The 115343-nt window shown below is 28.7% G+C and carries 125 protein-coding genes, 3 tRNA genes and 1 other RNA gene; 56 read left to right on the forward strand and 73 right to left on the reverse strand.

Features of this window, described 5'->3' with window-relative positions; genetic code table 11:
- Positions 1–1017: hypothetical protein (locus VP91_RS02970; protein ID WP_169035950.1), on the forward strand; the 1017-nt coding region annotated here is incomplete at its 5' end.
- A 1-nt stretch (position 1018) separates the two neighbouring features.
- Here VP91_RS02970 and VP91_RS02975 read toward each other — a convergent pair.
- Together VP91_RS02975 and VP91_RS02980 are read right to left on the reverse strand one after the other, a co-directional pair.
- Positions 1019–1567: a tetratricopeptide repeat protein gene (locus VP91_RS02975; RefSeq protein ID WP_169035951.1), complete on the reverse strand. Its 549-nt coding sequence runs from the start codon at positions 1565–1567 to the stop codon at positions 1019–1021.
- A 46-nt stretch (positions 1568–1613) separates the two neighbouring features.
- Positions 1614–1961: a thiol-disulfide oxidoreductase DCC family protein gene (locus tag VP91_RS02980; protein ID WP_169035952.1), complete on the reverse strand. Its 348-nt coding sequence runs from the start codon at positions 1959–1961 to the stop codon at positions 1614–1616.
- 95 nt (positions 1962–2056) lie between these two features.
- Here VP91_RS02980 and tldD point away from each other — a divergent pair, with 95 nt between their 5' ends.
- From tldD to VP91_RS02995, 3 genes are read left to right on the forward strand one after another with little or no spacing between them, the layout of a single operon-like run.
- Positions 2057–3469 (forward strand): metalloprotease TldD, encoded by a 1413-nt coding sequence (tldD, locus tag VP91_RS02985; protein WP_169035953.1) that lies wholly within the window; start codon positions 2057–2059, stop codon positions 3467–3469.
- A gap of 5 nt (positions 3470–3474) precedes the next feature.
- Positions 3475–4794, forward strand: a complete 1320-nt coding sequence (locus VP91_RS02990; RefSeq protein ID WP_169035954.1) for a TldD/PmbA family protein — start codon at positions 3475–3477, stop codon at positions 4792–4794.
- A complete protein-coding gene (locus VP91_RS02995; protein ID WP_169035955.1) occupies positions 4791–5762 on the forward strand; it encodes an NAD(P)/FAD-dependent oxidoreductase in 972 nt (323 codons plus the stop codon). The genes VP91_RS02990 and VP91_RS02995 overlap by 4 nt, the downstream gene beginning before the upstream one ends.
- A gap of 4 nt (positions 5763–5766) precedes the next feature.
- On the opposite strand, the gene VP91_RS03000 is transcribed toward VP91_RS02995, so the two are convergent.
- Complete coding sequence (locus tag VP91_RS03000) at positions 5767–6450, reverse strand: DUF6134 family protein (protein WP_169035956.1); 684 nt, start codon at positions 6448–6450, stop codon at positions 5767–5769.
- 250 nt (positions 6451–6700) lie between these two features.
- Between VP91_RS03000 and VP91_RS03005 the strand changes: the two genes are divergently transcribed.
- Positions 6701–7318 carry a hypothetical protein gene (locus VP91_RS03005; protein ID WP_169035957.1) on the forward strand — a complete coding sequence of 206 codons (618 nt, stop codon included), beginning with the start codon at positions 6701–6703 and terminating at the stop codon, positions 7316–7318.
- A gap of 91 nt (positions 7319–7409) precedes the next feature.
- Here VP91_RS03005 and VP91_RS03010 read toward each other — a convergent pair whose 3' ends face one another.
- The 4 genes from VP91_RS03010 to VP91_RS03025 all read right to left on the reverse strand — a co-directional run bounded on the left by VP91_RS03010 (position 7410) and on the right by VP91_RS03025 (position 11136).
- Positions 7410–7985, reverse strand: a complete 576-nt coding sequence (locus tag VP91_RS03010) for a hypothetical protein (protein ID WP_169035958.1) — start codon at positions 7983–7985, stop codon at positions 7410–7412.
- A gap of 128 nt (positions 7986–8113) precedes the next feature.
- Positions 8114–8314, reverse strand: a complete 201-nt coding sequence (locus VP91_RS03015; RefSeq protein WP_169035959.1) for a hypothetical protein — start codon at positions 8312–8314, stop codon at positions 8114–8116.
- A gap of 8 nt (positions 8315–8322) precedes the next feature.
- On the reverse strand, positions 8323–9786 hold the full coding sequence (locus VP91_RS03020) for a hypothetical protein (RefSeq protein WP_169035960.1): 1464 nt from the start codon (positions 9784–9786) through the stop codon (positions 8323–8325).
- 9 nt (positions 9787–9795) lie between these two features.
- Positions 9796–11136 (reverse strand): hypothetical protein, encoded by a 1341-nt coding sequence (locus VP91_RS03025; RefSeq protein ID WP_169035961.1) that lies wholly within the window; start codon positions 11134–11136, stop codon positions 9796–9798.
- Positions 11137–11257: 121 nt separating this feature from the next.
- On the opposite strand from VP91_RS03025, the gene VP91_RS03030 reads away from it, so the two are divergent.
- The 7 genes from VP91_RS03030 to VP91_RS03060 all read left to right on the forward strand — a co-directional run bounded on the left by VP91_RS03030 (position 11258) and on the right by VP91_RS03060 (position 19047).
- Positions 11258–11671 (forward strand): hypothetical protein, encoded by a 414-nt coding sequence (locus VP91_RS03030; RefSeq protein ID WP_169035962.1) that lies wholly within the window; start codon positions 11258–11260, stop codon positions 11669–11671.
- The gene (locus VP91_RS03035) at positions 11672–11926 is read left to right on the forward strand and encodes a WGR domain-containing protein (RefSeq protein WP_169035963.1); all 255 of its coding nucleotides are present in this window, start codon (positions 11672–11674) and stop codon (positions 11924–11926) included.
- Positions 11927–12009: 83 nt separating this feature from the next.
- A complete protein-coding gene (locus VP91_RS03040; RefSeq protein WP_169035964.1) occupies positions 12010–12315 on the forward strand; it encodes a hypothetical protein in 306 nt (101 codons plus the stop codon).
- Positions 12308–13900 (forward strand): hypothetical protein, encoded by a 1593-nt coding sequence (locus tag VP91_RS03045; RefSeq protein ID WP_169035965.1) that lies wholly within the window; start codon positions 12308–12310, stop codon positions 13898–13900. Before VP91_RS03040 ends, VP91_RS03045 begins: the two co-directional genes overlap by 8 nt.
- A gap of 14 nt (positions 13901–13914) precedes the next feature.
- A complete protein-coding gene (locus VP91_RS03050; protein WP_169035966.1) occupies positions 13915–15057 on the forward strand; it encodes a DNA recombination protein RmuC in 1143 nt (380 codons plus the stop codon).
- An 8-nt stretch (positions 15058–15065) separates the two neighbouring features.
- Entirely contained in the window at positions 15066–15656 is a 591-nt protein-coding gene (locus VP91_RS03055; protein WP_169035967.1) for a hypothetical protein, read from the forward strand.
- A complete protein-coding gene (locus tag VP91_RS03060; RefSeq protein ID WP_169035968.1) occupies positions 15643–19047 on the forward strand; it encodes a TM0106 family RecB-like putative nuclease in 3405 nt (1134 codons plus the stop codon). The genes VP91_RS03055 and VP91_RS03060 overlap by 14 nt, the downstream gene beginning before the upstream one ends.
- Here the strand turns inward: VP91_RS03060 and VP91_RS03065 are convergent.
- Entirely contained in the window at positions 19044–19820 is a 777-nt protein-coding gene (locus tag VP91_RS03065; protein WP_169035969.1) for a PD-(D/E)XK nuclease family protein, read from the reverse strand. The genes VP91_RS03060 and VP91_RS03065 overlap by 4 nt on opposite strands.
- 122 nt (positions 19821–19942) lie before the next feature.
- Here VP91_RS03065 and VP91_RS03070 point away from each other — a divergent pair, with 122 nt between their 5' ends.
- On the forward strand, positions 19943–20257 hold the full coding sequence (locus tag VP91_RS03070; protein ID WP_169035970.1) for a thioredoxin family protein: 315 nt from the start codon (positions 19943–19945) through the stop codon (positions 20255–20257).
- Here the strand turns inward: VP91_RS03070 and VP91_RS03075 are convergent.
- The 14 genes from VP91_RS03075 to VP91_RS03140 are packed head-to-tail and all read right to left on the reverse strand — an operon-like array spanning position 20254 to position 32718.
- The gene (locus tag VP91_RS03075) at positions 20254–21510 is read right to left on the reverse strand and encodes a hypothetical protein (RefSeq protein WP_169035971.1); all 1257 of its coding nucleotides are present in this window, start codon (positions 21508–21510) and stop codon (positions 20254–20256) included. The genes VP91_RS03070 and VP91_RS03075 overlap by 4 nt on opposite strands.
- 21 nt (positions 21511–21531) lie before the next feature.
- Positions 21532–22473, reverse strand: coding sequence for an acetyl-CoA carboxylase carboxyltransferase subunit beta (locus VP91_RS03080; RefSeq protein ID WP_169035972.1), 942 nt, complete (start codon positions 22471–22473; stop codon positions 21532–21534).
- 2 nt (positions 22474–22475) lie between these two features.
- Positions 22476–23279, reverse strand: coding sequence for a tryptophan synthase subunit alpha (gene trpA / locus VP91_RS03085; RefSeq protein ID WP_169035973.1), 804 nt, complete (start codon positions 23277–23279; stop codon positions 22476–22478).
- Positions 23272–24462 carry a pyridoxal-phosphate dependent enzyme gene (locus VP91_RS03090; protein WP_169035974.1) on the reverse strand — a complete coding sequence of 397 codons (1191 nt, stop codon included), beginning with the start codon at positions 24460–24462 and terminating at the stop codon, positions 23272–23274. Before VP91_RS03090 ends, trpA begins: the two co-directional genes overlap by 8 nt.
- Positions 24463–24470: 8 nt before the next feature.
- Complete coding sequence (locus VP91_RS03095) at positions 24471–25094, reverse strand: phosphoribosylanthranilate isomerase (RefSeq protein WP_169035975.1); 624 nt, start codon at positions 25092–25094, stop codon at positions 24471–24473.
- Positions 25091–25783: an orotidine-5'-phosphate decarboxylase gene (gene pyrF / locus VP91_RS03100; protein ID WP_169035976.1), complete on the reverse strand. Its 693-nt coding sequence runs from the start codon at positions 25781–25783 to the stop codon at positions 25091–25093. The genes VP91_RS03095 and pyrF overlap by 4 nt, the downstream gene beginning before the upstream one ends.
- Positions 25776–26063, reverse strand: coding sequence for an HU family DNA-binding protein (locus VP91_RS03105; RefSeq protein WP_169035977.1), 288 nt, complete (start codon positions 26061–26063; stop codon positions 25776–25778). The genes pyrF and VP91_RS03105 overlap by 8 nt, the downstream gene beginning before the upstream one ends.
- A 3-nt stretch (positions 26064–26066) precedes the next feature.
- Positions 26067–27836 (reverse strand): S1 RNA-binding domain-containing protein, encoded by a 1770-nt coding sequence (locus tag VP91_RS03110; RefSeq protein ID WP_248289208.1) that lies wholly within the window; start codon positions 27834–27836, stop codon positions 26067–26069.
- Positions 27788–28441, reverse strand: a complete 654-nt coding sequence (locus VP91_RS03115) for a (d)CMP kinase (RefSeq protein ID WP_169035978.1) — start codon at positions 28439–28441, stop codon at positions 27788–27790. The genes VP91_RS03110 and VP91_RS03115 overlap by 49 nt, the downstream gene beginning before the upstream one ends.
- Positions 28441–29766 carry a 3-phosphoshikimate 1-carboxyvinyltransferase gene (gene aroA / locus VP91_RS03120; protein ID WP_169035979.1) on the reverse strand — a complete coding sequence of 442 codons (1326 nt, stop codon included), beginning with the start codon at positions 29764–29766 and terminating at the stop codon, positions 28441–28443. Before aroA ends, VP91_RS03115 begins: the two co-directional genes overlap by 1 nt.
- 5 nt (positions 29767–29771) lie before the next feature.
- Positions 29772–30548 (reverse strand): ATP-binding cassette domain-containing protein, encoded by a 777-nt coding sequence (locus VP91_RS03125; protein ID WP_169035980.1) that lies wholly within the window; start codon positions 30546–30548, stop codon positions 29772–29774.
- Entirely contained in the window at positions 30548–31135 is a 588-nt protein-coding gene (lptC, locus tag VP91_RS03130; protein WP_169035981.1) for an LPS export ABC transporter periplasmic protein LptC, read from the reverse strand. Before lptC ends, VP91_RS03125 begins: the two co-directional genes overlap by 1 nt.
- Positions 31135–32106: a KpsF/GutQ family sugar-phosphate isomerase gene (locus tag VP91_RS03135; RefSeq protein ID WP_169035982.1), complete on the reverse strand. Its 972-nt coding sequence runs from the start codon at positions 32104–32106 to the stop codon at positions 31135–31137. The genes lptC and VP91_RS03135 overlap by 1 nt, the downstream gene beginning before the upstream one ends.
- Positions 32107–32718, reverse strand: a complete 612-nt coding sequence (locus tag VP91_RS03140) for a ribonuclease D (protein WP_169035983.1) — start codon at positions 32716–32718, stop codon at positions 32107–32109.
- 16 nt (positions 32719–32734) lie between these two features.
- Here VP91_RS03140 and VP91_RS03145 point away from each other — a divergent pair, with 16 nt between their 5' ends.
- Positions 32735–33703: a complex I NDUFA9 subunit family protein gene (locus tag VP91_RS03145; RefSeq protein ID WP_169035984.1), complete on the forward strand. Its 969-nt coding sequence runs from the start codon at positions 32735–32737 to the stop codon at positions 33701–33703.
- A gap of 170 nt (positions 33704–33873) precedes the next feature.
- Here VP91_RS03145 and VP91_RS03150 read toward each other — a convergent pair whose 3' ends face one another.
- Entirely contained in the window at positions 33874–34377 is a 504-nt protein-coding gene (locus tag VP91_RS03150) for a GcrA family cell cycle regulator (RefSeq protein ID WP_169035985.1), read from the reverse strand.
- 122 nt (positions 34378–34499) lie between these two features.
- On the opposite strand from VP91_RS03150, the gene VP91_RS03155 reads away from it, so the two are divergent.
- Genes VP91_RS03155 through argF form a run of 3 tightly spaced genes read left to right on the forward strand, consistent with a single transcriptional unit; the run spans position 34500 to position 37414 of the window.
- Positions 34500–35312: an ABC transporter permease gene (locus VP91_RS03155; protein ID WP_169035986.1), complete on the forward strand. Its 813-nt coding sequence runs from the start codon at positions 34500–34502 to the stop codon at positions 35310–35312.
- Positions 35313–35315: 3 nt separating this feature from the next.
- Entirely contained in the window at positions 35316–36482 is a 1167-nt protein-coding gene (locus tag VP91_RS03160; protein WP_169035987.1) for an aspartate aminotransferase family protein, read from the forward strand.
- Between the two features lie 2 nt (positions 36483–36484).
- The gene (gene argF, locus VP91_RS03165; RefSeq protein WP_169035988.1) at positions 36485–37414 is read left to right on the forward strand and encodes an ornithine carbamoyltransferase; all 930 of its coding nucleotides are present in this window, start codon (positions 36485–36487) and stop codon (positions 37412–37414) included.
- Here argF and VP91_RS03170 read toward each other — a convergent pair.
- On the reverse strand, positions 37406–37945 hold the full coding sequence (locus VP91_RS03170; protein ID WP_169035989.1) for a c-type cytochrome: 540 nt from the start codon (positions 37943–37945) through the stop codon (positions 37406–37408). The two genes, argF and VP91_RS03170, sit on opposite strands and share 9 nt — an antisense overlap.
- A 104-nt stretch (positions 37946–38049) precedes the next feature.
- Here VP91_RS03170 and kdsB point away from each other — a divergent pair, with 104 nt between their 5' ends.
- From kdsB to VP91_RS03190, 4 genes are all read left to right on the forward strand, one after another.
- On the forward strand, positions 38050–38790 hold the full coding sequence (gene kdsB / locus VP91_RS03175) for a 3-deoxy-manno-octulosonate cytidylyltransferase (RefSeq protein WP_169035990.1): 741 nt from the start codon (positions 38050–38052) through the stop codon (positions 38788–38790).
- Between the two features lies 1 nt (position 38791).
- Positions 38792–39622: a prephenate dehydratase domain-containing protein gene (locus VP91_RS03180; protein ID WP_169035991.1), complete on the forward strand. Its 831-nt coding sequence runs from the start codon at positions 38792–38794 to the stop codon at positions 39620–39622.
- Between the two features lie 142 nt (positions 39623–39764).
- Positions 39765–41450, forward strand: coding sequence for a DNA polymerase III subunit gamma/tau (gene dnaX / locus VP91_RS03185; protein ID WP_169035992.1), 1686 nt, complete (start codon positions 39765–39767; stop codon positions 41448–41450).
- Entirely contained in the window at positions 41443–41760 is a 318-nt protein-coding gene (locus VP91_RS03190) for a YbaB/EbfC family nucleoid-associated protein (protein ID WP_169035993.1), read from the forward strand. The genes dnaX and VP91_RS03190 overlap by 8 nt, the downstream gene beginning before the upstream one ends.
- Here VP91_RS03190 and VP91_RS03195 read toward each other — a convergent pair.
- Genes VP91_RS03195 through VP91_RS03215 form a run of 5 tightly spaced genes read right to left on the reverse strand, consistent with a single transcriptional unit; the run spans position 41757 to position 44933 of the window.
- Positions 41757–42731, reverse strand: coding sequence for a quinone oxidoreductase family protein (locus tag VP91_RS03195; protein WP_169035994.1), 975 nt, complete (start codon positions 42729–42731; stop codon positions 41757–41759). The genes VP91_RS03190 and VP91_RS03195 overlap by 4 nt on opposite strands.
- Positions 42731–43570, reverse strand: a complete 840-nt coding sequence (locus tag VP91_RS03200; RefSeq protein WP_169035995.1) for a pirin family protein — start codon at positions 43568–43570, stop codon at positions 42731–42733. Before VP91_RS03200 ends, VP91_RS03195 begins: the two co-directional genes overlap by 1 nt.
- Before the next feature lie 2 nt (positions 43571–43572).
- On the reverse strand, positions 43573–43983 hold the full coding sequence (locus VP91_RS03205) for a DoxX family membrane protein (RefSeq protein WP_169035996.1): 411 nt from the start codon (positions 43981–43983) through the stop codon (positions 43573–43575).
- Between the two features lie 12 nt (positions 43984–43995).
- Complete coding sequence (locus tag VP91_RS03210) at positions 43996–44232, reverse strand: CDGSH iron-sulfur domain-containing protein (protein WP_169035997.1); 237 nt, start codon at positions 44230–44232, stop codon at positions 43996–43998.
- Positions 44233–44270: 38 nt separating this feature from the next.
- Positions 44271–44933: a haloacid dehalogenase type II gene (locus VP91_RS03215; protein WP_169035998.1), complete on the reverse strand. Its 663-nt coding sequence runs from the start codon at positions 44931–44933 to the stop codon at positions 44271–44273.
- 17 nt (positions 44934–44950) lie between these two features.
- On the opposite strand from VP91_RS03215, the gene VP91_RS03220 reads away from it, so the two are divergent.
- The 10 genes from VP91_RS03220 (at position 44951) to VP91_RS03265 (ending at position 53084) form a co-directional block, all read left to right on the forward strand.
- Positions 44951–45652 carry an RsmE family RNA methyltransferase gene (locus tag VP91_RS03220; RefSeq protein ID WP_169035999.1) on the forward strand — a complete coding sequence of 234 codons (702 nt, stop codon included), beginning with the start codon at positions 44951–44953 and terminating at the stop codon, positions 45650–45652.
- A 61-nt stretch (positions 45653–45713) separates the two neighbouring features.
- Positions 45714–46529 (forward strand): cytochrome c oxidase subunit II, encoded by an 816-nt coding sequence (gene coxB, locus VP91_RS03225; RefSeq protein WP_169036000.1) that lies wholly within the window; start codon positions 45714–45716, stop codon positions 46527–46529.
- 1 nt (position 46530) lies between these two features.
- Complete coding sequence (ctaD, locus tag VP91_RS03230; protein WP_169036001.1) at positions 46531–48165, forward strand: cytochrome c oxidase subunit I; 1635 nt, start codon at positions 46531–46533, stop codon at positions 48163–48165.
- Positions 48166–48197: 32 nt separating this feature from the next.
- Positions 48198–49109 (forward strand): heme o synthase, encoded by a 912-nt coding sequence (cyoE, locus tag VP91_RS03235; RefSeq protein WP_169036002.1) that lies wholly within the window; start codon positions 48198–48200, stop codon positions 49107–49109.
- Positions 49106–49231 carry a serine protease gene (locus VP91_RS03240; protein ID WP_169036003.1) on the forward strand — a complete coding sequence of 42 codons (126 nt, stop codon included), beginning with the start codon at positions 49106–49108 and terminating at the stop codon, positions 49229–49231. Before cyoE ends, VP91_RS03240 begins: the two co-directional genes overlap by 4 nt.
- Positions 49231–49767, forward strand: coding sequence for a cytochrome c oxidase assembly protein (locus VP91_RS03245; protein ID WP_169036004.1), 537 nt, complete (start codon positions 49231–49233; stop codon positions 49765–49767). The genes VP91_RS03240 and VP91_RS03245 overlap by 1 nt, the downstream gene beginning before the upstream one ends.
- Positions 49768–49769: 2 nt before the next feature.
- Positions 49770–50558 (forward strand): cytochrome c oxidase subunit 3, encoded by a 789-nt coding sequence (locus VP91_RS03250; protein ID WP_169036005.1) that lies wholly within the window; start codon positions 49770–49772, stop codon positions 50556–50558.
- Positions 50559–50568: 10 nt separating this feature from the next.
- Positions 50569–51222 carry an SURF1 family protein gene (locus VP91_RS03255; RefSeq protein WP_169036006.1) on the forward strand — a complete coding sequence of 218 codons (654 nt, stop codon included), beginning with the start codon at positions 50569–50571 and terminating at the stop codon, positions 51220–51222.
- The gene (gene thrC, locus VP91_RS03260) at positions 51223–52599 is read left to right on the forward strand and encodes a threonine synthase (RefSeq protein ID WP_169036007.1); all 1377 of its coding nucleotides are present in this window, start codon (positions 51223–51225) and stop codon (positions 52597–52599) included. It abuts the gene before it with no gap.
- The gene (locus VP91_RS03265; RefSeq protein ID WP_169036008.1) at positions 52599–53084 is read left to right on the forward strand and encodes a peroxiredoxin; all 486 of its coding nucleotides are present in this window, start codon (positions 52599–52601) and stop codon (positions 53082–53084) included. The genes thrC and VP91_RS03265 overlap by 1 nt, the downstream gene beginning before the upstream one ends.
- On the opposite strand, the gene rnhA is transcribed toward VP91_RS03265, so the two are convergent.
- Genes rnhA through VP91_RS03340 form a run of 15 tightly spaced genes read right to left on the reverse strand, consistent with a single transcriptional unit; the run spans position 53076 to position 65770 of the window.
- Positions 53076–53501, reverse strand: coding sequence for a ribonuclease HI (rnhA, locus tag VP91_RS03270; RefSeq protein ID WP_169036009.1), 426 nt, complete (start codon positions 53499–53501; stop codon positions 53076–53078). The two genes, VP91_RS03265 and rnhA, sit on opposite strands and share 9 nt — an antisense overlap.
- Positions 53501–54469 carry a homoserine kinase gene (locus tag VP91_RS03275; RefSeq protein ID WP_169036010.1) on the reverse strand — a complete coding sequence of 323 codons (969 nt, stop codon included), beginning with the start codon at positions 54467–54469 and terminating at the stop codon, positions 53501–53503. The genes rnhA and VP91_RS03275 overlap by 1 nt, the downstream gene beginning before the upstream one ends.
- Positions 54470–55414, reverse strand: a complete 945-nt coding sequence (gene ispH / locus VP91_RS03280; RefSeq protein WP_169036011.1) for a 4-hydroxy-3-methylbut-2-enyl diphosphate reductase — start codon at positions 55412–55414, stop codon at positions 54470–54472.
- On the reverse strand, positions 55404–56339 hold the full coding sequence (locus VP91_RS03285; RefSeq protein ID WP_211181497.1) for a Brp/Blh family beta-carotene 15,15'-dioxygenase: 936 nt from the start codon (positions 56337–56339) through the stop codon (positions 55404–55406). The genes ispH and VP91_RS03285 overlap by 11 nt, the downstream gene beginning before the upstream one ends.
- Complete coding sequence (locus VP91_RS03290) at positions 56332–57411, reverse strand: lycopene cyclase family protein (protein WP_169036012.1); 1080 nt, start codon at positions 57409–57411, stop codon at positions 56332–56334. The genes VP91_RS03285 and VP91_RS03290 overlap by 8 nt, the downstream gene beginning before the upstream one ends.
- The gene (locus tag VP91_RS03295; RefSeq protein WP_169036013.1) at positions 57398–58249 is read right to left on the reverse strand and encodes a phytoene/squalene synthase family protein; all 852 of its coding nucleotides are present in this window, start codon (positions 58247–58249) and stop codon (positions 57398–57400) included. Before VP91_RS03295 ends, VP91_RS03290 begins: the two co-directional genes overlap by 14 nt.
- Complete coding sequence (gene crtI / locus VP91_RS03300; protein ID WP_169036014.1) at positions 58249–59706, reverse strand: phytoene desaturase family protein; 1458 nt, start codon at positions 59704–59706, stop codon at positions 58249–58251. Before crtI ends, VP91_RS03295 begins: the two co-directional genes overlap by 1 nt.
- Positions 59707–59745: 39 nt before the next feature.
- Positions 59746–60276, reverse strand: coding sequence for an ATPase (locus VP91_RS03305; protein WP_248289209.1), 531 nt, complete (start codon positions 60274–60276; stop codon positions 59746–59748).
- On the reverse strand, positions 60233–60823 hold the full coding sequence (locus VP91_RS03310) for a F0F1 ATP synthase subunit B (RefSeq protein WP_248289210.1): 591 nt from the start codon (positions 60821–60823) through the stop codon (positions 60233–60235). Before VP91_RS03310 ends, VP91_RS03305 begins: the two co-directional genes overlap by 44 nt.
- A gap of 5 nt (positions 60824–60828) precedes the next feature.
- Positions 60829–61056, reverse strand: coding sequence for a F0F1 ATP synthase subunit C (locus VP91_RS03315; RefSeq protein WP_006997791.1), 228 nt, complete (start codon positions 61054–61056; stop codon positions 60829–60831).
- A gap of 17 nt (positions 61057–61073) precedes the next feature.
- Entirely contained in the window at positions 61074–61808 is a 735-nt protein-coding gene (locus tag VP91_RS03320) for a F0F1 ATP synthase subunit A (protein ID WP_169036015.1), read from the reverse strand.
- A gap of 12 nt (positions 61809–61820) precedes the next feature.
- A complete protein-coding gene (locus tag VP91_RS03325; protein WP_169036016.1) occupies positions 61821–62096 on the reverse strand; it encodes an AtpZ/AtpI family protein in 276 nt (91 codons plus the stop codon).
- A 7-nt stretch (positions 62097–62103) separates the two neighbouring features.
- Positions 62104–64677 carry a chromosome segregation SMC family protein gene (locus VP91_RS03330; protein WP_169036017.1) on the reverse strand — a complete coding sequence of 858 codons (2574 nt, stop codon included), beginning with the start codon at positions 64675–64677 and terminating at the stop codon, positions 62104–62106.
- An 8-nt stretch (positions 64678–64685) separates the two neighbouring features.
- Positions 64686–65276: a thioredoxin domain-containing protein gene (locus VP91_RS03335; protein ID WP_169036018.1), complete on the reverse strand. Its 591-nt coding sequence runs from the start codon at positions 65274–65276 to the stop codon at positions 64686–64688.
- Positions 65273–65770 carry a DUF721 domain-containing protein gene (locus VP91_RS03340; RefSeq protein ID WP_169036019.1) on the reverse strand — a complete coding sequence of 166 codons (498 nt, stop codon included), beginning with the start codon at positions 65768–65770 and terminating at the stop codon, positions 65273–65275. The genes VP91_RS03335 and VP91_RS03340 overlap by 4 nt, the downstream gene beginning before the upstream one ends.
- Between VP91_RS03340 and VP91_RS03345 the strand changes: the two genes are divergently transcribed.
- Together VP91_RS03345 and VP91_RS03350 are read left to right on the forward strand one after the other, a co-directional pair.
- Positions 65771–66751: an A/G-specific adenine glycosylase gene (locus tag VP91_RS03345; protein ID WP_169036020.1), complete on the forward strand. Its 981-nt coding sequence runs from the start codon at positions 65771–65773 to the stop codon at positions 66749–66751.
- Positions 66751–67902: an FAD-dependent monooxygenase gene (locus VP91_RS03350; protein WP_169036021.1), complete on the forward strand. Its 1152-nt coding sequence runs from the start codon at positions 66751–66753 to the stop codon at positions 67900–67902. Before VP91_RS03345 ends, VP91_RS03350 begins: the two co-directional genes overlap by 1 nt.
- Here the strand turns inward: VP91_RS03350 and VP91_RS03355 are convergent.
- From VP91_RS03355 to VP91_RS03365, 3 genes are all read right to left on the reverse strand, one after another.
- Positions 67899–68969, reverse strand: a complete 1071-nt coding sequence (locus VP91_RS03355) for a site-specific DNA-methyltransferase (protein ID WP_169036022.1) — start codon at positions 68967–68969, stop codon at positions 67899–67901. The genes VP91_RS03350 and VP91_RS03355 overlap by 4 nt on opposite strands.
- Before the next feature lie 121 nt (positions 68970–69090).
- On the reverse strand, positions 69091–69651 hold the full coding sequence (locus VP91_RS03360) for a ribonuclease HII (protein WP_169036023.1): 561 nt from the start codon (positions 69649–69651) through the stop codon (positions 69091–69093).
- The gene (locus tag VP91_RS03365) at positions 69651–70382 is read right to left on the reverse strand and encodes a uracil-DNA glycosylase (protein WP_169036024.1); all 732 of its coding nucleotides are present in this window, start codon (positions 70380–70382) and stop codon (positions 69651–69653) included. The genes VP91_RS03360 and VP91_RS03365 overlap by 1 nt, the downstream gene beginning before the upstream one ends.
- Before the next feature lie 101 nt (positions 70383–70483).
- Between VP91_RS03365 and VP91_RS03370 the strand changes: the two genes are divergently transcribed.
- The 4 genes from VP91_RS03370 (at position 70484) to VP91_RS03385 (ending at position 74312) form a co-directional block, all read left to right on the forward strand.
- Positions 70484–72079: a hypothetical protein gene (locus tag VP91_RS03370; RefSeq protein WP_320412064.1), complete on the forward strand. Its 1596-nt coding sequence runs from the start codon at positions 70484–70486 to the stop codon at positions 72077–72079.
- A 3-nt stretch (positions 72080–72082) separates the two neighbouring features.
- Positions 72083–72928 carry a 4-(cytidine 5'-diphospho)-2-C-methyl-D-erythritol kinase gene (ispE, locus tag VP91_RS03375; RefSeq protein ID WP_169036026.1) on the forward strand — a complete coding sequence of 282 codons (846 nt, stop codon included), beginning with the start codon at positions 72083–72085 and terminating at the stop codon, positions 72926–72928.
- Between the two features lie 32 nt (positions 72929–72960).
- Positions 72961–73034, forward strand: a tRNA-Gln gene (locus VP91_RS03380).
- A 3-nt stretch (positions 73035–73037) separates the two neighbouring features.
- A complete protein-coding gene (locus tag VP91_RS03385; RefSeq protein WP_169036027.1) occupies positions 73038–74312 on the forward strand; it encodes a CCA tRNA nucleotidyltransferase in 1275 nt (424 codons plus the stop codon).
- Here VP91_RS03385 and greA read toward each other — a convergent pair.
- From greA to VP91_RS03400, 3 genes are read right to left on the reverse strand one after another with little or no spacing between them, the layout of a single operon-like run.
- Positions 74309–74785 (reverse strand): transcription elongation factor GreA, encoded by a 477-nt coding sequence (gene greA, locus VP91_RS03390; RefSeq protein WP_169036028.1) that lies wholly within the window; start codon positions 74783–74785, stop codon positions 74309–74311. The genes VP91_RS03385 and greA overlap by 4 nt on opposite strands.
- Position 74786: 1 nt before the next feature.
- Positions 74787–75614 (reverse strand): oxygen-dependent coproporphyrinogen oxidase, encoded by an 828-nt coding sequence (gene hemF / locus VP91_RS03395; protein WP_169036029.1) that lies wholly within the window; start codon positions 75612–75614, stop codon positions 74787–74789.
- Positions 75614–76075 (reverse strand): tRNA (cytidine(34)-2'-O)-methyltransferase, encoded by a 462-nt coding sequence (locus VP91_RS03400; protein ID WP_169036030.1) that lies wholly within the window; start codon positions 76073–76075, stop codon positions 75614–75616. The genes hemF and VP91_RS03400 overlap by 1 nt, the downstream gene beginning before the upstream one ends.
- 86 nt (positions 76076–76161) lie before the next feature.
- Here VP91_RS03400 and petA point away from each other — a divergent pair, with 86 nt between their 5' ends.
- The 3 genes from petA to VP91_RS03415 are packed head-to-tail and all read left to right on the forward strand — an operon-like array spanning position 76162 to position 78724.
- Positions 76162–76671 (forward strand): ubiquinol-cytochrome c reductase iron-sulfur subunit, encoded by a 510-nt coding sequence (gene petA, locus VP91_RS03405; RefSeq protein WP_169036031.1) that lies wholly within the window; start codon positions 76162–76164, stop codon positions 76669–76671.
- Positions 76672–76680: 9 nt separating this feature from the next.
- A complete protein-coding gene (locus tag VP91_RS03410; RefSeq protein ID WP_169036032.1) occupies positions 76681–77940 on the forward strand; it encodes a cytochrome b in 1260 nt (419 codons plus the stop codon).
- 4 nt (positions 77941–77944) lie between these two features.
- Positions 77945–78724, forward strand: a complete 780-nt coding sequence (locus VP91_RS03415) for a cytochrome c1 (protein ID WP_169036033.1) — start codon at positions 77945–77947, stop codon at positions 78722–78724.
- Here VP91_RS03415 and ychF read toward each other — a convergent pair.
- From ychF to lgt, 7 genes are read right to left on the reverse strand one after another with little or no spacing between them, the layout of a single operon-like run.
- Complete coding sequence (gene ychF / locus VP91_RS03420) at positions 78701–79774, reverse strand: redox-regulated ATPase YchF (RefSeq protein ID WP_169036034.1); 1074 nt, start codon at positions 79772–79774, stop codon at positions 78701–78703. The genes VP91_RS03415 and ychF overlap by 24 nt on opposite strands.
- A complete protein-coding gene (pth, locus tag VP91_RS03425; protein WP_169036035.1) occupies positions 79774–80334 on the reverse strand; it encodes an aminoacyl-tRNA hydrolase in 561 nt (186 codons plus the stop codon). Before pth ends, ychF begins: the two co-directional genes overlap by 1 nt.
- Positions 80335–80379: 45 nt before the next feature.
- Positions 80380–81078 carry a 50S ribosomal protein L25/general stress protein Ctc gene (locus VP91_RS03430; RefSeq protein ID WP_169036036.1) on the reverse strand — a complete coding sequence of 233 codons (699 nt, stop codon included), beginning with the start codon at positions 81076–81078 and terminating at the stop codon, positions 80380–80382.
- A gap of 44 nt (positions 81079–81122) precedes the next feature.
- Complete coding sequence (locus VP91_RS03435; RefSeq protein WP_169036037.1) at positions 81123–82055, reverse strand: ribose-phosphate pyrophosphokinase; 933 nt, start codon at positions 82053–82055, stop codon at positions 81123–81125.
- Positions 82056–82064: 9 nt separating this feature from the next.
- A complete protein-coding gene (pgeF, locus tag VP91_RS03440; protein WP_169036038.1) occupies positions 82065–82823 on the reverse strand; it encodes a peptidoglycan editing factor PgeF in 759 nt (252 codons plus the stop codon).
- The gene (locus VP91_RS03445) at positions 82816–83871 is read right to left on the reverse strand and encodes an SAM-dependent methyltransferase (protein ID WP_248289212.1); all 1056 of its coding nucleotides are present in this window, start codon (positions 83869–83871) and stop codon (positions 82816–82818) included. The genes pgeF and VP91_RS03445 overlap by 8 nt, the downstream gene beginning before the upstream one ends.
- Positions 83858–84631 carry a prolipoprotein diacylglyceryl transferase gene (lgt, locus tag VP91_RS03450; RefSeq protein ID WP_169036039.1) on the reverse strand — a complete coding sequence of 258 codons (774 nt, stop codon included), beginning with the start codon at positions 84629–84631 and terminating at the stop codon, positions 83858–83860. The genes VP91_RS03445 and lgt overlap by 14 nt, the downstream gene beginning before the upstream one ends.
- Before the next feature lie 46 nt (positions 84632–84677).
- Here lgt and VP91_RS03455 point away from each other — a divergent pair, with 46 nt between their 5' ends.
- The gene (locus tag VP91_RS03455; protein WP_169036040.1) at positions 84678–84932 is read left to right on the forward strand and encodes a hypothetical protein; all 255 of its coding nucleotides are present in this window, start codon (positions 84678–84680) and stop codon (positions 84930–84932) included.
- Here VP91_RS03455 and VP91_RS03460 read toward each other — a convergent pair.
- From VP91_RS03460 to VP91_RS03470, 3 genes are read right to left on the reverse strand one after another with little or no spacing between them, the layout of a single operon-like run.
- Positions 84910–86229 (reverse strand): ATP-binding protein, encoded by a 1320-nt coding sequence (locus VP91_RS03460; protein ID WP_169036041.1) that lies wholly within the window; start codon positions 86227–86229, stop codon positions 84910–84912. The two genes, VP91_RS03455 and VP91_RS03460, sit on opposite strands and share 23 nt — an antisense overlap.
- Complete coding sequence (locus VP91_RS03465) at positions 86210–86887, reverse strand: response regulator (protein WP_169036042.1); 678 nt, start codon at positions 86885–86887, stop codon at positions 86210–86212. Before VP91_RS03465 ends, VP91_RS03460 begins: the two co-directional genes overlap by 20 nt.
- Entirely contained in the window at positions 86880–87317 is a 438-nt protein-coding gene (locus tag VP91_RS03470; RefSeq protein ID WP_169036043.1) for a MarR family winged helix-turn-helix transcriptional regulator, read from the reverse strand. Before VP91_RS03470 ends, VP91_RS03465 begins: the two co-directional genes overlap by 8 nt.
- A 71-nt stretch (positions 87318–87388) precedes the next feature.
- Here VP91_RS03470 and VP91_RS03475 point away from each other — a divergent pair, with 71 nt between their 5' ends.
- Entirely contained in the window at positions 87389–88264 is an 876-nt protein-coding gene (locus tag VP91_RS03475) for a branched-chain amino acid aminotransferase (RefSeq protein ID WP_169036044.1), read from the forward strand.
- Between the two features lies 1 nt (position 88265).
- Here the strand turns inward: VP91_RS03475 and pgsA are convergent, their stop codons facing one another.
- The 5 genes from pgsA to uvrB are packed head-to-tail and all read right to left on the reverse strand — an operon-like array spanning position 88266 to position 94002.
- A complete protein-coding gene (gene pgsA, locus VP91_RS03480) occupies positions 88266–88850 on the reverse strand; it encodes a CDP-diacylglycerol--glycerol-3-phosphate 3-phosphatidyltransferase (RefSeq protein WP_169036045.1) in 585 nt (194 codons plus the stop codon).
- 2 nt (positions 88851–88852) lie between these two features.
- Positions 88853–90688 (reverse strand): excinuclease ABC subunit UvrC, encoded by a 1836-nt coding sequence (gene uvrC / locus VP91_RS03485; protein WP_169036046.1) that lies wholly within the window; start codon positions 90686–90688, stop codon positions 88853–88855.
- Entirely contained in the window at positions 90675–91100 is a 426-nt protein-coding gene (locus VP91_RS03490) for a dihydroneopterin aldolase (protein ID WP_169036047.1), read from the reverse strand. Before VP91_RS03490 ends, uvrC begins: the two co-directional genes overlap by 14 nt.
- Entirely contained in the window at positions 91097–91849 is a 753-nt protein-coding gene (locus VP91_RS03495) for an SDR family oxidoreductase (RefSeq protein WP_169036048.1), read from the reverse strand. The genes VP91_RS03490 and VP91_RS03495 overlap by 4 nt, the downstream gene beginning before the upstream one ends.
- Positions 91831–94002 carry an excinuclease ABC subunit UvrB gene (uvrB, locus tag VP91_RS03500; protein ID WP_169036049.1) on the reverse strand — a complete coding sequence of 724 codons (2172 nt, stop codon included), beginning with the start codon at positions 94000–94002 and terminating at the stop codon, positions 91831–91833. Before uvrB ends, VP91_RS03495 begins: the two co-directional genes overlap by 19 nt.
- Positions 94003–94037: 35 nt before the next feature.
- Between uvrB and VP91_RS03505 the strand changes: the two genes are divergently transcribed.
- From VP91_RS03505 to VP91_RS03515, 3 genes are read left to right on the forward strand one after another with little or no spacing between them, the layout of a single operon-like run.
- Positions 94038–95237, forward strand: a complete 1200-nt coding sequence (locus VP91_RS03505) for a pyridoxal phosphate-dependent aminotransferase (RefSeq protein ID WP_169036050.1) — start codon at positions 94038–94040, stop codon at positions 95235–95237.
- On the forward strand, positions 95237–95686 hold the full coding sequence (locus VP91_RS03510; RefSeq protein WP_169036051.1) for a YtoQ family protein: 450 nt from the start codon (positions 95237–95239) through the stop codon (positions 95684–95686). Before VP91_RS03505 ends, VP91_RS03510 begins: the two co-directional genes overlap by 1 nt.
- An 11-nt stretch (positions 95687–95697) precedes the next feature.
- Positions 95698–96351, forward strand: a complete 654-nt coding sequence (locus tag VP91_RS03515; protein ID WP_169036052.1) for an NAD(P)H-binding protein — start codon at positions 95698–95700, stop codon at positions 96349–96351.
- 5 nt (positions 96352–96356) lie between these two features.
- Here the strand turns inward: VP91_RS03515 and VP91_RS03520 are convergent, their stop codons facing one another.
- From VP91_RS03520 to trxB, 3 genes are read right to left on the reverse strand one after another with little or no spacing between them, the layout of a single operon-like run.
- Entirely contained in the window at positions 96357–96773 is a 417-nt protein-coding gene (locus VP91_RS03520; RefSeq protein ID WP_248289213.1) for a hypothetical protein, read from the reverse strand.
- Positions 96774–96798: 25 nt separating this feature from the next.
- Positions 96799–97746: an ADP-ribosylglycohydrolase family protein gene (locus tag VP91_RS03525; RefSeq protein WP_169036053.1), complete on the reverse strand. Its 948-nt coding sequence runs from the start codon at positions 97744–97746 to the stop codon at positions 96799–96801.
- A 9-nt stretch (positions 97747–97755) separates the two neighbouring features.
- Positions 97756–98700, reverse strand: coding sequence for a thioredoxin-disulfide reductase (gene trxB / locus VP91_RS03530; protein WP_169036054.1), 945 nt, complete (start codon positions 98698–98700; stop codon positions 97756–97758).
- Positions 98701–98721: 21 nt separating this feature from the next.
- Between trxB and VP91_RS03535 the strand changes: the two genes are divergently transcribed.
- The 3 genes from VP91_RS03535 (at position 98722) to VP91_RS03545 (ending at position 101557) form a co-directional block, all read left to right on the forward strand.
- A complete protein-coding gene (locus tag VP91_RS03535; protein ID WP_169036055.1) occupies positions 98722–99675 on the forward strand; it encodes a mitochondrial fission ELM1 family protein in 954 nt (317 codons plus the stop codon).
- The gene (locus tag VP91_RS03540) at positions 99662–100324 is read left to right on the forward strand and encodes a hypothetical protein (RefSeq protein ID WP_169036056.1); all 663 of its coding nucleotides are present in this window, start codon (positions 99662–99664) and stop codon (positions 100322–100324) included. Before VP91_RS03535 ends, VP91_RS03540 begins: the two co-directional genes overlap by 14 nt.
- Before the next feature lie 177 nt (positions 100325–100501).
- Complete coding sequence (locus tag VP91_RS03545; protein WP_169036057.1) at positions 100502–101557, forward strand: D-alanine--D-alanine ligase; 1056 nt, start codon at positions 100502–100504, stop codon at positions 101555–101557.
- A 163-nt stretch (positions 101558–101720) separates the two neighbouring features.
- On the opposite strand, the gene VP91_RS03550 is transcribed toward VP91_RS03545, so the two are convergent.
- The 3 genes from VP91_RS03550 to carA all read right to left on the reverse strand — a co-directional run bounded on the left by VP91_RS03550 (position 101721) and on the right by carA (position 106489).
- Positions 101721–101966, reverse strand: coding sequence for a hypothetical protein (locus VP91_RS03550; protein WP_169036058.1), 246 nt, complete (start codon positions 101964–101966; stop codon positions 101721–101723).
- 124 nt (positions 101967–102090) lie between these two features.
- Positions 102091–105318: a carbamoyl-phosphate synthase large subunit gene (gene carB / locus VP91_RS03555; protein ID WP_169036059.1), complete on the reverse strand. Its 3228-nt coding sequence runs from the start codon at positions 105316–105318 to the stop codon at positions 102091–102093.
- Complete coding sequence (carA, locus tag VP91_RS03560) at positions 105296–106489, reverse strand: glutamine-hydrolyzing carbamoyl-phosphate synthase small subunit (protein ID WP_169036060.1); 1194 nt, start codon at positions 106487–106489, stop codon at positions 105296–105298. The genes carB and carA overlap by 23 nt, the downstream gene beginning before the upstream one ends.
- Before the next feature lie 126 nt (positions 106490–106615).
- On the opposite strand from carA, the gene VP91_RS03565 reads away from it, so the two are divergent.
- From VP91_RS03565 to VP91_RS03590, 6 genes are all read left to right on the forward strand, one after another.
- A complete protein-coding gene (locus tag VP91_RS03565; protein ID WP_169036061.1) occupies positions 106616–107077 on the forward strand; it encodes a GatB/YqeY domain-containing protein in 462 nt (153 codons plus the stop codon).
- Positions 107077–108852: a DNA primase gene (gene dnaG / locus VP91_RS03570; RefSeq protein ID WP_169036062.1), complete on the forward strand. Its 1776-nt coding sequence runs from the start codon at positions 107077–107079 to the stop codon at positions 108850–108852. The genes VP91_RS03565 and dnaG overlap by 1 nt, the downstream gene beginning before the upstream one ends.
- A 66-nt stretch (positions 108853–108918) precedes the next feature.
- Positions 108919–110760, forward strand: a complete 1842-nt coding sequence (gene rpoD, locus VP91_RS03575; RefSeq protein ID WP_169036063.1) for an RNA polymerase sigma factor RpoD — start codon at positions 108919–108921, stop codon at positions 110758–110760.
- A 168-nt stretch (positions 110761–110928) separates the two neighbouring features.
- On the forward strand, positions 110929–112233 hold the full coding sequence (locus VP91_RS03580) for an O-antigen polymerase (protein ID WP_169036064.1): 1305 nt from the start codon (positions 110929–110931) through the stop codon (positions 112231–112233).
- Between the two features lie 23 nt (positions 112234–112256).
- A tRNA-Val gene (locus VP91_RS03585) sits at positions 112257–112331 on the forward strand.
- A 64-nt stretch (positions 112332–112395) separates the two neighbouring features.
- Positions 112396–112472, forward strand: a tRNA-Ile gene (locus VP91_RS03590).
- Positions 112473–112492: 20 nt separating this feature from the next.
- Here VP91_RS03590 and VP91_RS03595 read toward each other — a convergent pair.
- Together VP91_RS03595 and VP91_RS03600 are read right to left on the reverse strand one after the other, a co-directional pair.
- Positions 112493–113089, reverse strand: a complete 597-nt coding sequence (locus VP91_RS03595; RefSeq protein ID WP_169036065.1) for an MlaC/ttg2D family ABC transporter substrate-binding protein — start codon at positions 113087–113089, stop codon at positions 112493–112495.
- A gap of 11 nt (positions 113090–113100) precedes the next feature.
- Positions 113101–113883 (reverse strand): MlaA family lipoprotein, encoded by a 783-nt coding sequence (locus VP91_RS03600; RefSeq protein ID WP_169036066.1) that lies wholly within the window; start codon positions 113881–113883, stop codon positions 113101–113103.
- Positions 113884–113952: 69 nt separating this feature from the next.
- Between VP91_RS03600 and VP91_RS03605 the strand changes: the two genes are divergently transcribed.
- Both VP91_RS03605 and rnpB read left to right on the forward strand, forming a co-directional pair.
- Positions 113953–114696, forward strand: coding sequence for an N-acetylmuramoyl-L-alanine amidase (locus tag VP91_RS03605; protein WP_169036067.1), 744 nt, complete (start codon positions 113953–113955; stop codon positions 114694–114696).
- A gap of 42 nt (positions 114697–114738) precedes the next feature.
- Positions 114739–115092, forward strand: an RNA gene (gene rnpB, locus VP91_RS03610) — RNase P RNA component class A.
- Positions 115093–115343: the final 251 nt, after the last annotated feature.

Consider the following 115343-nt stretch of genomic DNA (forward strand, 5'->3'; position numbering starts at 1 on the left):
AAAAGATTACCGATTAAAAAAAAAGTAAGTTTTGTATTAAGAATAATTGAGTTTCAATATTATTTAAAAAAAAAATTTAGTTTTAAGCTTAATTTAAGTTTTGAAAAATACATAAAAGCATTTTTTGATATTTTTGCTAATAAGATAACTGAATATAAGACATTAAAAGCTGATCAAAAAAAGAAAAAAAAATTAGAAGAAATTGAAAAAAAAGAAAAAGAAAAAGTATTAATTTATAAAGCAAAAATAAAAGAAGCAGAATTTCAAACTAAACTTAAAGAAAAAAATTTAAAGGAAGAAATAAAGTTAGAAAAGGAAAGAACTAAAGATATAAAGTTATTTTTACGTAAAGAACAAGCATTAGTAAGAATTGAACAAGCAGAAAGACAAAAACAGTTTCTTAAACAACTTCAATTAGAAAAGCAAATTGAAAAATTTAGAATAAGAGAAATTAAAGAACTAGAAAAAATCGAAAAATTATCCTTAAAAGAAAAAAGAGATGACTACGCAGGTCTTCAGGCAAGAATAGAAAAATTAAAAGACAAGTATAGAGTTATTAGAGATCAAAAAATTAGAGAAAGAGTTGAAGCTTTAGGAGTAAAGATTACAGGTAGTGAAGATAGAAAAACATTATTACAAAAAGAGAAAAACTATAAAATAGCAAGACAAAAAATTGAACTCTCACTTGAAAGCTTTTATAGAAGTGCAAGCAGTTTAGTGTTTCAGCTTAATAAGCGTCATATAACCAGACATATGTCAATTTTTAGGTGTATTGATCAAAGGTTTGAAACCGGTGAAATATTTATTAAATGGGACGAAGCTCCAGACGAAGAGTGGTTATTGTTAATTTATATAAAAGATAACTCTCCAGAAAAGGGAATAATTATTGAGGATAAGTCGAACCCTGAAAAAAATTTTTCATATGAATTTAAGACTAATGAAATATTTAAAGCTTCAGATTTGATGGTAGATTCACTAACTCATTTAATTTCAAGAAAAAGAGCTAAAAAAGATTGAGTTAAACACTTTCTTCTTTAATTAATCTTTCAATCTCGGGTATTAGTTGTCGACTTTTAAATGATGGGTGAAACTCAAGTGCTCTTTCTATACTTTTAATAGCTTTTTCATATTTTTGTAGTTTTATATAAATTCTTGCTTGTCCTGATAAAGCACCAAAATGTCTAGGCTCCATACTTAAAACTTTATCAATATCATTTAGAGAACTTTTAAACTTACTCATCAAAAAATAAAGAGTAGCTCTTTTATTCCAAGCTTCAGACCAATTAGGGTCATTTATTATGACATTATTAAAAACTTTTAATGCATAATCATAATCTCCATACTGCATTAGTTCTATTCCAAATTCCAACTTTTCTGTTAGCGTGTTATTAGGATGCTTGCTCCAAACAGACCAAATTTTTTTTTCTATTTTTTCTACATCAGCTGAATCATCGGCTTTAATAAGTTGATTAAAAAGTTTATCTAGAATGATTTTTTGAGATGCTTGTGCTGAAAGAAAAAAACTACTTATTAAAAAAAATAATATAAAAATTTTATAAACTCTCATAGTAGAAACATAAATGAATTAGTAGCCACTCTCAATAAGTAAAAGTTTATTTAGAAAGCTGATTTTTATTTTTTAAATATAAAAAGAAAGCAATAATTTCATAAAAGAATGAAAATAAAGTAAAAATTATTGGTAATTTAAAAAAAGTATACAAAAATTTATATTTTGGTATTTTTTTCCAAACAAGCAAAAAAGCTTTTGCGCCCCCAAATACTTGCCCACCTTCTTCTACATGCAGTCTTCTTAAAAGAGTTTTGTCATCTTTTGATGTGTCCTTTTCTGCAACTATATTATTAGTGATATCTATCCACTCAATTTCTTTTATATTTTGCTTTTTATAGAGATTTACCTCAGCTCTACAAATATTACAGGATTCGTTATAATAAACTTTCATAAATTTTTTTCTGTAAAATTATTAGAAATCAATTAGTTTGTACATGTGCTAATTTCAACAATTGAAAAAAACTAAATAAATACTAGTTTATTAATATGAGTGATTTTTTTTCTAAGACAGATTTAAGTAGAAACGATGCAGAAGGTATTATTTCTGAAACTTTAAATAAATGTGATGATGGGGAGCTTTATTTAGAAAATTCAAAAAGTGAGTCAATTGTATTGGATGATGACAAAATTAAAAGCTCCACTTATAGCTCTGACCTAGGTTATGGTTTAAGAGCTGTAACAGGTGAGGTCGTTGCATACTCCCATTCAAATGAAATTTCTAAAAATTCGTTAAAACAATCAGCTGATAACTTAAGATCAACACTCAAGTCACAAAACGGAGTTTACAATCATGAAATTCCAAAAACCAATGAGAAGTTTTATAAAGGTGTCAATCCTATAGAGGAAAAATTGCTTCAATCTAAATTAGAACTTTTGAAGGAAGTTAATAATTATACTAGAGCAAAAGGAGGTATTGTTCAGCAGGTTACAGCTAGTTTTACCGGGGAGCACAAGTCTGTAGAAATTATTAGATCAGGTGGTGAAGTACTAACAGATGTTAGGCCTTTAATTCGTTTCAATGTTTCGGTGATGCTTGAAAAAAACGGAAAAAAAGAAACAGGAGTTTATGGGATTGGTGGAAGACAATCGTATGATGAGTATCTGAAAAATGACAACTGGAAAACAGTTTGTGATGAAGCATTTAGAATTGCTTCGGTAAATTTAGAAAGTAAACCTGCACCGGCTGGAGAAATGAAAGTTGTGTTGGGACCAGGATGGCCAGCAATACTAATTCATGAAGCTATAGGGCATGGCTTAGAAGGAGATTTTAATAGAAAAAAAACATCTGCTTTTCATAATCTCATGGGACAAAGAGTTGCAAGCGAGGGTGTTACTATTGTAGATGATGGAACTCTACATAATAAAAGAGGCAGTTTAACAATTGATGATGAAGGTACACCTACAGAAAAAACTGTTTTAATTGAAAATGGTATTTTAAAAAATTTTATGCAAGACCGCTTAAATGCAAGATTAATGAATACTAGATCTACTGGAAGTGGCAGAAGAGAAAGCTACAAACACGCTGTTCTTCCAAGAATGAGAAACACAATGATGTTAAATGGAAAATATTCTCAAGAAGAGATGATTAAATCAGTCGATAAAGGAATATTTGCAGTAAGTTTTGGGGGTGGTCAAGTTGATATTACTTCGGGAAAATTTGTATTTAATTGCACAGAAGCTTATGAAATTATTAATGGAAAGATAGGGTCACCTATCAAGGGAGCAACATTAATTGGTGATGGTCCTTCAATTTTAAAAGAAGTTTCATTAGTTGGAAACAATATGATGCTTGATCCAGGCATTGGAACCTGTGGAAAAGCCGGGCAAGGTGTTCCAGTTGGTGTGGCACAGCCATCAATCTTAATTGATAAAATGACTGTTGGTGGAACTCAATTATAAATCATATGATTAAAGATCAAGATTATTTAAAAAAAACAGCATCTTATTGTATAAATTTAGCTAAAAAATTAGGTGCAACCGATGTGACAGCAGTAGTAGGACATTCAATTTCTGAAACAGTTAATTTTAGAAATAGAAAACTAGATGAATCTAACAGATCAGATGGTCTAGGGGTTGGTTTAGAAACTTATATTGGAAAAAAGAAATCTGGTATTACATCATCAAATCTTAATGAAGATAATATTGAAACTTTAATAGAGAGATGTATTGAAACAACAAAAATTACACCAGAGGATGAATTTAATTCCTTACCAGATCAAGATTTGTTAGGAAATAAAATTAATGATTTAAATTTATATGATGATGACCACATAGAAAATGATAAAAAGATTGAATATTTAAAAGAAGCCGAGGAATCTGCACTTGAAAAAAAAGAAATTATTAATACAGAAACAGGTTTTACAGAGTCTAGATCTAACTTTATATTAGCAAGTAGTGATGGTTTTTTAAATGGATATAAATCTTCCTCTTTTTCTGCATCATGTGTTGCTATAGCAAAAGACGCTAATGATAATATGGAAAGAGATTATGAGTTTACAAACACCTGCCACTTACATGATATGCTTAAACCAAATCAAATTGGATTATTGGCAGCTAAAAAAACAATTCAAAAATTGAATCCTCAAAAAATTGAAAGTGAAAAAATAAGTATTATCTTCGATAGAAGAATTTCAAAAGGAATACTAAGTGCTTTTGCAAGTGCAATAACTGCATCATCTGTAGCAAGAGGTACTTCATTTTTAAAAAATAAAATAAATGAAGAAATATTTTCAACCTCAATAAATATCTATGACAAGCCTGATATAGTTAAAGGATTAGGTTCTAGATATTTTGATAGCGAGGGAGTTAAAACTAAGGAATTAAAATTAGTGGATAAGGGTGTTTTAAAGCACTATCTCGTTGATACTTATTATGGAAAAAAATTGAACTTAAAATCAAATGGCAGAAGTGGAGGAACAAGTAATTTATTTTTTGAAAAAGGGTCTATCTCATATGAAGATCTTTTGAAACTAAACTCAAGAGCTCTCTACATTACAGAAACAATTGGTCATGGAAGTAATCTAGTTACAGGAGATTATTCGGTTGGAGCCAATGGGTTTATGTTAGAAAATGGTGTATTTAAATACCCCGTTAGTGAAATTACTATAGCTGGAAATTTTAAGGATATATTTAAAAACATAACACTGGCAGATGATCTTGAGTTTAAATATTCAACAAATGCTCCAACAATGTTAATAGAAGGCATGGTTGTTGCAGGAAAATGAAGGACTTCTGTGTTATCGGCACTGGCATTTCTGGTGCTACAATTGCCAATATTATAAGTAAGAAATATTCATTAGATGTATATGACAAAGCAAGAGGTGTAGGAGGAAGATCATCTAATAAAAAATTTGATAAGAATGGAACTTTTGATCATGGAGTTCAATATATTTCCCCCAAAAGCCTTCCATTTAAAAGATTTGTAAACAATCTAATTACAAAAAAAATACTCAAAAAATGGCAAGGTAAACATATATTTCTAAAAACAGATAAAAAAGAGAATAAAAAGCACATTAAAATAATTGGATATAAAGGAAACAATTCCATTAGCAAATATTTATTAGAAAATATTAATTGTACTTTTAACAGTGAGCTTATAAAAATTTCTAATAAAGATAAGGTTTGGGAGCTAGATTTTTCTGATGGTACTAAAAAGTTTTATAAATCTTTGATATTAACTTGTCCATTTCCTCAATTAAAAAATCTTACAAAAAAATATATTAATCACCAATTCATTAAACAAAAAGTAAAGATGGATGCCAATATTACAGTTATGTTTGTTACAAAAAAAACAGGATCAAATATTAGTAGTTATTTTTTTTCTGATCCAATTTTAGGTTGGGCAGCATATGAAAATAGTAAAAAAAGATTTAAAAGTAATTATGACTTATGGACATTACAAAGTACGTATAAGTGGGCTAATAAAGTAATAGATAAAAACAAGATCAATAAGATAAATAATGCAAAAATTTTAGTCAAAAAATTTTTTGAACTAACAAACTTAAAAAAAAATAAAATTTTTCATATTCAAAATCATGGATGGAGATACTCATCTAATTCTAAACCACTTAATATTAAAAGCTACTGGAATAATAATCTAAGACTTGGGGTCTGTGCCGATTGGTTCGTAGGCTCTAGACTTGAGTCAGGTTGGCTGAGTGCAAAAGATTTATCTGTAAAAATTAATAAATAAAAATTTACTCATAGTTTTTTAGCCTATATTCCCAATCACCCATTTTTGAATAAGAAACCTTCACGATTAGAGCATTTTCACTATCGTACCAAATATCAAAATCTAGTTTTTTCTTTTTTTGATTTCTTTTTTCTTTTGATGTTAATTTAAAATGTTCAACTTCAATTATTTTTCCATTAAGCTCAATTTTTTCTTTAGCTAAAAATGTTACAACCTGCTTCTTTATACTTCCAGATATAGGACTAATTTGTGACTCTGCTTGTAATATTTGATGATTCCACCAATTACCTAGGATATTATTAGTTTCTGCAAAGCCGGTAAATGAAGATCCTTTTATATTAAATTTATCATTTTCAGGTTCATAAATTAAATTTACAAATTTTTCTTTATCATTTTGTTTTGTTTTAGATTCGTATGATATGAGTTTATTATTTTTGTATTTTTCTATACCATAACCTTTAAAATTAAATACATCGACACCGAAAAGATTTACTTTAAATTGAATTTGATTTCTGACTGTTAGAACATCATTCTTTTTATTAAAAAAATATATGTTGTAACCAATAATTTTACCATTCTTTAAAATTTCCATTTCAATTTTTTTAAAGTTTTGATAATGGGATGTGTGAGCTGCTAAACCTGAAATACTTAGTGTTAAAATTAATAAAACAAATAATATTTTTTTCATTTATGATTTAATTAAGTTATCTTCCAAGAAGCAAATCTTTGAAATATACTAGAATAATTTTAATAATATCAAGGTTTCTCAACACGGCGTAACCGAAAATAAGAACCCCTATAACAAACAATATTTTTAATATTAAGAATAATTCCATATCAACACTTTTAGATAATTAGATAAATTAAACAAGTCTTATGAGTTTACTAAGGTTTTGACTGTCGACACTTTATTGGTGATTTGTTAAGCTATTATATTAATGGAAAATGATAATTTTAATAGAAACCCAAAAGGTAATAACCAATGGGTATTAAGATCTGATGATGTAATTCAAAAAATAATAGATAAATACCCCACTTGGACAAAAACAGATTTTATGGGCCGAGGCTATTTAAACCCAGATGAAAAAAATGCCTTACTCACAAGAACAGAAGTTGATAGGGAAAATTTAGTTTTTGGGCAAATGGGAAAAAGAAGAAGACCTTTAAAAGAAATTTATAAACTCTCGACTAAAGAAAATATATTAAGATTTAAAAATAAAGAAATTGATGAAGATACATTTAGAAAAAATGCTTTGAGCAAAAGCTATAGAGATCAAATGAGTAAATCAGAAAAGAAAAAAAAGGACAAACTTAGATATCAAAATTTAACTAAAGAGCAGTTAGAAGAAAAAAGAGAGAGAAATAGAAATTATTTAGAAAATTTATCAGGTAAAAAATTAGAGAAATTAAAAATAAGTGAAACAAACAGACAAAAAAAAAGATGGGCCAACATGTCTGAAGCTCAAAAAGAAATTAAAAGAGAGGGAGATCGAATATATCAAAAAAGAAAAGCTGAAATGAAAAGAAAGGAAAGATTAAAAAATGCAAAAAATTAAAGAGATAATATTTTTGATTATGAGTGCAATAGTTGTGGATGGATTATCTGCTCAAGTTGTGGTGCTTGTAAAAAAGGTGGGTGTTAGAAAATCAATCTTCATGAAATACTAGTTCATCAGTAGTTTTAACAATTTTTTTAAGTTTTGCTTTTGACCATTTTAATTTAGCAAAAAAATAAATATCTTCAGCATATAACATTTTGCTACTCTTTTTTATTTCATCATATAAAATTTTAAGAAGTTTATTATTTTCAGGTTCTTTATTTAACTCAAAATAATTATAACTATTAACATCTCCATATGAGATGCCTTTCGTATAAATATCACTTTTAATTAAATAAATTTGAAAATCATTTTTTTTATTCAATGTACATTTTAATAATCCAAAATCTAAAAAGTTAGAAGCAAATTCATTATCAGCAGCAAAGGCTATTAGGGGTGAGTATGTAAGTTGATTACTTATTTTTTTAAAAAAATTTACTAAGCCCATTTTATTGGTAAATTCATCATCAATAGATATATCAATTTTAGTAATTTCTTCTAAGGTAGAAAATATACTTGGGCTATCTTTAGAATCTAAAATTTTGATGAATTGATTTATTTTAAATTTTTTTTTAATTTCTGTTAATTTTCTTTTATCCCCATAGTCATATTCAACTTTTTTCATCAATTTACCCTAACAAATAATTTTTTAGGTGTACACTTGAGAAAATTGGCCTAGTAGCTCAGGAGTAGGCAGTTAAAACTTGGTATAGCAGTACACCGAAAAAATTGGCTTAGTAAAATTTGAATAAGTTAAATATTAGCTTTCATTTTAACTATATTGTTGATTGATACTGTACTTTTAATAATTGGTTTCTGGTTTGTAGTAATAACTTTAAGTTTTTGTTGTAATTTTTCTTTAGTTCTTATTAAAATTAAATATTTACAGCCTGCATTTTTAATTTTTTGTTCTTGAATCTCGATTTCTAATTTTTCAGCTTTAATTATGCTCATTGTAATTTTTATGATGCTTTTCCATAAAAGAGTTTCATCTCTTCTAGATATTTATCAAAGCTATCAAGTTGTTTCATTTTTTCATGATCTTCATTTTTTTCGGCTATTACTCTTAATGTATCTAATCTAGTTTGTTGTGTAGGTATTTTAGTGAATGGACTTGGCTTATCTGACATATCAAGAATATTTGTAGCTATTCTTTTTTTAATTCTTTTATAGTCTCTCTTGCTTAAAATTTCACAAAATTTATCTTCATTACCATCGTTATCATCGAATAATTTCATTTCTGCTAAAATTTTAACATCGTCTCTTTTAAAAAGATTAAAAATTCTTTTCTTTTCTTGAGAGGTATTATCTTGATTAAATTGAGTCATTAAATTTCGTTCTTCATTGGATGGATTTAACGAGTAAATTTTTTCTTCAGGCTGAAGTTCTTCTTGATTAAATTCTTGTTTTTCAGAATATTGTTCTTCAATAATGTCTCTTATTCTTGATGAAAGTTCATCTTTATGTTTTTTTAATAAATTATATCTTTTCTTTAGTTCACTCATTCCTAATGTTTTATAGCTTTCATCTAGTAGTGCCATCTCACTATCCATTATAAGAGGTGCACGATTACTTTTTAAAGTACGAAGCCATTTAGGAGATTCTTTTAGACTTTGTTTTAGTCCTTCTCTATCTAATTTTATAACCTCATCTGGATGTTTTCTTAAATCGTATAGATAATACCATCCAGGAAAAATAGTGTTACCTAAATGCATTCCACAATAAATCTTTGTTTTAAAAAAAGCTTCATGCCAACAAAATATTCCTTCTTGAATTTTTGGAAGTACATCAGCTTTTTTTCTTAATTCAATAGATGCATTAAAAACATCTGGAGCTTTTTCAAATAATCTTTTAGCAAGGTCCTTCGTGGCGATAGTATCATATAGCGAGTCATGTGCTCCTTCAGTATGGATATTATTTGCAGCTAGCATTGATTGTAATTTGAATGAAGTGTTGCCCTTTGCATTAAGTTCATAATTCAGTGCACCCGGTGCAAAGACACTTGCAGCTCTGATAGCTGGTAAAAGATCAAACTGTTGTTTATTTGTAATGTAGGGCCATTTAAGATTAATAAATAAAGTATTTTGCAGTAAAATGTTATCGTAATTCATTGAATTATAGCCCACGAAAACGGTGCCATGATCCGCTAGTATTTTAAATCTTCTTTCCCATTCATCCACTAGCTGACCATTTGAAAGAGCCTCTTTTTTAATAACTTCTATGGGAATATTGTGGGCTAACATGGCATCTATTTCAAAAACGCGAGATCTTTTAAATCTTGAATTAATTTTCCATTGGGCGGGAACTCCACCTATGGAAACTTCATTAAAATTCTCATCTACAGTTACTGCTGCAATAGAAAGACAAGTTGCTTTTCCTGCCGCTCCGGCGTCCGATTCACAATCAAAATAGGTAAATAGTTGCATAATTTTTTTCTAAGCTAATTTTTTTTCTTCTTTTTCTTTGATAATATTAATTTCATTTTCATCTTTAAATAATTTTTCTTTTTCAGGTGGCTCCATTTTTATTAAACCAAAACTATTTACAAAATTTCTTATAATTTCTGTATTACCATATTTATTAATTAATTCGTCTATTTCATATAATCTAATTTGCTTTCCTTTATTAGCTAATTTTCTCATAGCTAGATGTTGCTCTTCTTGTTTTTTTAAAAAATCTGAAGTTTCAATATATTCACCTAATTTACCTTTTTGTTTCTTATCAATATAACCTTTATTATCCAAATTTTGAGCTTCTTCTTTCGCAATGTTTAGTATTTTTTCATAGTTTTTCTTTGTTAAAATTTCATTTTTTAATTCATTTGTGGCTTGTATTTTTGCCAATTCTTCCACTTCCTTTGTGATAGCTTCAATTTCTTTTAATTCTTTTGTCTCTTTGTTTTCTTCATTACCTTTCTTTTTGCCAAAGAACCACCCACTTTTTGTCTTTTTTTCAATTTCAAAATTAAATTTACCTGATTTCCATACTATCTCTCCACCAATAGTATTGTTATTCTTTAATTGATTTACTTCTTTACGTCTTATTAAAAAAGCTCCTTTATTAAAATGGTCCATCTTTATTTCTTTATAATCAGTTGGAGAATAAAAAGATGGAATCAATTTAGATCTTAAATTTTCACATATATAAAAAAAGTTATTTGTAGACTCCATTTGAATCTCAAAATCAGAATATTCATTAAGCATATCAATTTCTTCAATAGATAAAACTTTTTCTAAAGTATTTTGATGTTCTTGTTCATAAAGCTGTTGTACATTTAATACATTCTTTAAACCTGTTCTTTCATAATCCAACCCTCTTAAAAAGTTTTTGTAACCTTCAAATTTTTCTGGATAAATTTCTTGAATATAATTTTCTACTATTTCTTCATCATTTCTTTCAAAAATTTCTCTATTAATATTAATAAGTGCTAGGGTGTGTCTTTGAAGAGCTGGGATTAACAATTTTTTATTGATATCAAGATTTTTGATTGTTTCATCATTTATTATCTCATCAAATCTTTCATTTGATTTTTTTTGAGAATCTCTAACTAAAAAATGGTAAATACTTGATAAAAATCTATAAGAAAAATCTCTACTAAAACATATTGGAGATCTATAGATAAAATTTGTTAAAAAGGCATCGTTTTCACCCATGTTTATCGAGCAGAGTCTTTGAGAAATTTTGGATTTTTCAAGAATTATAGATAATAATTCACCATTTTTTCGAATTTCTTCACTATTTCTTTTTGTATTAGCTGTTTTTTTTTGTCGAATCATAAAATTTTATACTCTTTATATATAACTAAATGACAATATAACAAGGATAATATTGTAATATTTATTGTCAAATGACAAAGAAAAGAGTTGACTTTAGTTTTTTACCTGATAAAACGTCGTTATGAGCGATACTAAAGACAAAAAATTGATAAAAAAAAAGTCTTCTTTAGATGCAAAAGTAATTCCATTTAAAACAAAAACTTTAAAGCAACTAAAAGTTGAAACAAATCAAGATATTTTCGACAAGATGGATGCTTTTTCAAAAGAATTAATTCAAGCATTTAGAGACAAAACTAATCGAGAAGGGATTGATAGAGATAAATCTTTATATCTATTTCATTACAGACTGATGCAAGAAATGATGTTTAAAATGAGCTATCCAGCCTTCAAGTACTACACGCGAGCGGTTTCAAAGCAATTATTAGATCAACATAAAGAATATATGTCATCATTAGATGAATGGACTACAGATAGTGATGAAATGGATGACTTCGGAAGAAGAAAAGAAGCAGATAAAAGTAAAACACTTAACTAAATGAAGGGAAAAAAAATGAGACACTTTGAATATAAAGATCTAGGAACAAATGCCCACAAATTTTGGGAAATAAACTTAGAAGCAAAAAAACTTGTTGTTACTTACGGACGAATTGGGATTAAAAATCCTGCTTCAAAAGTTTTTATGATTAATAAAAATGGAGGAAAAGATACTTTTGTTTCAAAAGAAGCAGCTGAAAAATATTGTGAAAAAAAAATTAGAGAGAAAACATCGAAAGGATACAAAGAACATTAAATTATGTCTATTTTAGAAACAGTACTTATAATCGAGTTAATATACTTCATTCATCATATGATAAATAACTAATAAGAGAAAATATGAATAAAAACTTTAAGTATATTTTAGAGGAAAGATTACAATATATGTTGGTATGGCAACGTGAATGTTTAGAGTATTTTGAACATCAACAAATAAGCGAAAAAGCTAAATTTAAATATTATCAGGAAAGAAGAATAGAAAGTTTATTTTTTAAGATTTACTTTCTACCTTTAATTATTTTAAAATTTTTAAAGAAACAAAAACAAAAAAGAAGATACCTAAAAGGTTTAACAGAAATTGAGGTAATAAAAGAAGAGTTATATAAAATTAATAATATAAAGAAAATAGGAGGTAACAATGAATAACATTAAAAAATTAAAGGATATCATTTTAGACTTAAAAGAAGTTAGTGAAGTAGAGCACATTAAATCCATAGAGTCATCTGTTACAACCAGCTGGGGGGAAGAAGTTTGGGATCATGAAAAAATAAGTCGTGATATTTTACAAAACGCAAGAGACGGTGTTGTTTCGGCCAAAATGGATATAGATCAAATAAAAATTACAACAGATAATGATCAAATTAAAGTTTATGCTCCAAATGAATATTCATTAGAAAAATTATATTATATAGGATCATCAAAATCTGAACAAGAATCTATGATCGGGTCTCACGGCGAAGGAGTTAAGAAGTGCTTATCAGATATGGCTAGAATGGGTATTTATAACCCAATAATGATTTCTGGTGATAAATGCCTTGTAGTTAGTGTTGGAGCAGAAGTTCCAGGCACAGATGGACTTAGAGCCCTCGTATATAATTATTTTAAAATCAATAAGCTAAAAGGAAATTATTTCATTATAAATACGCTAGATAAAAAACTTAAAAAAGCGTTTGAGTTTGGTCTTCGTAATTTCTTTTATAGTAACAATCCTTTAATTGGAGAAGTATTACACTCATACAATGATATTACTATTTACAAATCTATAACAAAAGATGGATTTGGTTTTTATAAAGGTCTTAAAAGAGTTGATATAAAAGGGATACCAGTCATTATTTCTATAGATAAATCTTACGCGGCCCTAGAAAAGAAAGTTAAGATCGACAGAGACCGTCAAGCATTTGATTCAAAATTGCAAAGTACTTTTTACTCTATATTTGCAAGAAGCGGTTTTTATTATGCTGAAATGAAAAATAATCCTGCCATTAAATATATATTAAAATCTTCAAAGGAGATTTGGCCCAAAGGTCACCTTCTTTTAAGTGCAATAGCCTCAAGTACTTATGGAAGACTTAAAGATGATAAATCATTAAAAGATTTATTTGGTAATGATTATATAAGTGAAAGTAAATTTACTTATTCCAGAGAAATAACTTATCACGATTGGTTTAGTACTCGTACTCAAAATTACATTAGAAATCGAGATAGCAAACAAAAGAAAAGTAATAAGATTATGCTTCCAAGTTATTTTAATAATTTTGGTGTTTTAAGTTCATTAGAAAGTTTTATCAGGTCTAAGGCTAACGCTGAAAAAAGAATTAAAAATAAAAAAACAAAAGAACTTTCACCTAAGGAACAAAAAGCGATAAATTTTTGTTTTGAAGCTGCCAAAGGTGTTAGCCCATCTTTTGCAAAACTTTTTAATAATGAAGAAGATGAAGATGAGTCTTTATATAAATTAAATTTTAAAAAGATTTTTTGTAAAGAGTTATTGGGAGAAATTAAAAATAATTCTGATTATAATTCAAAAACAGTATATCTGCACGCAGATTTATTTTCTCAAAGCTTTGGTAAAATCTTTTCAACTTTTTTACATGAATTGAGTCATGCAACTGGTAATGGAGATGGTTCTAGAGAATTCTCAGATTGTTTAACATATTTGATATCAGCATGTATCGATAATAATGCCGTTGTCAGAAGATATTCTAAACAATGGTCAAAATACAGTAATTAAGGTATAAAGCTATTATGATAGAGACACTAATAATATCAGTAATTGTATTAACTATATCTGTTTTGTTTTTAGTGGGTTATTTTTTTTATTATTCAAAAAAAACTAAGCCTGTGGATTTAGATAATCCTGAATTTCTAAAACTTCAAAATAATAATGAAAAATTAATAGATAGGATTAATATTACTGAAAAATATTTAGAAGATCTAAAAAAAGATAAAGAACAATTAATCTTGGATAGGAAAAATGTTGAAGAATTTAAAGATCAAAGTAATGCAATTTTAACTGAACATAAAAACCAAGCTTCTATATTTAAAAATTTTCATGAAAAGTTAGTAGGTGATGCGAAATATCAGGGAAGATTTAATGAAAAAAAACTAAGAAGATTGCTCGAAAAAAATGGTCTAAGTGAAGATGATGGAGATTTTGAAGAAAGAAAGGGTCATACAATTACAGACCCTCTAACTGGAAACAAAAAAGTAGTTAATCCAGACTTTATATTGAATATTAAAGGCCCAGTCACAGACCATATAATTATAGATTGCAAAGTTTCTTTAAAGTCTTTTCAAGAGTTTTCTAATGCTAAAGACCAAGAAACAAGAGAATTTCACTTAAAGAAGCACATAGAGTCTGTTAAAACTCATATAGATCAACTTTCTACTAAAGATTATTTAAAGATTCATAACTTAAATTCATTTCAATATGTGGTTCTTTTTCTACCATTTGATAGTTGCTATTTAAGTATACTTGAAAAATCTGATGACATTTTAGATATATGTTTTGAAAAAAATATTATGTTGTCGGGACCAATAAGCATTATGAGTTTAATATCGACCATTACCTCAATTAAGAATCAAGAAAAACAAATATCAAAAATAGATTCAATGATCGGAAAAGGTGAAGATATTTATAATAAATTTAGCATCCTGAAAAAAAGCTTAAAAACATTAATATCAAGCCATAATACACACGCAAAATCTTTAACAGAAGTTGTTCATACATCGTATGGTTCTTCACAAGGTTTAGAGTCAAAGATAATAAAACTCAAAGATGATCATGGACTTAATACAGGACAGATAAGTAAAACTGAAGAAAAAGATAAAATGATAACATTTGTTGAAGATCCAGAAGAATTAAAAAAATCAAACTTTAAAAATTAAGGGCACAAATGAGTATCAGAGATAGCAATCCATATGAATTAAAAACTAAAGAAGACAAAGGCTATTTTTATGAAGAAAAACCGAATGATTATTTAACATCTGATGAATTTATTTCTTATTTAAATAAAAAAAAAATTTTAATTGATAGAGCAGATAATTTACCTCGATTTGCTAATAATAATAATATTGGAATGGCAAAATTAAAAAGAGAAGGAAGAGATGGTTCAACACCAACAATTTATAAAATACCATCGGATTCTAAAATTAATGAAATCTTAGAAATAATGAAAAATAATAATAATTCTTTATTAGGGCGAAAAATTTTAAAACAAAAAAAAGAAAAAATATTAGAAATTTTTGATAATGCTCCTAGTGCAGCAGAATATCAAAAAAAAATTGATGCAGCAGTAGGTAAAGAAGAAAAATCTAAGATTCGAAATGAAAAAAATAAAGAATGTTTAACAAAGACAACTATTGCAAAAAAAGTTGAAGAAATTCTTGATGTAAGTTGTAATCGGAAATTAGTAAAATCTGTTTTAGAAACAAAAAGATCTTCCAAATTAGAAAAGTTGAACAAGATCGTTAATGCAGAAGATTAATTTAAAGAAGAAGTTTTTATCTCCTTCACAGTTGATAGGGTTCCTTAATTGTAATTATCATACAATTCATAATTTAAGAGGCACTCCAAAAAAAGAAAAAACAATAAGTATTAAAGCTTTATTTAAAAGAGGTCTGAATCATGAAAAAGATTATTTAAAAAAAATAAAAAAAAATAATAAAAATGTAGTTGAAATAGATCAATCACTATCAAATGCAGACCAAGAAAAGCAAACTCAGAAAGCAATTAAAAATGGTGCAGATTTAATTTACCAGGGATGTCTAATAGAAAACAATTGGATAGGAAAGCCAGACTTTTTAATAAAAAAGTTAAATGAAAAAGGTGAACCTTATTATGAGGTGACTGATACAAAAATATCATCTCAAGTTAAAGTTGACCACCTCATGCAAGTAAACTCTTATGTTGATTTATTAACAAAATATCAAGATGGTGTTGTTGGAGAGAAGACAAATATTGTTTTAAAAAACTTTAAAGAAAAATCATTTTCTTTAAACGAAACGATGAATTATTTTTCTATTAATAAAGAAAAATATGAAAATTTTTTAAATAGTAAATCCATAGATAAAATTAAGCCTAATAAATGTAGTTATTGCCAATTTTGTGACTATCAAGATGCTTGTAAATCGGAATGGGAAAAAAAAGATAGCTTAAACTTGGTTGCTGGTATCCAAAGAATAGAAATTCAGGCTCTAGAAGACAGTAAAATTTTAACCATGCATAAAGTAGCAGGTTTGGATAAAAAAAAGAAAATAGAGGGTATAAAAGATTATAGGCTTACAAAAATAATTAAGCAGGCAGAGCTTCAAGTTTATAATAAAAAAACAGGTGAAAATAAATATGAATTATTTCCAGTTGAACCTCTTCGTGGCTTTAACAGATTACCTCAAAAAGGATCTTGTGATTTATTTTTTGATATAGAGGGTGCCCCCAGCTTTGTTTATGAAGATGGTTTACAATACTTATTTGGCTTGCATTATATTGAAAATGATAAAGCAAAAAGTAAATTTTTTTGGGCTCATGATCGTGATGAAGAAAAACAATTAATAATAGATTTCTTAGACTTTGTTACAAATCATTTATCAAAATACCCAGATTCTTATATTTTTCACTACCACAATTATGAAGAAAGAGCCGTTAAAGATTTAACATCTTTTCATAAAGTAAAGATGAGAGAATTAGATAATTTATTGATAAAAGAAAAATTTGTTGATCTTTATAAATGTGTAAAAGAATCTATGCAGTGTTCTTCCGAGAGTTATTCATTAAAAGATATAGAAAAATTTTATAAATTTGAAAGATCTGGAGATGTTAAAACGGCATCAGAGTCAGTTGACTATTATGTAGAATATATAGAAACAAAAGATAAGAAAATTTTAGATAAGATTGAAAAATATAATGAAGAAGATGTTCAATCAACAATGCATCTAAGAAATTGGCTTTTAGATGAAGCAAGGCCTGACAATGTTGAATGGTTTACTCCAGCAGAGCAAAAAGAAGAAAAAGAAGAACATAAAGATTGGGAGCAAACCGCAAGAGAACTTGATGAAAAAATAGATAAATCTAAAATTGAAAGTGATTTAAAAAAATTATTCTCAAATATTCAAAATTATCATAGAAGAGAAAATCGTCCAGACTGGTGGGCCCTTAGAGAGAGAAGATATAAAAATACAGATGAATTAATCGATGATGCTGATTGCTTAGGTGGTTTAAATTTGATTGGTGAACCAGAGCCAATAAAACAAAGTTTATTATATAAATATAAATTTCCAGAACAAGAATACAAAATTAAAAAAGGTCAATTAGCTACTAATGCTCAGTGGGTTGATTTTGATAAAAAAAATGCAGGAGAGATAATTAGTATTGATGCTAAAAAAAGAATTTTAGAAATTAAAAAAGGAACTGGAATTGATAGAAAGACTGGGTTAGCTAAAGAAAATTTACCTAAATTATTAAATTTAGGACCACCAAAACCAACGCCACCAGATAAGCTAGAGTCTTCAATACAAGAGTTTATAAAAGAAACAATTTCTAGCAATAAGACTAACAAGTATTTAGCAATTTTAGATATTCTTAAAAAAGAAATTCCAAATATAAAAGGGTTAAAAAAAGGCGAAAATTTAGTAAAAACAGATAATTTTGAAAAAGAAATACCATTAGTTATAGAAAACTTAGATAATTCATTTGTTGTTTTGCAAGGGCCTCCGGGTACTGGCAAGACGTTCACAATTGGATGTTCAGTCATTCATCTTTTAAAAAAGGGTAGAAAAATAGCAATAAGTGGAAATTCTCATAAAGTAATTATCAATTTATTAGAAGCTATAGAAAAAGAGGCTATTAAACAGAATTTTAAATTTAAAGGTCTTAAACAAAAAGGATCCCTAGAAGAACATATTTTTGATGGAGAGTTTATAACCACTCAATATATAGATCATAAAGGTAAAAAAAGAGACAATGATGATAGAAATTTTATTAAAGCATTAAAAGAAAATAGTCATAATTTATTTGCAGGAACAAAATATCACTTAAGAAAGGAATTTTTTGATCAAGAAATAGATGTTTTGTTTATTGATGAAGCAAGCCAAGTATCTGTTGCAGATGTTGTGGCTATGGGTAAGTGTGCTAAAAATATTGTATTAGTTGGAGATCAACAACAATTAGCAATGCCCTCAAGAGCAGTACATCCTGGAAAAATTAATAAAAGTATTTTAGAGTTTTTAGTAGAAGATGATACTATATCACCTGATAGAGGAATATTTTTAAACACTACAAGACGATTACATCCAAATATAAATAGTTTTACAAGTAATAGTTTTTATGATGGAAGGTTAAAATATCATCCAGATACAGAAAAAAGAAAAATAATTCTACCTAAATCAGAAAAAACCTTTAAAGACTCAGGAATATATTACCTACCTATGAATCATAAAAATAGATCACAATTATGTGAGGAAGAAGGTCAAGAAATAATTAAACTATATGATAAATTTTTAAAAGGAAAATTTATTGATGAAAAAGGTAAGGAGTCTAATATTGATATAGATTCTATTTTAGTTATAAGCCCTTACAATGTTCAGGTAAATTATTTAAAAGAAATATTACCTAAAGGTGCCAATGTCGGAACTGTTGACTCTTTTCAGGGGCAGCAAAGACCGATTTCAATTTTATCAATGACTACAAGTGATCCCGAAAATCTTTCTCGAAATCTAGAATTTTTCTATTCACGGAATCGATTAAACGTAGGTATCTCCAGAGCACAATGTATCAGTATTATTTTGATGAACCCTGAACTTTTTCATTTACAAGTTAAGAAACCTGAACAAATTAAACTTGTTAATACACTAATAAAACTAAAAGAATATACCGTAAGTTAATTTTTCTTTTTTATAAATTCAAAAAATTTATGCATATATTTACATAATTCACAATCAGCTGTTGAAGCAGGAATTTTATTTGTTTCTAGAAAATTTTTAATTTCCACTACTGTGTTTTCAACCCAGTTAAAGTCTCTCATATCATAAGGAACTAATGCATATTCAAAATCTAATTTATTATCAAAAATCTCTTGTTTGAGGGTTGCATTAACATAAAAAAAGTAACTTCTTTGGTGAATTTCAAGTCCTAGCTTAGATAAAATCCATGCATAAATTTCCGCCTGTCTTTTATAACCAATCAGGTAAGGGGCATTAAACGCTTTTAATTTTTCAAAATTTGGGGTGTGGGTTGATTTATAATCCACAATATGTATCTTTTTTGTTTCATTATCTTCCCATAGATCATCTACAGACCCTGCAACAGTTATATTAGTTTCCTTATGGTGAAATCTTGCCGCTTTAAAAGGTTCCCTCCAAACGTCTAATTCAGGATGACTATAAGGAATAGCATCAATATTATTTTCCTCTAAATATTTTGTTTTTATTTTTTTCTCTCTAGCTACATCATGTTCAACTTTTAATAGTGCATCAATTCTTGAGTTTAAATTGTAAGGAAAAGGTTTAGGTCCTTTAATTCCTAATCTCATATCTAAATAAGCGCATCTCTTACATTTTAGATAAAGGTCAATTTTTGACCGTGACATTATAAAGGGTTTAGTAGACTCAGGGTTGTATTTTGATGACCATGGAAAATTTTTATCAAAAACAAACATCAACTAACTATATCGATTTTTTTAAGAGAGCATAGCATCTAAATAAAAATTTATATTTAGAATATTTATATGATGACAATTTATTACTTGAATAAAATAAATAAAAAATTTATATATGATTCATGATAATTTTTAAAGATGAGGACTGGGATAATAAAATTAAAAACGAAGATATTAGTGTGATTCAATATAGTGCAATTTGGTGCTCGCCTTGCCAATCATTAAAGCCAATAATGGCTGCATTTTCAGAAAAATATAAAGATAAAGCTAATTTTTATTATGCAGACGTCGAGGAGGGAGCTTTAAACCATGGTGCTTCTATCGGAATTCGGGGCGTACCCTCAACTATTGTGTTTCACAAAGGCAAAGAGGTTGACAGACTTGTGGGAAATCCAGGTGAAGCTAAAGTAAAAGAATTCCTAGATAAGAATATTTAATTATTTTTAAGAACATATCCTATCCAATATAAACTTCCCATGAATACAATTATTTTTTTTTCTTTAGAGTGTAGTTTATTCAAAGAGTCTTTTAAATTTTTAGCTATATCTACATTATAATTTTGTCTTAAAGCAATATTTTTAAGCTCTATAGAAGAACATGCATTTTTTTCATTTGGTATTCTAATGGTAATAATTTTTTTAAAAATACCTTTAAAATTTTTTAAAAATTCATTAGGTAGTTTATTTTTTTGCATTCCCCAAACGCAATAAATTGGCATATTAAGAGTTTTTAAATAATTATATAAATTTTGTGCACTTGTGTTTGAATGGGCACCATCACATAAAATTTTTTCATTTTTGTTTACTAATTTTTTTAATTTACCTTTTTCTAAATATTGTAAACGCCCTTCAAATTTAATTTTTGGAATTGTTCTTTCTATTAATTTTGGATCTATTTTTTGATCTAAAGCTATTTTAATTGCTAGACCAACATTATCTATTAATCCTTTGCTGTGAATATAATTAGATCGAATAGATATTTTATGTCTATTATCTTTATAATAAATATTTTTATCTTTATAAATAATTCTCCATATTGAAGGATAAGTAATAGTACTTTTATTTTTCTTTAATATTCCTTTTATTATTCTTAAAGTTTTAGGGTTTTGTTTACCTATGTAGATATTTGTTTGATTGCTTAAATAGCCTACTTTTTGTTTACAAATTTCATTTATAGTTTTTGGTGAAATCCATTCTAAATGTTGCTTATTGATATTTGTACAAGCCTGAAGGATAGGTTTTTTAAAAATGTTCGAGCTGTCTTTTTTGAACAACAAGCCACTTTCGAGAATATTGTATGAACATTTTGCTTTAGCTGCCGCTAAAACATATATTAAAGTCAATAACTCAAATAAGCTTAATTTAACTTTTAACTTACTAATTTTTTTTTCATATTTTTTAATTTCATTTAATGAGATAAATCTATTTTTTAACCATATTCTAGATCGAAGATCATATAGATGAGGACTGATAAAAGTTGAAGTTGATTGACCATTTGCTTCTATGAAATACTTAAGCGAAGTGAGACAGCTAAACTTGCCATCTGATCCCAAAATATTGCAGGGCCTTATTAGTTTAAGATCTGGGTTATTTAACAGACTCAGAGCTTTTTTTATTCTAGATAATCCTAAGGTTATTCTTCGACTATATTTTTTTTGTAATTGGTTATAGTAAACTTCAGTATCAACCATGATTAATTTAAATTAATACGATTATGAAGCTTCTGTAAGTGTTTTATTATTTTCTGTAGTTTCATTTTCTACAGTTTTTATAGCAGAATTCTTTTTTAACAATATTGATAAAATTTTACCTAAAGTTGGGTAAATATCTTTTCTATCTAACACAAGATCAATTTGCCCAGATTTATTTCTTGCATATTCAACCGTTTGAAAATTTTCTGGTAATTCACTGGGTGTTTGTGCTTGTACGATTCTCCGACCAGCAAAAGCATAGGTTGCACCACTTTCCCCCACACAAATATCTGAAAGAGAAACTATACTTGCTGCAGTTCCACCCGTCGTAGGACTCGTTACAACAACACCAAAAAATAATCCAGCAGCTTTAAGTTCATTTATTGCAATCGTCATTCGTGTCATTTGCATCAAGGATAAAATATTAGTCATCATTCTCATGCCCCCCGAGGCGCTGACAAAGATATAAGGAACATTTTTATCTATTGCTTTTTGAACTGCGGTTAATACATTTTCTCCCTCCGCCATGGATATCGATCCTCCAATAAACTTAAAATCTACAGCACTCATAACAACATCAATATTATTTATTCTAGCTTCACAAGATAATATTGCATTGGCTTGCCCTGTAGTTTTTTTTGCATCTTTAAGACGATCAATATATTTCTTTGTATCTTCCCATCGATAAGGATCTGATGGTGGCTCTGCAGACTTTATTTCTAGCCAATTATTTTGGCCGAACCACATATTATAACGAGACGTAGGGCTTATATAATGATGAAAATTACACTCTGGACATACCATATTATTTTTTTTTAAACTTTCTTTATCAGTCGGCATACCATGACAAGATATATATTTAGAATTAGCTTGTTCCAATTTTGATGGAAATTTTTTTGCTATAAATTTATTAATATTGTTGCCAAATTTTGAGTTTGAAATTTTTTTTAAAATCCAGTTCATATTTATTCCAATACGTTAGTAAAACTTTTAATTAGTTTGCCAACATTTTGTGTTAATAGTTTGTCATTAAGGTTATCTTGAATATATTTCACAAATGCCGATCCCACAATAACTCCATTACAGCCACTATTAGACATTTTTTTTGCATCTTCAGGACTTTTAATCCCAAAACCAGTGCAAATTGGAATATTAGTTAAATTTCGGATTCTTTTTACAAAATTTGTAACATCAGTTTCACTTGCTGATTTAACTCCCGTTACTCCAGATACATTCACTTGATATAAAAAACCAGAGGCTATATTAACAATATCCTTAAGTCTTTTGTCATCAGTAGTAGGAGCAGCTAATTTAATGAGTGATAATCCATTTTTATTCAAAGCATCTCTTAACTGATTTTCTTCTTTTAGTTCATGAGGAGCATCCACAACTAAAACAGCATCGGCACCTGAAACTTTAATATCGTCTACAAAGTTTGAAATAGGGTACTTGTATAAATTTGCAATATAGCCCATTAATACAATTCCTACATCCTGATTGTAATCTCTTATATTCTTAACTAGCTTAATAATATCATTAAGATTATGACCTTTATTTAATACATAGTCGTGAGCGGCTTTAATAATAGGTCCTTCTGCACTTGCCTCTGAAGTCACGTAACCCACCTCCAGAATTGAAACACCATTATCAATTGCTTGCTTGATTAATTCTAAACTTATTTCAGGAGTAGGGTAGCAACCCACAAAATAAGAAACTAATTTTGTTTTAGGAAGTTTTTCAGTAAAAATTTTTTTAAGTCTATCACTCAAAATCTTTACCAATATGTTCTTGAATTGTATTAAGGTCTTTTTCACCGGTGCCACATAGGTTCAAACAAATAAGATAATCTTTAGGTTTATTCTTTGCTTGTTTTATTAATTCAGCTGCACCAGCCATTGGTTCAAGTGCACTACAAATACCTTCAGTTGAAGCTATAAGCTTATAAGCCTCTAAAATTTCTTTATCAGTTGCACTAGTATACTTAACAATACCTTGATCTCTTAAAAATGAATGTTGAGGCCCAACGCTAAAGTATTGAATGCCTGCTCCTAAGGATGAACCACCTAAAGATTTAGATCCATCATCCGTTTGAAGCATATAAGTTTTCATTCCCTGCATAATCCCTGGCGTTCCATTTGATAGCGCAGCAGTTTCAGCAGCCTCTACACCAATCTTAATTATTTCAGGTTCGTCTAAAAACTCATGTATCATGCCAATCAAATTACTGCCACCGCCACAACATGCAATTAGCATATCAGGAAGTCTACCTTCTTGTTCCATTGACTGTTCTCTAATTTCTCTTCCGATTACACTTTGAGCAAATTGAACGATTCTAGGATATGGTGCGCTACTCACAACTGATCCACATATATATGCATAGTCGGGATTACTTGAAAAAGTTTTAATGGCTTCTGTAATTGCTTCCTTTAAAGTTCCTGGTACACTTTTTAATTCTGCCCCATAATGCTTAGCTTTAATTATATTTTGGTTTACCCTAGCTATATCTATATCGCCCATCACGCCGGTTAGAGGCATATCAAATTTAGCAGCTACTGCCGCTGTGGCAGAAAAATGTTGGCCTGCCCCAGATTCGCAAATCAAAGCACGCTTTTTCATTCTTTTTGCTAGTAATACTTGAAATAATGAGTTGGTCACCTTGTGGCTTAAGGTGTGATTAAGATGTTCTCTTTTAAACAAAATTTTTGCTCCACCTAATTTTTTTGTAAGATTTTCCGCATAGTATAGTGGTGAAGGTCTACCAATATAGTGTTTACAATGATAATCAAATTCATCTAAAAAACTTTGATCTTTGATTGCTTCTTCAAATCCTTGGTTTAGCTCATGGAGAACTGGCATAAGTGTTTCTCCAACTGCCATTCCACCCATAGCACTCTCACCTGAACCAAAATAACCTAACTCATCTGGACCTGTTTTATAAGAATTTTTTGTCATAATTTTATTTAATAATTTATATTATGAACTGTATTTAAAAATTTATCAATTTTATATAGGTCTTTTTTCCCTTCTTCATTCTCACATGATCCGCTTATATCAATTATAAAAGATTTATCCTTAAAATTTGAAACATCCTCAATTTGTATATCGCCTGCGATCATTTTTTCTAAGTTATTGGGTAATTTATCTAAATAAGAATGATCAAATGATTCACTTTTTTCATAACCTTTACTATCAAATAAAATAATATCTGAAATTGACTCAAATTTTTTATATTTATTTACATCTTCTTTATTTTTTACTGTAATAGCAGTAATAATCTTTTTATTATATTTTTCTTTTATTGATATAACCTCAGATGGAGTGCAATCATAAAGTTGATAATAATCGAATGGTAAATCCTTTATTCTTTCTAATATATCTTCATTAGGTTTAACCAATACAGCAACATATTCTGATTTTCTTTTATCAACTTTTAATAGCTCTTTAAGCTTTTCGTGCTCAACAAATCTTTTTGATTTAGGCCAATTACAAATAAACCCTATCATCTTAGGTGGGGTAGGATGGGAGGTTAAAAACTCTAAAGTTTTAGAATCAGAGACCCCACAAATCTTGCAGGATAGGATCATTGATTTAAATGATTAATTAATCTTTTAATGTTATTTTTGATATTACCCTTTATCAATGATCTTCCCATTACGATACCAGAAGCTTTAGCTTTAAAAGCTTCGTTAGGAGTCATTACTCTAGATTGATCGTTTGCATCATCTCCCGGTAGTCTTATTCCTGGTGTAACAATAAATAATTTTTTATATTTTTTTCTAACTATTTTTGCTTCTTGTGCAGAACACACTATGCCAGCTGCACCAGACTTTTTTATAAGATCAGCTTGTTTTAATACTAATTGCTTAACAGTTTTAGTATGGCCAATTTCTTTAAGTGATTTATTATCAAGACTTGTTAAGATTGTAACTCCTAATACTTTTAAATTTTTATTAATTATTTTTGCTTTTTTTGTAATAGCCTTAAGCATTTCAAAACCACCACTTGCATGGACAGTGATATATTTACATCTTTTTAAATCTTTTAAACTATCCATTGCAGATAAAGCAGTTTGTGGAATATCATTTATTTTTAAATCTAACCAATAATCTTTTTTAAAATTTTGAAGAAAAGCTCTCCCATTTTTTGAATAAAAAAACTGTAAGCCAAATTTTGGAATTATTTGAAGTTTATTAGTTTTAGTATTATTGATTATTTTTTTTATCTCTTTTAAGCTTGATGTATCAAATGCTAAAAAGATATTTTTATCAGTCATTGTTTAATTTATTAAACATTTCTTTTGCCATTTTAAAGTGAATTGTTTTCTTTTCTGGTGTATTTACTTTTTCACCAGTTTTTGGGTTTCGAGATATTCTAGCTTTTTGAATATTTGTTGAAAACATACCAAAGCCTCTTAGTTCAACGCGGTCTCCACGTTTTAAAGCTTGTTTAATTTCATTTAGGACGATTGAAACTACTTGGTCGAGATCTTTTTTTAAGAAATTTGGGTATGATTTTTTGAGTTGATTTAGAAGCTTTGATTTTACAATAGCCAATTTTTAGTCTTCTTTTTTCTTTTTCTTTAAATCGTCAGACAAAGATGAAAAAGGTAAGTTTTTACCACTTGCTTCAGAGCCATATGTATCTAATGCTACTTTTCTGTCTATTTCTTCAAGTAATTTAATACTTAAAACAGCTTTTCTTTTTTCAAAATCTAACTCAGCTATAGCACAATCAACAGATTCATTACCTGTCCAACGAGTACTTCTTTGGTCTGCAGCTGCTACCGCAATTTGTGATTTTTTAATAACAAAATCCATTTCCATTCCTACAGGTCTTACAACTAATCCTTTATTATCAGTTGAAATAACTTTAACCGTGATTGTGTCTTTAACTTTTTTACCTTTAAACCAATCAAAAGGATCAGGTTGAGTTTGACGTAAACCAACTCTAACTTTTTGTTCATCTGATTTTACTTCTAACACTTTAACTTTTAATTTATCTCCAATTTTATATTTGGCTAATTCCTCTTCCGCATTTGTAAGATATGTAAGATCGTTACAATGCAAGAATGCATCAATATCTAATCCATCGACCTTTAAAAAGATAGAATATTCATTTTTACTAGAAACAATACCCTCAACTTCAGAGCCAACTTTTTTTTCAAATGCTTTAAAGGGGTTTTCAGTTGTTAAACGGTGGCTGATTGCAACTCTTCTTTTTTCTTTATCGATCTCTGTAATTACACAATCAATCTCGTCGTTAACTTTAAGCATCTTTTTTGCTGATACATTTTTCTTTGTCCAACTTAATTCACTCGAATGCAATAAAGTTGATAATCCCTTTTCAAGTTCGCAGAAGGCACCAAAGTCCATAAGTTTAACAACTTTAACTTTATAGGTTTTGTTTAGTTCATAATTTGAAATATTTTCAAAAGGATCTGGTGTAAGTTGTTTTACTGAACAGCCAACTTGTAATTTTTCTAAATCTACACTAATTACTTTTAAGTCATGTTTTTCACCAATAGTAAAAACTTCATCTGGGTGGTTCACTCTTGAATAAGATATTTCCTGAAGATGGACAAGTACATCTAGTTCACCATTAACATTAAAAAAACAACCAAATGAGCTGTAACCTTTTACCTCAGCTCCTTTAATTAAATCGCCAACTTTAAATTTTTCAACTATCTTAATTTTATCCTCTTTTTTAAATGTAGAAATAACCTCTCGTCTCGAACAACAAACATTGCCACGCTGGCGATCAAGTTTAATTAGAGCAAATTTTTGTGGCTCATTCATTAAATGAGTTATATCTTTTAATGGTTTGTCGGATATTTGTGATCCAGGTAAAAACATCAGAGACCCAGTATCAATATGCTCTACAATGCATCCTCCTTTAACACGTCCCGTTATCTTACCCATAACAGTTTCACCTTTATCATAGGAAGCCACTAAGGACTCCCATCCGGCGATCTTCATTGCTTTAGAAGCTGATACTAACACTTCACCTTTTTTATCTTCAAGTCTTTCAAGAAGGACTGAAATTTTCTCTCCAACTTTTGCTTTATCAAGCATACCCATACTTTTTAATTCATTGATATCTAGTATTGGTTCAGATTTTAACCCTGGAACTTCAAGGAATACAAAGTTTTCAGTTACTTTATTTACAACACCAGCAATTATCTTTCCTTCTTCGAGGTTTGCAGTTTTAGTAAATTGTGAATTTAGTAGTTTTTCGAATTCTTTTGAGGCAGGGTTTGAAAGATCTTTATAAATTTCCATTAAGCTTTTAGTTTCATATTCATAATTTGTTTTATTTTTAAAAAACATGCTCTTTTAGTGTGCTTCGTAGTATTTATCAATACTGAATCTTTCGTTTTCTTTAGAGGTGAGACTTTCCTATTATAGTCACTTTTATCACGTTTTTTGATACTTTTTAAGACTTCATTGAAAGTTACCTCTTTTTTTAAACTTTTTAACTCTTTATATCTTCTTAATGCTCTAGTTTTTGTATTAGCAGTAATAAAAAACTTGAAATCTGCATCAGGAATTATTTTATAAGTAATATCTCTTCCATCCAAGCATGAGCCATTATATTTTTTAGGAGGATTGTACGCACTTTTAATTTGGAACGCATGAACAAGTTTTCTTATTTTTTTATCTTTTGATATCACAGAGGCCATTGTTCCCACCTCATCAGACAATAAATTACTATTTTCTAAATCATTGATACTTAATTTCCTCATTATTTTTTTTATGAAGTTGTGACTGTATCTTTTAGGTTGGGTAAGTTTAATATTAGCAATTAATCTATAAATTTTGCCTGTATCTAAATAAAATAAATTGAAGTGTTTAGAGATTAGTTTTGCCTGTGTCCCAGCACCCGCTGCAGCAGGAGAGTCAATTGCAACTTTAATTTTATTTTTCAATTTCATTAGGACTTATTACTTATTTTATTAATAATTTTTAAAAAAGATGGAAAAGACGTATTAATTGACTCTTTATCATAAATTTTCCACTGCCCACCACAGGTTAAAGCAGCAATTGTACTCATCATAAAAACTCTATGATCTTTTAGGTATTTTTTAATTATGATTGTTTTTGTAACTTTTAAATCTGGTTGACCATAAATTTTAATAGAGTTTTTTGTTAATACAGTTTTTACACCCATCATATTTAAAATTTTAGATCCCCAAATTAATCTTGGACTTTCTTTTTGATTTAACTCGGCAATATCCTTGAAGTAAGAAACGCCTTTTGCTTTAGCGGCAACTAAAAAAATTACTAAAAATTCATCTATAGCACTGCTATTTAAACTCGATGGACAATTTATAGCTTTAAGATTGTTTGAACTTTTAATTAAAATATCAGAAATTTTTTCTCCTCTATAGTTTCTTTGTTTTTTAAGTAATATTTTAGCTCCCATCCTTTTTAAGATAGTAACAGCTCCTAGTCTTGTAGGATTAATATTTACATTTTTGATTAAAAGCATTGAACTTTTTGTAAGTGTTGCCAATACCATAAAAAAAGCACTAGAGCTTATATCACCTGGAATTTGATAATTAAAAGGTTTGATTTTTTTTGGTTGTTTAATTTCTATAAAATCGTATTTTTTAGTTTTTTTAATTTTAATTGGTATTTTTAGGTATTTAAAAAGTAATTCAGAATGGTCTCTAGATTTTTTAGCTTTAATATATGTAGTTCCCGGTGCATTAAGTGCAGCAAACATTACGCTGCTTTTACATTGTGCCGAACCTCTATTTTCTAAGTAATTGATGCTCTTTATTGATTTTGAGCCTAATATTTTCAATGGTAATTTATTCTTGATTCTATAATCAAATTTCGCCCCAAATTTTTCCAAAGGTTTAGTTACTCTTGAAAAATCTCTTTTGGATAAACTTTTATCACCAATCAATTTAATTTTTTTTGGTGTTTTAATCAACAAACCTAACAATAATCTTCCAAGAGTTCCTGAGTTGCTAGCATCTAATGTTAGATTTTTTTTATATTTAAAACCATTAATTCCATTTCCTAATATTTCACAATAATTTTTATTATATTTTGTTTTAATGCCAAGTTTTTTTATAGAATTTAATGCAGCAATAACATCTTCAGACATTAAAAGATTATAAGCCTTTGATTTTCCAATAGCCTGAGAAGCAAGCAAAACCCATCTAATAGATAAACTTTTATCTCCTTCAATTATAATTTTTTTATTAAAAGATTCTATTTCTTTATCTATTTTTAAATATCTGGTCATGGTAATTATCTCAGAATGAATGAATCACCAAAATATGCAGATCTTGCTTCAGAATTATTAATAAGTTCTGTGGGTGTTCCTGAGGCTACAATTTTGCAATTTGAAAGCACTAAACTAAAATCACAAATTTTTAAGAGATCTCGTGCCGCGTGATCACATAATATAATTGATATATTACTTTCACTTTGCAAATTAACAATAATTTTTTGTAGCATCTTAATGGTCATTATATCTAGCGCTGCAAACGGTTCATCTAGAAGTAAAATTTTTGGACTACCTAAAAGAGCTAGTGCAATAACTAATTTTTTTTTTTGTCCTCCAGATAAATGATTAGCTTTAACATTCATAACAGGCTCTAATTCAAATTTAGATATCATGGAATCTATTTTCTCATCTCTGATTTTCTTATCACTAATCAATATTTGACCAACTGAATTTAAATTTTCAAGAAGTGTTAAATCATGAAAATATCCAGAATTTTGGGGGCAATAACCCAATTTAAACTCCTTAGTTCTTAAATAAATTGGATACTCGTTAACATTCGTTGAGCCAACTATTATCGAGCCATAGTCTGGTTTTATTAATCCTATAATTAAATTAAATATTGTTGATTTACCAACACCATTGGGACCAAGTAAGCCAAGCACTTGACCTTTATTTAGATCAAAATTAATATTGTCTAAAATTTTCCTTTTCCCAAAAGATAATGACACCTTTTTAAGGCTCAATATAGGTTTTTCATTTTTGAATGATTTTATTCTAAATTTTTTAATTATAGCCATTAATTTACACTAACTATTTTTACTTTTTTTAATTTGTCATTCATAAAAATCTTTGAGTCTTTTGTAATTAAATCAAGTTCAATTTTATCTGCCCACATATTTGTATTCATGTTATTAAAGATAACATTGTTATAAATTGTTGCCAGGTTTTTATCAGGTAAAAAATCTAAATTATCGGAAGTAATTTCGTGTTCACCATAAGTGATCAATATATTGTCATAAAATTGAGTATTAAAGTTAATACTGTCATAGATGGCATAATCAGAAGTAATTTTAATTATTGAAGAGTCTGGCATATTTATAAATGCAGTTACATATTTCATATTAATTAGGTTTGGGTTTTCAACATTTAGCTCTCCTTCTTTAGATTCGATATTGTAGCCTGATCCATCCTTTGCATCCACCGTGTACTTGATATTATATATTAAGTTAGAAATTTTTTTTTCTTTATCAATTTCACTTTTTGAGTTGAGGGAACCATATGAGGCCGTGGTGCTTTGATTTGAGTCAAACTTTTTATAGGAAATAAAAACAATCCCTATTATTAAAGTTAAGATCAGTAATTGTAAAAACGTCTTTTTATTCATCAACCAATATTGTTATCAAGTAAGTTATGAATATGAACGATTCCTATTGTTTTACTTTTATTAGGCAAACCATATACGCATAGGCTTGTAATCTTTTTTTCATTCATGATAGCTAGTGCTTTTATTGCTAGTATTTCCTTACTAACTTTTATTGGATTTTTAGTCATCACTTTTTTAATTTGTAACGAATGTAAAAAGTTATTTTTTTGACTCACTCTTCTTATTTGTCCATCAGTAATAATACCCGTTGTATTCCCTTTATTATTTTTTACTATTAAAGTTCCCAACTTTTTTTGAGTAATTATTTTTAATGCATCTTTCATATTAGAGCCCTCGTTTATGAAAGGAATTTTATCTTTTGTTAACATTAAATCTTCAACGGTCTTAAGTTGGGCACCCAAACTTCCAGACGGGTGAAAATTTTTAAAATCTTTTTTGCTAATTTTTTTTTTGTTTAATGATGCAACTGCTAATGCATCACCAATACTTAATTGATTGATAGTGCTTGATGTAGGGACAATGCCAAGACCAGCCTCAGCTACCTCTGGAGTCAACAATTTAATATCTGATGCTTTATATAAAATAGAGTTTTTTTTTGATACTATGCCTATTAATTGAATTTTATTTCTATTCGCATATTTTATAATATTTCTTAACTCTTCTGAAGAACCAGAATAACTAATTAAAATCAAAATATCTTTTTTAGAAATACTTCCTAAGTCCCCATGGGAGCAATCATTAGCTGAAAGTGAAAAAGAGGGAGTACCAACGGAAGATAAAGTGGCAGAAATTTTAGCAGCTATTAGTCCGCTCTTTCCAACTCCACATAAAATTACTTTAGATTGACAATTTACAATTGCATCAACTGCTTCATTAAAAGAATTATTAATTGAACTTTTTAATTTTTTAAGAGCTTTAATTTCTAAGTCAATTACATTTTTTGCAACTTTTTTATAATTTTTTTTTTTCATTTAATGGGACCATATATCGTCTTTAAATAAAGCTAAATCAAGATCAACTCTAGTTTTTAGAAATTTTAAACAATCTTCATATAAATTAAGTCTTTTTTCTCTAACAAGAATTTTTTGTAATTCCTCATGAATTTTATGAAGATAGACAACATCATTTGCACAATACTTGAGTTGAGCTTGAGATAATTCACCACCAAAATCTGAACTTTGAAATTGCTTGCTTATATCAATATTAATAAATTCTTTAATCAGTGTTTTAAGAGAATGACTATCAGAATAGGATCTGCCAAGTTTCGAAGCAATTTTAGTATCAAGGATATTTTTTGTATCAGTTTTTAAGTAATATTTGATATGTGCCATATCTGCTCTTCCATAATGAAATATTTTAGCGATGGATTCGTCACAGAGTATTTTATTTAAATTAGGAGCATTATAGTTTTCTCTATTCAGCTGAATAATGTGTGCATCAGAATTTCCACTTGATATTTGAATAAGACATAAAGGATCACGCTTAACATTAAGACCCATAAATTCTCCATCGACTGCAACAATCTTGCCTAAATCTAAATCTTCTGGTAGATCATTCTTGTGAAGTTTAATATCAATATTCATTTTAGATTATATATATATGAAAGTAAAAAATTGTCTAATTTTTGGCGGTAGTGGTCAAATAGGGCGTAATTTAATTAGGAAGCTTACTAAAAATAATTATAAAGTTACTGTCGTTACAAGAAACTTTCATCAAAGAGGATATGTAATCAAAACTCAAGCTAATGCTGGTTATATAGACATTGTTGAAGCTAACATTTTTGATGAAATTAAAATAAGAAAATTATTTTCAAAAACTGATATTTGTATAAATTTAATTGGTATCTTGTATGAAAGTGGTAGGGGAAATACTTTTAAAAATATTCACGCTATTTTTCCTTCTATTTTATCTAAACTTTGTAAGGAATATAAAATTAAACAGTTTATTCATTTATCCGCATTGGGAATTAATGATGCTATACTCTCGAAGTATGCAAAAAGTAAATTAGAAGGTGAGCTAGATATTCAAAAAAATTTTCCAATGGCTGCCATATTGAGACCATCTGTAGTTTATTCTGTAGATGATAATTTTACTACAAATTTTATGACTTTACTAAATAGACTTCCGTTCTTTCCACTTTATTATAATGGAAACACCAAATTTACTCCGATTCATTGTTCTGATTTAACAGATATCATTTACCATGTTATTTCTAAAAATATAAATTCTAAAATAATTGAGTGTGTAGGTCCTGATATTATTACTTTAAAAGAAATTTTAAAAAAATTATTAAAGTTGATTAACAAAAATAGACTATTGATTCCCCTTCCTTTTTTTATGGCTAATATATCAGCAAAATTATTTCAATTATTTCCAAAACCATTGTTGACAGTAGACCAACTCACTCTTTTAAAGTATGATAATATTCCTTCAAATAAATATAAAACTAATTTTGATTTAGGAGTACCAAGCACAAGAGTGTTTGATCAGGAAGTTGAAAAATATTGTTATATGTGGAGAGAGGGTGGTCAATTTTCCACAAAAAAATATAATCCTACCAATTCTTAATAGAATTTTTTTAATTTAAATTGTATAGTTTTTAATATGATTATAAATATTATTTATATCTCAATATTTTTTATTTTTTTATTTTTATCATACTTAATTATCAAGTCTATTTTGACAGGTATGGACGGAAAAAATAAAAATAAAAAAAATTAGTTTAGCAAGAATTGTTATTATGCAGTGCTAACTTTTTTTTCTATATAGTGTGGAACTTCTTCTTCTTTATCAACAGGCTCTTCTTTTCTTCCCTTAGATTTTTCTTGATAAGCATATAGTAAGTGGAGCTTGCAATAAGAAAAATCTTTTAAAGAGGTCCTTCCACAAAAATAAAATGACTCTTCTTCGGGATGTCCGATAGGCCATTTACAAGAAGTGTCATTTAGCTCTTCTAATTTTTTAGGGTTTTCAGGTTCAAAATCTTTCTCAATAAGTAAAGACTTAAACTTACTTTTTTTCCCTTGCTTTTGTTTAGAAATATTTTCTCCTGAGCCATTATTTAAACCTTGGTTTGAAGAAACATTTCTAGTTTTAATTTTAGATGACAAATTTAATCTATGGGCCTTACCAATAACTGCATTTCTACTAATACCACCAATTATTTCGGCAATTTGACTTGCAGTATTGCCTTTTCCCCAAAGCTCTTTTAGCTTATTAACTTTTTCGTCGTTCCAACTCATAGTCTATATTTAGTATGTTAATTAAGTTTAATAACTATATACAGATCACATAAGAATATAAAAAAAACAATAGATAGTTTCGTTTTGTGCACAATTTTATCAAAATTTATATATGATTACCTATGGTTGAATTGAATAAAAAATATCAAATTAGCAGAAAAAAATTTGGCTTTATAAATTGGATTGGTTTTAAAAGTTTATGGTTTAAGGAATGCAATAGGTTTATTGCGGTTTGGCAGCAAACATTGCTATCTCCACTTGTATCAAGTTTGTTATTTTTATCAGTTTTATCTTTAGCTTTAGGAAATAATAGAGGTGATGTTTTAGGTTATTCTTTTATGAGTTTTTTAGCACCAGGATTAATCGCAATGAGTATTTTAACTCAATCATTTAGTCACTCAGTATCTTCTTTAATGATTTCAAAAATCCAAGGAAATATTGTAGATATGCTTTATGCGCCTTTATCAGCGTTAGAAGTTTCAATGGCAATAATATTAGCAGCTCTTACAAGAAGTTTTTTAATTGCCATAATTTCAATATGTGTTTTCTCTTTATTAGTTGAGATGCCAATAAATAATATTTTATTTATTTTTATTTTTGGTTTCTTAAGTGCATTTATACTAGGGAGCTTAGGTTTTATCACTGGTCTGTGGGCTGAAAAATTTGATCATACAGCAACTGTCACAAATTTTGTTATTACTCCACTAAGTTTCTTGTCTGGCGTATTTTATTCTATAGAAAAACTTCCTCCTTTTTTTCAGACAATTAGCCACATCAATCCATTTTTTTATATGATAGATGGTTTTAGATATGGTTTTTTGGGAAAGTCGGATGGTTCAATAAATGTTGGATTAATCTATTTAATAATTTTAAGTATTGCAATCTGGTACTTGGCTTTTTTTCTTTATAAAAAAGGTTATAAAATTAAATCTTAAAATATGAGTGCTCTAGCAAAAAATTATAACAGAAGAAAAATTTCTTTTAAAAGAGGTAAGGGTAGTTTTTTGTACTCAACTAATGGGGAAAAATACTTAGATTTTATTCAAGGAATTGCCGTAAATTCTTTAGGACATACTAATTCGCATTTAGTAAAGGCAATTAATAAACAATCAAAAAAACTTTGGCATGTATCAAATGCATTTATAATTCCTGAGGGTGAAAAGCTAGCTGCAAGACTATCAAAAAAATCTTTTGCTGACTTTGTAATATTTCAAAATAGTGGAGCAGAGGCAACCGAAGCAGCAATCAAAGTCGCAAGAAGATATTTTTATTCAATAGGACAACCTAAAAAAAATAGAATTCTTTGTGTTAAAAATTCTTTTCATGGAAGAACATTAGCAACAATTTATGCTAGTGGATCAAAAAAAATGACAGAGGGTTTTGGACCCAAAGTTGATGGATTTGATCATTTTAAATTTGGAGATCACATATCATTAAAAAAATCTATAACAGATAAAACAGCGGCTGTTATGGTCGAGACTGTGATGGGAGAGGGTGGAATTAAGGTTATTCCAGATTGGTGCTTAAAGGGATTAAGAAAAATATGTAATGAGAAAAAAATTTTATTAATTTTGGATGAAGTTCAATGCGGAATAGGAAGATCTGGAAACTTTTTTGCCTTTGAAAACTCTAAAATTAAACCTGATATTGTACCGATAGCAAAAGGTATTGGTGGTGGCTTTCCACTTGGGGCAGTTTTAATGAATAAAAAGGTTGCTGCCGGAATGACAATTGGATCACATGGCTCAACATTTGGTGGAAATCCATTAGCAATGTCTGTTGGAAATGCGGTACTAGATCAAATATTTAAAAGAGGTTTTCTTGCCAACGTTAAAAAATTGTCAAAATATTTTCATTCTGAGTTGAATAAATTGAAGGTGGAGTATCCAAAGATAATTAAAGAAGTAAGAGGCGTAGGTTTGCTCATTGGATTACAGTTGCATAATGATCAAACAAAATTTATTCAAGAATTGCTAGATAATAAGTTATTGACAATTAGAGCTGCAGAAAATGTTATAAGAATACTTCCTCCACTAAATGTTAAAAAAAAAGAAATAAAAACAGCTATAAAAATAATAAGAAAAGTTTGTTCAACTCATAAATAAAAATGAAACATTTCATTACGCTTAAAAATATACCTGCCACAGATTTAAAAAAAATTGTAAAAGATGCAAAAAAAAGAAAAGAAAAAAGAAGAAAACTTAATAACCTTGACATCGATAAAGATAATCCCTTAAAAGGAAAATTACTTATTCAGATGTTTGAGAAAGCAAGCTCAAGAACAAGATTGAGTTTTTACTTAGCTATAAAACAATTAGGTGGTGGAACAATTACTATTAAAGCTAATGAATTACATTTGGGTAGGGGTGGTGAAAGTTTAGCAGATACAGCAAAAATTTTGTCAACTTATGGTGATGGCTTCATGTTAAGAACTGATAGTGATAAAAAGATAAAAGAATTTAGTAAATATTTAACAATACCCATTATTAATGGACTAAGTCCGTCATCACATCCAACACAAGTGCTATCAGATATTTTTACAGTTGAAGAAATTAAAAAAAAATCTATTTCAAAATTAAATATTTGTTGGGTTGGAGATTCAAATAATGTTCTTAATAGTTTAATTGCAGCATCAGTTAAGTTTTCGTTTAAATTAAGTATTGGCTGTCCTGAAAATTATAGACCTAAAAAATCTATACTTGATTGGGCAAAAAAGAATAAAGGAAAAATTAATATTTATAGTGATGTCACAAAAGCAGTAAAAAATGCAGATATTATTTTTTCAGATAAGGTTATTTCTTTAAATGATAAAGTTAATAAATCAAAAAAAATAAAAGATTTTAAGAATTTTCGAATTAATTCTAAATTAATTAGTTTTGCTAAAAAAGATGTAACTTTTTTACATTGTTTGCCAAGAGGAACAGAGGTCTCTAATGAAATTTTTTTAGGGAAAAATTCAAAAGTATGGTTACAAGCGCTCAATAGAGTGCACGTTCAAAAAAGTATTTTGTTATATTGTTTTGATAAATTAAGGTAATGGCTTAGGACTATCACTATTTTGATTCATATATTTAATCACAGATGCTCTATCTTTTTCTTTTCTCAAACCAGCATAAGACATTTTAGTTCCCTTTAGATAAGAAGCAGGTTTTTTTAAGAAACCATTTAATTCTTCAAACGTCCATTCCCTATCATATGAAGCTAAAGTTTTAGAGTACTTATAATCATTTACACCACCCACTTTCCTTCCAACAACATTATACAGTGCTGGGCCAATTTTATTTTTTCCACCTTTTTTTATTGAGTGGCATGCTGCACATTTTTTGAAAATTTTTTCACCACCTGCTACATCACCTAATGCCATAATTGCAGCAATATCAACTTTTTCTACTACTTCAGTTGTTTCAGATGTTCCCGAGGCCACTTGGCTTTCTATTTTAACTTGATATCCAGGGTTTTTTGGTTTCTTCACATAAAAAACACCATCTGCAATCTTTCCTAGACCGATTACAAGTAGTGCAACCATTAAAATTGCAGCAATAATTTTATTTAGTTCGAACGAATCCATTTAATTATAATTATTTTGGACATATAACATGATAATTAAAAAATACTTAATTTTTAATTTTATAATTTCGCGTCTGTTAGACGCATAAAAGTGGAAATTTTATAATGACAAAAACACTAATATTAATACCCTCAAGAATAGCAGCTACTAGGTTACCAGGTAAACCACTTTTAAAAATTAACAATTTATCAATTATCTCCCATGTGTTTAAAAGAGCGGAAGAAGCTAATATTGGTGAAGTGGTAGTGGCAACAGATAGTCAAAAGATACTTAAAGATGTTATTAAAAATGGAGGTAGAGCGATTTTAACAAATAAAGATCATAAAACAGGCACAGATAGAATTTATGAGGCTTATGAAAAACTAAACATAAAAGGTATTGATTATATATTAAACTTGCAGGGAGATGAGCCTGATATTAATAAAGATGATATTATTAAATTAAATAATCAGATGATTAGTCATGATGCTAAATTAGGGACATTAGCAGCAAAAATTCAAGATAAGAAAATACTAAATAATAAAGATATAGTTAAGGTCATAACAGAAAGAAACCTAGAAAAAAATGATTTTCCAACAGCATTAAATTTTACTAGGAATGATTTATCAAAAGATAATAAAAATATTTACCATCATATTGGAATTTACTCTTACAAAACAAGTATTTTAGAAAAGTTTGTTAAATTTAATCAAACGAAAAATGAGAAAGAAAATAAATTAGAACAATTAAGAGCTTTAGACAATAAACTTAAAATTAATGTAGCTTTAGCAAAATTTTCTCCTATCGGAGTTGATACGATGGAAGATTATCTAGCTATAAAAAAAATTATGGAATATAAAATATAAAATGACTAAGATTTATATTCAAGGAACCTTTGGGGCTTATTCACACTTAGCAGCGCTCGAAATTGATCCCAAAGCAGAAGTTGTGCCATGTAAGACTTTTGACGAGTGTTTTTTAAAAGTATTGTCAGAAAGTGACTCACGAATGGTAATACCTGAATCAAATCGCATCACAGGAAATATTGGTATAGAATATTTAATTTTTAAATATAGATTGAATATTTATGCAGAACATTTCCAAAAAATTGAACATAATTTATTAGGGCAGCCCGGAGCTAATTTAAATGACATAAAGGATGTTTATTCTCATACACAAGGACTATCACAATGCTCGAATTTTATTAAAAAAAATAAATTAATTGAACATGTACGTGCGGATACAGCTGGTTCTGCTGAAGCAATCTCTAAAAAAAAAAATAAGAGTGAGGCAGCAATTGCCTCTTCACTAAGCGCAAAAATTTATAAACTTAAAGTACTTGCACCTAGCATTGAAAATGAAAAAGGCAATACAACCAGATTTTTAGTTATGGGCAAGGATATTCTTCAACCAGATTATAGAGATAATCGGTACATAACATCTTTTTTATTTAAACTAAAAAGTAAACCTGCAGCTTTGTATCAATCTTTAGGAGGCTTTGCGATTAATGGGGTAAATTTAACAAAGCTTCAAAGTTATCCAGAACAAAATTCATTCGAGTCTTATTTTTTTTTATGTGATTTAGATGGACATATAGAGGATCCAAAAGTTCAAAAATCTTTAGAAGAATTAGGGCTACATTGTCAGGATTTTCACGTGTTAGGTGTTTTTGAGGCTGATAAATTTAGAGATAAGTAATTAGTAAACTTTTCTTGTAGATTAGAAAACATTACTGCTATAATAGTTTTGGAGGCTAGAGGTGAATGCTGCTTGAACCCGACCAGATCTTAACGGAAGCAATCGTAGAGACAGATTTTTCAGGTTCTAGTCTCCTTAAAAAATGAATAAAAATACAAAAGTTTTAGCTTTAAAATATAGACCTCAAACATTTGATGATCTTATAGGGCAAGAATTTGTTGCAGAAACTATATTTAACTCAATTAAAGCAAATAAAGTACCTAATGCTTATCTTTTTACTGGGATTAGGGGGATTGGAAAAACTACTACTGCAAGAATAGTTGCCAAATCTTTAAATTGCTTAAATGGTATAGAGGGTCTTTGCAAAGATGATATTTGTGAAAATTGTAATGCTATTTCAAACTCAAATCATATTGATGTATTGGAAATGGATGCAGCAAGCAAAACAGGAGTGGACGACGTGAGAGATCTTATTGAATTTTCGAGATATGGTCCAACTACAGCTAAATATAAAATATTTATTATTGATGAGGTACATATGCTTAGTAAGCAGGCATTTAATGCATTGCTTAAAACTTTAGAAGAGCCACCTGAATACTTAAAATTTATTTTCGCAACTACAGAAATAAAAAAGATTCCTATCACTGTAGTTTCTCGCTGCCAAAGATTTGATTTATCTAGGATTAAGTCATCAGAATTGTTTGAATTTATAAAAAAAATTAAAGAAAAAGAAAATGGTAAAGCATCTGATGATGCTCTTAAATTAATTGTGAAGATCTCAGAGGGATCTGTTAGAGACGCCTTATCATTACTTGATAGGGCATTACTTACATTGAATAAAAACACAGAACTAGACTTAACTTCTGCACAAAAGATTTTTGGTCATTTTGATAAATCTCAATTAATAAATTTATTTCAGCTTATATTTGAAGGCAAGGAAACAGAAGTTTTAAATACTTATAGAGAAATCTATAATCAAGGTGTTGAACCTAAGATTTTTATAAATGATTTTTTAGAGCTTTTATATTATTTTAAAAATATTGATTCATTAAATATTGATGGTACAAATTTTTCATTGAATGATGAAGAGTTTAACAGAATTAAAGAAATTTCTAAAAAAATTAGCAATGAAACTTTAATATTATTTTGGCAGTTTGCCATCAAAGCAACAGAAGAACTTGATATTGTATCTAATCAACATTTATCTATGGAAATGTTTTTAATTAGATTGATACATCTGAAAAGCATCAAGAATACAGACAATAATGTTCACCAAAGTCCACAAAAGACAAATGATAATATAGCTCGTACATCTCTTTTAAAAAAAAATGAAGGAGAAGATTTATTTGAGATAAAGGATAAAGCAGAAACGATTGGTCAAATGAAAAATATTGCCCAAGAAAAAAATGTGACACTTAAAGATAATAAGGAAATCGAAACACAAAAAAATCTTATAAATTCTTTTGATGACTTACTAAAAATATGTTTATCTAAAAAAGAAATTAAGTTGAAATATGAATTAGAAAAAAATGTAAACCTTGTTAGTTTTGAGAGTCAAAGAATTGAAATTTCATTTAACGAAAAGCTAGATAAAGATTTTATTAAAGATCTATCATTAAAACTTTTTGAGTGGACAAGTAACAGATGGATAATAACACTCAGTAAAACTAAAGGCCAGCCATCCAAAAAAGAAACAGAAGTAAATCTAAAAAAAGAATTAATTGAAGATGTAAAAAACTCTTCAATTTATAGAAATATTTTGAAAAAATTTCAAGATGCTGAAATAGTTGATGTGATAACTAACAAGAAAGAAGAGAAAGATGACTGATTTTACAAAAATTTTAGATAAAGCCAAAGAACTTGAAACTAAAATGAAAGAAAGTCAGGAAAAAATTAAAAATATCCAAGTTGAAGGAACGTCGGGTTCTAACTCTATAAAAGTTACATTAAATGGAGAAAATGAAATGATTAAAATAAGCTTATCAGATGAGGTAATGAAGGAAGATAAAGTTATTATTGAAGACTTGATAATGGCAGCTCACAACAATGCAAAGACAGAGTTAAAATCGAAAACTTCAGAAGAAATTTCAAAGTCTACAAATGGGTTTGGTTTTCCAGGTTTGAAATGGCCTTTTTAATTTGGAATTATTACGGCCGGACCTGTTAATAGCCTAGCTTCTAATTCTTCATGAGCTTTATTGGTATCACTTAAAGGATATTTTTTAAAAATTTCAACTTTAAATTTATCAGATAAAACTGCATCAAAAACTTTTTTTGCAGATTCAATAAGCTCTTCTCTTGTCATTGTATAATGTGCAATTGATGGTCGCGTAAAAAATAAACCTTTTGCGTTAATATGTTTTTTAACATCTATGGTATCAACGTAGCCTGAGGCGTTACCAAAAGCAACCATCATGCCCCTAACTTTTAAGGTTTCAATTGACCCATCAAATGTTTTAATGCCAACACCATCATAGACAACGTCAACTCCATTTTTTCCTACAATTTTTTCTACTTCTTTAACAAAGTTTGTATCTGTATAATTTATCACATGATGACAGCCATTTTTTTTAGCAATAGCTTCTTTTTCTTTAGAGCCAACAGTTCCAATAACTTCTGCTCCTAATGAATTTGCCCACTGACATAAAATTTGACCCACACCACCAGCAGCCGCGTGGTATAAAACTTTATCACCTTTTTTAATTGGATAAGCTCTGTGCAATAAATATTCAGCAGTAATTCCTTTAAGCATAATACAAGATGCAATTTCATTTGAGATACCCTCAGGAACTAAAACTAGTTTTTCTTGGGGGAATAATTGTTTTTCTGAATAACTTCCAATTGGCATTGAAGAGTGAGCCACTCTATCTCCAACTTTAAATAAATCAACTTCTGAACCAATATCTTCTATTATTCCACACGCTTCTAAACCAATCCCACTTGGAAGAGGAATAGGGTACAAACCTGTTCGGTGATAAACATCAATATAATTAAGACCAATTGATAAATTTTTTATAAGAACTTCTTTTGGACCTGGTTTACCTATTTCAACATCTTTGATCTGTAAAGTTTCAGGACCACCAAATTTTTCTATTTCAATTTTTTTCATTATTTTACAAATGTACCATTATGATAATCTTGTACTGCTTGCAAGATTTCAGCTTTAGTATTCATTACAAATGGTCCACCTCTTGCAATAGGCTCACCAATAGGTTTTCCAGATATCAATAAAAATTTAGCTTTAGTTAAGCTAGATACTTTCAACTTTTCACCCCTAGTTAGGATAACTAAAGTAGAGTTTTTAGCTTGGTCATGGTTTTGATCTCCAACCTTAATTTCTCCATCTATTAAGTAAATTAAAGAGTTATGTGTTGAAGGAAGATCAAAATTAAACTCCTTACCTTCTTCAATCTCTACATCAAAGTAAACTGGCTCAACGTTATGACCCTTAACAGGTCCTTCAGCATTTTTAAATTTTCCAGCAATTACTTTAACTATTTTATCATCATCTTTATGAGTACTCATTTTATCTGCATCAATATAAATATATTCAGGTTTGTTCATTTTTAATTTAGCAGGCATATTTACCCATAATTGAAAACCATGAAGTTTACCTTCTGTCATTGCAGGCATTTCAGAATGAATTATTCCACCACCAGTTTTCATCCACTGAACATCTCCCGAAGACATCTTGCCTTTAGCCCCAGTGCTATCTTCATGTTCAAACTCTCCACTTAACATGTAAGTAACTGTTTCAATTCCTCTGTGAGGGTGGGGAGGGAAGCCTCCGATATAATCATCTTTATTTTCAGAACCAAACTCATCCAACATTAAAAAAGGATCGTGGTAATCAATAAGATGAGTGCCAATACTTCTTTTTAATTTAACGCCAGCACCATCTGATGCTGCAACTGGTTCAATTATCTTTTTTACCTTTATTTGACTCATGTTTAAGTTCGATTACCTTTTATCAAGAAATAAATTCCACCGATTAAAAGAAATATTTGTTCACTAGTAAATAATTTTGTTGTGAAAAACCAGTCTTTGTGAGCAAAGATAAGTATAGTAATCATTAAGATAGTTATATTAAGTCCTGATAATCTTGTGAGTATATTTCCAAAAGGATTTTTAATAAAACCACTTATTATTAATACCAATCCTGTCAACAGTTCAGATAAAGCAACTGTTGATGCCAACATAGGCGACAGACCAAAATATTCAATTAATCCCTGAGGAGGTAATGGAAATTTTTTTGAACCATGAATGATAAAAGCCACACCAATTCCAAACCTAAAAATTGAAGAAGCAAGCGCATCTATATTTGAAAAAAAACTATTAATTTTATTATTTAAATTATGCATTTTATCCTTTTGTTATTTATTGTGCGATCCATCACAAAATGGCTGATTGTTGGTTTGTTTACAAGAGCAAAAAAACATTTTTTTTGTCTCATCTGCCTTATAAGCTAACGGAGTAAACTCAGTTCCTTTATGTGATCCATCACAAAAAGGTTGTTTTGAACTTTTTCCACATGAACACCAATAGTAAGATTTATCTTTTTCAACTTCAACTGCGATTGCACTATCGCCTGCTCTTTGTCCTTTAGTCATGTTTACCCTTTCAATTTAATTGACCTCTACCTATAGAATTAGATGATATCAAGCAACTGTTTTAAGTTTTTAACCTCTTCTTTAGGCTTGTAGTCAAGGTTATCAAAAATATTATTATTTCTGTTTACCCAAATAGAACTGTAACCATAATTTCCACCACCAGATACATCCCAAGTATTAGCACTTAAAAATGCAACTTCTTCTTTTTGTATTTTATATTTTTTAATTGGCATGTCGTAAACTTTTGAATCTGGTTTATAAATGCCAACTTCTTCAATTGAAAAAATATCATCAAAGATATTTTCCAAATTATTACTTTTAACTAATTCATTAAGAAGATCAGGTGTTCCATTAGAAAGAATACCTAATTTAAAATTTTTCTTTTTTAATATTTTTAAAACTTCTGGCACTTCTTTAAAAGGTGAGAGCACTTTATAAAGGTCTAATAATTCATTTTTCATTGAAGCATCTATCTCAAATGCCTTCATTGATTTATCTAGACTGTCTTCTGTGACTTGCCAAAAGTCTTTATGTCTATTCATTAGACTTCTAAGCCAAGTGTATTCTAATTGAGTAGTTCGCCAGTAATTTGCAAAACCTTCCCACTTATCGCCAATTTTATCTTTACATTTTTCTGCAGCAGAATTGACATCAAATAAAGTGCCATATGCATCAAAAATTATTGCTTTAATATTTTTCATAAATTAACTTAACATTAATGAGTAATATTAGATTATTTTTTAAAGAAAGTTTATCACTTAATTTAACAGCTAAGCTTGATAAATCACAATCTCACTATGTAAATAAAGTAATGAGGGTTAAAGTAGGTGAAGTTTTTTCTTTATTTAATATCAGTGGAGAATGGGAGGCAAAAATTTTAAATATTTCAAAAAGTATAGTTGAGTTTAGTATAACAAAACAATTAAGACAAAAAGAAAATATAAAAGATTTGTGGTTAGCTTTTTCACCTATTAAATCAAACTACTTTAATTTTATGATTCAAAAAGCAACAGAGCTTGGGGTTACAAAATTTTTGCCTATTATTTTTGACAGAACGATTGTTAGAAAAATTAACAAAGAAAGGTTAAAAAAAGTAATTATAGAAGCAGCTGAACAGTCTAATCGTATTAATGTTCCGTCTATTGAAGAACCCAGATCTTTAAAAGAATTTTTATCTAATCAGAAAATAGATTTAATATTTACAGATTTAAATTCTCAAAATAAAAAAATAGATTTAGATAAATTATCTGCTAATCCAACTTGCGTTATAATTGGTCCTGAGGGTGATTTTTCTGAAGAAGAAAGACAGCAGATTCTTGCTTTTAAAGGTGTTCAACCAATCAAAATAAACGAAAACATACTTAGATCAGAAACTGCTGTAATTTCAGCCTTAACAATTGTTAATTATACCATTAATTGATATTTTGTCGCGAAAACTAAAGTGTAATTTTTTAAAAGACACTTTATATAGTGTGTAACAAATGAAAAAATTTATATTTACAGTTCTTGCAACAATTTCATCAACTAATGTTTGGGCTGATCAGCCTAAAAATTGGCAGTTAGGTTTTCAGGACTCAGCTTCTCAAAGTATGTCAGAAATTGTTAGCTTTCATAACAACATTCTTCTTCCAGTAATTATTGCGATTAGCGTTTTTGTTTTATTTCTTATGATTTATGTTTGTATAAGATTTAGAGCTTCAAGAAATCCAAATCCTTCAAGAACAACTCACAACGTTGCTGTAGAAGTTCTATGGACTTTAATTCCATGTTTAATTTTAATAGTGATGGCAGTTCCATCTTTTAAAATTTTATATAAGCAAGACACAATTCCAAAAGCGGATATTACAGTGAAGGCTATAGGCTATCAGTGGTACTGGGGATACGAATATCCTGATGAAAATATTATTTTTGAGTCTTACATGATTAAAGAAGAAGAATTAAAAGAAAACCAACCAAGACTTTTAACTGTTGACAACGAAGTTGTTGTTCCGGTTAATAAAGTGGTTAAAGTTTTAATTACTGCGAATGATGTCTTACATGCTTGGGCATTACCATCATTTGGAGTTAAAAGAGATGCGGTTCCAGGAAGAATAAATGAAACTTGGTTTAAGGCTGAAAAAGTAGGAACGTATTATGGTCAATGTTCAGAGCTATGTGGAATACAACATGCTTTTATGCCGATCACAGTAAGAGTTGTAACAGATGAAGAATATGCGATATGGTTAGCAGATGCTAAAATGAAATTTGCTAAAGAACCAATTTTAGAAAATGAATATAAAAAACTAGCGAGTAAATAAAATGTATACACAAACAGCATCACACGACGATCATCATACACCAACAGGTTGGAAACGTTGGGCTTATTCAACTAACCACAAAGATATTGGAACAATGTATTTAATTTTTGCAATTGTTGCAGGAGTTATTGGTACAGCCTTTTCAGTTTTAATGAGAATCGAATTAATGCATCCTGGTGATGGAATTTTAGGTGGCAACTATCATTTGTATAATGTCTTGGTTACTGGTCATGGACTAATAATGATTTTCTTTATGGTAATGCCAGCAATGATTGGTGGATTTGGTAACTGGTTCGTCCCAATTATGATTGGTGCACCTGATATGGCCTTTCCAAGAATGAATAATATTTCGTTTTGGTTATTGCCAGCTTCATTTATTTTATTATTACTTTCTATTTTTGCAGATGGCCCTCCAGGCCAGCAAGGAGTTGGCGGCGGTTGGACTTTATATCCACCTTTATCTTCTAAGGCTGGACAACCTGGTCCTGCAATGGATTTTGCAATTTTAAGTTTACACTTAGCTGGAGCTTCTTCAATTCTAGGAGCAGTTAATTTTATTACAACAATTTTAAATATGAGAACACCAGGCATGACTTTGCATAAAATGCCTTTATTTGCTTGGTCTGTTTTAGTTACAGCATTTCTGTTATTATTATCATTACCTGTTTTAGCGGGAGCAATTACAATGCTTTTAACCGATAGAAATTTTGGAACAGCATTTTTTGATGCACAAACTGGAGGAGATCCAGTTTTATACCAACATTTATTTTGGTTCTTTGGTCATCCAGAGGTTTATATTTTAATCCTACCTGGCTTTGGAATGATAAGCCATATCGTTTCAACATTTTCTAAAAAACCTGTATTTGGATATTTAGGGATGGCTTATGCAATGGTTTCAATTGGTGTAGTTGGTTTTGTTGTTTGGGCGCACCACATGTACACAGTTGGTTTAAGCACTGATACTAAAGCATATTTTTTAGCTGCAACAATGATTATTGCTGTACCAACAGGAATTAAGATATTTTCATGGATAGCAACAATGTGGGGTGGATCAATTTCATTTAAAACACCAATGTTGTGGGCATTAGGTTTTATATTTTTATTTACAGTTGGTGGTGTAACAGGTGTTGTACTTGCGAATGCTGGTGTTGATACTGCAATGCATGATACCTATTATGTGGTTGCTCACTTTCATTATGTATTATCTCTAGGAGCTGTATTTGCAATCTTTGCAGGATTTTATTACTGGTTTGGTAAAATGTCCGGCTATGAATATTCTGAATGGATGGGAAAATTACATTTCTGGTTAACTTTTATTGGTGTAAATTTAATATTTTTTCCCCAACACTTCTTAGGTTTAGCAGGAATGCCAAGAAGATATGCTGATTATCCAGATGCTTTTGCTGGTTGGAATTATGTTTCATCAGTTGGTTCATATATAGCAGTTGCTGGTTTATTAGTATTTTTTATTAATTTAATTTATTCTTTTGCAAAGAAAAAAGCTGCAGCTCAAAACCCTTGGGGTGAAGGAGCCACAACTTTAGAATGGACTGTGCCGTCACCACCAAATTTTCATACTTTTGAAGAATTACCAAAATTTGAAGATCCAGATGGTGTTGAAAAAGCTACCAGTTAATAAATTTTAAGTTTATTCTAAATAAAATATTAATGATTAATTCAAAATTAAAAAATAGAAACTTAAGTCAGGAAGATGTGTTTAATTTTTCTGAATTATTTAAATTGATGAAACCAAGGGTAATGTCTTTGGTTATCTTTACGTGCGCTGTAGGACTTTTAATGGCACCTACTGCAATTTCAACCAAAGATGCAATGATTGCAATTTTATTGGTATCTATTGGAGCTGGAGCAGCTGGAGCTCTAAATATGTGGTACGAGTCAGACCTTGATGCTTTAATGACAAGAACCTGTCTAAGACCAATTCCAATTGGTAAAGTTAATAGAAAACAGGCTCTAATTTTTGGAACATCACTTTCATTTTTTTCAGTGATTGCATTAGACTATTTTGCAAATACACTTTCAGCAGCATTACTGTTATTTACAATTTTGTTTTATGTGTTTGTTTATACAATTTGGTTAAAAAGAAAAACACCTCAAAATATTGTTATTGGAGGAGCTGCAGGAGCACTACCACCGGTAATTGGCTGGACTATTGCTACTAACTCACTTTCTCTTGAACCAATAACTTTTTTTCTTATTATATTTTTTTGGACTCCATCTCATTTTTGGGCATTAAGTCTCTATAAATCTGATGATTACAAAAAAGCAAAAATTCCAATGCTTCCATTGACCAACGGAATAGAGAGCACAAAATTAAATATTTTAGTTTATTCATTATTAATGTTACCAATGATTATTATACCCTATGTAATTGGTTTAGTGGGTTTGGTATTTCTAATACCATCCTTAATGTTGACACTATATTATAATTTTTTATGTTTTGAGCTTTATAAGTTTAAAAAGGATAAATTTAACCCTAAAAAAGCAAAGACTATATTTGGATATTCAATTTTATATTTATTTTTGATATTTGTTATTTTTTTGATAGATAAAATACTATGATGATACCAGACAAAAAAACTAAGCGAAAAAATATTTTAACAGCTTTAGCAATTTTAGGATTTATGGTATTTCTATTTTTCTTTACCCTTTATAATACAGGTGTTTTTGATAGATCAATATAATGCAAAAAAAAACTTTAACTCCAATTCTTTTAGCTGGAATATTTTTTCTTATGTTAGGCCTTTCATTTGCTGCAGTACCATTATATGACATATTTTGTAGAGTGACTGGCTTTGGTGGAACAACTCAAATATCAAAAGAAGCACCAAAGATAGTTTTAGACCAAAAAGTTAGTGTTCGTTTTGATACAAATGTAAATAAACTTCCATGGAATTTTAAAGTAAAAAAAAATGTAATGGATGTTAAGATTGGGCAAGTGAATCGAATTGAGTTTGAAGTAGAAAATTATGGAAACGAGACAACTTATGGAGTTGCTGCGTTTAATGTGTCACCATCATCATTTGGTAAATATTATAGTAAATTGGGTTGTTTTTGTTTTGAAAAACAGGCTTTAAAAGCAGGTGAAAAGGCGACGTATATAATGACTTTTTATTTGGATCCAGAAATGGTAAATGATCCCAACACCAGAAATATTAAAGATGTAACTATGTCCTATACTTTTTTTTCATCAGATTACTATAACCAATCAAAATTATAAAAATGTCAGCAGAAAAAAAACATGATTATCATTTAGTAGATCCAAGTCCATGGCCTATATACGTCTCATTTTCTTGTTTAATTTTAGCAATAGGTTCTGTTTATTATTTGCATAGTGAAGTTTCTTGGGGAATGTATCTTGGTTTAGCATTATTACTTTATGGAGCATACATGTGGTTTAGAGATGTTGTTATTGAAGCAGAGCATCAAGGACACCACACACCGGTAGTGCAAATTCACCACAGATATGGAATGACACTATTCATTGCTTCAGAAGTTATGTTTTTTGTTGCATGGTTTTGGGCTTATTTTGATGCAAGTTTATTTCCATCATTAGCAATTGGAGGAACATGGCCACCTAAAGATATTGTAACTTTTGATCCGTGGGATATTCCACTTATTAATACTTTAATTCTACTTTTGTCTGGAACAACAGTAACATGGTCTCACCATGCGTTATTAGAAGGTGATAGAAAAAGTTTTATTCAAGGACTTGTACTTACTGTAATACTTGGATTCTTTTTTTCATTGTTACAAGCTTATGAATATCATCATGCAACTTTTGATTTTTCAGGAAACATATATGGTTCAGTATTTTATATGGCAACAGGTTTTCATGGGTTTCACGTAATAATTGGTACTATATTTCTTGCAGTATGTTTAATGAGAGCAAGAAAAGGTCACTTTACAAAAGAACATCACTTTGGATTTGAAGCTGCTGCATGGTACTGGCATTTTGTGGATGTTGTCTGGTTATTTTTATTTGCTGCTATCTATATCTGGGGAAGTTAATTTTTAGCCATTGAGATATAAATTTTTATTTTCTATTTTTGTATTTTTCTTTATTTCTGTATTTATAGCTCTTGGTAGTTGGCAGATAATTAGGCTTAATTGGAAATTAGAATTAATCAATCAAATAAAAACTTCACTCAAAGATGATCCTGTTAGTCTTAAAAGCAGTAATGAAAAAAACTATTTAAGAATTAAAACTAATGGATCAATTGATTTTGAAAAGCAAATTTATCTGTATAATTTAAATGAAAAAGGAAAACCAGGCTTTGAGGTAATTAATCCATTAAAAATTGGAAATAAAAACTATTTACTAAATAGGGGGTGGATACCATTTAACAAAAAAGGTAATGACATTATCAATATTGTTGATGAAAATAATATAATTGGAATTTTAAAAATACAAATAAAAGCTAACAGATTTAAGCCCAAAAACGATCTTTCAAATAATTATTGGTTTACACTTAATAGAGAGGATACTTTTAAGTTTACAGGTAAGAAATTTTCCCCATATGTGATTTATCTTTCTGGAAATAATGAATTACCAAAACCAAAATTGATTACTGCAAATATTTCAAATAACCACAAAAAGTATGCAATGACTTGGTTTTCGTTAGCGATTTCAATTTTTTTACTATATTTATATTTTAGAAAAAAAAATTATTAAATGAAATACATAAGCACCAGAGATAACTCAAAAGAATATAACTTTGAGCAGGTATTTATTAAAGGGCTTGCAGATGATGGAGGCTTATTTGTTCCAAAAGAAGTTAAAAAATACAGCACTGAGGAAATAAAAGTATTAAGCAACTTGAGTTATCAGAATTTAGCAAAAGAAATAATATATCCATTTATAGGTGACTTTATGACAGTAAATGAGTTGTCAGATATTGTTGATAAATCATATTCTGTATTTAGAAAAGATAACGTCGTAGATTTAATTAAATTAAGTGATACTACGATTTTAGAGTTATTTCATGGCCCAACGCTAGCCTTTAAAGATGTAGCCATGCAATTATTAGGAAACTTCTATGAATATTATTTAAAAAAAAATGATAAAAACATAAATGTTGTAGTTGCAACATCTGGAGATACAGGTGCTGCTGCAATAGATGCAATTAAGGGAAAAAAGAATATGAATATATTTGTTCTTCACCCTCATGAAAAAGTGTCACTCGTTCAAAGAAAACTTATGTCAACAGTCAAAGAAAAGAATGTCTTTAATATAGCGATTGAAGGTAACTTTGATGATTGTCAAAATTTAGTCAAATCAATGTTTGCAGATAAAGAATTTTCTAACTCAATTAATATGTCAGGTGTAAATTCAATAAATTGGGCAAGAATTATTGCACAAGCTGTTTATTATTTTTATACGTATTTCCAAGTACATGACAAAAAACCTATTAATTTTTCAGTACCGACTGGAAATTTTGGAGATGTATATGCTGGTTATCTATCAAAAAAAATGGGTTTACCAATAAACAAATTTATAGTTGCAACTAATAAAAATGATATTTTGCATAGAGCAATTTCTAATGGAAATTATGAAGCAGAAAGTGTGTCTGAAACAAACTCACCAAGTATGGATATTCAAATTGCTAGTAATTTTGAAAGATTAATTTATGATTTAAATAATTGTGACGACAACGAAACGAAAAAAATCATGCGTGGAATTAAAGAGGAAAGTAAATATGTTATTTCAAAAGATAAAATGGAAAGAATAAACAAAGATTTTTTATCAGCAAGCATGAGTGAGAAAGAAATTTTAAATACAATTAAAGAAGTTCACATTAAATATGATATTATACTGGATCCACATAGTGCAATAGGATTTGGATCTTTAGATAAAGTAAATTTGGAAGGTAATAATATTGTTTTAGCAACCGCACATCCATGCAAGTTTCCTGAGGCTATAGATAAATCAATTGGAATTAAACCTGACTTACCTGATGAGCTAAAATATGTTATGAATGAAAAAGAAAATTATGATATTATTTCGAATAGTCTAAGCCAAACTCAACAATACATTAAGGAAAAAATATAATGAAACTAAAAGAAAATGAAACAATACCTAATTCTGAACTTTTTATTATGGAGGATGGAAATCCAATTAAGAAAAATACATTTGAGTTTTTTAAAGATAAGAAGATAGTTTTATTTGGTTTACCTGGTGCTTATACATCAGTTTGTTCGGCCAAACATTTACCTGGATATGTTGATAGTTATGATAAATACAAAGCAAAAGATGTAGATTTAATAGCCTGTATCTCAGTAAATGATCCATTTGTAATGGAGGCCTGGGGCAAGAGCAATAATGTTACAGATAAAGTTTTGATGATGGCAGATCCATTTTTAAGCTTTACGAAAGCAATAGGCGCTGAAGTAGATAAGAGTGCTAGAGGTTTAGGTATAAGATCAAATAGATACACAATGTTAATAGACAATCTAAAAGTAATTAAATTACAAGAAGAAGAAGATACTGGTGCGTGTGAAATTTCGGCTGCCCAGAATTTTTTAAATTTAGTTTAATTCAGCAGCTTGCTTAGCTAATAAATCAACTTCTTCATTTAGAATATTTCCAGCATGAGCCTTTACCCATATCCATTTAATTTCATGAGATTTATTTAATTTATAAAGCTGCATCCAAAGCTCTTTGTTTTTTACTGGTTCTTTTTTAGAGGTTAACCAATTATTTTTAATCCATTTATGCACCCAATCAGTAATGCCTAATTTCACATATTGTGAGTCTGTATAAATTTCAATAGTTTGTGGTTCTTTTATTTCCTGAAGCGCTTTTATTGGAGCCATTAGCTCCATTTTATTGTTAGTTGTTTCTTTAACACTTCCACTAATTTTTTTTATTTTATCATTAATATTTATGATTGCAGCCCAACCTCCATTTCCAGGATTTTTTAAACAAGAACCATCAGTATAAATTTTTATCATTATTTATAATAATCTTTATAGTTATTAAGATTGTTGTGGATAATTAGTTTTTGAAAATATTCGTTGGGTTCTTTGATCTGAATTAGTGCAGTTTTAGGAGTGTTATAATAATCATAAAATCTAGTTAGCAGGTATCTTAAAGCTGCACCTCTACATAATATATTTAATGAGTCCTTCTCTTTTTTTGAAATAGTTCTTTTAGTTTCATATCCATCAATTAAGTGTTTGATTTTTTTATTATTCATTACAAAAGTATTTCTTTTTTTATCAAAACATAAGGCATTTATACAGATTGCAATCTCATACATCAGAAAATCGTTACTTGAAAAATAAAAATCAATAAATCCAGAAAATTTATTTTTATTAAAGAAAATATTATCTATAAATAAATCTCCATGAATAATTCCACTTGGCAATTTTTTTGGCCATTGATTTTTAATATCTTTTAAGCATACATTAAGAATAGGTTTTAGTTTTGGAGCTATTTTATTAGACTTAAATCTTATACTTTTCAATAAACCACTTAATTTACTAATAGACATAGAGTTTTGTCTATATAGCTTTATTTTAGTTCCAGCCTTGTGGAATCTTGCAATATTTTTTCCAATATCAAAACAATTTTTAAAATTAAGTTTACTCTTATCTTTCCCTTTTAAAAAACTCACGATACTTGCAGGTTTATTTTGAATTTTACTTAAGTGCTTACCGCCACTATTCCTTAATGGTTTTGGACAAATAATTTTTTTTTGATTTAGTTTTTCCATTAAGTTCATAAAAAAAGGTAAATCTTTTTTCCGAACTCTTTTTTCAAAAATAGTTAAAATAAATTTGTTTTTATTTGTTTTTAATAAATAGTTTGTATTTTCTATTCCTTTTTTAATTCCTTCAGATTTGACTATTTTTCCTAATTTATAATCTCTACTTAGAGATAGAATGTCTTTACTATTTATTTTAGTGTATACAGCCATCTAATTTAATTTTGTAGGAACTTTAAAAACAATATTTTCTTTGATAATTTCAACTTCCTCAATTTTTATTTTAAAATTATCTTTCAATTTATTAATGAAATTTTCAACTAGAACTTCAGGCGCTGATGCACCAGATGAAACACCGATTGTTTTACAATTTTGTATTTTTTCAAAAGGAATTTCACTTTCAGAGTGAATTAATTGAGCATGTGGGCAGCCAGTTTGCTCTGCTACCTCAACCAAACGAACTGAATTTGAGGAATTTCTACTTCCTAAAACAAAAAACATATCGCATTGCTTGGCAATATTTTTAACAGCTGATTGACGATTAGTGGTTGCATAGCAAATATCCTCTTTAAATGGTTCTTTAATTTGTGGAAATTTTTTTTTAAGAGCTTTTATTATATTTTTAGTGTCATCAACTGATAGAGTTGTCTGAGTAACATATGCAATTTTTTTATTATCATCCAATTCATATAATTCAACATCATGCTCATCTTGAATCAAATCAATCGTATTTTCTGATAATTGCCCCATAGTACCAATAACTTCTGGATGATTCTTGTGACCTATAAGAACAATATGGTAACCAGCTTTGTGAAGGTTTTCTGCTTCTCTATGAACTTTTGAAACAAGAGGACAGGTAGCATCTATATATTCCATATTATAGCCATTAGCTTCTAGAGGTACTGACTTTGGTACACCGTGTGCAGAAAAAATTACTGGTCTAGTTTTATCTTTAACCTCTTCTAACTCTTCAACAAAAATTGCACCTATTGCCTTAAGACTATCCACTACATGTTTATTGTGAACTATTTCATGTCGCACATAAACTGGTGGACCATATTTTTTTATACTTTTTTGAACTATTTCTATTGCTCTTTCTACACCAGCACAAAAACCTCTTGGAGCAGATAACAATACTTTAATTTCTCTATTTTTCATTTTTTTCTAAAAGATACTCAAGCAATATATGGGGAAAGGTTAAAGACGCCAAACCAATAAATATAACTTTTAATATTGCATCATTTAATTGGTAGAAATTAGAAAGGAAATATAAGCTTATAACATAAAAAATAGCAGTTAAACCTGTAAGTGGCATAGCTTTTTTTATAAAAGTTATAGCACCAACTTTAAAACTATTTTCATTGAGCTCTGTTATCAGTGAAATTGTATGTCGAAATGAATGTAGGAAACAAAAGTATATTGTAAAGGCAATTAGTGGAGTTAAAAAATAATTCAGAACAATAATTGAAAAAAAATCTAAAAATATCAAAATGTTTATAATTTTAAAATCTTTTAAAAAGTAATAAATGCTAGATAGTAAAGAAATAGATAAAGCAAAAAGTAATATACTGTTATCTTCAATAAAGTTTAAGAATAAATAAAACTTTTCATTTTCTATTAAAAGTAATTTAAAAATATTAATTGTTTCAACGAAGTGAAACATTAATGGTGCAATTATAATTAGAGATCCTTTAAAGAAATAAAAAATTAGATTTGATACATTTTTATTATTTATCAAAAATTCTGTATCTTCTTTCCCAAAATGATACGAGGCAACTACTAAAAAAAAAATAAGAGACACGGTTGGAAAAAATAACCAAAATATGATGATACTAATCCCAATAAGAGAATATATTAAATAAAAAAAAAATGATTTTTTTATATTATATAATTGGCTAAGTTTTTTACCTTTTTGACCGTCTAGAGCACCATGTGAAATTCCAATTATAAGAATAAGAAATAAACATACCACTGGAGAGATAATTAAGTTTTCGAATTGATTAACAGCCAAAGTAATGAAGCATGAAAAAAGAAAAAAAATTATTGAATGATAGAAATTAATTTTATTTATTAGACTATGCATTATATTTTAAAAGGGCTTTAATAAATAACGATTTTTTAGCTGTTTTAAGTATTATTAATAAATCTTGAAATATATTACTCTTATTAGATAGAAATTTAATTACAGTTTCAGGAGAGTTATCAAACATTTTGAAAAATATATTTGGCATTTGGTTGGCATGATTATTTAAAACTCTTAAAAATATCTTATCTAGAAATTGATATTTTTTTTTAATTTTATATCCTCTTATTTTATCAATATTATCAATATTTTCTCTTATGAATCTGCTGTGTTCTTGAATATTTAAAAAAGTGTATCCAGTACTTAATCTAGTCATATGTCCCGCGGTACCTATATTTATTTTATTTTTTTCATTAACATTTGATGGATAAAAAAGTGGTATAGCACCATTTTCTTTATAATTAATTTTGTAATTTTTAATATTTAGATGATTTTCAATGTAATTTTTTAATTGCTGATCATAATCCATTTCCAGATCATTATTCATTTTAGATAACCACGTAGTTTCAACCATAGCCTTATTTTTACTAAAAGGTAGTGTGTAAAAGAAATGAACACTTTCATATTGTTGACAATCAAAATCCATTAAATTCATTATCTTTTCATCAAAAACATCTTTAGTAGTCTCGATCTCAATACCCTTAAAGTGTTGCCAAAGCTGATTTTCGTTAGATTCTATTGAAGGAACACTATTGAAAATAAGCGAGTTATTTAAGCTTACCTCATTAATATTTTTATAAAATTTAATATTCAGATTTTTTTTTATTGTGGAGTTTATTTTTTTATAGAATAGTCCACTATCAATTGATTGATAAGGTAGCTTATTACATTCTAAAAATTTAGTTTTATTGGGTATATTTATAGAAAAATTATCCCAACTTTTTTTAACACAATCTTCAAAATTATGATTTGTTGTTTTCCAGAAAGACCAAGTTTTATCCCTTTTGTACTCTAGTCTAGGCTCAATAATTGCTAATGTTTTATTTTTGAGTTTATTATGAGTTTCTAATTCGTATGCCAAAGATAATCCAGCACAACCACCACCAATAATTATATAATCAAATTCTTTCATTTAAATCTATTTCTTCACTAATTAAAAAATGTTCATTATTCATAAATTTACTATTTTGTTTTGTTAGCAAAAGTGTTATTAAGTCAAATATAGAAAGAATTGTTTGATAAATTTTAGTAATATTATTTACATAAATCTTACCAGCTTTATTGTAATTTTCTATATTTTTTGTTCTTAAAATTTTATCACCTATTTTTTTGTAAACTCTTCTTGCTACAAGTATTGCAAATCTAAATTTAAAAGGTATTTCCTTTATTGCAACAAAAGAACTTTTATAGAATAAATCAGCTAACGCTAAGGTATTACTTATTGTCTCAAAATCATTCTTAATATAAAATCTATTAACGTTTGAGTCCTCCACAACATCTCTAGATATGTTTGTTAGTTGCATCGCAATACCCAAGTCTATAGCAGCTTTTATTGAATTTTGATCTTTAACATTTAAAATTTTTGCCATCATTAGGCCTACTGTGCCAGCAACCCTGTAAGAATAAATTAACAAATCTTTTTTATTATTTAATTGAACTTTTTTATTCAAATCTGATTCAACACCATCAAATAAGTCTTCAACAACTTTAATTCTAATTAAATGGTGATCCATAAGATCCCACATATTTTTAATTATTATATTATTATAGTTCTTATTAAGAAAATCATTTTTAAAAACTAATAAATTTTTTTTTTTAATTTCTAATTCACCATCATCATCTGCAATATTGTCTACAGTTCTGCAAAAATCATATAGGGAAGAACATTTTTGGTAAGTTTTTTTTGGTAAAAAGGAACCAGCCCAGTTAAAAGACTTTGCATAAATAGACAGGTAGTTTTTATTAGACATTATATAATCTTATCTAAAACTTTTGCTGAGGATAGCACGCCAGGTACACCTGCACCAGGATGTGTTCCGGCACCAACAAAATATAATCCATCACAAACCTCAGATTTATTATGGAATCTAAAATAAGCCGATTGTGTAAATTTTGGCTGTATAGAAAAGCCCGACCCGAATTTAGTATTTAATTCCCTTTCAAAGTAATCCGGAGTTAAATAAAAATCTTCAACAATATTTTCTCTTAGATTAGGCAATAAAGCTTTCTCCATTTTATCTATAACAAGATCTTTCATTTTATCACCTTCAATTTTCCAGTTTATTTTAGACTGATTATTTGGAACTGGAACTAACACATAGAAGCAATCATTTCCATCTGGTGCCATAGTTTTATCAGTAGCAGATGGTCTATGAAGATAATAACTTATGTCATTATTCAATTTTTTTTTATCAAATATATCATTTAAGTGCTCTTCATACTTGTCACCAAACTTAATTGTATGATGTTCGACATTAGGATATTTTTTTTTAGTCCCAAAGTAGTAAACAAACAGACCCATAGAATACTGCATTCTTTTTTGTTTCCACTCAAATAGAGAATTAGTCTTAGGGTAGTTAAGAAGCTTTTCGTACACAGCAGGTGGATCTGCATTACAAATTACATTATTTGCATTTATTTTTTTTTGATTTTGTAGTTTTACACCTTCAATTTTATTATTCTTTGAAATAATATTTTTAACTTCTTGACCTTTAATAATTTCTATTCCTTCTTCTATCATTAATTTTTCTAAACCTTTAATTATATTGCCAGTTCCACCCATTGAATAATGTATCCCCCATTTTTTTTCTAGATAAAGTATCAACCCATAAATCGATGTTGTTGTAAAAGGGTTTCCACCAACTAAGAGAGGATGCATACTTAGCATGCGTCTTAATTTTTCATTTTTAATATATTGAGAAACTAACGAGTAGACTGACTTATAACTTCTTAGTTTTAAGAGCGCAGGCAGTTGTTTCATCATCATTAAAGGTTTATCAAAAGGTACATCTGCCAGTTCAGTAAACCCTTTGTCAAATATTTTTTTAGTAAATTTTACAAGTTCCTCATAACCTTTAACATCCTCTTCGTTTATTTCTTTAATCTGTTTCCTCATTTCTTCCTCATTACCTGAATAATCAAACTGACTTCCATCTTCATAAATAAATCTATACCAAATCTTAAGAGGAGTAAGTTTTATATAGTTCTCTGGTTTTTTATTAAAAAGTTGAAAGAGTTCTTCGATTAAATAAGGAGCTGTAATTACAGTGGGACCGCCATCAAATATAAAACCATTTTTTTTAAATGTTCTAGCTCTACCACCAAGGTCAGGAAGTTTTTCAATCAATGTAACGTTATGATTTTTTGCTTTTAGCCTTAAAGCAGCTGCTATACCACCAAAACCAGAACCAATGACAATCGATTTCATTTGCTCAATCTATATTTTTTTTTAAAAATTGTCAGATAATTATGAGTTGATTTTTTTTAATGCAACTTTTGTTTCTTCTAAATTTTTATCAAATAAACCATCAAGTTTTGATTTATTAACTGATGTACTGATAATTTTTTTAACAGATTCTACAGCAATTTTTATTGAAACATCTTTTATTTCTTTAAGTGCTGCGTCTTTCATTTGTATAATTTTATTCTCTGCTAATTTTTTTTTGATTTCAGATGACTTATGAAATTTATCATTCATTTCTATAACCAAATAATCACCATCTTTTTTTGCTTGTTCTAAAATTTCCTGACCATCTGCTTGAGCAGTATCTAATTTGCTTTGTGTGTTATCTAACAAAATTTTTGCTTCAGACCTTAATTTTTCACTCTCATTAATCTCGTTTTTGATATCTAAAATGAGTTTATTTAAAATTTCATTAATTTTTTGAGGTATCTTTAAATAAACTAACCCTCCAATAAAAATTACAAAAGATATTGCTACCCAAAAAGTTGCATCAATTACCATAATATTTATCCATCTTTTTTCTTGATAGGTCATCAACAATTGCCGAGATGCTACTATTATTAACTTCTGCACCTATTAACCGTTGCAGCAAGTTAGTAGATGTCTCTACAGCTATTTTATTAATTTTTTCAGGAGCTTTATCTCTAAGCTCTTGTATTTCAGATTCAGCTTTTTGAATTTCTAAACTTAACTCTTTATCTAAAGCATTTTTTTTAAGATTAATATCTTTTAGCACTTTTTCTCTACTTTGTTTGAAGTAATTTTTAGCCTCATTTTTACTATCTTGAATTATTTTTTCATATTCAACTATATTTAACTCACTCTGCTCTCTTTGTTTTTCTGCTGCCTCAATATTATCTACGATCTGTGATTTTCTTGTCTCAAGGTTTGAACTTATTTTTGGAAGTATAAGTTTAGATAGAACAACGTATAATATTCCAAAAGTTATAGTTAACCAAAAAATCTGGGAAATCCAAAACTCAGGATTTAATTGAGGCATACCTCCACTTTCAGCTGCAAAAGCTTCCATAAAAAATAGGAAGCTTAAAAATATCGACTGAAAAAATATTTTTTTAATCATTAAATTTAAAATGCAAATAAAATAATTAATGCAACAACTAATCCAAATAAACCAGTAGCCTCAGCTAAAGCAAATCCTAATAAAAGATTAGGAAATTGTTTCTGTGCTGCAGATGGATTTCTCATTGCGCCAGAAAGGTAATTACCAAAGATAATTCCAATTCCAACACCGGCACCAGCTAGAGCTATTGCTGCTAGTCCTGCTCCGATCATTTTTGCTGCTTCTAATTCCATTATATCCTCCTTGTAAGTTAATGGTGTAAATTTATTGCATCGTTTAAATAGATGCAGGTTAAGATTGCAAAAACATATGCTTGAAGAAAAGCAACTAGTATTTCTAAACCAGTTAGTGCAACCGAAAAACTCAGTGGAAGCCATCCACCAACTATTCCGAGGCTTATTACAAAGCCACCGAAAACTTTCATCATAGTATGACCAGCCATCATGTTTGCAAATAAACGAACAGAAAGGCTTATGGGTCTACTCAAATACGAAATAATTTCTATAACAACGATTAATGGCAGAAGAACTGCTGGTACCCCACTTGGTACAAATAATTTTAAATAGCCAAAACCGTGTTTCATAAAACCAATTATTGTTACACCAATAAAAATAAATGAAGCTAACATAAAAGTAACAATGATATGACTAGTAACTGTAAATGTATAAGGAATCATTCCAAACATGTTACAAAACAATACAAACATGAACAAAGAAAAGATAAATGCAAAATATGGTTTTGCTTTTGATCCAGCAGTATCACTAATCATTTTTGAAACAAAACTATAACTTAGTTCTGCTAGAAGCTGAACTTTATTTGGTAGTAATGAATTTTTCTTAGATCCAAGATTAAAAATTAATAATATTGCTAAAGAACTAATAACCATAAATAAACTTGCGTTTGTGAATGATATATCTATTGCACCTAACTTTATTTCTGGTCCAATTCTATAAACTTCGAATTGGTGCATTGGATTTGTTGCCATAATTTTTTAAATCTATTCTTGCATATTTTTTGCAGATCTGAATACGTTAATAATGCCAGCAATCACACCTACAAAAAAAAATATTAATATTAACCAGGGCTTAGTACCAAAGGTCGCGTCTAAAATAAACCCTATAATTGTCCCAACTGCTACTGCAGATACTAATTCTGTGCTTAATTTAAAAGCAGTACCAATAGAGGAGGGTGGTTTGTTTTCTTTATAAAGTTTTCTCTCAGAAATTTTTGACTTTGCAATCTCTAGGCGAGTTTTAAGAGAATCTTTTGGCATTTGATTGTTAAGCGACCATACTCTCAGCTTTTTGTAAATCAACGGCTACTAATTGGCTAATTCCTTTTTCAGGCATAGTAACCCCATAGAGTCTGTTCATTTTAGACATTGTTAGAGCGTGGTGAGTAACAATAATAAATTTAGTATTAGTTATTTTTGTTAAATCTTCTAAGAGACTACAAAATCTTGTTACGTTGGCATCATCAAGCGGAGCATCAACTTCGTCTAACACACAGATCGGGGACGGATTAGTCAGGAACACAGCAAAGATAAGTGATAAAGCTGTTAAAGCCTGTTCACCACCAGAAAGTAAAGTTATAGACTGTAGTCTTTTGCCTGGAGGACTTACTAGCATTTCTAAACCAGCTTCTAGTGGATCATCAGAGTCTACTAGTTCTAGTTTGGCATTTCCTCCATTAAATAATTTTGTATAGACTTCGTTAAACTTTCTGTTAACTTTTTTAAATGCTTCTAAAAGCTTCTCCCGTCCTTTTTGGTTTAACTCATTAATACTCTCTTTTAATTTAATGATTGCAGATACAAGATCTTCTCTATCTTGTTCCATTTTTTTAATTTCTGTTTCATATTTGTTTGTTTCTTCATCAGCTCTCAAGTTAACTGAGCCAAGCTTTTCTCTTTCTCTCTTTTTTTTATCTAATGATTCTTCTTGATCAATTGAGTTTGGTAGTTCTTCAACACCATTTAAATTGGAATTTTCAAGAATATCATCTTCTTTAAGATTAAGTTCAGAACTAACTCTTTCTAATAAATCATCTTTACGTTTTTTTAATCCCTCAATAGTTGCACCTGAGCTTGCTTTCCTTTCTCTTATTTGAATAGATTTTTCCTGAATATCATTTAATTCAAGCCTCAAAGAATTAATTTTTTTATCTGTCTCTTCAATTATTTTTTCATTTTCAATTTTTTCATTTTGTGAAATCCTTAAACCTTCGTTAGTTTGACCTTTTTTTTCTGCTTGGGCTTTGGGTTGCTGGTCACGTTCACTTAATTGTGATAATAATTTATTTTTTCTTTCAGTTAATTCTTCTACCATTTTTTGTGAATTTAAAAATAAGTTTTTCCAACTTTCAACTTCATTTTCAATAGCTTTAATTCTTTCGTTTCTTTTAATAGATTCTTTTTTTATTGACTGATTTTTACTAAAACTATCTGCATACTTTTCTTGCAATAATTTTATATTTTCATTTTTTTTATTAATATTAGAAAGTTTTTTTTTGCTATCTTCATCCTTTAAATTACTTAAAAATTCATCTATTTCTATTTGACATCTATCTAGCAGGGTAAAAGCTTGATTAATTTCATTATTATTAATTAACTCTTTAATTTTTGTTATTGTGTTCTTAACACTTTTAATTGGATCAATAGCTATATTTATATTTCCATCAGCAAAAAAATTAATAATTTCGTCAACAGAATTTTGCTCATCTTTCAATTTTTTTTTGGCCCTTTCCAGATCTTGATTGGATAATTTTTCTGTTTCAAAATATTTTGAGTCTATTTCTATTAATTCATTTTTTTCCTCTTTTAATCTTTTTTCATTCGAATTAGCATCTATTACAATTCCTTTTTCTCTATCAATATCTTCTTCAATAGTTTTAAGGGATCGTTTTATATTTTCTATCTCATCTTGAGTTCTTACATTTTCTTCATCTAAATTTTGCAGTTCTAAATTTAGTCTTTGAATCCTTGAGAGGTTTTCAATATTTTTTTCTCTTAATGGAGAAACTTTGTCTGTTTCAACTTTAATGGAGTTCTCAAATACAGTTATTTCCTGATTAAATTTATTCACTTCCCCTTCAGCTTCACTATTGATTTCATTTTCTATTTTTATTTCATTATCAATATCTAATAATTTTAAATAATATAAACCTGCTTCAATTTTTTTAATTTCTTCTGAGATAAGTTTGTATTTTGTTGCTTCTTCAGCTTGTTTTTGAAGACTGGCCAATTGCTTTTCTTGTTGTTTTCTTAATTCATCAGCTCTTTTTAAGTTAGTATCTGCAGCATTCAATCTGAGTTCAGCTTCATGTCTTCTTACATGTAAACCAGAAATGTTAGCTGCCTCCTCCAAAATTGCCCTTCTATCTGTTGGCTTTGCAGTAACCAAAGCTCCAATACGACCTTGGCTTATCATTGATGGTGAGTGAGCACCAGTCGACAAATCTGCAAAAAACATTTGAGCATCTCTAGCCCTTACTTCTTTATTGTTTATATAAAATTTAGAGCCTTTATCTTTTTCAATTTTTCTTCTAACCTCCACCTTGTCCATGTCTTTGTATTGCAGAGTTCCTTCATGATTTGTATTATCTACGATAATAGAAACTTCTGCTATATTCTTTGATGCTTTATTTGATGTTCCATTAAAAATAACATCTTCCATTCCAGAGCCCCTCATGCTTTTTGCCGAGGTTTCTCCCATAGCCCACTTTAAAGATTCTACAATATTAGATTTTCCACAACCGTTTGGACCAACGATGCCAGTTAACCCATCTTCGATTAAAAAATTTGTTTTTTCAGCAAAAGATTTAAATCCATTAAGTTGGATTTTTTTAAACTCCATGAATTAACTTATATCAGTTTTTCCAGGTATTTTTTTAAATTTTTATAATTCAGTGATTTTTCAAACTTTTTATCATTAATTATAATCGTAGGAGTAGCATTGACCTTGAACTTTTTAACACCTTCGATTCGATCATTTAACACAAAGTCTTCAATGGCTTTATTGTTTAAGCATTCATCAAAATTTATGTTCAAACCCTCATCTTCTAAAAACTTTTTTAAATACATTGTAGCTTCTTCGGGTGTTTTTCCTCTTGCCCATTTTTCTTGACCAGAGTATAAAATATTTAATATATCTGCATTGCTGTCATTATTACATTGCCCAATTTTGGAAGCATTAAATGCTGCAATATCCAAAGGAAAGTGTCTAAATTCAATTCTCACTAAACCTTTATCAATAAAATCTTTTTTAAGGCTTGGATAAATATTTTTATGAAAGTCTGCACAATGACTACAAGTCAGTGATTCATAAGTAATTATTGTGATAATGGCATTTTCTTCACCTTCAGAAATTCTTTTGATAGACTGGCTATCTTCTGCAGTTAGACTGCTAGTAAAACCAAAAAGTATAATAAATAATATTGAAATTATTTTTTTCATCTTTTTTTAAATAATTTAGTTAATTCTAATAATGAATTTTTAATTTTATTATTTTTAATATCATTAATATCATTAATTCTATCTGTATATTTACTATTTGTCACATGAGTCTCGCTTTCATCTATCTTTTTAAATTTAGTTTGAGCATCATCAAAACTTATAAATTTTAATTTCTCAACAACAGCGTAGCCGAAGAAACTATTCATTTTATCCATTATTTCTTTTTTTGAATATTCCAAATCTATTTCATGCCCTCTTTTGACCATCACATGTAGAGTGCTAACACCAAACTTATTAGAATTTTTGAATGATTTTGGATAGCATATCTGAAAAAGATCATCTCCAACTATGTACTTCCAGTTATTAAGTGTTTCAGAAAATATATGACCCTTTTTTTTGATAATTTTTTTAATGTTTTTTGGCAAAGTGTCTTTAAAAGACCTTAAGCCTTGAATAGTTTTAAACCTCTGCTTAGTATTATTTTTAAATTGCATATGACCAAATACATACTAACAAAAAAAATTCTTTATTGGTACGATAATAATAAAAGATCACTCCCATGGAGAAAAAAGCTATCACAAGTTAAGCGAGAATATTACACGTTAGTAAGTGAATTTATGTTGCAGCAAACGCAGGTTGCAACTGTAATTCCATATTTCAATAATTTTATAAAAGATATTCCAGATATTAAATCTCTATCAAAAATTAAAGAACATAAGCTTTTAAAGTATTGGGAGGGCCTTGGTTATTATTCAAGAGTAAAAAACTTAAAAAAGACTGCACAAATATTAGAGAAAAAATTTAATAGAAGGTTACCAAGCACGATTGACAAATTAAAATTATTACCTGGAATAGGTGACTACACTTCTAATGCAATAATGGCAATTGCCTTTAACAAGCCATTTATTCCCTTAGATGGAAATATTGAAAGAGTAATTAAAAGATTATTAAATTTAAAATTACCCAAAGAAATTACAAAAGATAATCTTGTTAAGAGTAAAAAAATATTAGGTAATTCAACTAGAGCAAGTGATTATGCGCAAGCACTAATGGAGCTAGGTGCATTGATTTGTCGACCTAAAAATCCCTTATGTCACCAATGTCCTTTAATTAAAAATTGTAAGTCTTTTAAAAAAAAAGATTTTGAAATAATAAAAGAAAGAAAAAGGAAGATTGATAAATTTTATTTGTTAGAAGTTTATAAAAAGAATAATAAATTTTTACTGATAAAAAATACTAAATTTAGTTTTTTAAAGAATTTACAAATATTTCCCATGAAGCAAATATCCAAACCTGATAATTTAGCAAAAGCTTTAAACTTCAAGATATCAAATATGAATATGAATGTAATAATCAAGTTTTCCAAGTTAAAGGGTGCAATTTCTAACTCTTCTTGGATTGATAGCTCTAGGCTTGAAGATTATACTTTGCCCACATTTACTAAAAAAATTTTAAATTATTTAAAAAAGATTTAATGAAAAATATAACAATAATAGGAGCCGGTATTTCAGGTCTGTATATTGCAAATCTTTTAAGTCAAAACTCTAATTATCAAGTCACAATTTATGAGAAAAATGGTTCTGTTGATTTGGAAAAAGGATATGGAATTCAACTTTCAGTTAATAGCATCAAACTATTAAATCAAATAAATTTTCAAAAAATCAGGATAGAAGATAAATTTCACCCCAATAAACTAGATTTCTATTCGCTAAAAAATAATAAGAAAATATGTGATTTAGATATATCCATGTTTAACAGCACTGATACAAAATATACTACCTTACAGCGCTCTACTTTAATTAATTTCTTAAAAGATGGGCTTCATAAAAATATTATTCATTATAATAAAAAAGTTATAAAAATTAATGAAGAAGTTAAAAATAAAGAAGTTTCTTTTGAGGATGGTTCATCTGTTAAATGTGATTACTTAATTATCTCCGATGGAACTTTTTCAAAAACAAAATCATTAATTGCCAATAAAGAAATTAAACCAAAGTACTTTAACTCTATTGCTTTAAGAGCAACAATAGACCAGGATGCCCTTAAGAGTATTAACCTAGAGAATATATCTTTATTTTTAGGATCTAACTTACACTCAGTTCTTTATCCAGTTAATAGCAAAGGACAGTTTAATTTTATTAGCATTCTTAGAAAAAAGCTTAGAACTGAAGAGTTATCCGACTATTCTTTATTTGAGAACAAAGATTTTACTGCATCTATTATATCTAAAATATCAAAACAAGTAGCCCCTGAAACAATTAACAATCTAAGAAGCATTAAATGCTTCCCAATATTTGTGAGTTCTAAGATGCATGAACCAAAAAATAAAAATACTTTTATCATTGGGGATGCTTTTTTTGCTTTACCCCCTACCTTCGCACAAGGCGCATCTCAATCAATAGAGGTTGCTCATGAACTGTACAAAAATTTAGAAAATGAAAATACCCAATTCAACTCTGAAAGAGTTAAAAGGGTAAAGATGATTGATATGAAATCAAAACTTAATTATTTTGCTTTTCATTTATCTAACCCATTAACAATTTGGATTAGAAACTTAATAATGCAAAAATTGGTTAAAAATGAAAAATTTATTAACAGTTATCTTGGTAAAATTTACAAAGACTAATTTTTAGAAATTAATCTTTGTCTCAAATTATCAATTGGCACAGAAACACCATTTACCGTACAATACCAATAAGTCCATCCATTACAACTTTCAGAACCAAGTATTGTTGCTGCAACTTTATGAATTGATCCTTCAGCTTGATTATGTTTGATACTCCCATCTGCCATAATCTTGGCAACTATTTTTTTCTTTTGATCAAAGATACTTGTTCCTGGTTTAATGATTCCAAGCTCTACTAAAGATCCAAAAGGTATTCTAGGCTTGGATCTATTATTTTTTAGAGTATCTAAGAAATTATCCTCCAAAGGTTTGGTATTTCTTAACCTTTCTTCTGCTGCTTTAAAATAGATTTTTTCTTTTTCTATACCATAATATTTTCTACCTAATTTTTTTGCAACTGTTGCGGTAGTTCCAGATCCTAAAAATGGATCTAGAATTAAATCGTTCTTATTTGATGATGCCAATAAAACTCTATGTAATAGAGATTCTGGTTTTTGAGTAGAGTGAATTTTTTTACCATTTTTCTTAAGTCGCTCCGCTCCATTACAAATGGGTAAATTCCAATCAGATCTCATTTGAAGGTCATCATTTAAACATTTCAAAGACTGATAGTTAAAAGTATATTTTGACTTTTCACTTTTAGAAGCCCAAATTAAAGTTTCATGAGCGTTCGTAAATCTTGTTCCTCTGAAATTAGGCATTGGGTTATTTTTATTCCAGATAACATCATTTAAAATCCAAAAACCTAAATTCTGTATTGCAGTGCCTACTCTAAAAATATTATGATAACTCCCTATGACCCATATAGCTCCATCTTTTTTTAATATTCTTCTACATTCAGAAAGCCAAGCAACCGTAAATTCGTCATACTTTTTAAAGCTTTCAAATTGATCCCATTTATCATTAACAGCACTGACTTTGCTTCTGTCTGGCCTTGTAAGGGAATTTTTTAATTGTAAATTGTATGGTGGATCAGCGAAAACAAGATCAAAGGTTTCGCTTGGAATTTTTTTTAATTCCTCAAGACTGTCACCATTAATAATCTTATTTTTAAAATTGTTTTCCATTTTCTATAAGACAATTAGACTCCAAATGGATTCCACGGTCAACTTCAGATTGAATTAATCAGATTCAAATTGTGTTTAAATTTTTTGAGGCAACCAGATATTGTGTTGTGTCACGTGAAACTTATAAAAGACCAGAAATAGGAGAAAAGGTTCTTCGATGATATTTAGTAATACCAAATTTTTTAATTGCTTTTAAATGCTGTTTGGTTCCATAGCCAGAGTTTGTATCCCACCCATAATCATTAAATTCTTTTGAAAGTTTTGTAATAAATTTATCTCTACTGACTTTTGCAATAATTGATGCAGCAGAAATGCTTGGAATTTTTTGATCTCCTTTAATTACATATTCTAATTTATAGTTTTTTAGGTCAGGCAATTTGTTGCCATCAATTAAAACAAGTGAAGGTTTAGTTCTTAATTTAAGAATAGCTCTTTTCATTGCAAGTAAACTTGCATGCAATATATTAATTTTTTCAATTTCTTTAGTCGATGCCTGGCCTATAGCCCATATAGAATTTTTTTTAATATATTTTTCAAGCTCCTCTCTCTTATCTTTTGTTAGAGTTTTTGAATCTTTTAATAATCTTTTATCAATAGAATTATTTAATATGACAGCTGCAGCATAAACGGGTCCCATTAAGCTCCCTCTACCAACCTCATCAACACCTGCTAAGATTTTCATTAAATAGATAGTTTTAGTTCTAAGATTTTTTGTTTAATCTTTTTTAAGTCATCCCATGAATGTTTTTTATTTTCAGGAGCTCTTAAAAGATAAGAGGGGTTAAAAGTTATTATAACGTTATAACTTGTATTCTTGACAATTACTTCCTTCCATTTTCCTCTCTCAATAGAAATCTTACTATTTAAACCTGTTAAAGATTCCATAGCAGTACTACCCATAAGAATTATTATTTTAGGATTTATTATTGAAATATGTTTTTGTAAAAATTGAGAATATCTTTTAATTTCTGTAGAGGTTGGTTTTCGATCTTCAGGGGGCCTAAAGTTTACAGCATATGTTGTATAAATATTTTGTTTTTCAATATTTATTGCAATTAGCATTTTTTTTAAAAGATCTCCTACCTCACCCATAAAAGTTAATCCGGCATTATCTTCTTCAACACCTGGAGCTTCACCAATTATCATTATTGAGCTATTAATATTTCCATCTCCTAAAATCATCTTTTTTGAATTATTTTTTAAGTTACAATCACTAATTGAGTTTATTTGTTCTTTAAGATCCGTAAGCTCTTTAACTTTATCTAATTTTTGAATACTCAGATCTTTTTTTAGAACATTACTAGTATTTTTTAGTCTATTGATTGGCTTTTCATCAAAAATAAAGTCAGATCCAGTAGAGTTTAAAAACTCAGAGTCGAAATTCGTTTTTTGATTTATTGCTTTTTTAGACATAGAATGGCCAAATGTTGGTAAAGTTTTTTAAATTATTTTTAATATTATTACTTTATCAGAGTCCATTATACTCAAAAAATACCAGTTTAAACAATTTTAATGTGGAGTATTTGTCTAATTATTTTTCAGGAATTGTAGCTTATGAAAATCTAGATAATACGGAAGCTATAAAATTTTTTAATTCATCAAAAATATTAATAAAACAGCATGACCCCTATCTTGAGAGGTATGTATTTTCTTTAGTGCTTGATGGCAAAGTAAAGAAAGCAATTAATCAAGTTAAACAGAGCTCAACAAAAAACAACTCTGATTTTTTTCAGGCCAATCTGTTACTGGCAGTTGATAGTTTAAAGAAAAAAAACTTTAAAAAAAGTAAATTTTATATCGATAGATCATATGAATTTATTAACAATAATAAGCTTTCCCTAATCATTGCAGAAACCTTCAAACAATATTTATCAGTTTTTGAAGAAAAAAAATTAATGAAGCAAAAAAATACGTTCGGAAATTTTTCATTTATTAACGAAGTTTTTCAACGATGTTATTTAAATGGTAAAGATACTGAGAAATATTTTAGTACATTAATTAATTCACAAAACGATGCTGATTATTCAAGGTATACATTTTTTTTGATCAGTTATTTAATTGAGAATGATAATTACGATAAGGCAAAAAAAGTTACTAATAATTTTGATTATTTAAATTCATCATTATTAATTTCTCAAGGTAAAAAATGGATAGAAGATAAAAACTTAGATAATTTTCAAGATATTTTCTCATGCACTAATTCGAATGACATCGTTAGTGAGCTATTTTTCTTAGTAGCAAATCTCTACTCCTCTCAGAATGATTATGAGAAATCAAATTTTTACTTAAACATAGCAAACTATTTAAATCCTAAATTTATTTTCAATTTGTCTCTATTAGCTGAAAATTATTATTTGAATGATGATTATTCCAATACATTAAAAACTCTCAAAGTGTTTGATAAAAAGTATGAATTTTATTATTGGTTTAAGTTAAAAAAAGAGTCTCAAATTATTTTAAAAAAGTCTGATCAAGAAACATCTTTAAATTTTATAAATGAAAAATTTAAAGAAATTAAAAACCCAAATAAAAAATTTTTATTCGATATTGCAAATATGCATAAAAATGCAAAAAGATATACTGAAGCGATAAGTTTTTACGACCAAATACTTTTAAATATGGACCTTAATTCTGACTTATACGCTGAAATATTATATAGGCGTGGAGGAAGCTATGAAAGATCTAGAGATTATATAAAAGCAGATAAAGATTTATTAAAATCTTTAGAAGCCAACCCAGACGATGCTTATGTTTTAAATTATTTAGCTTATTCGTGGCTGGAAAGAGAACATAAAATTGAAACAGCTCTTAAGATGCTCGAAAAAGCTTATGCAGCCAGAAGCAACGATCCATATATTATTGACTCAATCGGTTGGGCATATTACTTGGTTGACGAATATGAGAAGGCAGAAAATTTTCTTAAAAGAGCAGTTGAATTAATGCCTCAGGATCCAATAGTTAACGATCATTATGGTGATATTCTTTGGCAGCTGGATAGAAAAATTCAAGCAAGATATTTTTGGCAAGCAGTTTTAAATTTAGATGAAACAGAAGATACCATGAAAGAAACTATTAAAAATAAATTAATAGAGGGATTAAAAAATTCCTAAGTTATGAATAGTTTTAAGTTAAAGTCTTATGCAAAGATAAATTTAGCTCTTAACGTTACTGGAAAAAAATCAAAGCTTCATAATATTGAAAGTTTGATTTCTTTTATTAATTTACATGACTCAATTATGCTAAGAGAAAGCAAAACAAAACAGCATAAAATCATTTTTTTTGGAAAATTTTCTAAAAATATTAGTAAAATTAATACCATTTCAAAGTTGTTAAAAATTTTAGATGATAAAAAACTTTTAAATAATAAAAAATTTGAAATTAGAGTTATAAAAAATATACCTCAAAAAGCAGGAATGGGAGGTGGGTCCATGAATGCTGCCAGTCTATTAAATTTTTTTATTGAAAAAAAAATGATTAAATTAAAAAAAAATGAATTAAAAAAAATAAGTAATGAAGTAGGTTCAGATGTGATTTTAGGTATAAACCCATCGTCAACTATTCTTTTATCTAATGGAGACATTAAAAAATATAAAAATAAAATCAAATTTCATATTTTGGTTACAAAGCCTAATTTTGGATGTTCTACAAAATATATTTATTCAAAAGTTAATTCATTTTCCAAACCTCAATTTAACCCTCCTAAACAGAAACTATTTGATGCAAAATATTTAAAGTGTTTAGATAATGATCTTGAAAAAGTTGCATTAAATAAATATCCAGAACTTAAGAAAATTAAATCCTATCTTAGTGGTTTATCTAATGCTCTATTTGTTAGAATGTCTGGATCAGGATCCTCAATAGTGGCTTATTTTCATTCCAAAAAAGCCTGCAAAAAAGCCTTCAGTCAATATAAACGAAAATTTAATAGCCACTGGTGTATTGAATCAAAAACTATATAATTTTTTTTTTTTGTGATATATGCAACTAATATTGGCCCATGGTGAAGTGGTATCACATCTGTTTTTGGTACAGAGATCCGAGGTTCGAATCCTTGTGGGCCAGCCATATATGAATAACTTATTAGATAAAATTTTTTTTAGATCTCAAAACCTCAATCACATAAATTTAGGCTTCAAACATATTAAAAAAGAAACAGAAGTTTCAAAAATATTTGAAGCAATTAATTCATACTCTAGCAATAGTGAAATCCGTTATGTTGGTGGATGTGTAAGAAAGATTATCAATAAAGAAAGATATGATGATATAGATTTAGCAGTAAATTTAAATCCGAAAGAAGTATGTGAGGCTCTAACTAAAAAGGATATAAAATATTACGAGAGTGGAATAGAACACGGAACAATTACAGCGTTAATTAATGACATAAAGTTTGAAATTACATCATTAAGAAAAGACGTTAATACAGATGGACGACATGCGAAAGTAGATTTTTCTGATAGCTGGAAAGATGATGCTTCTAGAAGAGATTTTACTATTAATTCTATTTATGCAGATATTGAAGGAAGTTTATTCGACCCATTTGATGGAAAAAAAGATTTAGAAAATGGAAAAATTAATTTCATTGGAAATGTAGAGACAAGAATTAAAGAGGACTATTTAAGAGTGTTAAGATATGTTAGATTCTTTCTTAGTTATTCTAAATATAGTCATGATCCAAAAGTCATTAAAGCAATTAAAAAAAACCTAGGTGGTGTTTCAAGTATTTCCTCAGAAAGACTAATAGATGAATTTCAAAAACTATTAAAATCAGATGGTTTTCTGAAGCTAACTAAGGATAAGAATTGTTTAGAGGTTATAAATCTTATTTTTCCACAAATTAAAAACATTTCTCTTTTTAATAAAATGAATAGCTTTGCAAAAAAAAACTTTTCTGAAGTAGATTTTATTTTTTTATTATCTTTAATGATTATTGATGGAACTGATAATGTAGATTATTTTATTTATAAGTTCAATTTATCCAAAAAAGATCAAAAAAGACTTATATTTTTAAATAAGTTTAATTTAATAAAAAATACTAGCCAAACTTTTTCAGAAAAAAATTTGAATAAAGTTTTTTATTATAATGGTAGAGAGGCATTATTTGATGTTCTTTATTTTAAAATTTTTAAATCTAAAAAAGTAGACAATAAGTTAATTAAATTAATTGAAATTTTTAAAAAAAAAGAAATACCTGTTATGCCATTTAAAGCAAATACCCTGATGGAAAAATATCAAGTTCCTGAGGGAAGGGAGCTGGGACAGAAGTTAAAAGCAATAGAAGAAGTCTGGACTGGTAATAATTTCAAAATTTCAGATAAAGAAGTTCGAAAAATAGTAAGTAATTAAACGTATTTTACATCTTTAATTTCAAAGTTTTTTACACCTGCAGGAGTTTTAATTTCAACTAAATCATTTTTATTTTTTCCAATTAAACCTCTACCTATTGGTGATTGAAAAAATATCAGTTTTTTTTGAAGGTCAGCCTCATCTTTTCCAACTATTTTATAGGTAATTTTTTTTCCAGTATCTAAATTTTCTAAATCTACAGTTGAGCCAAAGATGATTTTTCCATCATTACTTATTTTGGTTACATCGATAACATTTGCTCTTGCAATAATGTCATTTATTTCTGTAATTCTTCCTTCGTTATGGGACTGTTCTTCTTTTGCAGCGTGATATTCAGCATTTTCTTTCAGATCTCCATGCGATCTTGCTTCAGATATTGCAGCAATTATTTGAGGTCTTTTTTTTTCTTTTAAAAAAATTAACTCTTCTTTTAAGCTTTCAAGACCATCTATTGTTATTGGTTCTTTATCCATTTTAATTCCATTTTGCTATTGGAGGTAAAGACATTAATATTCCCTCAGCATTGCCACCGGTTTGTAATCCAAATTTTGTCCCTCTATCATATAGTAAGTTAAACTCAGCATATCTGCCTCTTTTGACATATTGTATCTCCTTTTGCTTTTCAGTCCATTTCTTTTTATGTTTCAATTGTATTATTGAGTTGGATATCATTTGAAAAGTAACTCCAAGGTCTGTTACAAATTTAAAGTCTTTCTCCCAATTATTTTTTTTGTAATCAAAAAAAATACCACCAATTCCTCTTGTTTCTTTTCTATGTGGTAAATAAAAATATTCATCACACCATTTTTTGTAATTTTTATAGAATTTTTTATCATGTCGATTACACATTTTTTTTAATTCATTGTGAAGGAAACTTTTTTCTTTAAGATCTTGGATGCAAGGTGTTACATCCATACCACCACCAAACCATCCATGAGTTGTGTAGATAAATCTTGTGTTAAAATGAATTGCTGGAACATGAGGATTTTTCATATGCATTACTATAGAAATTCCTGATGCCCAAAAATTTGGATCTTTAGAGGCACCTGGGATTTTTTTACTCATTTCTTTTGAAAACTTTCCATGGACTTCTGAAAAGTTTACACCAACTTTTTCAAAAATTTTACCATCTTTTAAAATTCTAAATTCTCCACCACCCTCATCTTTAATTTCATTTCTATTCCAAGTTTTGGATTTAAACTTTAATTTCTTACCTTCTAATTTTTCAATGTCGTTACAAATTGTGTTCTGCAGTAACTTAAACCAATTAGAAGCAAGTTTTTTTTTAATTTCTTTATCCATTATTTATTAAAGTTAGTTTGTCTTAAATTTTCTGAAAGAATTATAGCAACTGAGGAGGCTATATTTAAAGATCTTTTATTGTCCATCATGGGTATTTTTAACCTATACTTAAGAGAATTATGTATGTGATCTGGTACTCCAGCACTTTCTCTTCCAAATAATAGTGTATCATTACTTTCAAATTTGAAGGCAGCGTAAGAGTCTGCTGATTTAGTCGTTAATAATATTACCCTCTCATTCTTTTTTGATTTAAAAAATTCATCCGAACTTTGATAAAATTTTATCATTTTTTCATCCATATAATCCATTACAACCCTTTTAAACCTTTTATCGCTGAATAAAAAACCACAGGGTTCAATTATTTCTAAATCAGCACCTAGACAAGCACATGTTCTAATAATAGCTGCTGTATTTTGAGGAATATCAGGTTCATATAAGGCTATTTTAGGTCTCAAATTCATGTTTTATGTGTCATTGTTTCAGTGGAAAAAAAACTTTTTTCTTATATGAAATCATATATTAGATAACAATATACAAAAAAATAAAGATGTCTGAAAAAAAACCTGAAAGAAGAGAATTTTTATTTACTGCCACGTATGCAGTAGGTGCCGTTGGGGTAGGAGCAGTTGTTTGGCCACTAATTGATCAAATGAACCCAGATGCCTCTGTTAAAGCATTAGCTAGCACAGAAGTTGATGTAAGTTCAGTTCAACCTGGGAAAACAATTACTGTACTTTGGAGAGGAAAACCAGTTTTTATTAAAAGAAGAACTCCTGACGAGGTAGCAGAAGCAAGAGCTGTTAAGATGGAAGATTTAAAAGACCCTCAAAAAGATGAGGATAGAGCAAAAGATCCAGAGTGGTTAGTTATGTTGGGTGTTTGTACGCACTTAGGATGCGTCCCTTTAAATGATAAAGGAGACTACAATGGTTGGTTTTGTCCTTGTCATGGTTCACATTATGATATTTCTGGAAGAATTAGAAAAGGTCCTGCTCCAACAAACATGGAAGTTCCAAAATATGAATTTGTTAACACTAATACAATTAAAATTGGATAATAAATAATTATGAGTGATCACGAGTACGTTCCTAGTTCCAAATTTGGAAAATGGTTTAATGATAGACTTCCACTTTTATCACTCGCTAGTCATTTAACTGATTATCCAACACCTAAGAATTTAAACTATTGGTGGACATTTGGTGGAATTTTAACTTTTTGTTTAATTACACAAATTGTTACAGGTTTAACATTAGCTATGCACTACATTGCTCATGCTGATATGGCTTTTGAAAGTGTTGAACACATTATGAGAGATGTAAACTATGGTTGGTTAATAAGATATATTCATGCAAACGGTGCTTCAATGTTTTTCTTAGCAGTCTATATCCATATATTTAGATCTTTGTTTTATGGATCGTATAAATCTCCAAGAGAAATAATCTGGATTATTGGAATAATAATTTACCTTTTAATGATGGCAGCAGCATTTATGGGTTATGTTTTGCCATGGGGCCAGATGAGTTTTTGGGGTGCTACAGTTATTACAAATCTTTTTAGCGCCATACCTTTAGTGGGTGAAGGAATTGTTAATTGGTTGTGGGGAGGTTATTCTGTAGATAACCCAACTTTAACAAGATTTTTTACGTTACATTATTTGATACCATTTTTAATCTTAGGCTTAGTAGTCCTCCATATTTGGGCCTTGCATGTTCCTGGAAATAATAATCCAGTAGGAATAGATGTTAAAAAGCCCTCTAAGGATACAGTGCCATTCCACCCATATATTGTGATCAAGGATGCCTTTGCATTATTAATGTTTATGATTGTTTTTGCGTTTTTTGTTTTTTATTCACCAAATATTTTAGGACATGCGGACAATTATATAGAAGCAAACCCAATGGTAACACCAGCTCATATAGTTCCTGAGTGGTATCTGTTACCATTTTATGCAATCCTAAGGTCAGTTCCTGATAAATTAATGGGAGTAGTTGCGATGCTATCAGCAATTTTAATTTTAGCTGCTCTTCCTTGGTTAGATACTTCAAAAATTAGATCAGCAGTATTTAGGCCTCTATACAAGCAATTTTATTGGATACTTGTAGTGGATGTATTAGTTCTAGGTTATGTGGGTGCAATGCCAGCTGAAGGGCTTTACTTATTAATTGCTAGGGTTGCCACAGCTTACTATTTTATTCATTTTTTAATAATCTTACCAATATTAGGATTTAAAGAAAAAACTATACCCTTACCTTTAAGCATTACAGAGCCGGTACTAGGAGGGATGCCAATAGCATCAGCTGTTAAAAAAAAAGAAAGCTTAAATTAATTCAGTGAAAAATATTTTAAAAATCAGTTATTCAATTATCTTTTTATTAGCAGCAACTCTCGCAGTTAATGCTGCAGAAAAAGTTGATCTTTTAAAAACAGATTGGAGTTTTAAGGGATTATTTGGAAAATTTGATAGAGGAGCATTGCAAAGAGGGTATCAGGTTTATTCAGAAGTTTGTGCTGGCTGTCATTCAATGAAATATGTAAGTTATAGAAATCTTTCTGAGCCTGGAGGGCCAGAGTTTAGCGAAGAGCAAGCAAAAACTATAGCTGCAAATTTTGAAGTTACAGATGGACCAAATAATGATGGAGAAATGTTTGTAAGGCCTGCCAAGTTATCTGATAAATTCGTCATGCCTTTTGAAAATGTTAAAGCAGCTCAAGCAGCAAATGGAGGAGCCTACCCACCTGATATGTCAGTATTAGCAAAAGCTCGAAGTGGTGGGGTTGACTATATTTATTCAGTACTCTTAGGTTATGAAGATCCACCCAGTGGTGTAACGCTTGATGATGGGGTTTACTATAACAAATATATGTATGGTAATAAAATTAAGATGTCACAACCTTTAATGGATAATGCAGTAGAATATAGCGATGGTACAAAGGCCTCAGAAGAGCAAATGGCAAAAGATGTTACGACATTTTTAATGTGGGCAGCTGAGCCCCATTTAGAGTCTAGACATAAAATGGGCTTCAAAGCTATTTTGTATTTGATTATTTTAACTATTTTGGTTTATTTCAGTATGAAAAAAATATGGTCACGTATTGAATCTGAAGTTTAATATATCACCATCCTTTACAATATAATCCTTTCCTTCAAGTCTCATTTTCCCATTTGTCTTTGAATTTACCCAACCATTATTAGTAATAAAGTCCTCGTAGCCAATTGTTTCAGCTCTTATAAAACCTTTCTCAAAATCTGTATGGATTTCTCCAGCCGCTTTTGGAGCAGTGCAATTTTTTTGAATTGTCCACGCTCTAGTTTCTTCTGGACCAGATGTAAAAAATGTATCTAGCTCTAAAACACTATATCCTTTTTGAATTAACATTTTTAAACCAGTTCTTTTTAACCCAATCATTTGCATATAATTCTTTTTTTCATCATTTTCTAACTGATTAATTTGATTTTCTATATCAGCTGAAACTATTAGAGTATTTTTATTGCCAAATTTTGCAATGAAAGCCTCAGTATAATGATTACCATTTTGAACACTTGACTCATCAACATTACAAACGAAAATTTTAGGTTTTAAAGATAGTAAACCACATTGTTTTATAAGTTTTTTTTCAAATTGATCGTAAAGAATTTGGATATCTTTAGAATTATTAATACAGTCTAAAGCAATCTCAAGTATCTTTAGCTGTTCTTCATCTAGATTTTTTTTATTATTTTTTTCTAATCTTTTTTGTATAGACTCAAGATCTGCCAACATCATTTCAGTTTCAATGATTTCTAAATCTCTTATAGGATCTACAGTAGGATTTACATTTTGGATATCATCAGAGTCAAAACATCTTATCATGTGTATTACAGCATCAACCTCTCTAATATGTGATAGAAATTTATTACCCAAACCCTCACCTTTAGAAGCACCTTCCACTAGTCCCGCAATATCTACAAATTCAATAGTAGTATTTATTTTTTTTTTTGATTTAGATACCTCTACTAATTTATCTAATCTTTCATCTGGAACAGGAACAACCCCAATATTTGGTTCAATTGTACAAAAAGGAAAGTTAGCAGCCTGAGCTTTACTAGAGTTTGTTAGTGCATTAAATAATGTAGACTTACCGACGTTGGGTAATCCAACAATTCCACACTTAAAACTCATTATTTATTATTTACTGTACTTGCGAATAAGTCTAATTTCTTATCAATTAATAAAGGCATTGAATTAATAATGTTGTTTGTGATTTTTTCTAATTGGAGCATTTCATCTTCATCAAAATCTTTCAATACATGATCTGAAACATCAGCTTTTGTTTTTGGTCTTCCAATTCCAATTCTCACTCTTGAGTAATCTTTTCCTATAAATTTGTCTATAGACTCAATTCCATTATGTCCAGCACTTGATCCTGCAAATTTTGCTTTTACTTTTCCAAATTCAATATCTAAATCATCATGAAACACAATTACCTCCTCTGCATCAATCTTAAAATATTCAATTAATTCTCTAATACAAATTCCAGAGTTATTCATAAAGGTTAGAGGTTTTATTGCATAAACTTTTTTATTATCAATATTCCCAGTAGTTAACAAACCTTTAAATTTAGGTTTTTGTTTTGATAAACCAAATTTTTGATTAAGAGCATCAATCAATTTAAAACCAATATTGTGTCTGTTATTTTCACTATTGGGAGTTGGGTTTCCTAAGCCTACAAATAGAAGCATAATGTTTTGAAATCAAATCTAGGGATATTCACTATAATAAATTTATTATTTTTTTTCTTCAGAAGCTTTTTTTTCTTCACCTTCTTTTTTATCTCCTTCAGCTACTGGTGTTGCTTCTTTACCATCTGCAGGAGCTTCTTCACCCTCAGTTGCTTCTGCTTCAGCTGGTTTCTCTGGTTCTTTCATAACAGTAGGGGCTGCTAATGTTGCGATTACAAAATCACGTCCTTGAATTGTCGGCGATACACCTTCTTCTAATTTAACTGAGGATATTTTAAAACTTTCTCCAATTTCAATTCCATCAAGATCAATTGTAATTATTTCAGGAATTTTTTCACTTGGACATTTTAATTCAATTTTTCTTCTAACTATATTTAATACTCCTCCTCTTTTCAAACCTGGGGATGTTTCATGATTAATAAATTGAACTGGTACTTCAATTCTAATTTTTACACCAGGAACTACTCTAAGAAAATCAATATGAGTAGGCTCATCGGAAATAACGTTGTATGTAATTTCCCTTGGTAAAACATTTTGACCTTTGCCATCAACATTTAGCGTAATGATACTTGATAAGAAGCCCTCTTTATCTAATAGTGATTTGAGAATTTTTTTTGATACAGAAACTTTTTCATTTTGTTCGTTGCCACCATAAACTATAGCAGGAACATTTCCGCTTAATCTAAGAGATCTAACGTCTCCTTTTGATTTAGTTTTTCTAGTATTTGCTTCTAGTGAATTCATAAAAGAAGGTCTTCTAGCGCAAGTTCCTTAATAACTCAAGATAATTATTTAAAAAGGTCTGATACTGAAGTTGAATTAGAAATTCTTTTAATTGCCTCACCCATAAGGGCTGAAATAGGTAAAACTTCTATATTTTTAGTATCTTTAATTTTACTTTGATTATCTATTGTATCAGTTATCACCAGCTTTTTTATAACAGATTTTTTAATTTTATCTATTGCTTCACCACTTAACACTCCATGAGTTATATAAACGTAAACTTCTTTTGCCCCTCTGTCTTTTAGTGCTTTAGCAGCATTAACTATAGTTCCACCAGAGTCTATTATATCATCAACTATAATACAGGTTTTATTCTTAACATTTCCTATGACATTCATAACTTTTGATTGACCAGGTTTGGGTCTTCTTTTATCAACAATTGCAAGCTCAACACCTAAAATTTTACCAAGAGCCCTCGCTCTTTCAGTTCCACCTACATCTGGGGCAACACAAATAATATTTTTACTTTTAACATTTTTTTTTGCATGTCTTGCAAAAATAGGAGTTGCAAACAAATTGTCTACAGGTATATCAAAGAAACCTTGAATTTGACCCGCATGCAAATCAACAGTAACAACTCGGTCAGCACCAGCTTTTGTAATTAGATTAGAAACAAGTTTTGCTGATATAGAAGTTCTGGGCACTACTTTTCTGTCTTGTCTGGCATATCCAAAATAAGGAATAACTGCAGTGATATTTTTAGCTGAAGATCTTTTTAGGGCATCAATACACAAAAGTAATTCCATTAGATTGTCATTTGCAGGTGACGAAATTGATTGTATTATAAAAATACTATTACCTCTAATATTTTCATTAATCTCAATATATATTTCACCATCAGCAAATTTTTTAATACTAGAATTTATTAGTTTCGATTTTAAATATTTTGCAATTTTTTTACTTAAAGTTTTATTGCTATTTCCAGTTAATAATTTCATGAGATAATGTTAATTAATCATAATTAATGAAATATTTCTACCATAATCATTCTCATTTTGGCTAATAGATCTTCTTGCGCTAAAAAATTTATTTTTGACATTAAACGTATCTTTATCAATAATATCAATTTTCTTAATATTTAGGCTTTTTAATTGAAAGTAGATATATTTATTTAAACTAAAATAATTTTTATTCTTAATTTTTTTGAAAAAAAGCATATTTTTTTTGTCTTTTTTGATAAATTTTTTTAAAAAGTCTTTTTTAACCTCGTAGTTATTACTTGAAATGCACGGACCTATAGCAGCGGTAATATTTTTTTGTAAACATCCTTTTTTAATCATGAATTTAACAACTTTTTTTACGATATCTTTATATGCACCCCTCCAGCCAGCATGAATTGCTGCTACCATCTTTATCTTGCTGTCATAAATTAATATTGGAGCACAATCAGCTGTTAAAACAGCAATAGGTAAATGCTTTTGATTAGTTACTACCGCATCAGCTTTAGGTTTTTTTTTATTGTTATATTTATCATCAATATAAATGAATTTATTACTATGAAATTGATGAAGTAAAAAAATATTTTTTGCTTTTTTGCTAATATTTTTTTTTACTATTTGTAAGTTTTTTTTTATATTTAATTTATTATCATTTGAGCCTGGGCCACAATTTAAGCTTTTATAAATATTTTTAGATTTGCCACCAACACTATTAAAAAAGCCATGTTTTAAATCTTTTATTTTCGATAGTTTTTTTGATTTAATCAATTTTAAAGCCTGTCTTAAATTTATTTTTTTTTTTCTTTATAAGCATAACCTTAAATAGTTCACCCATTTGTTTTTCGTCTATAAGACGTCTAATTCGGTAAAATAGGTCTGTTTTTTTTGAAAAAGGTATATTTTCACTTACAATTTCAGCTCTTTGAATTATTCCCATACTAGTTAAAAATTTTTTTTGACTATTAATAATACAATCCAGATCGTTGAACTGATCAACAAATTTTTCAAATAAACTAAAGTTAATATTATAAGTTATATCAGAATCTCCAATATCTCTCAAAATATTAGAATATTTATGCTTATTTACAGCCTGTAAAGTTTCATACATTTTTGAATTCAAATATCCATAGTCAATTACTAATATTCCTCCATCATTTTTTTTAATTATGCTGCAAATATCTTTTAAATATTTGAACGAAAGGGGTGAATATTCGATAATGTCTTGATTTTTTGAAATTTCAAACTTTAAGTTTTTTTCAATTTTCCTAATATCTGTTATGTGTTCTTTGAATTCTGCTTTGTCAATTTCTTTTAAATCTACAAATCTTTCAAACCAGCTCTGTTTTTTCCTAAAAAATTGTTTAATTGGCAGAGCATCAAAAAATTCATTAGCTAAAAATATTGTTGGATTTGAATTGGCTTTATTAATATCATCAACCCAAGTTATATCATCAGATTTTAAATTTTTTTTTTGTTGATTAATTAAAAAGATACTTTTTTCATGTATTTGAAAATTACAATTATTAGCACATTCTGGAAATTTTTTTAGTGTTGCAATTATCACTTTCATCATTTCACCATTTCCCGCACCTAGTTCTAATAGATTAAATTTTTTTGGTGAACCAATACTTTTCCAAAAAGTTATCACCCAAATAGCAATTATTTCTGAAAAAAGTCTTGTAATATTTGGTGCAGTAATAAAATCTCCCTCTTTTCCAAAAGGGTTTTTTTTCATGTAATAACCATTATCTTTGTCGTAAAGAGCAAATTCGATAAATTTATCTAAGGGTAGGGCAGATTCTCTATTTATTTTCATTTTTAATATAAAATAAAATTGTTCCAATTGTAAGAAATATCAAACTAATAATTTGACCTGTTGATAAATTGAGAACTAAGTAGCCCAGCTGTTCATCTGGCACTCTAAAAAACTCAACAAAGAATCTAAATATTGAATAGAAAATTAAAAATAATCCTGAAATTAAACCTGGTTTAGTTAAATAATTTTTTTTTCTAAAGTACATTAATATTAAAAATAAAATAGCACCCTCTAAAACTGCCTCATATAATTGTGATGGATGTCTTGGAAAATTATCTACTTTAGTAAATATAACTGACCACAAGACTTCTGTGGTCTTTCCATAGAGTTCTGAATTTATAAAATTAGCCAATCTTCCAAAAAAAATTCCAATAGGGGCTACTAATGACACAAGATCCATATACTCAAATGGATCTTGATTATTTTTTTTGGCAAAAAGGATGCTTGAAAAAATTATACCCATCAAACCACCGTGAAATGACATCCCACCTTGCCATATTTTAAAAATATCAAAAATATTATGTGAATAATAATTAAAATTATAAAAAATTACGTATCCCAATCTCCCACCTAAAATTATTCCAACAATCAAATAGGTTATATAATCGTCAAATTTTTCACTTATATCTGAATTTTTAATGAATATTTTTTTACATAACGACCAGCCAATTATAATCCCCAGTATATAAGCTAATGAATACCATCTGATTTCCAATGATAGAATTTGAAAAGCTACTGGGTCAAAATTATTAATAAACATTTTTTAAAAACCACGTATAAAGTACATTAATTTTATAAATGAATATATGACAAAATCAAAATTTGTAATTGATAAATTAGCAAAAATATTTGAACAAGGACTGATCTCTTATAAGGACTTAAGTTCTGAAATAATTAATGTTTTAAAATCAAAGAGAGATGAGATAGTTTTTAAAATGAAATTAACAAGCAAAGAAGAGTTTGATGTTTTGACTAAAAGAGTTGAAAATTTAGAAAAAAAATTAGAACAATTTAAAAAAAGCAAATTAAAAAAAAAAATTACAAAGGTAAAAAAACCTTAACTCTTAATCCATTGAGAGGAGATTTTTCTAAGATGATGTTTCCTCCATGTGACTTTATAATATCTGATGTAATAGATAAACCAAGTCCAACACTAGACTTGGAATTACCTCTACTTTTATCAAGTTTATAAAAAGGTTTGAAAACATTTTGATATTCATTTTCAGGAATACCAAGACCATCATCATCAACAATAATTATTATATTATTATTTTTTTTGGACAGCTCAACACTTATCTTATTTGCGTGCTTTATTGAATTATCAATAATATTATTTAATGATCTTTGGATTAAATTTTTTCGACCATTCATATAAACTCTAGGAATTATAACTTTTGAAATATTACTATTGTCATATTTATCTATAGTGTTTTTTATCAATTCTGAAATATCGAAATCTTCATTCTTTTCCAAATAAGTAGAGCTAGTAAATTGTAGATATTCATTTAGCATTTTTTCCATTTCATCTATATCTAAAGACATTTTTTTTGATTGTTCTTCATTTTTGATAAATGAGAGTTGAAGTTTTAGTCTTGTTAATGGTGTTCTTAGATCATGACTAATACCTGATAACATCTCAGATCTTTGAGTAAGATGTCTCATTATTCTCTTTCGCATTTTATCAAATTCTAGCCCTGCTTGTCGAATCTCTAATGCACCAGAGGGTCTATATTCATCAATATTTTCACCCCTGCCAAACTTTGCAGCAGCTTTTGCAAGATTAACAATCGGTCTTGTTTGATTCTTTAAAAAAATTATTGCAATAGTTATCATTAATAATGCTGGTAGGGTTATCCATAAGGCAAACATTCTTGCAGAGGTACTTGCCACTCTATCTTTTGGAATAAAAAATTCAAAATAACCATCATTTTGTTTTATATTTATATGAATGAGTTCTTTATAGCTCGTTGTATCAAACCAATACTTTCCAGCACCAATATTTGATTTTAATTCTCTTCTCAAAGTTCTATCAATTGGACTAAACCATCTATCCTTTAATGGCTTATCAAGTAACTGATAGCCTTTGTACTCAACATTTAAATCTAAATAAATTGAAAAAAGGCCTGATAAATCATTATTATTGTACTTGCCATTTTCATGAGCCACAATGAAAGTTTTCATTTCGCCCACTAGTGCTCTTGTCATTCCTTTATTTGTTTTAATCCAAAGACTGTCAAAAAAAACAACTGTAATAATTAGCTGCAGAACAATAATAGGAACAGCTACAATTAATAAAGCTCTATAAAATAATCTTTTTGGTAATAAGTTTTTTATAAATTTACTCAATCCATAAGACATAGCCAGCACCCCTTAAAGTTTGTAAATATTTTGGATTTTTTGGATCAATTTCAATTTTTTTTCTTAACCTAGTAATTATAACGTCTATAGATCTTTCTTTGTCTAGATCAATCAGTTTTCCAATATCTTCTCTTGAAAATGTTTTACCAGGGTTATTAATCATTTTTTCTAAGATTATTTTTTCAGTATTATTTATTTTGAACTCTTTTTGATTTCTAACAAGTAAAAGTTTGTTTAGGTCAATTTCAATATTATCAAATTGAATAATTCTTTTTTGGTTATTTTTTTTAGTTTTATTTAAAATATTTTTTATTCTTAATATAAGTTCTTTTGGCTCAAAAGGTTTAGGCAAATAATCATCAGCTCCAACTTCTAATCCACCAACTCTGTCTTGTGTCTCACCTTTTGCAGTTAAAAGAATTATAGGTGTATTAATCTTAAATTTATTATCTTTAATAAACTCTAGCCCACTTTTTCCAGCCATCATTATATCTAAAATAATTAAATCAAATTTGATAATTGAAATTTTTTCTTCAGCATTTTCAGCACTATCAGAAGTTGTAACTAAAAAATGATTTTCATTGAGATATTTTTTTACTAAAGATCTAATTCCGTCATCATCATCTACAACTAAAATGTGAGCTATAAAATCATTCATTAATTATTTTTTTTAAAACATTATCAAAATTAAGAACCTCATCAGCACTTGAATTTAGAAGAGCAATATAGATTCTTTTTTTTTGAGATGCAAATATTTCACTAAAAATTTTTTCTCCTTTTTCATTTAAAAAAATATGCTTTACTCTTGTATCTTTTTCATCTTTTTTGAAAAAAATAACTTCTAGTTTAATCAAGTCTTTTAAGACTCTATTTAAACTTTGTTTGGTAACCTTGAGTTTGTTGAGCAATTCTGAAATCGTAATTCCTTTGTACATTGAAAGAAGATGCAATACCTTGTGGTGAGCTACACCAATAGAGTAATTATCCAATGTTTTTTTAGCATCTGAAAAAGATTCCCTATAGCTTGTAAATAACTTCTCAATCAGTTGCTTTAATTGGGTATCTTTTAAGTATAAAAGTTCTTTCATTATTAGTAAGTTATATTGACATATTATAGATACAAAGATAATTTTAAAAAAAAAATTAAATTATTTCATTCATGATACCCTACGATAAAAGATCAGGTAAAATTTGGTATAATAATGAGCTTGTTGATTGGGCTGACGCAAAAATACATGTTTTAAACCACGGACTTCATTATGCAAGTTGTGTATTTGAAGGAGAGAGAGTTTATGAGGGCTCAATATTTAAATTAGAAGAACACACATCGAGACTTTTTTATTCTGCGAAAAGAATGGGAATGATTATTCCCTATACAGAGAAAGAAATAAACAAAGCATGTAATAAGATTGTCTCAGTTCAAAATGTAGATAATGGATATGTAAGACCTACTATTTGGAGAGGCAGTGAAATGATGGCAATTTCAGCACAAAAAACAAAAATCCATGTAGCCATTGCAACATGGGAGTGGGGGTCTTACTTTGATCCAAAATTAAAAGTAGAAGGTATAAAATTAAATATTTCTAATTGGAGAAGACCTGCTCCAAATACAATACCTTGGGACACAAAAGCATCAGGTCTTTACATGATTTGCACATTATCTAAACATGAGGCCGAACAACAAGGGTACACGGATTCACTAATGCTTGATCATGAAGGAAATATAGCAGAGGCAACTGGAGCAAATATTTTTTTTAAAGATCAGAAAGGTGAAATACATACTCCCATACCAGATTCTTTTTTAGATGGAATTACTAGAAGAACGGTTATTGATATTGCACAATCAAAAGGAATTAAGGTACATCAAAGAAAAATTACTCCAAAAGAATTATCAAATTTTGTTGGATGTTTTTTAACTGGAACAGCCGCAGAGGTTACTCCAGTTTCATGTATTGCAGATCATCAATTTAAAGTTTGTCAAACTATAATTGATTTAAATGAAAGCTATCAAGTATTAGTTAGAAAAAATAAATAATTTACTTTTTATTATCTTCAGATATTGCATGGTCAATACCTTTTCTTAGATATTCATAACCTGTATATAGTGTTAAAAATGCTGAGAGCCAAAGTAGAATTATACCAATAGTTTGAGCATTATAATCTCGAAAATCAATAATCTTATTTCCAGTTTCACCAGTAAGCAAAAGTGCTATGGCAACCATCTGTAAAAAAGTTTTTAATTTTGCTAAATTAGTTACGGGTAACTTTATTTGACCCCTTGCTAAAAATTCTCTTAAGCCTGAAATTAATATTTCTCTTGTAAGAATAATGATTGCAGCAATAACTTCGTAGTGTCTTATTGTTCCACTCATAACAAGCAATATTAGTGCGGTGGCAACAATAATTTTATCAGCTATAGGGTCGAGCAACTCACCTAACTTAGACTCTTCACCCATCATTCTTGCTAACATTCCATCCAAAAAATCAGTAAAAGATGCAATTATAAATAACACACAAGCAGTTAAGTCACCATAAAAACCTGGTAAATAAAATGCTAAGACAAAAAAAGGAACTATTATTATTCTGCCAATTGTTAATATATTTGGAATCTTTTTAAGCATAATTATTCGTGAAAAAAATTATATATTTTTTTTGCAACTTTTTCCTCAACACCTTCTACAGATTTTATTTCATCAAAACTAGCGGACTCTACAGATCTAGCTGAACCAAAATGGTTTAAAAGAGCCCTTTTTCTTATAGAGCCTATACCATCTATTTGATCTAACAACGATTTAGTAATCCCTTTGGCTCTTTTTGCTCTATGAGAGGTTATAGCAAATCGATGAGCTTCATCTCTAAGTCGCTGCATAAAGAAAAGGGTTGGGTCATTTTTTTCAAATTTAAAGGTTTTACCATTAAAAAAAAATGTTTCATCACCGCTGTTTCTCATCTTGCCTTTTGCAATTGCAATCATAGGCACATCATGTAAACCAAATTCATCTAGCACTTCTTTGGCTGAGGAATATTGACCTTTGCCACCATCAATTAATATTAAATCGGGCAAAGTAAGATAGTTCCCTTTTTCAAGCATTGCTCTTTTAAATCTTCTTGTGAGAACCTCTTTTAACATTGCAAAGTCATCTTGTTCTGCACCTTTTGTTTTAATATCAAATTTTCTATATCTTTTTTTGATAAAACCTTCATTTCCAAAAGTGATCATTGCTCCAATACTATTTGTACCTGAAATGTGACTATTGTCGTAAACCTCAACCAAATTCACAACACTTTTAAGATCAAATTTTTTAGCAACACCTTCAAATAAATTTTTATTATTATTAGTCTCATAAAGCTTTCTATTTAATGACTCTTTGGCATTTTTTTCTGCCATCGCTATAACTTTAGCTTTTGTTCCTTTTTTAGCTGTATTAATTAATATTGTATGACCTTCTTTTTTACTTAAGGTTTCTTCTATTAATTTTTTGTCTTTAATATCAGTATTTATGATTATCAATTTTGGTACACTTTTGTTTTCGTAAAACTGCATTAAAAAAGAAGACATGATTTCATAAATATTTTGATCAGGATCGTGCTTTGGAAAATAAGCTTGATTGCCCCAATTTTGTTTTGATCGGTAAAAAAATACTTGAATACATGTTTTGCCAGATTCCTTATAAGCAGCAATCACATCTGCATCAACTAGATTAGCTTCATTAATTCTTTGTGATGATTGAATTATATTTAGAGATTTTATCCTATCTCTAAAAATTGAAGCTTTTTCAAAATCAAGCTGATCGCTTGCAATTTCCATTTCTTTGGAAAGGTTTTTTTGAATATCTCGTGATTTTCCTGACACAAACTGAATTGCTTGATCAACAGATATTTTATAATCAGTTTTATCTATGTAATTCACACATGGACCAGAACACCTTTTAATTTGATATAAAATACATGGTCTCTTTCTATTTTTAAATGTTCCGTCATCACAAACTCTTAATTGAAATATTTTTTGAAGCATTTTAATAGTCCAATTTGCTGTTCCAGCTGATGCAAATGGACCAAAATAAAATCCTTCTTTGTCTTTTTTACCCCTGTGCTTAGTAACTCTTGGCCACTTATCTTCTTTACCTATAAAAATGAAAGGAAACGATTTATCATCCTTAAGTAAGATATTGAATTTTGGTTTATGTTTTTTAATTAAATTTGCTTCTAAAAGCAAAGCTTCACTTTCATTAGCTGTAGTGGTTATCTCTAACTTAAAAGTTTGAGAGAGCATTCTAGCGGTTCTAATAATGTGGTTTTTTTCAGCAACATAGCTTTTCAATCTATTAGGAAGGTTTTTTGCTTTGCCCACATACAAAATTATATCTTTATGATCGAGCATTCGATAAACCCCAGGACTTTTAGGAATTAATGGCAGTTCTTTTCTGATTACTTCTTTGCCTAATTCAGAACTTTTCATGACTTCTTTTTTTGGTAATTTGGATACCAACAGAGGCACACTCTTTTATAATCTCTAATTTTTCAATTTGAAGCATAATTTTTCCAATTCGTTTGTCTTTAAATAATACATCAAAAACATCTTCAGCAAGTGTTTCTAAAAAATTATAATGTTTCTTTTTTGCAAGTTTTGTAATTAATTTTACAACCTGACCATAATTAACAATAGATTTAATATCTTTATCATTTGTTGGTTTTCTATCTTCATAATCAATCTCTAAACTAAATTTTACTTTTTGGGTTTTCTCTTTTTCAAAATCGTAATAACCAAGCTTTAAATCTAGTATTAACTCTTTAATAAGAATTTTTTTTTCATAATTAAATAAACTTTTATTTTTATCTATTTTGATAATATTTAAATTATTTTTTTTCATTCTTTTCCAATTAAGTCTGGTGTTTGCCAGTTTAAACTTTGTCCACTATCTATTGCTATTACTTGACCTGTAATTGAACTGTTTTTGATAAAAAAGTCAACAGCAGAACATATATCTTTTACATCCACTTGTTGTTTTAAAGGAGTTGCTAAATACTGTTTTTTAAAATGCATGTCAGTTTGCCTTTTATTTTTTATAGTTGGCCCAGGAGCTATTCCATTAACTCTTATATTTGGAGCTAATTCCATAGCACTAGTTTTTGTTAGAATATAAAGCCCTGTTTTGCTTAAAGTATAAGAAAAGAAAAAGGGAGTTAACTTAAAAACTCTTTGATCTATTATATTTATAATATTGTTGTTTTTACCCTTAACATTTTTTGAAAATTCTTTTGTAAAGTATGCGGGTGCTTTTAAATTTATATCAATATGTTGGTTCCAGCTTTTAGAGGAAAAATTTTTAAGACTGTCATTTTCAAATAATGAAGCATTATTAACTAAACAATCAAAGTATTTTAATTTTAACTTTGAGAATTTTATAATTTTTTTTAAATCTTGTTCCTTTGCAAGATCACCCTTTACTAAATAAACTTTTGTTTTATTTTTTGATAATTCCTTTTGTAATTTTTGAGCTTCAGATTTAGACTTATTGTAATGAATAACCATTTCAACTCCTGGTCCTGAGAGTTTTTTTGCAATAGCAGCACCCATTCTTGTTGCAGCTCCAGTGATAATTATTTTGTTTGCTTCCATTTTTTCTTACCTTTTTGTGCCCTTGTACCAGGTAAGCCCATCTTTGATCTACCTTTTGGGTACACTCTATTTTCTTGATTATAGTGTTTTACTTTTGGATTTAATACAATTTCCAACTCTGATGCTTCAAGGTTTCTTATTTCATCTCTAATTTTTGCGGCTTCCTCAAATTCAAGGTTTGTTGCGGCATCTTTCATTCTTTTATTTAATTGTTTTAAATGTTTCTTTAAATTGCCACCAATATTGTCACCTGTCCCAACTTTTAGATAGTCTTTTTCATAAACACTTTCTAGAACATCGGTAATTTCCTTTTTAATTGAGGTTGCATCAATGTTATGTTTTTTATTATAGGCAACCTGAATTGCTCTTCTTCTATCTGTTTCTTGAATTGCTTTTTTTATACTTTTTGTTTCTTTGTCAGCATAAAGAATAACTCTGCCCTCAAGATTTCTTGCAGCTCTACCGATGGTTTGAACTAGAGAAGTTTCAGATCTTAAAAATCCTTCTTTATCAGCATCCAAAATTCCAACTAAAGCACACTCAGGTATATCAAGCCCTTCTCTTAAAAGATTTATACCAACCAAGACATCAAATACTCCAAGTCTTAGATCCCTCATAATTTCTATTCTCTCTAATGTGTCAATATCAGAGTGTAAATATCTGACCCTAATACCATTTTCATGAAAGTATTCTGTTAAATCCTCAGCCATTTTCTTAGTTAATGTTGTAACTAGAACTCTAAAATTTTTATCGATTGTTTTTTTGCATTCATGCATCAAGTCATCAACTTGATTTTTGGCAGGTTTTATTTCAACTGGGGGATCAATTAAGCCAGTAGGTCTGATAATTTGTTCAATAAATTTACCTTTAACTTGTTCTAATTCCCATGGACCTGGTGTAGCTGATACAAAAACAGTTTGTGTTCTCATTGCATCCCACTCTTCAAATTTAAGAGGTCTATTGTCCATACAAGAAGGTAATCTAAAACCATATTCTGCAAGATTACTTTTTCTAGATCTATCTCCTTTATACATACCGTTTAATTGAGGAACTGTTACATGGCATTCATCTACAAAAATAAGTGTGTTGTCAGGAAAGTATTCAAATAGAGTTGGAGGTGGTTCACCTGGTTTTCTCCCAGATAAGAAACGTGAGTAATTTTCAATACCAGCACAAGAACCTGTGGCTTCAATCATTTCAAGATCAAATTTTGTTCTTTCCTCTAAACGTTGAGCTTCTAGTAATTTATTTTGTTCTTTAAATTTTTTTAGAGTAGCTTCTAATTCTCTTTTAATCTTTATTACTGCTTGTTCTATTGTTGGTTTTGGAGTGATATAATGACTATTTGCATAAACTTTTATTACGCTAAGTTCATTTATTAAATCACCTGTTAATGGATCAAATTCTTCAAGTTTTTCTAATTTATCTCCAAATAAACTTAGCCTCCATGCTCTATCCTCAAGGTGAGATGGAAAGATTTCCAAGTATTCTCCTCTTGCTCTAAAGGTTCCCCTATAAAAACTTTGATCATTTCTTTTATATTGTAAAGCAACTAAAGATTTAATTAATTGTTCTCGGTTATAATCATAGCCTGTTTTTAAGCTTAGCGTCATTTTACTATAAGCTTCAACTGAGCCTAATCCATAAATACAAGAAACGCTTGATACAATTATAACATCATCTCTTTCTAATAATGATCTAGTTGCTGAGTGACGCATTCGATCTATTTGTTCATTAATAGATGCTTCTTTTTCAATGTAAGTATCTGATCTTGGGACGTATGCTTCAGGAGTATAATAATCATAGTAGGATACAAAGTATTCAACTGCATTGTCAGGAAAAAAAGATTTCATCTCCCCATAAAGTTGAGCAGCAAGTGTTTTGTTAGGAGCTAGTATTAAGGCTGGTCTATTAGTTTTTTCAATTACTTGAGCCATTGTAAAAGTTTTTCCAGAACCTGTTACGCCAAGTAATACTTGGTTTAACTCATCTTTATTTGCACCACTAATCAATTGTTTTATTGCTTCAGGCTGATCTCCAGCTGGCTTAAAATCTGTTACAAGCTTAAACTTTTGTCCACCTTCTAATTTCTGGTGAATCTCTGGATTTTTACTTTGTATTTCAGTAATTAAATCTTGATAAGTATTTGGCATTATCTATAAAACTATTAGAATAAAAATATATTTCAATGAGCATTATATCAGACAATCTAAAAAAGATTAAACCATCCCCAACTATTGCTGTAACTCAGAAGGCAAGAGAGTTAAAAGCAGCAGGAAAAGATGTAATAGGCCTTGGGGCAGGAGAGCCAGACTTTGATACACCAAATAATATCAAACAAGCGGCAATAAAAGCCATTAATGATGGTGATACTAAATATACAGCGGTTGATGGAACACCAGCTTTAAAAAAAGCAATAGTAGAAAAATTTAAAAGAGAAAACCACCTAGATTATACAACTGATCAAATTACAGTTGGTGCTGGTGGAAAGCATGTAATTTATAATGCCATGATGGCAACTTTAAATGAAGGAGATGAGGTTATTGTTCCAGCTCCTTATTGGGTTTCTTATCCAGATATGGTTTTATTGGCTGGTGGAACTCCAATTATTTTAGAGTGTAATGAAAAACAAGGATTTAAAATTAACCCAGCTGAATTAGAAAAATCTATAACACCAAAAACAAAGTGGATAATATTAAACTCACCATCAAATCCCACAGGTGCCTGTTATTCAGAAAATGATATTAGAGAAATTGCTAAAGTATTAATTAAACATCCACTTGTTCATATTTTAAGTGATGATATTTATGAGCACGTAACATATGAAGGGTTTAAATTTTTCACTATTGCTCAAATAGAAGAATTGAAAGAAAGAGTTCTTACAATGAATGGTGTGAGTAAAGCTTATTCAATGACTGGTTGGAGAATAGGGTATGCTGCTGGCCCAAAAGAAATTATTAAGGCGATTGCTAAAATACAATCACAATCAACAACTAACCCATCTTCAATTAGTCAAGCTGCAGCAGTTGAAGCTTTAAATGGAACACAAGATTTTATAAAAGAGAGAGCAACTTCATTTCAAGAAAGAAGAGACTTTGTTGTTAAGGCACTAAATGAAATAGACGGAATTGAATGTCTAAATCCAGAGGGGGCATTTTATGTTTTTCCGAGCTGCAAAGGGTTAATTGGAAAAAAAGATACAAGCGGTAAGGAGCTTAAAACTGACACTGATTTTGTTCAGTCTTTATTAGAAAATAGTGGTGTTGCAGTTGTTCAAGGTTCTGCATTTGGTTTAGAAGGTTTCTTTAGAATTTCATATGCAACTTCTATGGAAAATCTTAAAAAGGCTTTAGAAAAAATATCCACTTTTTGTAAAAGTTTAAAATAATGTTAAACGTATATTTAGCAGGCGAAATTCACAGTAATTGGCGAGAAGAAATTATTCAACTTTGTGAAAAAGAAAAATTAGATGTTAAGTTTACATCTCCCATCACCGATCATGAAGCCTCTGATAATTGTGGTGTAGAAATCTTAGGAGCCGAAGAAAAAAATTTTTGGAAAGATAGAAAAGGCGCTAATATTAATTCTATTAGAACCAAAAAATCTATTCAAGATTGTGATGTAATTATTGTTAAGTTTGGTGAAAAATTTAAGCAATGGAATGCAGCCTTTGATGCGGGTTATGCTACAGCACTTAATAAATCTATGATTGTTATTCATAACGATGATCATCAACATGCTCTTAAAGAAGTGGATGGCTCTGCTGCTGCTGTTGCATCAGATCAAAAACAAGCTTTTCGTATATTGAAATATATATTGGAAGGATCCTTAAAGTAGGTTTAGTTGTAATGAAAACAGCTTTATTATTTGGGTCATCAGGTTTAGTTGGAGGACACCTCCTTAATCAATTAATTAAAGATGATAATTATAATAAAATAAAGATATTTGTTCGTTCAGAACCTGAAATTAATGATCCAAAAGTAGAGATTATTAAGACTGATTTTAACAACTTACAAAATCACAAAGAAGATATCAGAGGAGATGACTGCTTCTTTTGTATTGGTACAACTAAAAAAAATTCACCTGATAAAGACGAATATAGAAGGGTTGAACTTGATATTCCTAGAGAAGTTGCAAAAATTACAAAATTAAATTTGGTCAACTCATTTATTTTTGTCTCCGCATTATACGCAAACCCAAAGAGTTCAGGAGAATACATAAGATTTAAAGGGCAAGTTGAAGAAGAGTTAAAAGAACTTAATTTTCCAAAACTTGCAATAATGCGACCTTCCTTTTTAATAGGAAATAGAAAAGAAAAGAGAGCAAGTGAAATAATAGGTATCTTTGTTTTTAAGTTACTTTCTCCATTACTTTTAGGTCCTTTAAAGAAAATTAAACCTATTCATTCAGAAACTGTTGCAAGAGCAATGATAGCTGTTGTGCAAAATGATATTCAGCAAATTATTCTTGAGTCTAACGATATATCAAAAATAACTAGTTAGTATTTTTAAACTAACCCAAGTCTAATTACTGAGTTCCCAGCATCTATAATACTATCTTTTGCAGGTTTAAATTTCATACCCAATAAATCTTCAGAATATGAAGTATCAGTCTGCATTAAAATTCCAAGATCAGGCAACAGCTTCTTTACAGAAGAGTCAAAGTAGCTGATTAATTTAGCCATAAAAATTGGCATTTCTCTTTTTGGTAATTTTTTTGCATACTTTGGAAATGCTTCTTGCATAATTTTAGAAAGCTCGAGCATTTTTTTAACTTCTGAACCAATAATCAATCGTCTTCCATTAACCTTGGGGTTTTTAATAGATAAAACATGTGCTCTTGCTACATCTTTTACATCAGAAATCAATATTCCAAAATCTTGGATAAAAAAAATGGAGCTTGGGTAGAAAAAAAGAAATTTCAAAAATAGTTCAATTAACTAAGTAATGTTATTTTTGATTTAAAATTTTTTTAGCTAGATCTGTTTTTTTTATCCAAGATTTTGGAATTGAATTAATGCCTTTTAAAGCTGCAAAATATGCACCAACAAAATTAACTCTAGAGCAGTTACAGCCCCCAGCTTTAATAGTTTTTAAAATAGCTCCTTTATAATTTGATGAATTAATAATTGAGTGAATTGAACTGTTAAAAGTTCCAGGATAACTACATGCCATTCCTAATTTTTTAACTACTATTGGGTGAGGTTTTGATTTTAATCTTTTTACTTTTTTAATGTCTTCAATAACACTTTTAAAATATAAATTTTTTTTGAACTTTTTTAAGAATTCATTTATGGGATCTTTAGAACCCTTTAGAGCCAAATCTATTAGATGAAATTTAGCTAAAGCATATTTTAGGCTTATTTTTGAAACAGTAACTGTTGAGATAATTTTTTTTAAGTTATTAAAATCATAACCATATAAAAAATAGGGTAGAGCAGCACAGTAGCCATCAGACTCATTAACTTTAGTGCCACCTGTTAATTTCTTTTTATCTTTAATGTTTTTAACTGATTCAATAATATTTTGGTGAATCCAAGGCCCTTTAATTATACCTCGCCAATCTTTAACTTTTCTATATTTAGATCTCAGATTAAGGTTTTTCCAATAAATACTTCCTGGACCAAAGCTTTTATTAATATTTTTTTTAAATCTTTCCTCTATATTTTCATGCCCTTCAATCAATGTTTGAAACATGACTTGACCTACTTGATTATAACCCGAAACCTTTCCAGTTTTAATATTATAAAAAGGACTTTTATTATTTTTTAAGAAAGTAAAATCTTTCTTTCCTTTAATATAAGTTAGTAGTTTTTTTTGGTTATAAACCCAATGTAATGGTCTAGCCGCAGCATCAGCCACAGTAGCGCCCAAAAAAACATGTAGATTATTTTTCACTATTAATTATTAGTGAGATAGGTATTTTTCAGCTTCAAGGGCAGCCATACAACCCATTCCAGCAGCAGTTACTGCTTGTCTAAAAGTTTTGTCTTTAACATCACCTGCAGCATAAACACCAGGAATATTAGTTTCTGTAGAATCTGGCTTGGTAATTAAATAACCTTCTTTATCCATATCTAATTGTTCTTTAAATAAAGCTGTTGCTGGATCGTGACCAATTGCAATAAACAGACCATCTAATTTTAATTCATCAATCTTATTAGTCTTAAGGTTTTTAATTTTAATACCTGTAACATTTTTAGGTTCACCATCACCAATGACTTCTTCTACAGCACTATCCCAAATAATTTCAATTTTTTTATTTTCCATTAATTTTTTCTGAAGCATTTTTTCTGCTCTCAAAGAATCTCTTCTATGGATTAGTTTTACTTTTGATGCGAATTTTGTAAGAAACATTGCTTCTTCAACGGCAGCATTTCCACCACCAACAACTGCTACAACCTTTTCTTTAAAGAAAAAACCATCACATGTTGCACATGCTGAAACACCAAAGCCTCTATAAGCTTGTTCTGATTCTAAATTTAACCATCTTGCTTGAGCACCTGTAGAAATTATAATACTATCTGCGGTATATTTTTGCCCACTATCACCAACTGCTTCAAAGGGTGTAGATTTCAAATTTACTGATGAGATATGGTCTTCAATCATTTCTGTTCCAACTGCTTTAGCCTGGTCTTTCATTTGATCCATTAACCACGGACCTTGAATTACATCAGAAAAGCCTGGATAATTTTCTACGTCAGTTGTTGTAGTTAATTGTCCACCAGGCTCAGAACCATATACCAATACAGGGTTAAGCATTGCCCTTGCTGCATAAACTGCAGCTGTGTATCCGGCAGGACCAGAACCTATTATTAACACTTTTGTGTGTTTTGTTGGATTATCACTCATACAAAAGTTATATAAGGATAAATGACAAAATTAAAAGGGATATTATTAACTCAGGGCATGCATGGCATGATTAGTCAAGTAGAGGGGTTAGCGAAGGCTTTAGATTTAGATTTTATACACGAGAAGATTGAACTTAATAATTTTTGGAAATTATTTCCACCGAAGATAACACCTGTTCAAGATTTTGTTTTCAAAAATAAAATTAATAACCAGTTTGATGTTATTATTTCTTGTGGAAGAAAAAGTGTAATTCCATCAATTTATTTAAAAAAAAAATTTAAGAATAAAATTATAAATATTCACATTCAAGAACCTAAAGTATCATTAGACAATTTTGATTTTGTGGTTGTGCCTGAACACGATGGTTTAAAAGGTAGTAATGTATTAACAAGTAAAGGAGCAGTACATTATTTAACAAATAGTGAATTAGATGAAAATGAAAATTATTTAAAGTCTAGAATTAGCACTGAAAAGAAAATCGTTACTTTAATATTAGGAGGGCCAACCAGATATTATGATTATAACAATCAAGTCATAGAGGGTATTTTTTCGAAAATTGAGCAAAATTTTTTAAATAATAACTATCAATTAATAGTCGTTCCTTCCATGAGAACTCCCCAAAATATAATTGAAAAAGCTAAGAGCTATTTTGATAAAGATCAGATTGTGATTCCAGATGTTGATAAAAAAGCTTATCTTTCTTCATTAAAGATATCAGACCATATTGTTGTTACATGCGACTCTACTTCAATGATTTCAGAAGCTGCAATTACTGGAAAACCAATTTATGTAGCCCAAATGCCTGCAATAAAAAATAATCAAAGGTTTAAAAGTTTTTTTAATTTATTTGTGTCTTTAAATATAATAAAAGAATTAAATAATTCTCTAGAAAACTGGACTTATACTAAATTAAATGAAACTAACAAAATAGCTGAGCAAATAAGAGAAAAAATAAAGCATCATGACTTTTCTTAATTCAATTTTAAATAACTCTAAGGAACACAACAACCCGTTTAAACATTGGGAGTATAATGATGCTTTAACTAAGGGGTCAATAGAAGAAATTATTAAAGCTGACATACCAGATGTCAGTAAGAATGATTTAACCTATGATGGCACAAGAGCAATTGACGGTGGTGCAGCAGAATTCAGAGAAGGTATTGCATCTGGAGGACAAGCAATTAAATTTAGATGCTTTGTTACAAAAGAAAATGCAGATGAATTTCCAAATTTAGTTAAATTTATTAATGAGTTACAATCCAAAAAAACACATGAAGCTATCTCTAAGATGATTAATAAAGATTTATCTAATTCATACGTAAGAGTTGAGGTTATTTGTGATAGAGAAGGTTTTTGGCTAAAACCCCACTGTGATATTAAAGAAAAATTATTATCAGGTTTAATATTTATTAATAATGCAAACGAGTCTGAGAGTTTAGGTACTGATTTTTATAATGAAAAATTAGAAAAAGTTAAGACAGTTCCTTATAAAAATAACTATGGTTATCTATTCTCAAGTGGACCAAATACTTGGCATGGTATGGAAAAAAAAGAGATTATTAAAGAAAGACGTTGTTTACAGGTAAATTATGTAACTTTTCCTACAGATTGGAAAGTCGAGTAGTATTAAATTTAAAGAGACTTGTATCTATAACCACCGATAGGGCGTACACTTAATCTTTTTAGATATTGCCAGATAATTTTACACTTCATTAATTAGGCAACAATTTTTTAGAAAACAACTTTATTAGAAGAGTGCATCATTCATGTTTTTTTGTGTGGGTTATGTCTTGGATTTATTATGATTATAAAAGATATAGCTAAACAAGGAATTCCAGAAATAGGTAATATTTTACCTTTAAAAAAAGATAATATTATTCCAATAAAAATTAGTAAGACTATAGAAATAGTCGTAGTCCCTAATTTGGGAGAGGTAAATTCGCATCAAGATAACGTTGGAATTATTCTAGAAGAAAAAAATGTTCTAAGGATTTTATCTAAACGATATAAAAATGTTTTAATTACTGAAATTAATTCTGAAGAGGACCTTGAAGCGTTAGTTAAAAGAAAGCCTGATTTAGTATTCTCTGGTGTTAAGTACTTCTTTTTTAATAACAGGAAAATATGGCTAAATGATTATTTAGAAATGTTTGAAATTCTATATATCGCCTCAAGTAAAGCAGCTCTTGATAATGAAAGTGATAAAAATAGAGCAAAGAAGATTATGCAAAAAAATAATATTAGAACTGCAGACTTTTTTATAACAAATCCTGGTGAATATTTAACTGAAAGTTCAATACCAATAAAATTTCCTCTTTTTATAAAACCAGTAACAGGTGGAGACAGTAGAGGGGTAGACAGAAATTCAATTGTATTTAATTTTGAAGATTTTACCTCAAAAGTATTAGATATTAAGACAAAACAAAACTCACCTTCTTTAGTTGAAACATATTTAGCGGGAAAAGAATATAGTGTTGGTATTTTTGAAGATAGCATTGATGGAACTTTAAGAGCTATGCCAATTGAAATTATTGTAAAAAAAAACGTAGACGGCCATTGTATTCTTGATTTTAATGTTAAAAAAAATGATGAAGAGAGTGTAATTCTTGTTTCTGATATTGTAGTTTTTGATAAACTTTCAAAACTTGCAAAAGATTCGTTCAAAGCCTTAGGTGGAAAATCTTTAGGTAGAATAGATATTAAAATGGACCACATAGGGGTTCCTCATTTTATAGAAGCAAATTTAATGCCTGGTCTTCGAAAAGGTTATTTTTATAGATCGTGTGTATTAAACCTTGATATGAGTTATGAGGAAATGATTTTTAGCATAGCGAACACGGGTTTATCTTCACATTAAATTATATTTATCTGATCGGCTGTAGAAATTTTTCCATCATTTAAGATCTCACATCTAATTCCACCTTTTCTTAAAAATTATTAAAGAAAGAAGATGTATTCAGGTAAATTATGTTACATTCAAAATAGATTGGAAAGTTTTGTAATTAAACCAACGCTCTTTTTTAAAATAGATTGGAATATAAGCCCATCAAAATTAAAGACCCAAGCATAAAGCAAATTCCAATCACAGTTTTTAATTGATCGTCATTTGATCCATCGTTAAGTTCCCAAATATTTTGATTGTCTATTTTATTTAGTTCACTTTTATTAAAATTTTTTTCTTTCGTGAGATTTATCACTTCCGCATTAAACAAAACATCTTGTTTATTTAAAGCATTTTCTATGTTTTTATGTATCTCCGAGCTCATTAAATATTTTTTTATTAAGCTAAACTACTAATCAATTTGGGATAAATAAAATAATATTTTTTTTATTTGAAAATACTTTCAACTTATAGATGTAAGAATATTATCAACTTCAAATTGTAAAATACTAATTTATATCTTGTAAAGACGTAACTTCTATCTTTTTTGTCTTAAGTGATTTAATTGCTTGTAAGCATGCTTGTGCCGTAGACATGTTGGTACAATAAGGAACTTTGTTTTTAAGGGTTGCTCTTCTAAGGGCAATTGCATCATTTAATCTATGTTCACTATTTCCTCCACCCGTATTAATAACAAGTGCAATTTTTTTAGAATCTAGAACATCTACAATGTGAGGAGAGCCACTACTTACTTTATTAATAATTCTGCATTTAATTTTATGCTTTCTAAAATATTTTGCAGTTCCTCTGGTTGCACACAAAGTGAAATTTAATTTAATCAATTCTTTTGCAAGATCAATTCCCTCATCTTTATGAGAATCTTTTAATGATACGAATGCCAATCCTTGTTTTGGCAATGAATTTGCAGCACCAATTTGACTTTTAGCAAATGCCATACCAAAATCTTTATCAAATCCCATTACTTCACCTGTTGATTTCATTTCAGGTCCTAAAAGTAAATCACTGTTTGGAAATTTATTGAAAGGAAATACTGCTTCTTTAACAGCATACATACCTTTAGATTTATCTTTTAAATTAAACTTAGATAATTTTTCTCCAGCCATAACTCTTGATGCAATTTTAGCAAGAGGAAGTCCTTTTGCTTTAGATACAAATGGTACTGTTCTACTAGCTCTTGGGTTAACCTCAATTACATAAATCTCATCTTTTTTAATTGCAAATTGTATATTCATGAACCCTTTAACTTTTAAGGCTAAAGCTAATTTTTTAGTTTGATTTTCAATTTCTTTAATCAAATATGGTTTAATTGATATTGGAGGTAAGCTACAGGCAGAGTCACCAGAGTGAATTCCAGCCTCCTCAATGTGTTGCATGATACCTGCAATATGTACTTGTTTTCCATCAGATATAGCATCAACATCAACTTCCATTGCGTGATCAATAAACTTATCGATTAAAATTGGGTTTTCTTCTGCAGCTTTAAAGGCTTCTTCAACAAAGTTTTTAAGCTGACTTTTTTTATGAACAATTTCCATCGCTCTTCCACCTAACACATAAGAAGGTCTAACCATTAATGGTAGACCAATTCTTTCTGCTATTTGGATAGCTTGTTTAAATGTTTTTGCAATCCCACTTTCAGCTTGCTTTAATTTTAATTTATTAAGAAGATTTCTAAATAAATTTCTGTCTTCTGCTAAATCAATAGATGCGTACTGTGTTCCTAAAATTGGAAGTTTGTTATCGTGTAAAAATTTAGCAAGTTTAATAGGAGTTTGACCACCAAATTGAGCAATGATACCAACCAGGTTTCCTTTTTCTTTTTCTTTTTGAATTATATTGAAGACATACTCTTCTTTTAATGGCTCAAAATATAATCGATCACTTGTATCGTAATCAGTTGAAACTGTTTCTGGATTACAGTTAATCATGATGGTTTCAAAACCTACGTCTTTCAATGCAAAACTAGCCTGACAACAGCAATAATCAAACTCTATCCCTTGTCCTATTCTATTAGGTCCACCACCTAATATTATGATTTTTTTTTTAGTTGATGGATCAGCTTCACATTCTGAATTAATTGAGAAATTTCGCTGATATGTTGAGTACATATAAGGAGTGAAAGATTTAAATTCAGCGGCACAAGTATCAACCTTTTTAAATACAGGTAATATTTTAAGTGCTGTTCTTTTTCGTCTCACAACATCCTCAGAAGTTTTTGTTAGTTCCGATAGTTTTTTATCAGAAAAACCAATTGATTTTATTCGGTTAAACTCGTTATAGTCTTTTGGAAGGCCTTTGTTTTTAATCTTATTTTCGTTATCTACAATTTCTTTGATTTGCTCTAAAAACCACGGATCAATTTTAGATAAAGTAAAAATTCTCTTAAGATTGATCTTTTTTCTAATTGCTTCTGCAACAAGTAGAATTTTATTTGGAACACTTTCTTTAAGTTTTTTTTCAATTTGTTTTTTATTTAAATCAAATATTCTATCTAATCCTGAAAATCCTGTTTCAAGTGACACCAAAGCCTTTTGAAGTGACTCTTTAAAGTTTCTACCAATAGCCATTGCTTCACCAACTGATTTCATCGATGTACCTAATGTTGCAGGTGAAGTTGAAAACTTTTCAAATGTAAATCTTGGAATTTTTGTTACCACATAGTCAATACTAGGTTCAAATGATGCAGGAGTTACTTTCGTAATTTCATTTTTTAATTCATCTAATGTGTAACCAACTGCAAGTTTTGCAGCAACTTTTGCTATTGGAAAACCAGTTGCTTTTGATGCAAGTGCTGATGAACGTGAAACCCTTGGATTCATTTCAATTACAACCATTCGTCCATTTTTTGGATTGATTGCAAATTGAACATTTGATCCACCTGTTTCAACACCAATTTTTCTAAGGCATGCAATTGATGCATTTCTCATTACTTGGTATTCTTTATCAGTCAAAGTAAGAGCGGGGGCAACAGTAACTGAGTCTCCTGTATGTATTCCCATTGGATCAATATTTTCAATTGAACAGATTATGATGCAGTTGTCTTTTTTATCTCTTACAACTTCCATCTCAAACTCTTTCCAGCCCTCTAAGCATTCTTCAACTAATACTTGGCTCACAGGAGATTCGTGTAATCCACTTTTAACAATTTTTAGATACTCCTTTTCATTTTTAGCAATTCCACCACCAAGACCCCCAAGAGTAAATGCGGGCCTAATGATTGCAGGTAATCCAATTTTTTTTAAAACTTTAGATGATTGATTAATGTTATTAACGATTTCAGATTTGGGTAAATCTAAACCAATATCAATCATATTTTTTCTGAATTTCTTTCTATCTTCTGCGTTAGAAATAGCTTTAGAATTTGCACCAATTAGTTCTATTTTATATTTTTTTAAAATTCCTTTTTTCTCAGCTTCCATTGCAAGGTTAAGAGCAGTTTGACCACCCATGGTTGGAAGAATTGCATCTGGCTTTTCTTTTTTAAGAATTTTTTCTAGAAACTCTAGAGTAATAGGTTCTATATAGGTTTTATCTGCAACATCAGGATCAGTCATTATTGTTGCAGGATTTGAGTTAATTAATATAACTTTATATCCTTCATCCCTTAAGGCTTTACATGCTTGGGTTCCTGAATAATCAAATTCACAAGCTTGACCAATAATAATTGGACCAGCTCCGACAACTAAAATTTTTTTAAGATCTTTTCTTTTTGACATTTTTTTTTATATTGTTAATAAATTCTTGAAATAAATAAACACTGTCTTGAGGTCCAGGATTTGACTCTGGGTGGTATTGAACTGAAAATACTGGTTTATTTTTTAATTTTATACCTTCGATACTATTATCAAATAGAGATTTATGAGTAACTTCAATATTTCTTGGTAAATTTTCTTTGATAACTTCAAAGCCATGATTTTGACTAGTGATCTCCACTTTGTCGTGGATTAAATTTTTAACAGGATGGTTTGCACCTCTATGACCTAGTTTCATTTTTTTTGTTTTAGCACCTAGTGCTAATGCAAGTATTTGATGACCTAAACAAATACCAAATATTGGTAAATTTTTTTTGATTAAATCTTTAATTATCTTAATTGCATATTTTCCAGTTGCAGCTGGATCTCCAGGGCCATTTGATAAAAATATACCACTTGGTTTAAGAGCCAAGATCTTTTCAGCAGATGTTTTGCAGGAAACAACAGTTACTCTGCAATTCAAGTTAGAAAAATATCTTAAAATATTTTTCTTAATTCCATAATCAATCGCAACTACATGAAATAAATTTTTATTATTTTTTTTATAACCTATTTCTTTTTTCCAAGTTTTAAAACCTTTCCATACATAATTTTTTAGTGTTGTTACTTTTTCTGCAAGATCAAGATTTTTTAATCCATGCCACTTAATTGTTGAGTTTGTTAATTTGCTGATATTGAATTTTCCAGCTTTAGAATATGCAACAGTTCCCTTTGGGGCACCTTTATCTCTGATGAAATTAGTTAAACTTCTGGTGTCTAGCCCTGTAATTCCAACTATTTTATTTTTTTTTAACCAAGCATCGAGATGAAGAAAGGATCTATAATTTGATGGAGACGTTATTTCTGAATTAAACACTACACCTTTAGTCCATATTTTATCTGATTCTAGATCTTCTTTGTTAGTTCCAACATTGCCAACATGAGGAAAGGTAAAGTTTATAATTTGCCCAGCATAAGATGGATCGGATATAATTTCCTGGTATCCAGTTAAAGAAGTATTAAAGCAAACTTCACCAGTAGCACTTCCTTGGTAACCAATGCCAATCCCTTTGAAAACCTTCTTGTTTTCAAGAACTAGAACGCCTGTATATATTTGTGAATTTTTTGAGTTAGTTTTTTTTGGTTTTTTGATCAATTACAACTCATGAGTTAAAGGTTAATACAATAATTGCGTTATTATCGCAACAGAGATGTATTATAAAATTGTAAAAAAACAATTTTTCTTTTGAAGAATTTTTTCTTTGAAGTAGATTAAAAAATTATGGCATTAAAACAATCTATCGAAACTGAATATAAAAACGCTTTAAAAGCTAAAGATAAAACCAAAATATCAACCTATAGGTTAATATTATCATCTATTAAAGATTTGGATATCGTTAATAGGTCTGGTCCTAACAAAAAAGATACAGACGATAACGATGTTAAAAAACTTATAAAAAAAATGATTAAGCAAAGAGCCGAATCGATAGATATTTATAAAAAGAATAATAGATCAGATCTTTTAGAGGTTGAGCAAAATGAATATGATATTTTAACAGGTTTTTTACCTAAACAGCTTGGTGAACAAGAAACTAAAAAAATATGCACAGAGGTAATCTCAAAAATTGGAGCAAGTTCAGTTAAGGATATGGGCAAAGTAATGGGTGAATTAAAAAAACTACATTCTGATGAAATTGATTTTGCAAAAGCAGGCCCCATAATTAAAGAATTATTAAATAGTTAATGAAATACCCAAAAGAGTATCTTGATGAAATTAAAACAAGGTTAAAAGTTTCAACAGTTGTATCAAAATCTGTTGCTTTAAAAAAAAGAGGTAAAGAGTACGTTGGCCTGTCCCCATTTAAAACTGAGAAAACTCCATCTTTTACTGTTAATGATGAGAAGGAATTTTATCATTGTTTTGCAACATCTGAGCATGGCAATATTTTTGATTTTATTATGAAAACTCAAAATTTAAAATTTGGCGAAGCTGTAAAATCTTTAGCTAACTTGGCTGGTATGAAACCATATACATTTTCAAAACAAGACGAAGAAAGAGAAAAAAAATTGAAAGAATACTTATCTATCTATAGTCAGTATGTTGACTTCTATCACGACGAACTATTGAAAAACAAAACCAATTCTAATGCTAGAGATTATTTAAAAAATAGATCTTTAGGCAAAGAAGAAGTTAAAAAATTTAAGATAGGTTATATCAAAAAAAACCCAAATTTTTTTGATAAATTAAAAGATGAATTTAGTGAACAAGCATTAGTAGAAAGTGGTTTATTTTATTTAGATGAAAAAAAAAAGATTTATTTAGAGAGGTTTCGAAGTCGATTAATTTTTCCAATTAATAACATTTCAGGTCAACCAATTGCACTAGGTGGCAGAATAATTGAAAAATTAGATTATTTAGCAAAATATATAAACTCACCAGAGACTGCTTTTTTTAAAAAAGGTTCAAATTTATATAATCTAGATTTAGCTAGAAAATTATCTAATAAAATTGATCATGTATATCTTGTTGAAGGCTATATGGATGTTGTTGGATTAAGTAAGAATGGAATTGAAAACGTGGTTGCAAATTTAGGAACTTCTTTAACTGATAGACAGATTTCAATTCTTAACCAATTTTTTAATGACATAATTGTTTCTTTTGACGGAGATGAAAGTGGATATAAAGCAGCACTCAGAGCAGCTGAAAATTCAATTAAAGAATTACAACCTGAAAAACAAATTTCATTTATTTTTTTACCAGATGGAGAGGATCCAGACAGTTATGTAAATAAGAATGGTAAAGCAAATTTTATTGATTTTACAAAACAAGCAAAGATTTCAATACATCAATTTATATTTAATCACTATAAGCAACAAACAGAAAATAATCCTTCATCAATGGCAATTTTTGAAAAAAAATTGAGATCTATTGCTGCAACTATAAAAGATGATTTCATTAAAAAATATGTACTTGAGTTTTTTTTAGAAAAAATTTCATTATTGACACCACATAGCAATGTAGGAAAAAAAAATTTTTATACTAAAAAAATTAAATCATTACAATCTACCCAAAAATACTTTAATGAAAGTAAGTTGATAAGCGGTGTAGAGCTCAAAGAGTTTTCATTACTTTATTTAATAATGAATAATTTAAGTATATTTCAAGAAAATATTCACATGATTGAAAATATTAAATTATTCAGTGATGATAATAAATTAATTTTTGAAACACTTATAACAAAACTAAAAAGTAGTGAAAAATTTACTCTTCAAGAAATCCCAATTGACCCACAACTAACTGAAAAAATTTTTAAGTTTGCTTCAATTAAACATATTTTAAGTGGTCATCAAAATGATCAAGATAAGATGTTTGAGTTATTAGAGGAAGTTTCTAGAGATCTCAAAAACTATGATTTAGAATTTAGAATTGAAGAACTTGAATCAAAATTTTCTAAAGATTTGAGCGAAAGCACCTTTAATGAAATAAGGGAGCTAAAAAAACAAAAAAACATCAATTAAAGCTTAAAAAAAATACATGGATTTTTCTAAAATTGCGCTTATATAAGTCTTCTCAAATATACTATTGTGGAAAGAATAATTACAAAATCATTTGCTAGATTAATGGGTAGAGGCACTCATAGAGGCTTTATAACCTTTGAGGAACTAAACAAATCTTTAGGAAAAAGAAACCTTTCTAACGAAAATCTTGAACAGGCTTTTATACATATATTGGATGAAAATGTTTGCCTTGTAGAAAAAAAATCAGATTTTAAAATTGTAAGAAAAAAAGAAGGTACATCCAAAGAAGATGGAAAAACAATCGAAAAGAGCGATGACCCTATCAGAATGTATCTCAGAGAAATGGGTGGTGTTGAACTTTTATCCCGTGAAGGAGAAATTGCAATTGCAAAAAGAATAGAAGCTGGAAAAGATGTAATGCTCATAGCATTAGCTCAAAGTCCTATCACAGCTCAACAGTTTTTCGATTGGGATACAAAACTTCAAACAGATGAAATTTTAGTAAGAGAAATTATTGATATTGATACTAATTATATGGAAGACGAAAACACTGGACCAAGTGCAAAACAAAGAAATTCTGGAGAAATAGACAAGGAAAAAAATGAAGAGACCACAAGCAATGGGGATGATGCTGATGATGAATTTAATCCTACGCTTGCTGCAATGGAAAGTGAAATTAAACCTAAGATTTTAAAAACTGTAAATACACTTACTAAAGAATATAATAAATTAATTAAATATCAAAAAGAAAAACTGAATTGTACTTTAAATGCAGTAAGCTTTTCGAGTGCAAAGGAAAAAGGATATCAAAAAATTATAGAAGATATCTTAGAAAATATAAAATCACTTCAACTGTCTCCATCTGTATTAGAGGAATTAGTACAAAAACATTATATTGAAAATAAAAAAATTGTATCTCTAGAAGGAAATCTTTTAAGATTAGCAATGGATCAAAAAATACCAAGAAATGAATTTATTAAATTCTACATAGGAAATGAAATAAACCCAAATCTCCAAAAGTTTCTTGATACAAATCCAATGTGGAAAAAATTTTTTATAAAAAATAAAGAAGAATTTAAAAATATTAGAGAAAGGCTGGTAGATATAAGTCATAAACTTGAAATGTCAGTTACTGATTTTAAAAAATTAGTTAGCAGAGTTCAAAAAGGAGAAAAAGAATCAAGAATTGCAAAAAAAGAAATGGTTGAAGCAAACTTAAGATTAGTTATTTCAATTGCAAAAAAATACACAAATAGAGGACTTCAATTTTTAGACTTAATCCAAGAGGGAAATATCGGCCTTATGAAAGCGGTAGATAAATTTGAATACAGAAGGGGCTATAAATTTTCAACATATGCTACTTGGTGGATAAGACAGGCTATTACTAGATCTATTGCTGACCAAGCAAGAACAATAAGAATTCCAGTTCACATGATTGAAACAATTAATAAAATTGTAAGAACCCAAAGATTAATTTTAAGTGAGTTTGGAAGAGAAGCAACGCCAGAAGAGCTGGCCAAAAAACTTAGAATGCCTTTAGACAAAGTTAGAAAAGTTCTAAAAATTTCTAAAGAACCTGTTTCTTTAGAAAAACCAGTTGGAGATGAAGAAGATAGTAGTTTAGGAGATTTTATAGAAGACACAAAAGCCTTAGCGCCCCTAGAACAAGCAATTAAATCTAATTTAAGTGAAGCAACTACAAAAATCTTATCGACTCTCACACCAAGAGAAGAGAGAGTTTTAAGAATGAGGTTTGGCGTTGGTATGAATACAGATCATACATTAGAGGAGGTAGGATTGCAGTTTTCAGTCACAAGAGAAAGAATAAGACAGATTGAAGCTAAAGCTCTAAGAAAATTAAAACATCCAAGTAGATCTAAACAGCTTAAAAGTTTCCTAGAAAGTTAAATGTAAAAAAATGATCAGTTTCGCCCTAACGAGACGAATGACCCAATTAATTGTTCTACAGAGAATTGAGTTATTAGGATCTTTTTCTAAAAAAGTAAAGATAGTAAAAACTGATGATAAAACAATTCATAAATCAAAAAGAATAATTTGTAGTGATTTTATAATATAATGAATCAATATGTTGAGAAATATTTTTTAATACTGTTTTCTGTTATTCCAATTTCTATAATTGCTGGGTCTTCAGTCTCAATAATAAACATATTATTAATAGTGATATCTTTTTTATCATTAATGTTTTACCAAAAAAATTGGGACTGGTTGTTTCATCCAGTTATTAAATTACTTTTCTTGCTATATTTATATTTAATTTTGAATTCATTTATATCATTAGAACCTAGTGTTGGAATTTATAGAAACCTTGGCTTTATAAGGTTTATTTTCTTATTTGCTGCTTTCAATTATTTTCTATCAAACTCAAAAAATTTTAAATTTATTTTTTTCGTATGGTTTATGATTATAGCGATAGTTTTTTTTGATGTACTTATAGAAGTATATTCGGGAAGCAATATATTGGGATATAAAACTTTTATTGGGGATAGAGTTGTCAGTTTTTTTAAAGATGAGCCTATTGTAGGTGGGTATGTAAATTCTTTTTATTTAATGGTTATAGGATTTTTATTCTGTAACAGTAAAAAATATTTTTTTTTAAAAAATAATTATTTTGCAATTTTATTTTCTTTTATTTTTTTATCACTAATAATATTAACAGGTGAAAGATCTAATGGTATCAAAGCACTTTTTGGTTTTTTAATTTTTTACCTATTTTATTTCAATTTTATAAATAATAAAAAAAAAATATTTTCTTTTTTCATATTATTTATTTTATTTTTTACATATCTCTCGCAAAATAAGAACTTACAGTATAGATATTTTAAACAAATTGACTCCAATCTAAAAGAAGTTTTTCTTGGAAGAGGTTCTGTTCCTTTGGCATTACAAAATGTAGAATTAAAATTTAAGTTTGAAGCATTAATCAAAAGTAATATATATCTAGGTTTGTATAAGTCAGGTTATAAAGTTTTTAAAAATTACCCAATTTTTGGCGTTGGTAATAAAAATTACAGAATTGAAAGTTGTAATCAGAAGAATCTAGAGTACAAATATTTATGCGCCACACATCCTCATCAAGTTTATTTTGAGTTTTTAGCAGAGCATGGGTTGATAGGTACAATCGTGCTTTTGTCTATAATCATTTACTTGATTTTTAGAAATATCAAAATTTTTATCCTTGATAAGAATTTTCTTCAGATTGGATCATTCTCTTATTTGATTTGTTTATTTATACCTTTTTTACCAAGTGGATCCTTTTTTAATGATTATAATTTGACCTTATTTTGGATTAATTTTTCAATTTTATATGCATCTAATCCAAAAACTAATATTATTAAAAATTTAAATTACAATGTTAAGTAAGCATATTTGATTAGATACATTTAGGGCCGTTAGCTCAATAGTAGAGTACTGCATTGACATTGCAGGGGTAGTTGGAGCGTAACCAACACGGCCCACCATCACTAACATTTTGGCTATACTAGACATCTCTCAAATAATAATATAATTAAAGTTTAACTTTAAGGGCCTGTAGCTCAGTTGGTTAGAGCAGTACACTCATAATGTATTGGTCCCAGGTTCGAGTCCTGGCGGGCCCACCAAAAATTATTTATATAAATGATTATTTAGCAAAATCTTCTAAGCTAGAAAAAAGAGCTCTAATATCTCCGTCATTATTTTGGATGATGGATGAAAATTCTTCTTTTTGAGTCCTTGCAAGACTCAAACCTTCAATAATCAGATCTCTGATTAAGGGGTTTTCTTTATTTTTGGTATAAATTCTCCAATCTATTTTAACCTCTGGTCTTTGTTCTGTCGAAATTAAAACGCTAGAAACCATTGTATAATTTTCATTTAATTTTTTTTTTGATTTAACTTCTATCTCTGGGTTCGAATATTCAGCCAATCTACTAGCAAAGCTTTTTAAAAAATAATTTCTAAAAAGAAGAGTGTATTCTTTCTTTTCGTCCTCACTGATATTTTTTCTGTAGGATCCCAAGGTATATAAACCAATCCCGTTGATATCAACAGTTTCAGTTGCAATTTTTTTAAGTTTATCAATTTTTTCTTGTTTTGTAGAGTCACTACTTAGAACTGTTGAAGCTCTATTCACTGTTGATTGAACAAATATATCTGGTTCGATCGAATAGGAAATATTGATATTGAGTATATTAATTAAAATTAAAGTTATTAATGATAAAAACTTTTTTGATAGCATTTAGTTATGATTTATTGAGTCTCTACTTCTTCCCAATCACTATCATTTTGGGTTTCAGTTGTTTTATTCGAATTAGAAATTTTTCTTTGTCTATCTTGTAAATATAAACTTCTAATTGATGCATAGAAATCCATAGAATTTTTTTCTAGATTTTCTAATGAGTCTATGTTTTTTGCTCTAAAGTTTACTCCTTGAAATCCTCTAGATCCCCAATAATCAACTTCAGAAAAATGATGAGTATCTTTTTTTGCAGTTATATTATACCAAGGGTCTCCACCAAGCATATTTGCAAATGATCCAATAGTATCTCTAGCTGTTGATGGTCCTAAAACTGGAATAACTAAATAACAACCCTCTGCAATACCTATAGCACCAAGTGACTGTCCATAGTCTTCTTTTTCATACTCAGTTAACCCCATGTGTTCTGCTACATCAAATAATCCTAATAATCCTATAGTTGAATTGACAACTAATCTAGCTGTATTTTCTCCAGCTTTTTTAAATTGACCTTGTAAAATATTATTGGGAATAGTGACTAGATTTGAAATATTATCAAGAACATTACTTGTTCCCATCCTAATTGGAGAAGGTAAGGTCCTATAAGCCTTTGAAACTGGTTCGAAAATAACATCATCTAAAGCCATATTAAATTTAAATGTTGCTCTATTTATTTTTTCGAAACAATCTTTTACATCTTCAGGTTTTTTAGATAGACTATTTTCACCATCTGTGTCAGCATTTGCATTTGTTGCTAACATTAAACTTAATAAAGATATTATTAAAATTTTTTTCATTATTTGATAACTATATATTATATATATTGTGAAAGTAAATCGAGAATTAGCCTAAAATAGGATAGAAAAATGGCCATAAAAACCTTATTAAACTATTCACCAAACTTTAACCCTGAAAAAAGATTATCTAGTCAAATCAAATTTATTATTTTTCATTACACAGGTATGAAAAGTGAGTCGGGTGCCCTAAATAGACTTACAAATATACAATCTAGGGTTAGTAGTCATTATATGATTAAAAATAATGGAGAAACTGTGAGAATGGTTCCTGACCTATACATAGCTTGGCACGCAGGTAAATCTTCATGGAAAAATTACAAAAATTTAAATCAAAGTTCTATTGGAATTGAAATTACAAACCCTGGACACCAGTTTGGTTATAAAAGATTTAAAAAAAAACAAATCGCTTCTCTCTTGAAGTTAAGTAAATTTTTAATAAAAAAATATAAAATTAGTTCTAAGAATATTTTAGGGCACGCAGACATAGCTCCTGAAAGAAAAAATGATCCAGGAGAAAAATTTCCATGGGAGTATTTATTTAAAAATAAAATAGGAATATGGCACTCATTAGAGAAAAAAAATTTGATAAAAAATAGAAAAATTAAAATTAAAAAGACAGAAGAAAGATCTTTTTTTAAAAACTTATTTGCAATTGGATACTCAAAAAAACACCAAACAAGCATGAATAAAGCTAAATATTTAAGAAGGTTAGTAAAAAACTTTCAAAGAAGGTTTAGGCAGGAGCTGATAAACAGTAAAATTGATAGAGAATGCTTGCTTATCAGCGAAGATCTTATTAAAAAATATGATTAAATTTTTCTTGAAGTTATTTATTTAAGTAATAAATTACAAATGCTAGATGAACGACTTGTCGCTTTAATTTTTAAAGAGGAAAGTCCGGGCTCCGCAAAGACACAGTGCCAGATAATACCTGGCAGGGGAAACCCTAGGGATAGTGCCACAGAAAATATACCGCCATAACATGGCAAGGGTGAAAAGGTGTGGTAAGAGCACACCGGTTCTATTGGTAACAATGAACGCTGGAAAACCCCACTGGGAGCAAGACTAAGTAGAGATGACACAGTTGCAAAACAAAAAGCCGTCTTTGGCTAGTCATCAGGGTTAGTTGCTTGAGCTTAAGAGTGATTTTAAGCCTAGAGAAATGATAAGTTTTAACGACAGAACCCGGCTTATAGTTTGTCTAGCAAACTTATCCTCAATAACTATTTTATAAAAAAATACATGTTCACCTTTTGATTCATAATTGAGTCATTTCTGTTCTTTTTTTTCTTTTTCAGATTGCAGTATGTTTAAAATGAAATTGATCTTTAACTAAATAACAATATACAAGAATTACCCATAATTATTAGTAAATCTGCTTAAAATGAACATATTGACTTAAGTTTAAAAAACCCATATTGTCCCATATATTCCCAATTATGGAATTTATGAAATATAAA

The sequence above is a fragment of the Candidatus Pelagibacter communis genome (assembly GCF_012932795.1).
In the GTDB taxonomy this organism is placed as follows: Bacteria; Pseudomonadota; Alphaproteobacteria; order Pelagibacterales; family Pelagibacteraceae; genus Pelagibacter; species Pelagibacter ubique_S.

Coding starts and splice junctions, on each gene's coding strand:
- VP91_RS02975 (WP_169035951.1), bottom strand. CDS start 1,567: ATGAGAGTTTATAAAATTTTTATATTATTTTTTTTAATAAGTAGTTTT.
- VP91_RS02980 (WP_169035952.1), bottom strand. CDS start 1,961: ATGAAAGTTTATTATAACGAATCCTGTAATATTTGTAGAGCTGAGGTA.
- tldD (WP_169035953.1), top strand. CDS start 2,057: ATGAGTGATTTTTTTTCTAAGACAGATTTAAGTAGAAACGATGCAGAA.
- VP91_RS02990 (WP_169035954.1), top strand. CDS start 3,475: ATGATTAAAGATCAAGATTATTTAAAAAAAACAGCATCTTATTGTATA.
- VP91_RS02995 (WP_169035955.1), top strand. CDS start 4,791: ATGAAGGACTTCTGTGTTATCGGCACTGGCATTTCTGGTGCTACAATT.
- VP91_RS03000 (WP_169035956.1), bottom strand. CDS start 6,450: ATGAAAAAAATATTATTTGTTTTATTAATTTTAACACTAAGTATTTCA.
- VP91_RS03005 (WP_169035957.1), top strand. CDS start 6,701: ATGGAAAATGATAATTTTAATAGAAACCCAAAAGGTAATAACCAATGG.
- VP91_RS03010 (WP_169035958.1), bottom strand. CDS start 7,985: ATGAAAAAAGTTGAATATGACTATGGGGATAAAAGAAAATTAACAGAA.
- VP91_RS03015 (WP_169035959.1), bottom strand. CDS start 8,314: ATGAGCATAATTAAAGCTGAAAAATTAGAAATCGAGATTCAAGAACAA.
- VP91_RS03020 (WP_169035960.1), bottom strand. CDS start 9,786: ATGCAACTATTTACCTATTTTGATTGTGAATCGGACGCCGGAGCGGCA.
- VP91_RS03025 (WP_169035961.1), bottom strand. CDS start 11,136: ATGATTCGACAAAAAAAAACAGCTAATACAAAAAGAAATAGTGAAGAA.
- VP91_RS03030 (WP_169035962.1), top strand. CDS start 11,258: ATGAGCGATACTAAAGACAAAAAATTGATAAAAAAAAAGTCTTCTTTA.
- VP91_RS03035 (WP_169035963.1), top strand. CDS start 11,672: ATGAAGGGAAAAAAAATGAGACACTTTGAATATAAAGATCTAGGAACA.
- VP91_RS03040 (WP_169035964.1), top strand. CDS start 12,010: ATGAATAAAAACTTTAAGTATATTTTAGAGGAAAGATTACAATATATG.
- VP91_RS03045 (WP_169035965.1), top strand. CDS start 12,308: ATGAATAACATTAAAAAATTAAAGGATATCATTTTAGACTTAAAAGAA.
- VP91_RS03050 (WP_169035966.1), top strand. CDS start 13,915: ATGATAGAGACACTAATAATATCAGTAATTGTATTAACTATATCTGTT.
- VP91_RS03055 (WP_169035967.1), top strand. CDS start 15,066: ATGAGTATCAGAGATAGCAATCCATATGAATTAAAAACTAAAGAAGAC.
- VP91_RS03060 (WP_169035968.1), top strand. CDS start 15,643: ATGCAGAAGATTAATTTAAAGAAGAAGTTTTTATCTCCTTCACAGTTG.
- VP91_RS03065 (WP_169035969.1), bottom strand. CDS start 19,820: ATGTTTGTTTTTGATAAAAATTTTCCATGGTCATCAAAATACAACCCT.
- VP91_RS03070 (WP_169035970.1), top strand. CDS start 19,943: ATGATAATTTTTAAAGATGAGGACTGGGATAATAAAATTAAAAACGAA.
- VP91_RS03075 (WP_169035971.1), bottom strand. CDS start 21,510: ATGGTTGATACTGAAGTTTACTATAACCAATTACAAAAAAAATATAGT.
- VP91_RS03080 (WP_169035972.1), bottom strand. CDS start 22,473: ATGAACTGGATTTTAAAAAAAATTTCAAACTCAAAATTTGGCAACAAT.
- VP91_RS03090 (WP_169035974.1), bottom strand. CDS start 24,462: ATGACAAAAAATTCTTATAAAACAGGTCCAGATGAGTTAGGTTATTTT.
- VP91_RS03095 (WP_169035975.1), bottom strand. CDS start 25,094: ATGATCCTATCCTGCAAGATTTGTGGGGTCTCTGATTCTAAAACTTTA.
- pyrF (WP_169035976.1), bottom strand. CDS start 25,783: ATGACTGATAAAAATATCTTTTTAGCATTTGATACATCAAGCTTAAAA.
- VP91_RS03110 (WP_248289208.1), bottom strand. CDS start 27,836: ATGTTTTTTAAAAATAAAACAAATTATGAATATGAAACTAAAAGCTTA.
- VP91_RS03115 (WP_169035978.1), bottom strand. CDS start 28,441: ATGAAATTGAAAAATAAAATTAAAGTTGCAATTGACTCTCCTGCTGCA.
- aroA (WP_169035979.1), bottom strand. CDS start 29,766: ATGACCAGATATTTAAAAATAGATAAAGAAATAGAATCTTTTAATAAA.
- VP91_RS03125 (WP_169035980.1), bottom strand. CDS start 30,548: ATGGCTATAATTAAAAAATTTAGAATAAAATCATTCAAAAATGAAAAA.
- lptC (WP_169035981.1), bottom strand. CDS start 31,135: ATGAATAAAAAGACGTTTTTACAATTACTGATCTTAACTTTAATAATA.
- VP91_RS03135 (WP_169035982.1), bottom strand. CDS start 32,106: ATGAAAAAAAAAAATTATAAAAAAGTTGCAAAAAATGTAATTGACTTA.
- VP91_RS03140 (WP_169035983.1), bottom strand. CDS start 32,718: ATGAATATTGATATTAAACTTCACAAGAATGATCTACCAGAAGATTTA.
- VP91_RS03145 (WP_169035984.1), top strand. CDS start 32,735: ATGAAAGTAAAAAATTGTCTAATTTTTGGCGGTAGTGGTCAAATAGGG.
- VP91_RS03150 (WP_169035985.1), bottom strand. CDS start 34,377: ATGAGTTGGAACGACGAAAAAGTTAATAAGCTAAAAGAGCTTTGGGGA.
- VP91_RS03155 (WP_169035986.1), top strand. CDS start 34,500: ATGGTTGAATTGAATAAAAAATATCAAATTAGCAGAAAAAAATTTGGC.
- VP91_RS03160 (WP_169035987.1), top strand. CDS start 35,316: ATGAGTGCTCTAGCAAAAAATTATAACAGAAGAAAAATTTCTTTTAAA.
- argF (WP_169035988.1), top strand. CDS start 36,485: ATGAAACATTTCATTACGCTTAAAAATATACCTGCCACAGATTTAAAA.
- VP91_RS03170 (WP_169035989.1), bottom strand. CDS start 37,945: ATGGATTCGTTCGAACTAAATAAAATTATTGCTGCAATTTTAATGGTT.
- kdsB (WP_169035990.1), top strand. CDS start 38,050: ATGACAAAAACACTAATATTAATACCCTCAAGAATAGCAGCTACTAGG.
- VP91_RS03180 (WP_169035991.1), top strand. CDS start 38,792: ATGACTAAGATTTATATTCAAGGAACCTTTGGGGCTTATTCACACTTA.
- dnaX (WP_169035992.1), top strand. CDS start 39,765: ATGAATAAAAATACAAAAGTTTTAGCTTTAAAATATAGACCTCAAACA.
- VP91_RS03190 (WP_169035993.1), top strand. CDS start 41,443: ATGACTGATTTTACAAAAATTTTAGATAAAGCCAAAGAACTTGAAACT.
- VP91_RS03195 (WP_169035994.1), bottom strand. CDS start 42,731: ATGAAAAAAATTGAAATAGAAAAATTTGGTGGTCCTGAAACTTTACAG.
- VP91_RS03200 (WP_169035995.1), bottom strand. CDS start 43,570: ATGAGTCAAATAAAGGTAAAAAAGATAATTGAACCAGTTGCAGCATCA.
- VP91_RS03205 (WP_169035996.1), bottom strand. CDS start 43,983: ATGCATAATTTAAATAATAAAATTAATAGTTTTTTTTCAAATATAGAT.
- VP91_RS03210 (WP_169035997.1), bottom strand. CDS start 44,232: ATGACTAAAGGACAAAGAGCAGGCGATAGTGCAATCGCAGTTGAAGTT.
- VP91_RS03215 (WP_169035998.1), bottom strand. CDS start 44,933: ATGAAAAATATTAAAGCAATAATTTTTGATGCATATGGCACTTTATTT.
- VP91_RS03220 (WP_169035999.1), top strand. CDS start 44,951: ATGAGTAATATTAGATTATTTTTTAAAGAAAGTTTATCACTTAATTTA.
- coxB (WP_169036000.1), top strand. CDS start 45,714: ATGAAAAAATTTATATTTACAGTTCTTGCAACAATTTCATCAACTAAT.
- ctaD (WP_169036001.1), top strand. CDS start 46,531: ATGTATACACAAACAGCATCACACGACGATCATCATACACCAACAGGT.
- cyoE (WP_169036002.1), top strand. CDS start 48,198: ATGATTAATTCAAAATTAAAAAATAGAAACTTAAGTCAGGAAGATGTG.
- VP91_RS03240 (WP_169036003.1), top strand. CDS start 49,106: ATGATGATACCAGACAAAAAAACTAAGCGAAAAAATATTTTAACAGCT.
- VP91_RS03245 (WP_169036004.1), top strand. CDS start 49,231: ATGCAAAAAAAAACTTTAACTCCAATTCTTTTAGCTGGAATATTTTTT.
- VP91_RS03250 (WP_169036005.1), top strand. CDS start 49,770: ATGTCAGCAGAAAAAAAACATGATTATCATTTAGTAGATCCAAGTCCA.
- thrC (WP_169036007.1), top strand. CDS start 51,223: ATGAAATACATAAGCACCAGAGATAACTCAAAAGAATATAACTTTGAG.
- VP91_RS03265 (WP_169036008.1), top strand. CDS start 52,599: ATGAAACTAAAAGAAAATGAAACAATACCTAATTCTGAACTTTTTATT.
- rnhA (WP_169036009.1), bottom strand. CDS start 53,501: ATGATAAAAATTTATACTGATGGTTCTTGTTTAAAAAATCCTGGAAAT.
- VP91_RS03275 (WP_169036010.1), bottom strand. CDS start 54,469: ATGGCTGTATACACTAAAATAAATAGTAAAGACATTCTATCTCTAAGT.
- ispH (WP_169036011.1), bottom strand. CDS start 55,414: ATGAAAAATAGAGAAATTAAAGTATTGTTATCTGCTCCAAGAGGTTTT.
- VP91_RS03285 (WP_211181497.1), bottom strand. CDS start 56,339: ATGCATAGTCTAATAAATAAAATTAATTTCTATCATTCAATAATTTTT.
- VP91_RS03290 (WP_169036012.1), bottom strand. CDS start 57,411: ATGAAAGAATTTGATTATATAATTATTGGTGGTGGTTGTGCTGGATTA.
- VP91_RS03295 (WP_169036013.1), bottom strand. CDS start 58,249: ATGTCTAATAAAAACTACCTGTCTATTTATGCAAAGTCTTTTAACTGG.
- crtI (WP_169036014.1), bottom strand. CDS start 59,706: ATGAAATCGATTGTCATTGGTTCTGGTTTTGGTGGTATAGCAGCTGCT.
- VP91_RS03305 (WP_248289209.1), bottom strand. CDS start 60,276: ATGACCTATCAAGAAAAAAGATGGATAAATATTATGGTAATTGATGCA.
- VP91_RS03310 (WP_248289210.1), bottom strand. CDS start 60,823: ATGATTAAAAAAATATTTTTTCAGTCGATATTTTTAAGCTTCCTATTT.
- VP91_RS03315 (WP_006997791.1), bottom strand. CDS start 61,056: ATGGAATTAGAAGCAGCAAAAATGATCGGAGCAGGACTAGCAGCAATA.
- VP91_RS03320 (WP_169036015.1), bottom strand. CDS start 61,808: ATGGCAACAAATCCAATGCACCAATTCGAAGTTTATAGAATTGGACCA.
- VP91_RS03325 (WP_169036016.1), bottom strand. CDS start 62,096: ATGCCAAAAGATTCTCTTAAAACTCGCCTAGAGATTGCAAAGTCAAAA.
- VP91_RS03330 (WP_169036017.1), bottom strand. CDS start 64,677: ATGGAGTTTAAAAAAATCCAACTTAATGGATTTAAATCTTTTGCTGAA.
- VP91_RS03335 (WP_169036018.1), bottom strand. CDS start 65,276: ATGAAAAAAATAATTTCAATATTATTTATTATACTTTTTGGTTTTACT.
- VP91_RS03340 (WP_169036019.1), bottom strand. CDS start 65,770: ATGCAATTTAAAAATAATACTAAGCAGAGGTTTAAAACTATTCAAGGC.
- VP91_RS03345 (WP_169036020.1), top strand. CDS start 65,771: ATGACCAAATACATACTAACAAAAAAAATTCTTTATTGGTACGATAAT.
- VP91_RS03350 (WP_169036021.1), top strand. CDS start 66,751: ATGAAAAATATAACAATAATAGGAGCCGGTATTTCAGGTCTGTATATT.
- VP91_RS03355 (WP_169036022.1), bottom strand. CDS start 68,969: ATGGAAAACAATTTTAAAAATAAGATTATTAATGGTGACAGTCTTGAG.
- VP91_RS03360 (WP_169036023.1), bottom strand. CDS start 69,651: ATGAAAATCTTAGCAGGTGTTGATGAGGTTGGTAGAGGGAGCTTAATG.
- VP91_RS03365 (WP_169036024.1), bottom strand. CDS start 70,382: ATGTCTAAAAAAGCAATAAATCAAAAAACGAATTTCGACTCTGAGTTT.
- ispE (WP_169036026.1), top strand. CDS start 72,083: ATGAATAGTTTTAAGTTAAAGTCTTATGCAAAGATAAATTTAGCTCTT.
- VP91_RS03385 (WP_169036027.1), top strand. CDS start 73,038: ATGAATAACTTATTAGATAAAATTTTTTTTAGATCTCAAAACCTCAAT.
- greA (WP_169036028.1), bottom strand. CDS start 74,785: ATGGATAAAGAACCAATAACAATAGATGGTCTTGAAAGCTTAAAAGAA.
- hemF (WP_169036029.1), bottom strand. CDS start 75,614: ATGGATAAAGAAATTAAAAAAAAACTTGCTTCTAATTGGTTTAAGTTA.
- VP91_RS03400 (WP_169036030.1), bottom strand. CDS start 76,075: ATGAATTTGAGACCTAAAATAGCCTTATATGAACCTGATATTCCTCAA.
- petA (WP_169036031.1), top strand. CDS start 76,162: ATGTCTGAAAAAAAACCTGAAAGAAGAGAATTTTTATTTACTGCCACG.
- VP91_RS03410 (WP_169036032.1), top strand. CDS start 76,681: ATGAGTGATCACGAGTACGTTCCTAGTTCCAAATTTGGAAAATGGTTT.
- ychF (WP_169036034.1), bottom strand. CDS start 79,774: ATGAGTTTTAAGTGTGGAATTGTTGGATTACCCAACGTCGGTAAGTCT.
- pth (WP_169036035.1), bottom strand. CDS start 80,334: ATGCTTCTATTTGTAGGCTTAGGAAACCCAACTCCCAATAGTGAAAAT.
- VP91_RS03430 (WP_169036036.1), bottom strand. CDS start 81,078: ATGAATTCACTAGAAGCAAATACTAGAAAAACTAAATCAAAAGGAGAC.
- VP91_RS03435 (WP_169036037.1), bottom strand. CDS start 82,055: ATGAAATTATTAACTGGAAATAGCAATAAAACTTTAAGTAAAAAAATT.
- VP91_RS03445 (WP_248289212.1), bottom strand. CDS start 83,871: ATGAAAATAAATAGAGAATCTGCCCTACCCTTAGATAAATTTATCGAA.
- lgt (WP_169036039.1), bottom strand. CDS start 84,631: ATGTTTATTAATAATTTTGACCCAGTAGCTTTTCAAATTCTATCATTG.
- VP91_RS03455 (WP_169036040.1), top strand. CDS start 84,678: ATGACAAAATCAAAATTTGTAATTGATAAATTAGCAAAAATATTTGAA.
- VP91_RS03460 (WP_169036041.1), bottom strand. CDS start 86,229: ATGTCTTATGGATTGAGTAAATTTATAAAAAACTTATTACCAAAAAGA.
- VP91_RS03465 (WP_169036042.1), bottom strand. CDS start 86,887: ATGAATGATTTTATAGCTCACATTTTAGTTGTAGATGATGATGACGGA.
- VP91_RS03470 (WP_169036043.1), bottom strand. CDS start 87,317: ATGAAAGAACTTTTATACTTAAAAGATACCCAATTAAAGCAACTGATT.
- VP91_RS03475 (WP_169036044.1), top strand. CDS start 87,389: ATGATACCCTACGATAAAAGATCAGGTAAAATTTGGTATAATAATGAG.
- pgsA (WP_169036045.1), bottom strand. CDS start 88,850: ATGCTTAAAAAGATTCCAAATATATTAACAATTGGCAGAATAATAATA.
- uvrC (WP_169036046.1), bottom strand. CDS start 90,688: ATGAAAAGTTCTGAATTAGGCAAAGAAGTAATCAGAAAAGAACTGCCA.
- VP91_RS03490 (WP_169036047.1), bottom strand. CDS start 91,100: ATGAAAAAAAATAATTTAAATATTATCAAAATAGATAAAAATAAAAGT.
- VP91_RS03495 (WP_169036048.1), bottom strand. CDS start 91,849: ATGGAAGCAAACAAAATAATTATCACTGGAGCTGCAACAAGAATGGGT.
- uvrB (WP_169036049.1), bottom strand. CDS start 94,002: ATGCCAAATACTTATCAAGATTTAATTACTGAAATACAAAGTAAAAAT.
- VP91_RS03505 (WP_169036050.1), top strand. CDS start 94,038: ATGAGCATTATATCAGACAATCTAAAAAAGATTAAACCATCCCCAACT.
- VP91_RS03510 (WP_169036051.1), top strand. CDS start 95,237: ATGTTAAACGTATATTTAGCAGGCGAAATTCACAGTAATTGGCGAGAA.
- VP91_RS03515 (WP_169036052.1), top strand. CDS start 95,698: ATGAAAACAGCTTTATTATTTGGGTCATCAGGTTTAGTTGGAGGACAC.
- trxB (WP_169036054.1), bottom strand. CDS start 98,700: ATGAGTGATAATCCAACAAAACACACAAAAGTGTTAATAATAGGTTCT.
- VP91_RS03535 (WP_169036055.1), top strand. CDS start 98,722: ATGACAAAATTAAAAGGGATATTATTAACTCAGGGCATGCATGGCATG.
- VP91_RS03540 (WP_169036056.1), top strand. CDS start 99,662: ATGACTTTTCTTAATTCAATTTTAAATAACTCTAAGGAACACAACAAC.
- VP91_RS03545 (WP_169036057.1), top strand. CDS start 100,502: ATGATTATAAAAGATATAGCTAAACAAGGAATTCCAGAAATAGGTAAT.
- VP91_RS03550 (WP_169036058.1), bottom strand. CDS start 101,966: ATGAGCTCGGAGATACATAAAAACATAGAAAATGCTTTAAATAAACAA.
- carB (WP_169036059.1), bottom strand. CDS start 105,318: ATGTCAAAAAGAAAAGATCTTAAAAAAATTTTAGTTGTCGGAGCTGGT.
- VP91_RS03565 (WP_169036061.1), top strand. CDS start 106,616: ATGGCATTAAAACAATCTATCGAAACTGAATATAAAAACGCTTTAAAA.
- dnaG (WP_169036062.1), top strand. CDS start 107,077: ATGAAATACCCAAAAGAGTATCTTGATGAAATTAAAACAAGGTTAAAA.
- VP91_RS03580 (WP_169036064.1), top strand. CDS start 110,929: ATGAATCAATATGTTGAGAAATATTTTTTAATACTGTTTTCTGTTATT.
- VP91_RS03595 (WP_169036065.1), bottom strand. CDS start 113,089: ATGCTATCAAAAAAGTTTTTATCATTAATAACTTTAATTTTAATTAAT.
- VP91_RS03600 (WP_169036066.1), bottom strand. CDS start 113,883: ATGAAAAAAATTTTAATAATATCTTTATTAAGTTTAATGTTAGCAACA.
- VP91_RS03605 (WP_169036067.1), top strand. CDS start 113,953: ATGGCCATAAAAACCTTATTAAACTATTCACCAAACTTTAACCCTGAA.